97 protein-coding genes and 3 pseudogenes (1 of these 100 cut by a window edge) are annotated in these 115,343 nt (G+C 36.4%); 63 read left to right on the top strand and 37 right to left on the bottom strand.

The window, feature by feature from the left end:
• Positions 1-265 precede the first annotated feature (265 nt).
• The 3 genes from mdtJ (at position 266) to NBG71_RS04640 (ending at position 2,337) form a co-directional block, all read left to right on the top strand.
• Positions 266-706 carry a multidrug/spermidine efflux SMR transporter subunit MdtJ gene (gene mdtJ / locus NBG71_RS04650; protein WP_075671146.1) on the top strand — a complete coding sequence of 147 codons (441 nt, stop codon included), beginning with the start codon at positions 266-268 and terminating at the stop codon, positions 704-706.
• A gap of 2 nt (positions 707-708) precedes the next feature.
• Complete coding sequence (gene mdtI, locus NBG71_RS04645; RefSeq protein ID WP_023582084.1) at positions 709-1,041, top strand: multidrug/spermidine efflux SMR transporter subunit MdtI; 333 nt, start codon at positions 709-711, stop codon at positions 1,039-1,041.
• Positions 1,042-1,473: 432 nt separating this feature from the next.
• The gene (locus NBG71_RS04640) at positions 1,474-2,337 is read left to right on the top strand and encodes an SDR family oxidoreductase (RefSeq protein ID WP_075671085.1); all 864 of its coding nucleotides are present in this window, start codon (positions 1,474-1,476) and stop codon (positions 2,335-2,337) included.
• 33 nt (positions 2,338-2,370) lie between these two features.
• On the opposite strand, the gene NBG71_RS04635 is transcribed toward NBG71_RS04640, so the two are convergent.
• Positions 2,371-2,715 carry a RidA family protein gene (locus tag NBG71_RS04635; protein WP_072068200.1) on the bottom strand — a complete coding sequence of 115 codons (345 nt, stop codon included), beginning with the start codon at positions 2,713-2,715 and terminating at the stop codon, positions 2,371-2,373.
• Between the two features lie 85 nt (positions 2,716-2,800).
• Here NBG71_RS04635 and yoaA point away from each other — a divergent pair, with 85 nt between their 5' ends.
• The 5 genes from yoaA to rnd all read left to right on the top strand — a co-directional run bounded on the left by yoaA (position 2,801) and on the right by rnd (position 9,434).
• Complete coding sequence (gene yoaA, locus NBG71_RS04630) at positions 2,801-4,744, top strand: DNA repair helicase YoaA (RefSeq protein WP_083629065.1); 1,944 nt, start codon at positions 2,801-2,803, stop codon at positions 4,742-4,744.
• Between the two features lie 92 nt (positions 4,745-4,836).
• The gene (gene tsaB / locus NBG71_RS04625; protein ID WP_075671087.1) at positions 4,837-5,538 is read left to right on the top strand and encodes a tRNA (adenosine(37)-N6)-threonylcarbamoyltransferase complex dimerization subunit type 1 TsaB; all 702 of its coding nucleotides are present in this window, start codon (positions 4,837-4,839) and stop codon (positions 5,536-5,538) included.
• Positions 5,539-5,630: 92 nt separating this feature from the next.
• Positions 5,631-6,227: a Slp family lipoprotein gene (locus NBG71_RS04620; protein WP_075671089.1), complete on the top strand. Its 597-nt coding sequence runs from the start codon at positions 5,631-5,633 to the stop codon at positions 6,225-6,227.
• Positions 6,228-6,528: 301 nt separating this feature from the next.
• Positions 6,529-8,217 carry a long-chain-fatty-acid--CoA ligase FadD gene (gene fadD / locus NBG71_RS04615; RefSeq protein ID WP_075671091.1) on the top strand — a complete coding sequence of 563 codons (1,689 nt, stop codon included), beginning with the start codon at positions 6,529-6,531 and terminating at the stop codon, positions 8,215-8,217.
• A 98-nt stretch (positions 8,218-8,315) separates the two neighbouring features.
• Complete coding sequence (gene rnd / locus NBG71_RS04610) at positions 8,316-9,434, top strand: ribonuclease D (RefSeq protein ID WP_191901279.1); 1,119 nt, start codon at positions 8,316-8,318, stop codon at positions 9,432-9,434.
• 373 nt (positions 9,435-9,807) lie between these two features.
• Here the strand turns inward: rnd and minE are convergent, their stop codons facing one another.
• The 3 genes from minE to minC are packed head-to-tail and all read right to left on the bottom strand — an operon-like array spanning position 9,808 to position 11,617.
• The gene (minE, locus tag NBG71_RS04605) at positions 9,808-10,077 is read right to left on the bottom strand and encodes a cell division topological specificity factor MinE (RefSeq protein ID WP_023582089.1); all 270 of its coding nucleotides are present in this window, start codon (positions 10,075-10,077) and stop codon (positions 9,808-9,810) included.
• 3 nt (positions 10,078-10,080) lie between these two features.
• On the bottom strand, positions 10,081-10,893 hold the full coding sequence (gene minD, locus NBG71_RS04600) for a septum site-determining protein MinD (protein WP_099660358.1): 813 nt from the start codon (positions 10,891-10,893) through the stop codon (positions 10,081-10,083).
• 22 nt (positions 10,894-10,915) lie between these two features.
• The gene (minC, locus tag NBG71_RS04595; RefSeq protein ID WP_075671097.1) at positions 10,916-11,617 is read right to left on the bottom strand and encodes a septum site-determining protein MinC; all 702 of its coding nucleotides are present in this window, start codon (positions 11,615-11,617) and stop codon (positions 10,916-10,918) included.
• Between the two features lie 133 nt (positions 11,618-11,750).
• Between minC and NBG71_RS04590 the strand changes: the two genes are divergently transcribed.
• The 6 genes from NBG71_RS04590 (at position 11,751) to NBG71_RS04565 (ending at position 16,170) form a co-directional block, all read left to right on the top strand.
• Positions 11,751-12,038, top strand: coding sequence for a YcgL domain-containing protein (locus tag NBG71_RS04590; RefSeq protein ID WP_069369136.1), 288 nt, complete (start codon positions 11,751-11,753; stop codon positions 12,036-12,038).
• A gap of 24 nt (positions 12,039-12,062) precedes the next feature.
• Positions 12,063-13,190 carry a lytic murein transglycosylase gene (locus NBG71_RS04585; protein WP_075671099.1) on the top strand — a complete coding sequence of 376 codons (1,128 nt, stop codon included), beginning with the start codon at positions 12,063-12,065 and terminating at the stop codon, positions 13,188-13,190.
• A gap of 53 nt (positions 13,191-13,243) precedes the next feature.
• Positions 13,244-13,900, top strand: a complete 657-nt coding sequence (locus NBG71_RS04580; protein ID WP_075671101.1) for a fumarylacetoacetate hydrolase family protein — start codon at positions 13,244-13,246, stop codon at positions 13,898-13,900.
• 36 nt (positions 13,901-13,936) lie between these two features.
• The gene (ycgN, locus tag NBG71_RS04575; RefSeq protein ID WP_075671103.1) at positions 13,937-14,380 is read left to right on the top strand and encodes a cysteine cluster protein YcgN; all 444 of its coding nucleotides are present in this window, start codon (positions 13,937-13,939) and stop codon (positions 14,378-14,380) included.
• Between the two features lie 57 nt (positions 14,381-14,437).
• A complete protein-coding gene (locus NBG71_RS04570) occupies positions 14,438-14,914 on the top strand; it encodes a DUF6392 family protein (protein ID WP_250916582.1) in 477 nt (158 codons plus the stop codon).
• Positions 14,915-15,438: 524 nt separating this feature from the next.
• A complete protein-coding gene (locus tag NBG71_RS04565; RefSeq protein WP_371317009.1) occupies positions 15,439-16,170 on the top strand; it encodes a DNA/RNA non-specific endonuclease in 732 nt (243 codons plus the stop codon).
• 82 nt (positions 16,171-16,252) lie between these two features.
• Here NBG71_RS04565 and fetB read toward each other — a convergent pair whose 3' ends face one another.
• From fetB to NBG71_RS18785, 5 genes are all read right to left on the bottom strand, one after another.
• Entirely contained in the window at positions 16,253-17,026 is a 774-nt protein-coding gene (gene fetB, locus NBG71_RS04560; protein ID WP_099660361.1) for an iron efflux ABC transporter permease subunit FetB, read from the bottom strand.
• Between the two features lie 50 nt (positions 17,027-17,076).
• The gene (gene fetA, locus NBG71_RS04555) at positions 17,077-17,727 is read right to left on the bottom strand and encodes an iron efflux ABC transporter ATP-binding subunit FetA (RefSeq protein ID WP_075671109.1); all 651 of its coding nucleotides are present in this window, start codon (positions 17,725-17,727) and stop codon (positions 17,077-17,079) included.
• A 161-nt stretch (positions 17,728-17,888) separates the two neighbouring features.
• Complete coding sequence (locus NBG71_RS04550) at positions 17,889-18,092, bottom strand: EamA family transporter (RefSeq protein ID WP_109419839.1); 204 nt, start codon at positions 18,090-18,092, stop codon at positions 17,889-17,891.
• On the bottom strand, positions 18,070-19,002 hold the full coding sequence (locus tag NBG71_RS04545) for an acyl-CoA thioester hydrolase/BAAT C-terminal domain-containing protein (protein ID WP_250916581.1): 933 nt from the start codon (positions 19,000-19,002) through the stop codon (positions 18,070-18,072). The genes NBG71_RS04550 and NBG71_RS04545 overlap by 23 nt, the downstream gene beginning before the upstream one ends.
• Positions 19,003-19,183: 181 nt before the next feature.
• Positions 19,184-20,098 carry a helix-turn-helix domain-containing protein gene (locus NBG71_RS18785; protein WP_075671115.1) on the bottom strand — a complete coding sequence of 305 codons (915 nt, stop codon included), beginning with the start codon at positions 20,096-20,098 and terminating at the stop codon, positions 19,184-19,186.
• A gap of 89 nt (positions 20,099-20,187) precedes the next feature.
• Between NBG71_RS18785 and NBG71_RS04530 the strand changes: the two genes are divergently transcribed.
• From NBG71_RS04530 to NBG71_RS04520, 3 genes are all read left to right on the top strand, one after another.
• Positions 20,188-20,808 carry a TetR family transcriptional regulator gene (locus NBG71_RS04530; protein ID WP_075671117.1) on the top strand — a complete coding sequence of 207 codons (621 nt, stop codon included), beginning with the start codon at positions 20,188-20,190 and terminating at the stop codon, positions 20,806-20,808.
• 65 nt (positions 20,809-20,873) lie between these two features.
• Positions 20,874-21,350, top strand: a complete 477-nt coding sequence (locus tag NBG71_RS04525) for an NUDIX hydrolase (protein WP_075671119.1) — start codon at positions 20,874-20,876, stop codon at positions 21,348-21,350.
• Between the two features lie 520 nt (positions 21,351-21,870).
• Positions 21,871-23,469: a methyl-accepting chemotaxis protein gene (locus NBG71_RS04520; RefSeq protein ID WP_075671121.1), complete on the top strand. Its 1,599-nt coding sequence runs from the start codon at positions 21,871-21,873 to the stop codon at positions 23,467-23,469.
• Positions 23,470-23,558: 89 nt separating this feature from the next.
• Here the strand turns inward: NBG71_RS04520 and NBG71_RS04515 are convergent, their stop codons facing one another.
• Positions 23,559-24,557, bottom strand: a complete 999-nt coding sequence (locus NBG71_RS04515; protein ID WP_075671123.1) for a 2-hydroxyacid dehydrogenase — start codon at positions 24,555-24,557, stop codon at positions 23,559-23,561.
• A 148-nt stretch (positions 24,558-24,705) separates the two neighbouring features.
• On the opposite strand from NBG71_RS04515, the gene NBG71_RS04510 reads away from it, so the two are divergent.
• Genes NBG71_RS04510 through NBG71_RS04500 form a run of 3 tightly spaced genes read left to right on the top strand, consistent with a single transcriptional unit; the run spans position 24,706 to position 27,888 of the window.
• Positions 24,706-27,342 carry a YdbH family protein gene (locus NBG71_RS04510; RefSeq protein ID WP_250916580.1) on the top strand — a complete coding sequence of 879 codons (2,637 nt, stop codon included), beginning with the start codon at positions 24,706-24,708 and terminating at the stop codon, positions 27,340-27,342.
• A complete protein-coding gene (locus NBG71_RS04505; RefSeq protein WP_371317006.1) occupies positions 27,339-27,545 on the top strand; it encodes a YnbE family lipoprotein in 207 nt (68 codons plus the stop codon). Before NBG71_RS04510 ends, NBG71_RS04505 begins: the two co-directional genes overlap by 4 nt.
• Before the next feature lie 10 nt (positions 27,546-27,555).
• Entirely contained in the window at positions 27,556-27,888 is a 333-nt protein-coding gene (locus tag NBG71_RS04500) for a YdbL family probable chaperone protein (protein ID WP_075671127.1), read from the top strand.
• An 82-nt stretch (positions 27,889-27,970) separates the two neighbouring features.
• On the opposite strand, the gene NBG71_RS04495 is transcribed toward NBG71_RS04500, so the two are convergent.
• From NBG71_RS04495 to NBG71_RS04475, 5 genes and pseudogenes are all read right to left on the bottom strand, one after another.
• Entirely contained in the window at positions 27,971-28,522 is a 552-nt protein-coding gene (locus NBG71_RS04495; protein ID WP_099660368.1) for a fimbrial protein, read from the bottom strand.
• A gap of 26 nt (positions 28,523-28,548) precedes the next feature.
• Positions 28,549-30,918 (bottom strand): fimbria/pilus outer membrane usher protein, encoded by a 2,370-nt coding sequence (locus NBG71_RS04490; RefSeq protein WP_250916579.1) that lies wholly within the window; start codon positions 30,916-30,918, stop codon positions 28,549-28,551.
• Positions 30,908-31,603 carry a fimbrial biogenesis chaperone gene (locus NBG71_RS04485; RefSeq protein WP_075671133.1) on the bottom strand — a complete coding sequence of 232 codons (696 nt, stop codon included), beginning with the start codon at positions 31,601-31,603 and terminating at the stop codon, positions 30,908-30,910. The genes NBG71_RS04490 and NBG71_RS04485 overlap by 11 nt, the downstream gene beginning before the upstream one ends.
• A 76-nt stretch (positions 31,604-31,679) precedes the next feature.
• Positions 31,680-32,228 carry a fimbrial protein gene (locus NBG71_RS04480; protein WP_196563539.1) on the bottom strand — a complete coding sequence of 183 codons (549 nt, stop codon included), beginning with the start codon at positions 32,226-32,228 and terminating at the stop codon, positions 31,680-31,682.
• A 357-nt stretch (positions 32,229-32,585) separates the two neighbouring features.
• Positions 32,586-33,208: pseudogene (locus NBG71_RS04475) on the bottom strand (FMN-dependent NADH-azoreductase).
• A 233-nt stretch (positions 33,209-33,441) separates the two neighbouring features.
• On the opposite strand from NBG71_RS04475, the gene hrpA reads away from it, so the two are divergent.
• A complete protein-coding gene (gene hrpA, locus NBG71_RS04470; protein ID WP_250916578.1) occupies positions 33,442-37,338 on the top strand; it encodes an ATP-dependent RNA helicase HrpA in 3,897 nt (1,298 codons plus the stop codon).
• Between the two features lie 250 nt (positions 37,339-37,588).
• Here the strand turns inward: hrpA and NBG71_RS04465 are convergent, their stop codons facing one another.
• The gene (locus NBG71_RS04465) at positions 37,589-38,983 is read right to left on the bottom strand and encodes a basic amino acid/polyamine antiporter (protein WP_250916577.1); all 1,395 of its coding nucleotides are present in this window, start codon (positions 38,981-38,983) and stop codon (positions 37,589-37,591) included.
• Positions 38,984-39,250: 267 nt separating this feature from the next.
• A complete protein-coding gene (gene ydgH, locus NBG71_RS04460) occupies positions 39,251-40,204 on the bottom strand; it encodes a DUF1471 family protein YdgH (protein ID WP_075673645.1) in 954 nt (317 codons plus the stop codon).
• 386 nt (positions 40,205-40,590) lie between these two features.
• Between ydgH and pntA the strand changes: the two genes are divergently transcribed.
• Together pntA and pntB are read left to right on the top strand one after the other, a co-directional pair.
• Positions 40,591-42,120, top strand: coding sequence for a Re/Si-specific NAD(P)(+) transhydrogenase subunit alpha (pntA, locus tag NBG71_RS04455; RefSeq protein ID WP_075673644.1), 1,530 nt, complete (start codon positions 40,591-40,593; stop codon positions 42,118-42,120).
• A gap of 11 nt (positions 42,121-42,131) precedes the next feature.
• Entirely contained in the window at positions 42,132-43,520 is a 1,389-nt protein-coding gene (pntB, locus tag NBG71_RS04450; protein WP_075673643.1) for a Re/Si-specific NAD(P)(+) transhydrogenase subunit beta, read from the top strand.
• Between the two features lie 70 nt (positions 43,521-43,590).
• Here the strand turns inward: pntB and uspE are convergent, their stop codons facing one another.
• Together uspE and fnr are read right to left on the bottom strand one after the other, a co-directional pair.
• Complete coding sequence (gene uspE, locus NBG71_RS04445; protein ID WP_075673642.1) at positions 43,591-44,541, bottom strand: universal stress protein UspE; 951 nt, start codon at positions 44,539-44,541, stop codon at positions 43,591-43,593.
• A 141-nt stretch (positions 44,542-44,682) separates the two neighbouring features.
• Positions 44,683-45,441: a fumarate/nitrate reduction transcriptional regulator Fnr gene (fnr, locus tag NBG71_RS04440; protein ID WP_036912995.1), complete on the bottom strand. Its 759-nt coding sequence runs from the start codon at positions 45,439-45,441 to the stop codon at positions 44,683-44,685.
• Between the two features lie 571 nt (positions 45,442-46,012).
• Between fnr and NBG71_RS04435 the strand changes: the two genes are divergently transcribed.
• The 12 genes from NBG71_RS04435 to ahpF all read left to right on the top strand — a co-directional run bounded on the left by NBG71_RS04435 (position 46,013) and on the right by ahpF (position 61,365).
• Entirely contained in the window at positions 46,013-48,403 is a 2,391-nt protein-coding gene (locus NBG71_RS04435) for a DMSO/selenate family reductase complex A subunit (protein ID WP_164530507.1), read from the top strand.
• Positions 48,400-49,029, top strand: coding sequence for a DMSO/selenate family reductase complex B subunit (locus NBG71_RS04430; protein WP_075673640.1), 630 nt, complete (start codon positions 48,400-48,402; stop codon positions 49,027-49,029). The genes NBG71_RS04435 and NBG71_RS04430 overlap by 4 nt, the downstream gene beginning before the upstream one ends.
• Complete coding sequence (locus NBG71_RS04425; RefSeq protein ID WP_159242044.1) at positions 49,026-49,898, top strand: dimethyl sulfoxide reductase anchor subunit family protein; 873 nt, start codon at positions 49,026-49,028, stop codon at positions 49,896-49,898. The genes NBG71_RS04430 and NBG71_RS04425 overlap by 4 nt, the downstream gene beginning before the upstream one ends.
• Positions 49,899-49,912: 14 nt before the next feature.
• The gene (locus NBG71_RS04420; RefSeq protein ID WP_075673638.1) at positions 49,913-50,797 is read left to right on the top strand and encodes a 4Fe-4S binding protein; all 885 of its coding nucleotides are present in this window, start codon (positions 49,913-49,915) and stop codon (positions 50,795-50,797) included.
• 128 nt (positions 50,798-50,925) lie between these two features.
• Positions 50,926-51,951 (top strand): NAD(P)H-quinone oxidoreductase, encoded by a 1,026-nt coding sequence (locus NBG71_RS04415; protein ID WP_099660377.1) that lies wholly within the window; start codon positions 50,926-50,928, stop codon positions 51,949-51,951.
• Positions 51,952-52,467: 516 nt separating this feature from the next.
• Complete coding sequence (locus NBG71_RS04410) at positions 52,468-54,306, top strand: tyrosine decarboxylase (protein ID WP_156733448.1); 1,839 nt, start codon at positions 52,468-52,470, stop codon at positions 54,304-54,306.
• Between the two features lie 425 nt (positions 54,307-54,731).
• Positions 54,732-55,574, top strand: coding sequence for a PadR family transcriptional regulator (locus NBG71_RS04405; protein WP_075673635.1), 843 nt, complete (start codon positions 54,732-54,734; stop codon positions 55,572-55,574).
• A complete protein-coding gene (locus tag NBG71_RS04400) occupies positions 55,567-55,722 on the top strand; it encodes a hypothetical protein (protein ID WP_164530186.1) in 156 nt (51 codons plus the stop codon). Before NBG71_RS04405 ends, NBG71_RS04400 begins: the two co-directional genes overlap by 8 nt.
• A 676-nt stretch (positions 55,723-56,398) precedes the next feature.
• A complete protein-coding gene (locus NBG71_RS04395; protein WP_250916576.1) occupies positions 56,399-57,922 on the top strand; it encodes a carbohydrate porin in 1,524 nt (507 codons plus the stop codon).
• A gap of 314 nt (positions 57,923-58,236) precedes the next feature.
• Positions 58,237-58,887: a hypothetical protein gene (locus NBG71_RS04390; protein ID WP_075673633.1), complete on the top strand. Its 651-nt coding sequence runs from the start codon at positions 58,237-58,239 to the stop codon at positions 58,885-58,887.
• Between the two features lie 279 nt (positions 58,888-59,166).
• Complete coding sequence (gene ahpC, locus NBG71_RS04385) at positions 59,167-59,730, top strand: alkyl hydroperoxide reductase subunit C (protein ID WP_006536680.1); 564 nt, start codon at positions 59,167-59,169, stop codon at positions 59,728-59,730.
• A gap of 69 nt (positions 59,731-59,799) precedes the next feature.
• Entirely contained in the window at positions 59,800-61,365 is a 1,566-nt protein-coding gene (ahpF, locus tag NBG71_RS04380; RefSeq protein ID WP_109402331.1) for an alkyl hydroperoxide reductase subunit F, read from the top strand.
• A gap of 131 nt (positions 61,366-61,496) precedes the next feature.
• Here the strand turns inward: ahpF and NBG71_RS04375 are convergent.
• Positions 61,497-61,970 (bottom strand): annotated as a pseudogene (locus NBG71_RS04375) (tyrosine-type recombinase/integrase); the annotation flags it as partial.
• Between NBG71_RS04375 and NBG71_RS04370 the strand changes: the two are divergent.
• The 3 genes from NBG71_RS04370 to NBG71_RS04360 are packed head-to-tail and all read left to right on the top strand — an operon-like array spanning position 61,915 to position 63,621.
• On the top strand, positions 61,915-62,253 hold the full coding sequence (locus NBG71_RS04370) for a phage tail protein (RefSeq protein WP_490561275.1): 339 nt from the start codon (positions 61,915-61,917) through the stop codon (positions 62,251-62,253). The pseudogene NBG71_RS04375 and the gene NBG71_RS04370 sit on opposite strands and share 56 nt — an antisense overlap.
• Positions 62,253-63,350 (top strand): phage late control D family protein, encoded by a 1,098-nt coding sequence (locus NBG71_RS04365; protein ID WP_250916575.1) that lies wholly within the window; start codon positions 62,253-62,255, stop codon positions 63,348-63,350. Before NBG71_RS04370 ends, NBG71_RS04365 begins: the two co-directional genes overlap by 1 nt.
• Positions 63,351-63,402: 52 nt before the next feature.
• On the top strand, positions 63,403-63,621 hold the full coding sequence (locus NBG71_RS04360) for an ogr/Delta-like zinc finger family protein (protein ID WP_250916574.1): 219 nt from the start codon (positions 63,403-63,405) through the stop codon (positions 63,619-63,621).
• A 25-nt stretch (positions 63,622-63,646) separates the two neighbouring features.
• On the opposite strand, the gene NBG71_RS04355 is transcribed toward NBG71_RS04360, so the two are convergent.
• Positions 63,647-64,393 carry an abortive infection family protein gene (locus NBG71_RS04355; protein ID WP_250916573.1) on the bottom strand — a complete coding sequence of 249 codons (747 nt, stop codon included), beginning with the start codon at positions 64,391-64,393 and terminating at the stop codon, positions 63,647-63,649.
• A 451-nt stretch (positions 64,394-64,844) separates the two neighbouring features.
• On the opposite strand from NBG71_RS04355, the gene NBG71_RS04350 reads away from it, so the two are divergent.
• Positions 64,845-65,969 (top strand): hypothetical protein, encoded by a 1,125-nt coding sequence (locus NBG71_RS04350; protein ID WP_250916572.1) that lies wholly within the window; start codon positions 64,845-64,847, stop codon positions 65,967-65,969.
• Between the two features lie 490 nt (positions 65,970-66,459).
• On the opposite strand, the gene catA is transcribed toward NBG71_RS04350, so the two are convergent.
• Positions 66,460-67,101: a type A chloramphenicol O-acetyltransferase gene (catA, locus tag NBG71_RS04345; protein ID WP_250916571.1), complete on the bottom strand. Its 642-nt coding sequence runs from the start codon at positions 67,099-67,101 to the stop codon at positions 66,460-66,462.
• 275 nt (positions 67,102-67,376) lie between these two features.
• Here catA and NBG71_RS04340 point away from each other — a divergent pair, with 275 nt between their 5' ends.
• Entirely contained in the window at positions 67,377-67,868 is a 492-nt protein-coding gene (locus tag NBG71_RS04340) for a hypothetical protein (protein WP_075673630.1), read from the top strand.
• A 75-nt stretch (positions 67,869-67,943) separates the two neighbouring features.
• On the opposite strand, the gene NBG71_RS04335 is transcribed toward NBG71_RS04340, so the two are convergent.
• Genes NBG71_RS04335 through NBG71_RS04325 form a run of 3 tightly spaced genes read right to left on the bottom strand, consistent with a single transcriptional unit; the run spans position 67,944 to position 72,425 of the window.
• Complete coding sequence (locus NBG71_RS04335; RefSeq protein ID WP_250916570.1) at positions 67,944-70,457, bottom strand: PEP/pyruvate-binding domain-containing protein; 2,514 nt, start codon at positions 70,455-70,457, stop codon at positions 67,944-67,946.
• The gene (locus NBG71_RS04330) at positions 70,441-71,322 is read right to left on the bottom strand and encodes a phosphatase PAP2 family protein (RefSeq protein WP_075673628.1); all 882 of its coding nucleotides are present in this window, start codon (positions 71,320-71,322) and stop codon (positions 70,441-70,443) included. Before NBG71_RS04330 ends, NBG71_RS04335 begins: the two co-directional genes overlap by 17 nt.
• The gene (locus tag NBG71_RS04325) at positions 71,316-72,425 is read right to left on the bottom strand and encodes a 1-acyl-sn-glycerol-3-phosphate acyltransferase (RefSeq protein WP_250916569.1); all 1,110 of its coding nucleotides are present in this window, start codon (positions 72,423-72,425) and stop codon (positions 71,316-71,318) included. The genes NBG71_RS04330 and NBG71_RS04325 overlap by 7 nt, the downstream gene beginning before the upstream one ends.
• Positions 72,426-72,568: 143 nt before the next feature.
• On the opposite strand from NBG71_RS04325, the gene NBG71_RS04320 reads away from it, so the two are divergent.
• The 4 genes from NBG71_RS04320 (at position 72,569) to NBG71_RS04305 (ending at position 77,113) form a co-directional block, all read left to right on the top strand.
• Positions 72,569-73,054, top strand: a complete 486-nt coding sequence (locus NBG71_RS04320; RefSeq protein ID WP_075673649.1) for a GNAT family N-acetyltransferase — start codon at positions 72,569-72,571, stop codon at positions 73,052-73,054.
• Positions 73,055-73,245: 191 nt separating this feature from the next.
• Positions 73,246-74,154, top strand: a complete 909-nt coding sequence (locus NBG71_RS04315) for an AEC family transporter (RefSeq protein WP_075673626.1) — start codon at positions 73,246-73,248, stop codon at positions 74,152-74,154.
• A 134-nt stretch (positions 74,155-74,288) separates the two neighbouring features.
• Positions 74,289-75,596, top strand: a complete 1,308-nt coding sequence (locus tag NBG71_RS04310) for a hypothetical protein (protein WP_250916568.1) — start codon at positions 74,289-74,291, stop codon at positions 75,594-75,596.
• Positions 75,597-75,661: 65 nt separating this feature from the next.
• Positions 75,662-77,113, top strand: coding sequence for an AMP nucleosidase (locus NBG71_RS04305; protein WP_075674341.1), 1,452 nt, complete (start codon positions 75,662-75,664; stop codon positions 77,111-77,113).
• A 91-nt stretch (positions 77,114-77,204) separates the two neighbouring features.
• On the opposite strand, the gene NBG71_RS04300 is transcribed toward NBG71_RS04305, so the two are convergent.
• Both NBG71_RS04300 and NBG71_RS04295 read right to left on the bottom strand, forming a co-directional pair.
• Complete coding sequence (locus tag NBG71_RS04300; protein WP_250916567.1) at positions 77,205-78,197, bottom strand: tyrosine-type recombinase/integrase; 993 nt, start codon at positions 78,195-78,197, stop codon at positions 77,205-77,207.
• 329 nt (positions 78,198-78,526) lie between these two features.
• A complete protein-coding gene (locus NBG71_RS04295) occupies positions 78,527-79,561 on the bottom strand; it encodes an isoaspartyl peptidase/L-asparaginase family protein (protein ID WP_191902079.1) in 1,035 nt (344 codons plus the stop codon).
• Positions 79,562-80,401: 840 nt separating this feature from the next.
• Between NBG71_RS04295 and NBG71_RS04290 the strand changes: the two genes are divergently transcribed.
• From NBG71_RS04290 to NBG71_RS04270, 5 genes are all read left to right on the top strand, one after another.
• On the top strand, positions 80,402-81,475 hold the full coding sequence (locus tag NBG71_RS04290; RefSeq protein ID WP_156733436.1) for an HlyD family secretion protein: 1,074 nt from the start codon (positions 80,402-80,404) through the stop codon (positions 81,473-81,475).
• Positions 81,476-81,483: 8 nt separating this feature from the next.
• Positions 81,484-84,240: a ribosome-associated ATPase/putative transporter RbbA gene (gene rbbA, locus NBG71_RS04285; RefSeq protein ID WP_250916835.1), complete on the top strand. Its 2,757-nt coding sequence runs from the start codon at positions 81,484-81,486 to the stop codon at positions 84,238-84,240.
• The gene (locus NBG71_RS04280) at positions 84,241-85,368 is read left to right on the top strand and encodes an ABC transporter permease (protein ID WP_099660390.1); all 1,128 of its coding nucleotides are present in this window, start codon (positions 84,241-84,243) and stop codon (positions 85,366-85,368) included.
• Positions 85,369-85,627: 259 nt separating this feature from the next.
• Positions 85,628-86,017 carry a hypothetical protein gene (locus NBG71_RS04275; protein WP_075673119.1) on the top strand — a complete coding sequence of 130 codons (390 nt, stop codon included), beginning with the start codon at positions 85,628-85,630 and terminating at the stop codon, positions 86,015-86,017.
• Positions 86,004-88,751 (top strand): phage tail protein, encoded by a 2,748-nt coding sequence (locus NBG71_RS04270; RefSeq protein WP_250916566.1) that lies wholly within the window; start codon positions 86,004-86,006, stop codon positions 88,749-88,751. Before NBG71_RS04275 ends, NBG71_RS04270 begins: the two co-directional genes overlap by 14 nt.
• Before the next feature lie 43 nt (positions 88,752-88,794).
• Here the strand turns inward: NBG71_RS04270 and kdpE are convergent, their stop codons facing one another.
• From kdpE to NBG71_RS18840, 6 genes are read right to left on the bottom strand one after another with little or no spacing between them, the layout of a single operon-like run.
• On the bottom strand, positions 88,795-89,478 hold the full coding sequence (kdpE, locus tag NBG71_RS04265; protein ID WP_075673117.1) for a two-component system response regulator KdpE: 684 nt from the start codon (positions 89,476-89,478) through the stop codon (positions 88,795-88,797).
• Positions 89,475-92,195, bottom strand: coding sequence for a two-component system sensor histidine kinase KdpD (gene kdpD / locus NBG71_RS04260; protein ID WP_250916565.1), 2,721 nt, complete (start codon positions 92,193-92,195; stop codon positions 89,475-89,477). The genes kdpE and kdpD overlap by 4 nt, the downstream gene beginning before the upstream one ends.
• 1 nt (position 92,196) lies before the next feature.
• Entirely contained in the window at positions 92,197-92,793 is a 597-nt protein-coding gene (gene kdpC / locus NBG71_RS04255; protein ID WP_075673115.1) for a potassium-transporting ATPase subunit KdpC, read from the bottom strand.
• Between the two features lie 10 nt (positions 92,794-92,803).
• A complete protein-coding gene (kdpB, locus tag NBG71_RS04250) occupies positions 92,804-94,861 on the bottom strand; it encodes a potassium-transporting ATPase subunit KdpB (RefSeq protein WP_075673114.1) in 2,058 nt (685 codons plus the stop codon).
• Positions 94,862-94,872: 11 nt separating this feature from the next.
• Positions 94,873-96,576 carry a potassium-transporting ATPase subunit KdpA gene (gene kdpA, locus NBG71_RS04245; protein ID WP_250916564.1) on the bottom strand — a complete coding sequence of 568 codons (1,704 nt, stop codon included), beginning with the start codon at positions 96,574-96,576 and terminating at the stop codon, positions 94,873-94,875.
• A gap of 2 nt (positions 96,577-96,578) precedes the next feature.
• Entirely contained in the window at positions 96,579-96,662 is an 84-nt protein-coding gene (locus NBG71_RS18840; protein WP_099660395.1) for a potassium-transporting ATPase subunit F, read from the bottom strand.
• A 227-nt stretch (positions 96,663-96,889) separates the two neighbouring features.
• Here NBG71_RS18840 and NBG71_RS04240 point away from each other — a divergent pair, with 227 nt between their 5' ends.
• Both NBG71_RS04240 and NBG71_RS04235 read left to right on the top strand, forming a co-directional pair.
• Complete coding sequence (locus NBG71_RS04240) at positions 96,890-97,576, top strand: ankyrin repeat domain-containing protein (RefSeq protein ID WP_075673112.1); 687 nt, start codon at positions 96,890-96,892, stop codon at positions 97,574-97,576.
• Complete coding sequence (locus NBG71_RS04235) at positions 97,576-98,037, top strand: nucleoside deaminase (protein ID WP_223672266.1); 462 nt, start codon at positions 97,576-97,578, stop codon at positions 98,035-98,037. The genes NBG71_RS04240 and NBG71_RS04235 overlap by 1 nt, the downstream gene beginning before the upstream one ends.
• 86 nt (positions 98,038-98,123) lie before the next feature.
• Here NBG71_RS04235 and dmsD read toward each other — a convergent pair whose 3' ends face one another.
• The 4 genes from dmsD to dmsA all read right to left on the bottom strand — a co-directional run bounded on the left by dmsD (position 98,124) and on the right by dmsA (position 102,833).
• Positions 98,124-98,735 (bottom strand): Tat proofreading chaperone DmsD, encoded by a 612-nt coding sequence (gene dmsD / locus NBG71_RS04230; RefSeq protein WP_196563733.1) that lies wholly within the window; start codon positions 98,733-98,735, stop codon positions 98,124-98,126.
• A 174-nt stretch (positions 98,736-98,909) separates the two neighbouring features.
• On the bottom strand, positions 98,910-99,767 hold the full coding sequence (locus tag NBG71_RS04225; protein WP_223672264.1) for a DmsC/YnfH family molybdoenzyme membrane anchor subunit: 858 nt from the start codon (positions 99,765-99,767) through the stop codon (positions 98,910-98,912).
• A gap of 1 nt (position 99,768) precedes the next feature.
• A complete protein-coding gene (locus NBG71_RS04220; RefSeq protein WP_023582154.1) occupies positions 99,769-100,386 on the bottom strand; it encodes a DMSO/selenate family reductase complex B subunit in 618 nt (205 codons plus the stop codon).
• Positions 100,387-100,397: 11 nt separating this feature from the next.
• Positions 100,398-102,833 (bottom strand): dimethylsulfoxide reductase subunit A, encoded by a 2,436-nt coding sequence (gene dmsA, locus NBG71_RS04215; RefSeq protein WP_250916563.1) that lies wholly within the window; start codon positions 102,831-102,833, stop codon positions 100,398-100,400.
• Between the two features lie 675 nt (positions 102,834-103,508).
• Here dmsA and NBG71_RS04210 point away from each other — a divergent pair.
• From NBG71_RS04210 to NBG71_RS04155, 12 genes and pseudogenes are all read left to right on the top strand, one after another.
• Positions 103,509-104,879, top strand: coding sequence for a sucrose-specific PTS transporter subunit IIBC (locus NBG71_RS04210; RefSeq protein ID WP_075673122.1), 1,371 nt, complete (start codon positions 103,509-103,511; stop codon positions 104,877-104,879).
• Positions 104,880-106,286 carry a sucrose-6-phosphate hydrolase gene (locus NBG71_RS04205; protein ID WP_250916562.1) on the top strand — a complete coding sequence of 469 codons (1,407 nt, stop codon included), beginning with the start codon at positions 104,880-104,882 and terminating at the stop codon, positions 106,284-106,286.
• 63 nt (positions 106,287-106,349) lie between these two features.
• Entirely contained in the window at positions 106,350-107,360 is a 1,011-nt protein-coding gene (locus NBG71_RS04200) for a LacI family DNA-binding transcriptional regulator (protein WP_075673106.1), read from the top strand.
• Positions 107,361-107,442: 82 nt separating this feature from the next.
• Complete coding sequence (locus NBG71_RS04195; protein ID WP_075673105.1) at positions 107,443-108,297, top strand: AraC family transcriptional regulator; 855 nt, start codon at positions 107,443-107,445, stop codon at positions 108,295-108,297.
• A gap of 130 nt (positions 108,298-108,427) precedes the next feature.
• Complete coding sequence (locus NBG71_RS04190) at positions 108,428-109,141, top strand: AzlC family ABC transporter permease (RefSeq protein WP_075673104.1); 714 nt, start codon at positions 108,428-108,430, stop codon at positions 109,139-109,141.
• A complete protein-coding gene (locus NBG71_RS04185) occupies positions 109,138-109,452 on the top strand; it encodes an AzlD domain-containing protein (protein ID WP_075673103.1) in 315 nt (104 codons plus the stop codon). The genes NBG71_RS04190 and NBG71_RS04185 overlap by 4 nt, the downstream gene beginning before the upstream one ends.
• A 247-nt stretch (positions 109,453-109,699) precedes the next feature.
• Positions 109,700-110,996: pseudogene (locus tag NBG71_RS04180) on the top strand (ribokinase).
• Complete coding sequence (locus tag NBG71_RS04175) at positions 110,996-111,940, top strand: tripartite tricarboxylate transporter substrate binding protein (protein ID WP_250916561.1); 945 nt, start codon at positions 110,996-110,998, stop codon at positions 111,938-111,940. Before NBG71_RS04180 ends, NBG71_RS04175 begins: the two are co-directional and overlap by 1 nt.
• Positions 111,941-111,971: 31 nt before the next feature.
• Positions 111,972-112,409 carry a tripartite tricarboxylate transporter TctB family protein gene (locus tag NBG71_RS04170; protein ID WP_075673100.1) on the top strand — a complete coding sequence of 146 codons (438 nt, stop codon included), beginning with the start codon at positions 111,972-111,974 and terminating at the stop codon, positions 112,407-112,409.
• 15 nt (positions 112,410-112,424) lie between these two features.
• Complete coding sequence (locus NBG71_RS04165; RefSeq protein ID WP_075673099.1) at positions 112,425-113,915, top strand: tripartite tricarboxylate transporter permease; 1,491 nt, start codon at positions 112,425-112,427, stop codon at positions 113,913-113,915.
• A 147-nt stretch (positions 113,916-114,062) separates the two neighbouring features.
• On the top strand, positions 114,063-115,058 hold the full coding sequence (locus tag NBG71_RS04160) for a dihydroxyacetone kinase subunit DhaK (protein ID WP_075673098.1): 996 nt from the start codon (positions 114,063-114,065) through the stop codon (positions 115,056-115,058).
• A gap of 2 nt (positions 115,059-115,060) precedes the next feature.
• On the top strand, positions 115,061-115,343 hold the beginning of the coding sequence (locus NBG71_RS04155) for a dihydroxyacetone kinase subunit L (protein WP_075673097.1). It continues 323 nt past the right edge of the window; 283 of the gene's 606 nt are visible here — the first part of the coding sequence; it begins with the start codon at positions 115,061-115,063; its stop codon lies beyond the right edge, outside the window.

Raw genomic sequence — 115,343 nt, 5'->3', positions numbered from 1 at the left:
GAAAGAATAAATAATCATGACTAGCGCCAAAAGCGTCAAAGTTAAACGTTCTACCTATAAGTTATTCCTTTCTGCTATTTTATCCAGCGAACACTACTGGTGTGGCGCATTATAGAAACCTCTCATCTTAATTCCTGAGTTATCAGGAAACGACGTTGCCTTAACGTTCGGCTTCTATTGCCGCCAGAAAGACTATCTACATATTCTCTATCTTCTGCGCAAGAAACGTTTTGGCGTATTTCGAATGTGTATGAGAGATGAAAAAATGATTTATTGGATATTTTTAGCATTAGCTATTGTTTGTGAAGTTATCGGTACTTTATCTATGAAGTACGCCAGTGTGAGCGGTGGTTACACTGGTATGATTGTGATGTGGTTGATGATTGCCACTTCCTATATCTTTTTAGCCATAGCCGTTAAAAAAGTGGCATTAGGTGTAGCATATGCACTGTGGGAAGGTATTGGAATTGTCATTATTACGACATTCAGTGTCCTGTGGTTTGGTGAATCACTTTCACCATTAAAATTAGGTGGCCTAGCAATGCTAATTGCAGGGATCACGCTTATCAAATCAGGTACTAAAAAATCGGCTGTTGCTAAGAAAACAACAGAATCGGTAAAAAGTATTGCTGGTAAAGCTAAGCATGTTGCCAGTGCTGTAAAAGGAGCGAATAAGCCAATTCCTGCCAATATCAAGGAGGCTTAATTATGTTAGCTCAATTTGAATGGTGGCACGGTGCATTTTTAATTCTTGCTGTAGTTCTCGAAATTGTCGCGAATATATTCTTAAAAATGTCGAACGGTTTTAGTCGAATGGGATTAGGAATATTATCACTATTTTGTGTGTTAGGTGCTTTTAGTGCACTGGCAATGGCCGTCAAAGGAATAGAGCTTTCGGTAGCTTATGCACTTTGGGGAGCATTCGGAATTATTGCAACTATCGCCGCCGGTTGGATTTTATTTAATCAAAGACTCAATTATAAAGGATGGGGTGGAATTATATTATTACTGGTTGGTATGGTAATGATTAAATTTGCTTAAATCTCAGTAATTTAATAAGTACCATTTTGGTAAAAATAGAAATTTAATAATCACAGCAAGAATAAATTATATTAAAAAAGCTGAATTCATCGGAATTCAGCTTTTTTGTATCTACTGTTTAATCTTTTTAGAGTGATATAAATTTAATTTTTTCTTCATTGTCCTAAAAGTTATTTTATATACAAACCGATTACGATATAAAACATAGTAATAACAAATTTAAATAGTAGAAAAGGGTATCTAAAATTGCAGATTGATAGCCTGTTGGCATTCAGAGGCTATAAGTTAAAGTCAAAAAACAGTAAAAATTAAAATATTCTTTCTATCTTTAATAATAGTGAATATGCAGAGGTTTTATGGAAAAACACTATTGTTATTATTTTCTCTTTGATGTTATTTTTTACTGATAACATGAAAAAAATAGGAATAGAGATGAAACGGATATTAGTTGCAGGTGCAACAGGTTATTTAGGCCGATTTCTTGTACAAGCATTAAAAACACAAGGCTATTGGGTGCGTGTTTTAGTCAGAAATCGCTCGCAAGCAGCACTGTTTACTGATGTTGATGATATTTTTATTGGTGAAATAACAAAACCCGAGCAATTAAAAAATAGTACAAAAGATATTGACTGTGTTATTTCCACGATAGGGATCACTCGACAAAAAGAGGGGTTAACCTATATGGATGTTGATTATCAAGCAAATATAAATCTTCTTGAAGAAGCAATAAAATCACAAGTTCAACAGTTTATTTATATCTCTGCTATTGATGGAGATAAATACCGCCAATTAAAAATCTTTGAAGCCAAAGAACGTTTTGTTGATAAATTGAAACAATCGAATTTACCTTATTGTGTCATTAGGCCAAATGGCTATTTCAGTGATATGGGGGATTTCTTACAAATGGCCTCATCAGGAAAAGTCTATTTATTTGGCTCAGGAGAACAACAAATAAATCCTATTTCTGGAAAAGATCTAGCCGAATTTGTGATTAAAATGATAGGGCATACTACGAAAGAAATTTCTGTGGGTGGGCCTGATATTTTGTCATTAAATCAAATTGCTGAACTTGCAGGCATGGCATTAAATAAGAAAATAAAAATTATCCACTTACCAGATGTATTAAGAAAAATGACTATTTTTATATTACGTCATTTTACTTCTCAAAAGTTTTATGGGCCTTTTGAGTTTTTCTTAACATTTATGGGCACGAGCCATATCGGTGGAGTATATGGTAATGAACATTTATTAGATTATTATCATGATTTAGCCAATAAACTAAATTCAAAAAAATAAGCACCCATAAAAGTAGGTGCTTATTAAATATTTTCACATTGCCGCGATAATTTTGATTTCGACTTTATATTCAGGGTGCATTAGTTGTGCTTGCACAGTACAACGCACAGGTGCGCTACCTTTGGCAACCCATGCATCCCACGCTTTATTCATACCCTCAAAATCAGCTTTATCAGCTAAAAAGATTGTCGCATCAAGAATTTGAGTTTTATCAGAACCTACACGTTGTAACAAAACGTCAATTGCCGCTAATGTGTCTGCTGTTTGTTCAATAATATCGCCTGATAAATTCTCTGGCACTGCAGTGTAATAAATAGTGTCGTTATGAATAACGGCTTCAGACCAGCGATCTTCAGGGTCGATACGTTTAATTGTCATTATGAGTTCTCCTTAGTATTAACGGCATAGGTGGTACTTTTGGTTATCCACTGGCATAATTTACGTCTTATTTTATAAAAAGAGTATGCCTGTGTCAGACGATTTTGCAGAAAACGGGATTTTAACCCGAACTATTCCAGGATTTCATCCCCGTGAAGCTCAACGACAAATGGCGAAATCAATAACGGAAACTATTGATAAGCAAGGTGTACTTATTGCTGAAGCGGGTACAGGTACCGGAAAAACGTATGCCTATCTCGTACCTGCATTGCGTTCGGGTAAAAAAACTATTATCTCAACAGGCTCTAAAGCCTTGCAAGATCAATTATATAGCCGAGATTTACCCACGATCATTGAAGCGATTAATTATGATGGTAACACGGCGTTATTAAAAGGGCGCTCTAACTATCTCTGTTTAGAACGACTTGATCAGCAAATGCTCAGTGGTGGTGATCTGGAAGCTGAAGTTTTGTCTGATGTTATGTATGTACGCCAATGGTCAACACAAACAGAAGATGGTGACGTTAGCCGTTGTCATAGTGTTGCAGAAGATAGTCGGGTTTGGCCTTTAGTCACCAGCACTAACGATAACTGCTTGGGGAGTGATTGCCCTCGTTATAAAGAGTGCTATGTTTTAAGCGCACGTAAAAAAGCAATGGATGCGGATGTCGTTGTGGTTAATCACCATTTATTTATGGCAGATACTGTCGTTAAAGATACTGGTTTTGGTGAGTTAATTCCGGAAGCTGAAATTATGATCTTTGATGAAGCCCATCAAATTCCAGATATTGCTAGCCATTATTTTGGCCAACAACTTACCAGTAGACAGTTGTTTGATCTCGCCAGAGATATGACTGTTGCTTATCGCACAGAAGTGAGAGACCAAGTTCAGTTACAAAAAAGTGCCGATAGATTAACGCAGATGGTAATGGATTTTCGCCTAGCGTTAGGTGAGACAGGTTATCGAGGAAACTTACGTGAGCTATTGCAAGGTGGCGAAACAAAACGTTTTCTAACGTTACTGGATGATGCCTTAGAACTGAGTTATGACGTAATGAAACTCTCGTTAGGGCGAAGCCAATTACTTGACAGTGCTTTTGAACGTGCCACTGTTTACCGCAATCGATTAAAACGCCTGATTGATACCACAATTCCGGGTTATAGCTATTGGTTTGAAAGTTATGGTCGCCATTTTTTATTAGCTATCACACCGCTATCTGTTGCAGAGAAATTTCGCGAATTAATCAAATCGCATAAAAGCAGTTGGGTATTTACCTCAGCAACACTTTCTGTAAATGAGCAGATGTCTTATTACACAGATAGATTGGGCTTAGAAAGTGCGACAACTCTGATCCTAAACAGCCCATTTGATTATCAACATCAAACATTACTCTGTGTGCCACGTTATCTGCCACCATTAAATCAGCCTTATACGGCAAAACGTTTAGCCACTATGCTAACGCCAGTTATTTTAAAAAACCAAGGTCGCTGTTTTTTCCTCTGTACCTCACATGCCATGATGCGTGGACTTGCTGAAGAGTTTAAAGCCAGTTTGCCATTACCTGTATTGATGCAAGGTGAAATGAGTAAGACGCAATTACTGCAAAAATTTGTTTCATCAGGAAATGCGCTTTTAGTTGCGACCCAAAGTTTTTGGGAAGGTGTTGATGTGCGTGGCGATACGTTGTCTTGCGTGATTATTGATAAATTACCATTTACAGCACCTGATGATCCTCTATTAAGAGCACGCATTGAAGATTGTGAATTGCGAGGTGGAGATGCTTTTAGAGACGTCCAAATTCCTGATGCTGTTATTAGTTTAAAACAAGGTGTTGGGCGGTTAATTCGTGATGTACACGATTATGGTGCAATTATAGTTTGTGATGATAGGTTAGTTTCTCGTGCTTATGGTGAAGTTTTTTTAAGTAGTTTGCCTCCATCACCTCGCACGCGTTCACTCGAAAAAACAATGAAGTTTTTGAGCCAACGCGCACAGCAGAATGAAATACAAGAAATATCGGATTCATAATAGCGATCGCACAGAATGTGTGTTTATTCTGTTGAACACTATTATGATATTATTCTTCCTCTTTTAATTATCGAATTTGCCGGAGTTATGGCGTGTCACTGCGAATTTTAGCAATTGATACTGCAACAGAATCTTGTTCAGTTGCAGTTTGGAATGAAGGCGTTGTTGCTTCACGTTTTGAAATCTCACCTCGTGAACATACACAAAAGATTTTACCTATGGTGAAAAGCGCCTTAGAAGAAGCAAACATCACATTGCAATCATTAGATGCACTTGCTTTTGGACGAGGTCCCGGAAGTTTTACAGGTGTTCGTATTGGTGTAGGTGTTGCACAAGGCATCGCGCTAGGTGCAGAATTACCCATGATTGGTATTTCATCACTTGCCACAATGGCTGAAGGTGTCTTTAGAACAACGGGTATTAAACAAGTTCTCGTGGCAATCGATGCGCGTATGGGTGAAATTTATTGCGCTCAATATCAGCGTAATGATGAAGGTGTTTGGATAGGCGAAGACACTGAAGCCGTAATGAAACCTGAGCAATTTATTGAAGCATTACAATTAACAACAGGAACATGGGCGATGGCAGGTACAGGATGGCAAGCTTATCCTGATTTAAAAGAGGCACTGCCTTTCACTGTTGTTGAAACTGAGATTACGCTTCCTGCTGCACAAGATATGTTACCTCTTGCTGTAACCGCTTGGCATGAAGGTAAAGCAACGAAAGTTGAAGACGCTGAGCCAGTTTATTTACGTAATGAAGTGACATGGAAAAAACTGCCTGGCCGTGAATAGATTTAGAAGTATCTATTAGAAGCCTAAGAGTGAAGCTAAGCTATAATATTATTATAGAGTAACGTTAATATTGACTTGCAATGAGGTGGTTTATGAACAGACAATTAAACTACCGTTTGGTAAGCAAAGCGCTATTTCTATCTGGTGCTTTGTTTCTAGCGGGATGCGTCTCTATACCTGAATCAATAAAAGGTACATCAGCAACGCCAGTGACTAATTTAAATGGTGTTTTTGTTGCGCCTGAACTTTATATTGGTCAAGAAGGGCGTTTTGGTGGGCGTGTGATTGATGTTAAAAATCTTCAATCGTCAACGCAGCTAGAAATTGCCGTTATGCCTCTTTCTCAATACGATGCTGCGCCCGAATTACATCAGCCTTCTATTGGGCGTCTCTATGCTAATGTTATGCATTTCTTAGATCCCTCTGATTATAAAAATCAATACGTAACCGTTGTTGGTACTATTAAAGGTGTTGAAACTGGCAAAGTTGGTGAGGCCAGTTATCCATTTTTACGTATTGATGTGACAGGTATGAAACGCTGGACACTGACACAGCAAGTCATTATGCCCGCACCTGTTATGACATGGGGATATTATGGAGATGGCCCATATTGGGGTTATCACCATGGATATGGCGGTTATGGTGGATATCCATATGGAACTGGTCAGGTTGTACCCGTTTTAGAATAAAAAGCGGGCATTAGATTACATGACGATATAATATTTTATCTTCATTTGTGTGAAACGGTGTATAATCAATATCTATAATATATTAGGTAACTATCTAATAGAGTTATTAAAGTTGAATAAAAATAAAAGAGAGGGCGGTTTTGACCGCCTTCTTTTTTGTTAATCTAAAAATAAAATATTTAGTGACACACTTCGCATCTTCACAACAGAAAATTGTTTGTGCTGGTAGGATGAGTTAATACTTTGTTAAAAATGAAACGCAATATTAACCCAAGAAGTGCGATTAATCAGGAGTACTACTTTGGAAAAAGTCTGGCTTAAACGTTATCCGGCAGATGTCCCGGCTGAAATTGACCCGGACCGTTTTGCATCCCTTGCAGAGATGCTTGAAAACGCTGTCGCAAATTACGCAGATCAACCCGCCTTTATCAATATGGGCGAGGTCATGACTTATCGCAAACTTGAAGAGCGTAGCCGTGCTTTTGCAGCATACCTGCAAAATGGCTTAGGATTGAAAAAAGGTGATCGTGTCGCCTTAATGATGCCTAATTTACTGCAATATCCTATCGCGCTTTTCGGTATTCTTCGTGCAGGCATGGTTGTCGTAAACGTAAACCCACTTTACACACCAAGAGAACTTGAACATCAGTTAAATGACAGTGGTGCAAGTGCCATTGTAATAGTCTCTAACTTTGCGCATACGCTCGAAAAAATCGTATTTAATACCAGTATTAAACACGTTATTTTGACCCGAATGGGTGATCAACTATCCCGTCCTAAAGCAACATTAGTCGACTTTGTTGTTAAATATATCAAACGATTAGTTCCTAAATATAATTTGCCTGATGCAATTTCATTTCGTAGAGCAATGCATTTTGGCTATCGTATGCAATATATTAAACCTGAAATTACAGGTAAAGACTTAGCCTTCTTGCAATATACAGGAGGCACAACGGGAATTGCTAAAGGCGCAATGTTAACGCATCGCAATATGTTGGCAAACCTTGAGCAAGCGAAAGCGGCTTATGTACCCGCACTAAATGTAGGCAAAGAGCTGGTGGTAACTGCATTACCGCTGTATCACGTTTTTGCTTTAACCGTTAACTGTCTACTCTTTATTGAAATTGGTGGTAAAAACTTACTTATCACTAACCCTCGTGATGTGAAAGGTACAATTAAAGAGCTAGGACGTTACCCTGTCACGGCAATCACTGGCGTAAATACTTTATTTAATGCTTGGTTGCAAAATCCAGAATTTCGTCAACTCGATTTCTCCAAATTGAATCTCTCTGTTGGCGGCGGTATGCCTGTTCAAAGTAGTGTTGCTAAAGAGTGGGAAGAGTTAACGGGTAAACATTTATTAGAAGGTTATGGCTTGACGGAATGTTCTCCTTTAGTCACTGGTAACCCTTATAATCTGAAAAAATACAGTGGTAGTATTGGATTACCTGTACCTTCAACGGACGTTAAGTTTATTGATGATGAAGGTAACGAAGTTGACCGCACTGTAGGCGGTGAAATGTGGGTTCGTGGCCCTCAGGTAATGAAGGGTTATTGGAATCGCCCTGATGCAACTGATGAAGTTCTACACGATGGTTGGGTCGCAACAGGTGATATTGCGACAATGGATGACGAAGGCTTTATTCGTATCATTGACCGTAAAAAAGATATGATCTTAGTTTCAGGCTTTAATGTATACCCTAATGAAGTCGAAGAAGTCGTTACGGCACATCCTAAGGTTTTGGAGTCGGCTGCAATTGGCGTACCGAGCAAAAACTCAGGTGAAACAGTTAAAGTTTTCATTGTGAAAAAAGATCCATCATTAACGGAAGATGAGATAAAAACACACTGTCGTCGTTACCTAACAGGTTATAAAGTACCTAAAATTATTGAGTTTCGTGATGAATTACCAAAATCAAATGTTGGTAAAATTTTACGCAGAGAGTTAAGAAATGAAGAAAAAGAGTTGAAAACCTCAACTGAATCTTGATACAACACTTAATAACCTTTTTCAATTTCGCCGGTTTATACCGGCGTTTTTGTGATCACATAAAAAGTCATTAGACATAAAAACAAGAGAAACCTGTTTTGAATTATCAATTGATTACGACAGACACTGCACTAGATTCCGCCTGTAAAGCTGCTTCAGAGGCTTCACAAATTGCTTTAGATACAGAGTTTGTCCGCATACGTACCTATTACCCTCATCTTGGTTTGATCCAGATGTATGACGGTAAACAGATCTCTCTTATTGACCCGTTAGCAATTAAGGATTGGGCTCCTTTCATTGAGCTATTAACAAACCCGGGCATCATGAAGTTTCTCCATGCTGGAAGTGAAGATCTCGAAGTTTTTTCTCACCAATTTGGTTGTGTTCCAACACCGATGATTGATACTCAAGTAGTCGCTGCATTTTTAGGCCATCCTATCTCTTGTGGTTTCGCGACATTAGTTGAGAAATATGAAAATGTTGCACTAGATAAAAGTGAATCCCGAACAGACTGGTTAGCGCGCCCTTTAACTGAAAAACAGTGCCAATATGCTAGTGGTGATGTTTTCTACTTACTACCTTTAGCTGAAAAATTAATTGAAGAAGCTGAAGAAGCAGGCTATATGGATGCGATCGCAGATGAATGCAAAATGATTGCAGAGCGTCGACAAGAAACGGTTGTACCAGAGCTCGCCTATCGTGATATTAGCAATGCATGGCAATTAAAAGACCAACAGTTAGCATGTTTACAAATGCTTGCTCAGTGGCGCTTAAATCAAGCTAAAGCTCGAGATATGGCATTAAACTTTGTTGTAAGAGAAGAACACTTATGGTCTGTTGCTCGTTACCTTCCATCCTCATTAGCAGAACTCGATGCATTATCGCTTTCAGGTCAAGAAATTCGTTGTCATGGTCGTCGTTTATTAGATTTTGTTGTTAAAGCTAAAGAAGTTAAAGATGAAGATTGCCCAGAGCCTATTGGTAATTTAATTGAACAACCAAACTATAAAAAAGCATTTAAAGCGATTAAAGCAGTTATTCAAGAAATTAGTGAAGATAAGCGCTACAACCCTGAACTGTTAGCCTCAAGAAGGCAGATTAATCAGCTATTAAGTATTCATTGGAAAATAAAAGAAGGGCAACCTGAATTAACTTCACGTTGGCGTAAAGCATTATTAGAAGAAAAAGTGACAGAAATTCTGGCGCAATATCCATAGTCTTGTTGATTGTTTATTTTCTAATAATTAATCTCCTTAAAATAAAAAAGGATTCTTAGTTCAATAAATAAACAAAATAAAGAATAACATTAGGAGTCTCTTTTGAGGCTCTTATTTTTTGCACACAAAAAACACCTAAAGAAGGTGAAGGTAGAAATAGACTAAATAGATTATTAGTAAATATAAGTATTATGACAAAATAATCGGTCTCCTGTGACTTATCACCAATGATTAAAATAGCAACAAGATATAGCGCTATTTGCGCATTCAGGTGTTTTCAATATGTATATAATTAAACACAGAGCCAATCAAATTGATTATAGTTTATGGCTGGCTCTGTGAATAATGACTTAGATAAAGCGTAAAATATGATTTACTTTGTAGGCTCTTCACTCTCAGGTAAAGTCACATTTAGCTCTAATACAGAGATATCATCGCCTTTTTGTTCAAATTGAACAGAAAGCATCTCTGGATCAATCTGTACATATTTACAGATGACACCTAATAAATCTCTTTTCATATCAGGTAAATAAGCTGGCTCGCTATCACCACGGCGACGTTCTGCTACGATAATTTGCAGACGCTCCTTGGCAATATTAGCTGTCGACTTTTTGCGCGACAGGAAAAAATCTAGTAAAGCCATCTTTTACCCCCCAAAAAGGCGTTTCAGAAAGCCTTTTTTCTCTTCTTCAATAAAACGGAATGGATGTTCTTCACCTAACAAACGATTTACTGTATCTGAATAGGCTTTACCTGCATCAGATTCGCCATCTAAAATAACAGGTTCACCTTGGTTAGATGAACGTAAAACAGATTGATCTTCTGGAATAACACCCAATAGTGGAATGCATAGAATTTCAAGGACATCTTCCATACTTAACATATCACCACGGCTAACGCGGCCAGGATTATAACGAGTTAATAAAAGATGTTCTTTAATTGGATCTTGACCACGCTCAGCGCGACGTGATTTAGAAGCAAGAATTCCTAAAATACGGTCGGAGTCACGTACAGATGATACTTCAGGGTTTGTTGTAATAATGGCTTCATCTGCAAAATAAAGGGCCATTAATGCGCCACTTTCAATACCCGCAGGAGAGTCACAAATAATAAAATCAAAACCCATCTCATCGAGTTCATCTAATACTTGTTCTACACCATCACGGGTGAGAGCGTCTTTATCTCTTGTTTGTGAAGCAGGGAGAATAAACAGATTTTCTGTGCGCTTATCTTTAATCAATGCTTGATTTAAAGATGCATCCCCCTGAATAACATTAACAAAATCATAAACAACTCTACGTTCACAACCCATGATAAGGTCTAAATTACGTAACCCAATATCAAAGTCGATAACAACCGTCTTATGACCTTTTTGAGCGAGGCCGGTAGAAATGGCCGCGCTGGAAGTTGTTTTACCAACCCCACCTTTACCTGACGTAACAACAATAATGCGTGCCATGGAGTGATTCCTTGTCGATGCTCTAAATTAAGTTCTCGATTGTTAATTCATTCTCTTGCAGGCTAAGTTGTACTGATTTACCAACAAAGTCTGTAGGAATTTGGTCGCTTAGCCAATATTGACCAGCAATAGAAACAAGCTCAGCGGACAGATGTGTACAAAAAATATGGCTTTCTTTATCACCCGATGCACCAGCAAGTACACGCCCACGCAATACACCATAGACATGAACATTACCATCAGCAATTAATTCAGCGCCTGCACTCACATTACTAATAACAACTAAATCGCTATTTTGAGCATAAATGCGCTGACCTGAACGAACAGGAGTATGGATGATTTTTGTTTTTTGACGAACAGCTGTCGGTGCTTCATTCGTTTTATCGTTATTTGCCTGAGTGCTCGGCTTAACTATTTTACCTTCATTTAAGATAGGTAACTGTGCGGCAATTATCGCTTCTTTCTGTTGAGCGTCTGAACTACCACTAATTCCCACGACGCGTAAGCCAGCATCTTCTACAATTCGCCTCAGTTTTTTAAAATCAATATTTTCATCTGCTAAAGCAGAGACATTGATAACCACAGGTGCATTTTTCAGAAATTGAGGCGCTTGTGCAATTTTTTCTGAAATTGCCTGACGAATAACTTTCGGTGTTCCATCGTTTAAATGGAGTACTGAAAGGGTAAAATTACTGCCTTTTAACTCAATGGGCGTGTTTGACATCTATCTGACTCAGTAAATTTTTTATAATCTGGCACAAAAAACCAGAGACGATATTACGAAAGTATATAAGCATGTTATATTTACTAAAATATTCAGGCAAGTCGCTTATTTTAATAATTAGAGTTTAATGAAAATGATTTGTGCAATTTACCGTAGTACCAAACGTGATCAAACTTATTTATACATCGAAAAAAAGGATGATTTCTCTCGAATTCCAGACGAATTATTACAAAGTTTTGGCGAACCACAGTTTTCAATGTTGCTTAATCTCGCGGACAGACAGCGTTTAGCGCATGCTGACATTGAAAAAGTCAAAAAAGCATTAGTAGAGCAGGGTTTTTACTTACAAGTTCCGCCACCTGTCGAAAGTATGTTAAATGCTTATTTAGATGAATTAAAAAAATCAGAAAAAACTGAATAAATCATCGAGATAAAAGGAGCATAAATGTTCAAATATTCATTCATCGCTGTGATTGTTTCCGGTTTAATGTTATCGGCGTGTACTAATGGCCAACAAAAATTGGCTGAAAGACAAATTACTGCACCAGAGGCAACGGCAGTTGAAACACAAAAAACGCCTCGATGGAAACAAGTGGATGTTGCATCGTTAGAACAAGCATTTCCTAAAGAGACACGTATTTCTGCACAATTCCCTGCTTATGTTGAAGCTCTGAAATTAAAAGCAGCTCAGTTGGGATATAAACAAGAAACAATAGATTTTGCTTTTTCAGAAGCCCATTTTATTGAACGAGTGATTAAATCAGACCGTAATCAGCCGGAAAAGAAAATCACACTCGATGTTTATTTACCACGCATTGTCACTAACGGTCGTTTAAACCAAGGGGCCAAGCTCTATAAAGAGAATCAAGATACTCTAGAACAAATCAGCAAGAGATATGGTGTACCTGCAAACTATATTGTTGCGTTATGGGGACTTGAGAGCGGCTTTGGTAAAGTGCAGGGCAAAGAAGATGTTGTTTCTGCACTTGCAACACTCGCATTTGAAGGCCGCAGAGAAGAACTCTTTACACGCCAGCTAATGGCAGCATTGGAGATTATTGAGGAAGGGCATATCCCTCAAGGACAGCGTCTCAAAGGCTCTTGGGCGGGCGCTATGGGGCAAACTCAGTTTATGCCATCTTCTTTCCTAACTTATGCCGCAGATGGCAATGGTGACGGAAAAATTGATATTTGGAATACCCAAGAAGACGCATTTGCTTCGGCAGCTAACTATTTAGCAACGGAAGGTTGGAAAAGTGGACTTCCTTGGGGAGAACAAGTTACTTTATCGGTAGATTTTAACCAACAGCTTGAAGGGATTAAGACTGAGCAGAAAAAAACGGTTGCTCAATGGAAAGCATTGGGTGTTCAATTGCCTGCAAATAGTCAATTGAACGATGCAATGCCAACATGGTTAATTATTCCTGATGATGATTTGCACAGAAGCTATTTAGTGACACAGAACTTCCGTACGATTATGCATTGGAACAGCTCTTACTTTTTTGCTCTTAGCATTGTCACAATGGCTGATGGCGTTGCTAATAAAATAAATTCACTGCCAAGCGCGAGTTAATCGCGTTTTTACAGTGAAATAAAACACAGCAATTTACCTAAAAGGAACACATTATGTATCAACATCGTGATTGGGAAGGTGCATTACTTGATTTTCCTGTCAATAAAGTGATTTGCGTTGGCAGTAACTATGCAAATCACATTAAAGAGATGGGGTCCGTTCGCTCAGAAGAGCCTGTAATTTTTATCAAACCAGAAACAGCTATGTGTGATATTCGCCAACCTATTGCTATCCCAAAAGATATGGGGGCGGTTCACCACGAAATTGAATTAGCAGTACTGATTGGTCAGCCACTTAAACAAGCTAATGAAGATAGAGTTGATCGCGCAATTGCGGGTTTTGGTATTGGTCTTGATCTCACATTACGTGATTTACAAGGTAAATTGAAAAAAGCAGGGCAACCGTGGGAAAAAAGTAAAGCGTTTGATGGCTCTGCACCATTATCGGGCTTTATCCCTGTCAATTCATTTGGCGACCCGCAAAACGCAGATTTAATGTTACGTGTTAATGACGAGATTCGTCAGCAGGGTAACAGTCGTGATATGCTAACCCCTGTTTTACCCCTTATCAGCTATATGTCTCGCTTTTTTACCCTACGTCCTGGTGATGTGATTTTAACGGGAACTCCTGAAGGTGTTGGCCCTCTAGAATCAGGCGATATGTTGGTATTAAGTGTTAATGAACATCAGCTGACAACGCGGGTTATTTAATTCGTATTAGATGAGCAATAAGGTAATAACGTAGAGATGACACAGGCTTTTTGGCAGACTAAAACATTAGATGAAATGAGTGATGATGAGTGGGAATCGCTCTGTGACGGGTGTGGGCAGTGTTGTTTACACAAGTTAATGGATGATGATACTGACGAGATATATTTTACCAATGTCGCTTGTAATCAGCTAAATATTAAAACCTGCCAATGCAGTAATTACGAAGATCGTTTCCGTTATGAGCCAGATTGTATCAAGCTTACACGGTATAATTTACCTACATTTGAGTGGTTACCAATGACATGTGCGTATCGTCTGTTAGCAGAAGGCAAAACGTTACAAAGTTGGCATCCACTTATTGCAGGTAATAAAGCAAAAATGCACCAAGGTAATATTTCTGTAAGATATATAGCAGTGCCAGAAACTGAAGTTGAAGATTGGGAAGAACATATTCTTAATCGTCCGAAAGGACGTGGTTAATTTCTTATTTTCATTAAAAAGCTCCTTTATAGGAGCTTTTGTTAAGGAATGTAAGTAATGACACTAGATATTGCTGGGCTAACTGCCCAATTAGGGAAGAAGTATCAAGATGTTTACGATCAAAATTTAATTCCTTATAAGTCCAAACCTAAAAATGGCAGTTTGGCGATGAGAAAAGAATCTCTTCACTTATATTTTGAGCCCTATGGTGTCGGTTTAAGTGAAATCACGCTGACGCTATTTGATGAAAAAACAAAGCAATTTCATTTCCCCCACGCACTTCCTTTCGGGTTACAGCCATTTATGACACAAGAGTGGTTACATGCTCATTATGGAAAACCGATCCGCTTTGCTAAAAAGAAAATTGTAATGTCACTTCATTTAGGTGAAGCTGAAGTTTTTGAGTTACCCAATAATAATCAGGTTATTTTTATCGCCAGATATCCCTATGTTGGTGAGAATGTAGTGATCTCGCTTACCTTTGAATTACGCGAAAGTTTAGAAAAACGGTGGGATGTTAACTACATGGCTTGATATTGTGTTAGTAACAAAAAATTCCCTTTTTGAAGTTAATAAGAGAATAAGTCATTCACCAAATAATCTTTTTAAGAAAATCTATTGACGAGATGGGAAATATAGTTCACTATTATTCTCATGGTGGGAAATTTGAATTTCACCAACTAAATGAATAAATGCCTCGCTTATGCGGGGCTTTTTGCATTCTAGGTCTGTGAAAATATCCGCCATATTTCGTAGCAAAATTCTGAGTCATATTCAGTGATTGAAACATACATCATTATTAAAATGATGCGTTTTTCTTCGCCGTTTATTACCTGAATTTACTGAAAGAGAAGATTGGATTTTCTCTTATTTGAACATCAAGACTCGCTTCGGCGAGTTTTTTTGTTTCTTCATTTTATAAAAAGGAATTTTATATGAAACGTATTACTCCAATTGTTTTATCACTACTTATGGTTTCAACCAGCTATGCTAATTCAGAGATGATGGTAGTGCCTGAACTTGAAACTTATTCATCTGCTGTTGCGCGTGACACTTCAATGCGTGCATTGAATGATGAAAACTGTGGTATTGGTTGTCCATTAGGTGGCAGTGAAACCACTATTCAACGTGATGTTTACACATTAAATAATAATAGCGAAACCAAGTTTGCAGACTGGGTTGCTTATTTAGTGACTAAAGACAGTATCGGTAGTGGTAAAGCACGTAACTGGAAAAAAGATCCGGCTTTAGGTAATGATGAAACCTTATCGCCAGCGGATTACAAAAATGCTAATGCCACATTAAAAGTTGACCGTGGTCATCAAGCTCCTCTAGCTTCATTGGCTGCGTTACCAGGTTGGAATGCGCTTAACTATCTTTCTAATATTACACCGCAAAAAGCAGACTTAAACCAAGGTGCTTGGGTAAGACTAGAAGATCAAGAGCGTAATTTGGCAAAAGAAGGTCACAAAGTCTTTACTGTTACAGGGCCTATCTACGAAAGAGATATGGGTAAATTACCAAGTACAGATAAAGATCACACAATTCCAAGTGCTTATTTTAAAGTGGTTTTTCTAAATGATTCACCAGAAAGCTCCTCTTATGCAGCGTTTATTATGGATCAACAAACACCGAAAAAAGCAAATTTCTGTGAATTCCAAGTAACGGCGGCAGAAGTGGAAGCACGTACAGGTTTAACACTTTGGAGTCAGTTACCTGAAAGTGCTCAAAGTGTGAAATCTCAAGCAGGTGAGTTAGTTAAAAAAATGGGATGTACGGTATTAAAATAAGCTTTTAAACCGACTTCTCAGTAAGTAATAAAAAAGGTCACTTTATTAAGTGACCTTTTGCAATATTTCTAAATAGCTATACTTAGCGGTTTTCTAAATTAATAAGCTGGTGGCGCTGATTAAAAAACTTCTTATAGGTTAAATAGCAAGCAATAATAGTTGAAATACTGGCTGTTGCCATCAACATAAAAGTCACCATAATTTGATATTTAACAGCTTGTAAAGGATCAACACCTGCAAATATAAGCCCTGACATCATACCCGGTAAACTCACAATACCGACAGTCTTTGCGGCATCAATAGTTGGAATTAATGAAGATTTAATGCTATCTCGAATAATACTCATTGAGGCTAATTTAGGTGTTGCACCAAGGCTTAACATCTCTTGCAATTGTTGCTGTTGATTTTGAAAACGTTGACCTAAATTATTATAACAAAGTCCCGTTGCTATCATTGCATTACCCGCAATCATCCCCGTAATAGGAATAATTTGAATGGGGGTAAAAGCAATGGAACTGGTGAGCAATAAAATAGTTAAAGTTAATAATGCTCCAGTCGTAATAGCGGTGAAAGAGATCAGAAAGATATCTTTGACGTATTTACTCCGCTTTTTGGCGTTATGGGCGGCGTTATAGCAGATAAATAACACCATTAAGAAAGTAAGAATAAAATGGTCAACATGGAAAATATAGGTCAAGACATAGCCAACAATTAATAGTTGAACAATGGCTCTTGCTGTACTCCAAATAATATCTTTTTCTAAAGCTAGTTTTTCTTTGCGACTAATAAAAATAGCCACGAGAACTAATAAAAGCGAGAAAATCAGAGATTCATTGCTTATCGTATGTTCGTTCATAATATTATGTTCGCTCATAACAAAAGGGTGACTGATAAAGAAATAAAAAATCAGGCATCATTGTGAGAAGGTAATAAGATCACATCATCAGCATGTTTTATTTCATTTTGATCGTGAGTGACCCATAATACGGCGAGATTTTGATCTTTAACGTAGTGGTGAATAACATCATTCACTTTTGTTTTATTATCTTCATCTAATGCACTTGTTATCTCATCAAGTAATAAGATTTTTGGCATAAATTGCAGATTTCTTATCAGTGAAATACGTTGTTTTTCTCCTCCCGAAAGTTCATTAATTCCCTTTTTCATAATGGATGCAGGTAAACAAAAATAATCCAAATCATGTACAAGTTTCTTATCATCTACCGAGAGTTTTCGTAAGAAATAAGGAAATTTAAGGTTATCGTAAACCGTCTCACCAAATAACATCGGTGTTTGAGTACAATAAGAAACCTGTTGGCGATATTCTTCGGGTGAAAACGTTAAATAGTCTTTATCTTCAAAGAAAATTGAACCACTGGTAGGTGATAGTAGAGAAGCGACAATCTTGAGTAAGGTGCTTTTACCACAACCTGAAGGGCCTGTGATAAGTTTAAATTCAGAAGGTTGAAGTTCAAAATTGATGTTATCAAGGATAGTTTTGTTATTGACCTGATAACCTATTTTATCAAGACGTAAAAGTGCAGTCGTGCTTTCCATTCTTATCCCAAACTTAAAAGAGAGAATAATTATCATTATATAGAATTAACGATATAAAGATCCTGCTTTAAATCAGTTAGTAAGCAATTTTGTTACTCTTTAAGTATAGGATAATAAGAATGCTAGCCAATAAAAAAGATAAATTTATTTTTCTCGGTTGACTAAAAAAATGCCAAATTGAATTTTGTTAAGAATAAAATAAAGAGCAGGCAGATAGTCGCGATAACAAAGCGCAATGTAGCAAGTAATAAACCATCAATTTCAGGCGAGATAACTCGCCCCGCAATAAAAGTCCCACCCCAAACGATAGAGACTAAGGCTAGTAATAAATAAGCCGTTAAATCACTCTTTGGATTGTTTTTCATATTGAGAGTACCAATGCTTTATATCATTGATTATTTCACTCGTTAAACGCTCACCTTGTTCATTATAAAACCCATGATCTAACTTATCGTATTTAATAAACTTCACATTAGGTTGGTTGATATCTTGGCTTAATTGATTAAATGCATCGACATTTACATTTACGTCATTAAGTGTCTGAATAATTAAGATAGGGGTGTGTTGATTGCTTTTAATAACATTAAGTAAATCAATAGCAAAATATTGTTGCCACCATGATTTACTATGCTCACTGACAAATTGCTCATTATCTATTTGATTATTTTTTATTGCATCAGCAAATTGCTGAAAGCCACTTAGCGCATCTTTAATGTGTTCTTTCGGTGTGGTAAGACGGATATTATAAAGAACATCATCAAGAAAAAAACGCCCTCCACCATTTAGTGCAATAGCCGCTTTTATATCATTACGTTTAGCTACCACTAAATGCACCATCGTGGCACCTTCACTTCCACCAATTAAAATAATATTTGGATACTGTGACGATAATTTATCTAACACAGCCTCATAATCTTCAGTTCGTTGTTTAGGATTATCATGAAGCTTATAGCTTTCAGGGCAATCAACACGTTCACCATCATATTGTGAATAAGGTAATTGAGCAGTAATACCGTATTTTTCTACCATTAAAACATCACTATTGGGTAACCACTGACCAAAGGTTTCTTGAATAAATGTATTATTTTTAATGCTGTTACAGTCAGAGCCTTGCATTAACACCAAGAGAGTTTGATTTTTTTCAGATCGTTTATCCAAGTAATAGCTAATTTCACTGCCATCTTTACGTGAGAGTAAATGTGTCGATATTTCTGCATAACTTGCAAAAGAAGGAAGTAAAAAAGTAGAGAGTAAAAATAGAAGTGAAGTGCGCATGATTGCCTTGTTTGTTTTTGTAGGGGGGCGATAAAAATTTTATTTTAATAATAAGTAAACAGCTAATTTAGTGAATTATTGTACAGAAACAAGTAATGAAAAATTTATCGCACAGGTAGTCTCTATAAAATTAATCCATTCTTAATAAAATAGCCTGAAAATTCAGGCTAATTGGGGATCATTAATGAATAGGAACGAAATAATCAATCTCTAAGGTTTTTGGCAATTCCATTAAATCAACATCAGTTTCTATACTGACATATTTTTCAATATCAGCACCTAAGCGACGACATAAACCTAATGCGGGAAGGGTATAAAAATAAATTTTCATCGCAAATTGTTTATATTCTTCTAGCGTTCCCTTAAATTGGAATCTGACATAACGTCCTGCCTCAATCACGCGTTTTCTAAAACCGCTGGTTTTTGTAAAATGATCTAAGCTATTTAACCCAATTTCATAATCAATCTGGATTTTATTTTTACGTAATGTGTTCGGTTGGTATGAGATAAGTACAGTACTTTCTGTAAAGTTTTTATCCGTATACAGTAAAAAATCATTCCAAAATTGGTGACGAATATCTTCGTGCAATTTACCTATATCTTCAATAGAGCAAAAATACTGATATTGCATCCCATAAACATAACTTTCAGGTAACTCCATAATTTTAGGAATAGGCAAATCAACAACATCAAAATTGATTGGTGGCTGAAAGTTATCACCGCAAAGGTTATCTAGTTTACGATATTCTGTGGGTGTTACACCAAAGGTTGCTTTAAAACGACGCGTAAATGATTGCTGGGAATCGAACTGATAACGTAATGCTACTGTCAGAATAGGCAATTTAGTTAATCGTAATTCGGTTGCTGCTTTTGTTAAACGTCTTCCTCGAATATACGAAGCAAGTGTTAATCCCGTTGCTTGTTTAAACACGCGTTGTAAATGCCATTTGGTATAACCAGAACGGATCGCAACATCATCAAGTAGCAACGGTTTTTCCAGATTCACCTCAATCCAGAGAAGGAGTTCTTTGATAATTTCTATATTAAAAGTGGATAAGGTATTTGAGGGGGTAAGCCCATTGTACTGAGATGACATGATAATTTCCTGAAATATTTTGTTCAGTTTACATGAAACTGATACCCATATATTATTACATACTTATGGTATGTTTTAAGGGTTTTATCATGAAAATAAAATCACGGCAACAAGAGAATTCAGAGCAAACGCGCACTGCACTACGTGAAGCAGCACAAGAACTATTTATAAATCAGAACTATTGTGATGTTTCCGTTGATGAAATATCACGTCACGCAAGAGTAACGAAAGGGGCTTTTTATCACCACTTTAGTAATAAGAAAGCATTATTAAAAGAGTGCTACCTTTTTCAGGTTGATAAGGTCGTCGAAAAACTGGTTCAAATTCCTACCTATGATGATCAGTGGCAAGAGTTAGAGGCTATTTTTAGTTTCTGTGTTGATCATATTTATCAACATAAAGATAAGCTTATTCCCTTACAAGAAATAATTTCCGTTCTAGGTTGGAAAGAATGGGACGAAATTGATTCACAAATTCTTATTCCTCGAATTAAAAAATGTGTAGATACCCTCTATAACAAACAAGAAATTTGTACCTATTCTCCTGATATTGTCGTGAATTTAATTTATGGTTTTGTCACGCATATCGCGATTAATTTAAAGAATGAAGCTATATTACCTGAAAATGCCTGTAAGGAGTTTAAAACGATATTTTCTGATTTTTTAATGGGAATAAAACAATCCTCAATAAATGCGAAAAAACATGAATAGTACAAAAATAATGATAGATTGATGTACATTGGATCAAAATACACAAAACAAAGGTTCAGAATATTATGACAATAGAAGTGCCTAAGAGTCATTTCACCGCAACGGGCATTGTATTCAATGGGCAGGGAAAATTCCTTCTCCATTTGCATTCTAAAATAGGCTGTTGGTTACCACCAGGTGGTCATATAGAAGAAAATGAAGAGCCACAAGATGCAGTATTAAGAGAAATAGAAGAAGAAACAGGTTTACTGTGTGAGTGTCTTTGTTATCAACCTGAATTTAGTCTTAACCTAAATAACAATGATGTTATTGAACTTGTAAAACCCCTCGCCATTTTAAAAGAACCCATCCACGATAAAAAACAAGGATTTCATTATCACATTGATATGATTTACCTTTGTAAGCCGTTAAAAAATAGCCAATTAACAAATAAATCTTTCCAATGGCTTTCTTTGGATGAAGTTAAAAAATTAGAAACACCATTAAATGTGATAAGACTTATTGAACTAACTGAAAAACTATTAATAAAAAAAATTATTTAAGTTTCTTAATAAAGCTAAATTACTCATAATAAGTAAACAATAAAAGCAGTTTTTAGAAACTGCTTTATTTTTATTGGAAACAAATCACTTTTAAAACTCACTATAAACTAACTTTGAAGTTAAATAAATTAATGTTAATAGGTGAATATACCTATTAAATATAAATGTAAAAAAACACAAATAAAACTTCAAAAACTAAAAAACAATTAATAAATTATCTTTTTCTGAGTAAAATCATTCTCATTGCAGGATATTGTATAGTTAATTTGTATCTAGATGGATGAAGTAATCGTTTATTTAATAAATGAAAAATGGTTTTCACTGCACTCTAAAGTTTTTCCTCATTATTACCGACATTATAAACAAAGGCAGAACCTACGTGCCTTTATATTCTAATGAATAAATTTTAGCCTTATTTTATTTACACCAGGGAATATGCTCTTTGTCAGAGAAAGAGCGCATTCTGATATCTTACAAATGTACAGATAAAAAATTCTGTATATTTTGATGGAATATGACCATGTTTAAAAATATCAGTATAGAAAAGACCGTTAAGGTCATGCTGGCCATTTTATTTGCGTTGATTATGAGCATTATTTATTTTAGTTATGATGCTTCCACTCGATCCTATAATAATTTCGTTTCATCAAATAGCCTAAGCCAGCAAATGTTACTTATGGGCAAAGCGCGATATCAAATGGCCGTGATCAGGGCAAATATTAATGGGTTAGATGGACAATTACGGGTGAATGAAAAACCCTCAGCAAAATACTTTCACCAAACCGCAGAATATATTGAAATAACGCGTGAAGAGATCCACCGTTGGTCAGACACAGAGAAACTCACCTTAGAAGGTCGAGAATTAGCTGATGATATGACAAAGCGTTTTGATGAGTTGCTCGATATCTTTACTGGTGCACTAGAGAGATTGCGTAGAGGTGAGCTAACAACACACTCCGCCAGTATTAAAATGGATGAGCTCAATGATATCACGATGCAATATTACGCCGTGGCTAATGGTATCGAAAATAGCTATATCGATATTGCAAAAACATCTCAAGAACGTTTAATGCTGGTATCAATCACGACAGGTGTTATTGTTATTCTTTTATTTTTCATTATATTACGTTGGTTCTCTCATACCTTTATTGGCAATATCAAAGTATTAATTAATATCTTTAGTAAGATGAGTCAAGGCGATTTAAGTATGCGTGTAGATAATCACGGTACTAATGAGTTTGGTCAGTTATTCAATGAAATGAATAAAATGAAAAACTCATTAAGCCATATGATTTCTTCCGTGAAAAATGCCGTTAATACTATCAGTGTTAGTGCAAGTGAAATCGCGACAGGAAATACAGATTTATCATCTCGAACTGAAGAGCAAGCTAGCGCATTACAAGAAACTGTTGCCAGTATGGAGCAAATTAAAACAACAGTTGAGAAAAATGCGGATAACTCGCGTGAAGCAAGCAAATTAGCACTAACAGCAACGACATCTGCTCAAAATGGCGAAAATGTGATGGATAGCGTGGTAGAAACCATGTCCTCAATCTCTGAAAGCGCGAAGAAAATTGCAGATATCAATGACATTATTAACAGCATTGCCAATCAAACGAATATTTTGTCGTTGAATGCGGCAGTTGAAGCAGCAAGAGCAGGTGAGCAAGGCAGAGGATTTACCGTTGTGGCATCTGAAGTGCGTAGTTTGGCGAGTCGTAGTGCGGAAGCTGCGAAAGAGATCAATGATTTGATAACACATTCTGTTAATAAAGTGCATGTTGGCTCTCAGCAAGTTGCTCAAGCTGGACGCTCAATGTCAGAGATCGTCACAACTATTAATCAGGTGAATGATTTTATGCAACAGATTGCCCTTGCTTCAAATGAACAAAGTATGGGGATTAATCAAATTGCATTAGCTGTTAGTGAAATGGATACTGTTACTCAGCAAAATGCGGCATTGGTTGAAGAATCAGCGGCTATCACAGCGAATATGGATGATGAAGCTCATCAATTAGCTAAATTAGTTTCACAATTCAAAGTAGACGAAGAGAAAGAAACACTTTCACGCTTTGAATCAACGCAGTCAGCAGAAGTTATCGATACTCAACAAAAATAAGTGTCGTATCGCTAATCAATAAAATAAGCCCCCTTTACTAATTTATGTAGAAGGGGGCTTTTTGTTACATATCTTCTTAATACTTAAAATTAAGATTTGATCTGATTAACGCATTCATTACCTGAAGCAACGTCTTTAATATTGTGCAGTGTTGTTTCGCTAATACTAATTAATGCTTCTTCCGTTAAGAAAGCTTGGTGTCCTGTAAATAACACGTTATGACAAGAAGAAAGACGACGGAAAATATCATCTTGAATAACATCATTTGATTTATCTTCAAAGAAAAGGTCACGCTCATTTTCATAAACGTCCATTCCCAATGCACCAATCTTACCTTGTTTTAATGCATTAATAGCAGCAGCAGAATCCACTAAAGCACCACGACTGGTGTTAATAATCATCACTCCATCTTTCATTTGTGCAAAAGCGGTTTCATTTAATAGATGATGATTATCTGCGGTTAATGGGCAATGTAACGAAATAACATTAGAATTTGCATAGAGTGTTGCCAGATCGACATATTCGGCACCTAAATCAAGTACTGCTTGATTTGGATAAGGATCATAAGCAAGCAACTTCATGCCAAAGCCTTTTAATATGCGCAATGTTGCTAATCCTATTTTACCTGTACCAATAATACCGGCAGTACGATTATGCATATTAAAACCAGTTAAGCCTTCTAATGAGAAGTTTGCATCACGAGTACGTTGATAAGCTCTGTGTATACGACGATTAAGTGACAGCATCATACCAACAGCATGTTCTGCAATAGCCTCTGGTGAATAAGCCGGCACACGAACAACCGTTATTCCTAATTCAGTTGCAGCTTCTAAATCGACGTTATTGAATCCTGCGCAGCGTAATGCGAGGATGCGTATATTAAGGCTAGCAAGCTCTTGTAAAACCGCACGATTTGCATCGTCATTGACGAAAATGCACACAGCATCAGCGCCAACGGCATTTTTTGCGGTTTGCTCTGTCAAATTAAAATCGAAATATTCAATATCATAATGATATCCATTATGTTGATTGACCCATTCCATGTGCTTACGATCATAATGTTTAGTACTATAGGAAACGATTTTCATCCAGTCTTCTCTACTCTCGATTAAATTTTTATTCAGAGGCTGGAAAACAAGAATTATCCAGCCCCAATATGAAAGAAATTAATACTATCATTATAAACAATTTAGCAAGGTAAGTGGATGATTCAGATTTGTTTAAAAGGAATATGATGTGTTGTTAAGAAAAACAATCAAATGGACAGGGACGATACTACTAGGCACAGGTCTAATTGGCACTGCTTTATGGGTGTCTATTCCTCGTTGGTTACCCGTGGTTGCTCACTATTACTTGCCTGAAGGTGTAACACTTTCTTTATCGCAACCCAAGTTACAGCGCATAGGGGTTTCAATTGAAAATATCGCATTAAAGGCAGAAAGTTGTACTTTAGCTAGTCTTAATAACTTTGTTTTTACTTATCAAAAAGAGCAAATTGATAAACTTCAATTTAATAGCCAGCAACTCGCCATTGATGAACAATGTTTTTCAATGATGCCAGCAAGTAAACAAGAAGAAACGGCAACTGTTCCACTTGAGATAAATTCACTATTAACTTCAATACCTTATTTATCCGTCAGTATCGATAATGTACTCTTAAAAGAAAATGCTCGTTATCAAGGTGCATTACAACTAAAAACACAAAATAATGGGCGACTAATTACTTACCAAGGAGAAAATGCTCAATTTGGTATTTTTATTAGAGATAACCAGTGGCTTGATATTAAACAGCTTAAAGTGAATTTACCTGATGATAACAATATCGAATTGGCTGCCGAAATAGCGCTTCCTCTAGATATCGCGTCATTACCTGAAAAAGGTACCATCGATGCGACGTTATTAACTTCTCACTATGAACATCCGTTGGTTTTTATTCTTGAATGGGTTGGACAATCTGGCACTATTTCAATTGCTGAACAAGGTGGCGGACATGCACTGACTTTATTACCTTGGACAGTCACACCTGAAAATATCCTCATTGAGCAAGGTCGTTGGGAATGGTTTGGATTAGATCAACCTTTACGAGGTGGTGTAAATATTAATATCGCTCAATGGCAAAAAGGATTAACGGATTTAAGATTAACTGCACGATTAAACGTGATGACGGAAGGTAAAGCAGGGAAAGGAAATTTGGTGATATCGATCCCCGAAACAACAGTAAATTGGCTAGATGCACAAATCCCTATTCAAATCACCGGTGTTGTTAATAAAGAATTAATGCAAGCCAGTGTGCAATTACCCGTTAAAGTCACTGGCATGTTGACAGATCCTACTATTGAATTTCAATCCGGATCTTTATTTCGTTTCAAAGGGCCAGTTACTGAAACACTTACTGTAACAGATGCTCGTTTACCTTTAGCTGGAACCACCTTTTCATCAAAAGGCTTTAATGGGCGTTTAAACGCGATAGTCGTCGCCCAAGACAGTATTTGGGGAGATTACCGTATTCATTTTCAAGGTAAAGCAATTGATTTCTTACCTGATAATGGAACTTGGCAATGGCGTTATTGGGGAGATGGAAATTTACTACCGTTAAAAGCGCATTGGGATATTGCAGGAACAGGTTATTGGGCTGATAAATTAGTGAGTTTTGAGAAACTCAACACAGGTTTTGATGTTTTAAAATATCAACATACTACAATGACTGCGCCACGATTATCTTTATTAAGTCCATTTCGTTGGTTCAGAGATGATAAAAAGACAACATTTAATGGAAAGCTAAAATTAACGAGTCAGCGTATTGATTTTCCTGCTGGTGGTTTTTTAGATAAGACAGATTTTATTGCTACGGTCAGTGGTGAATCACCTTTTAATTTTAATGTAAAAGGTGAGTTAAGCGCTAAACCCAATATAGGACCAATTGCAATTAATACACGGTGGGATGGTGCTAGACTAAGAGGGCAAATGCGTTGGCCTTCACAACCAATTAATGTTTTTCAATCACTAATACCTGCTGATTTGGGCATTACCCTTGATAAAGGTGAATTGTATACACAAGCTGATTTTTCTATTGCACCAGAACAAGGATTAATTGCTGGTGGGCATCTTGTTGTTAAACAAGGTGGAATGTGGCTAAAAGATGGTGTTTTAGAAGGTTTGGATTTTATCTTGCCTTGGCGTTTAAATGGGGATGAATGGCAATTAGGGGTTAAACAACCCGTTCAATTACGGATAAAACGAGTTAACAATCTTTTTGAAATGACCGATATTACGGCAGATCTCCAAGGTTTTTATCCCGCAACTGAAAGTAAACCATTAGTCTTATCTAACGTTAATGTCGCAATGCTGGATGGAACAATATCTTTAGCAAAATTAGCGATACCACAACATGATGCAGCTATTATTTCTATTGATAATATCCAATTAAGTCATTTGTTTACTCTATTAAAAGTGACTCAGTTTGCAGCATCAGGTAAAGTGAGTGGTGAGTTTCCATTCTTTATTAACAATAATCAATGGATTATTAAAGATGGTTGGCTGGCTAATTCATCTTACCTAACGTTAAGACTTGATAAAGATTTTGTTGATTCCATCGACGATAATAATATGTCAGCAGGTATTGCGATGGCGTGGTTGCGGTATTTAGAGATCAGTCGTTCTTGGACTCGTGTCAATTTAAGTAATTTAGGTGAGTTAATATTAGAGGCTGAAATTCAAGGAACGAACCCTCTAGAAGATAAACGCCGTCAGGTTAATCTAAATTATCGACATGAAGAAAATGTCTTTCAATTATGGCGAAGTTTACGATTTGGTTCACAATTGGAAGAATGGTTAGAAAAAAGCTTATCAGATTTAGGGAGTGAGTCAGAGTGAAGCCATTATTTTTAAAAAATTTTTTTATATTAACCGCTTTGATAATGGGAATATCAGCCTTAACAGGATGTATTCGACTAGAAGTCGCGACACCAGATAAACCTATAAATATTAATATGAACGTAAAAATTGAACATGAGATTAATGTAAAAATAGACAGACAAGTTGAAGATCTCTTAAAAAATAACAGCGCCATTTTTTAAAGGGTAAATGATGAATTATAAAAAATATCTCTTAAGTTTTGGGCTAATAATAGCTTTAACCAGTACAAATGCTATCGCATTAACACTTGATGAAGCGAGATCACAAGGGCTAGTAGGGGAAACATTCAGCGGTTATATTGAACTTGTGCAGACAAATAACAAACAAGCGCAACAACTTGTTGATGAAATCAATCAAGCCAGAAAAGCAAAATATATTGAAGTTGCTAAAACTAACCAAGTAACACCAGAATCAGTGGCTCGACTTGCAGGTGAAAAATTAGTCGCAAGAGCGAATGAAGGTGAGTTTGTTAAAGGTATTAATGGTAAATGGGTAAAAAAATAGTAACGCCTTAAATAAGTATTTTATTCCATTAAAAGCACGATCTATTATAAATAGTTATCGTGCTTTTCTATAATTGCAATCATTAACTATCGTCAAATGTAACAACATCATCATTTATTTTTATAGTAAACTGAATATCGGATTGTATATAACCGGGTTTTGGAGGTATATCATCTTTTTTTACATAATTAGCAAAAAAATAAAACTCAACTTCTCCATTAATGAGATCCTCAACAAACTCATTCTCTTTATTAAGATCTAGTGGTCTTTGTTCTTCATTGTATAATAATTGAAATGCAATATTAGCACTTGCACTATCGTCAGTGATCTGGTTTTTTAAATAACCAGTATTATTATCAATACTTGAATTTTCAATTTTTAAACGAACTTCACCATGGCTTTTAGAACAGTCATTTATAGTAATAATAATGATGTGGCTATCAATATCGGCTAATGTTCCCGCTTCATGTGATGAAAAATCATTTTCATTAATAGAAATCTTGTCGCTAATGTTTTCATAGATATAATCAATATCACAACTTAAAGGAATTTCATGATCACCACGTCTAGGTGCTGATGATAGTGAAAAAGAGATAAGTAGTAACGTAATTATGAGAGAGATGTTTTTTTTCATATTTTTCTTAATAGAGATAACTTAGTTTAAATACAATTGATTTCTTTTTTTATTAGTGTGGTATTCTTTTCATTATCATCAATTTCATAATTAAATTGACACTGCTTATCTTCTCCCCATTTCACTTTTACTAATCCATTCTCTGTAATACCAGAAAGAAAAATAATATTATTTTCCGATACTAATCCATGAGAAATAATATTACTGTTTTTATCGAATGCAGTGACTGTCGATGCAAAGGGAAGAGGGGTTGTTGATTTAAAAATAACACGATAACCAATTTTTATTGGGAAAGTTATTTTAGATACTGCGCCTAATGTGGGAATAATATTTTTGCTATAAATTTCGGCTTCTGCTTGTTGAGGTAATGTCGTTGCATTTAATTTAATATTATTTATTCGGTAAGGCGTTATGTTATTTAAAATTAGGTTTCCCAAAATATCTGTTTTTGCTTTTGTTGAAAATGACGTTTTAATTCCAGATATTCCTTGAGTGTTAATCAGTGCAAATGTTCTACCTAAACGAGGAGTAAGAGTAATACCACTAGAATGAAAGACAATACCTCCATTAATAGAAGCATTGTAATTATAACTATCTTCCATTTTGTTTACATTAAATGTGTAAGATTGATAGTTGTTTTGATAACGGGTATTTATAGAAAAATGGTTGGATTTTCTTTTTCCATTATAAGCGTGTTGATAATTTACTGAATATCCTAAATTATAATTAAGCAGAGCCCCCCCAATGTTGGTCGTGTTGATATAATTTTTTTTCTTATTTTGATAATTTGTTTGATTATTAAACCAATGATAGTCATCACTATTATTACCTAATGGCATATGGAGATTGAGCGAGAAGGCGTGATCAAAAATAGATTTGTTTTTTTTAAAGTCATATTTAAGGTTATAATTTATTTTATTTATTGAAGATGAAAAAGAAGTGCCTAACTCAAATTTTTTAGATGTATTTTCATATGTTTTTTCGTGATACTGAAAAGAAAGATAACCTAAGTCATTAATGTTTTGTGATATAGAAACAGAATAATTTCTTTTAACGTTGTCTTTTTTTTGAAAATTATCTAAATAGTGATAAAAAGATATTCCAGAAGTAAAGTAAGTTTGTGTTTTTGACATGCTTTTTTGATAACGAAATTGATACTTTAATTTATCTCTGCTATTTTCATAACTTAGATCTGTTGCTAAACCACCAAATATACCTAAATCAAGAGATAGGCCAGATAGATAATTCATATGGTCATATCGTTTTTTTATTGCGCTATATGAGGTGATCTTTTGACTAATACCATATGAAAACTCACTTAAAAGAAAAATAGAATTTTCTTTATGGCTATTATTGGCTAATGTACCAGAAATAAAATTATATTGATAACTACCTTTATTTAGTTGATTAGGCAATGATGTGAAATAATGTGTTGATATTTTTATTCTTCCATCTGCTTCTTTAACTTCTAAACTGAGTTTCTCACTTCCTAAAATAGGTAATGAATTTATAATAAAAGGACCTGGGGGAACGGTACTTTCATAAATAACTTTGTCACCTTGTTTAATCACTACTTGAGCTTCAGTATCAGCAATTCCTTCAATAATAGGTTTGTTAGCATAAAGGTTATTACTTGAAATTAAATTATTGGATATTAATTGAAAGCCAATTATTTTATCAGTTGGTAATATTCGTGTTGTGGGTGAAAATTTACCTCCATAAAAAAGAGCAGAAAAAGAATTAATTTGACGATAGGTGTATATTGATGAAAGCTTTGATTGATAACGGTTTTTATTCCAATAAAAGCTGTTCTGACTGCGTATACGCCAAGCATTAAAATTAAGGCCTGTTTGTAAATTCAATTTTTGATCTAGCGCTTTATTTTGATGATGTTTAATTGAATAGGAATATTGACTAAATAATGCAGTGATCCCATTATCCCAATCTTTTTTATCAGTAATATAATTTTCTTTTTTTATTAATGCTTTTTGTGGAATAATTAAATTTAATTTTTGATTTGAAAAAGAGTATTTAAAATTAATTGAATGTTCACTTAAAGGAATTATATCTTGATATTCTTTTTTTATTGAATAAAAATCAATATTAATACCAAGAGAAATTAAATCATTAACAGAGAGACAAGGAGTTAACTTATTTTCTATACTTTTAAAGTAAAGAAGTTTTGTTGTTTTTTTTCTATTGTTGATATGAATTATAGAATGATAAAAACCTTCAGGTTTTTTGTTTTCAAGTAATTTTTTAATCGTTTCTTTATCAATGTTAGAAAATGAATGAGCATAAATAGAGAGTGAGCTATCTTGAGCTATACTATGTTTATTATAAATAGAAATTAAAATAAAAAATGCTATTTTTATTTTCATATGATTAATAATCATTAATAACTTCCTTATCTACCGCCTCTGTTTCTATACCATATTGATTAAATATTTTCCATTTTACGATCCCGTTTCCCGAAATTTCTTTTTTTGTATTATATTTTTTAAAGGGAGGGAGCGTTTTACTTTCAGTAATTGTTAAAATATCATCATAAGAAATTGAAGATAGAGTAATAAAATAAGGTGTAGGATTGTTTATAATAAATTCATTGTTTTTATTTTTTAAAAACTCAATTTTTTTATAAGCATCTTTTGCATCTTTTTCTATTGACACAGGTCTATATATTAAGTTGTATACGGAATTTACAGAAACATGTAACATATTTTTATTGCTGTCGGAGTTTAATAGGATTGGTATTCTTTTAATGTTTATTCTATATAATGCTTCTCTGTCTTCTTCTTTTATTTTATCTATTTTAAATATTTTTAAAGAAAAGTTTTCATCCTTTTCTATTTTAAAAAGAGGTGGGGTTACCATAAAAGGAATCTCATTACTATTTTCTTTATCATAATGTGTAATCCAGCTTTGTATAAAATAATCATTATCTGTTTTATTGTTTATTTCAATGATTTCTTGATTGATGCTTTCAATAAAAATAAATTTATCTTTATTTATTTCTATTGATGATTGACTATATGTAGGAAAGATAAAAAATAAGGTGAGAAATTTAAATTTTTTAAACATATTCTTTTTCTAATTTAAGTAGAAAGTATAAATATTAAAACAAAGCTGGTATACCAGCTTTGTTGATTTATGGAATTTAATCTACAGCAATATCACTATATATAACATCAAAAGTTAAAGTGGATGATACCGTACCTGGTGTCGCATCTATACCATTAGGTTTCATATAGTTAACGTCAAATAAGAATTGTGCGCTGTGATCTTCTTTATTTACATTTGATTTAAATTCTTTAGGTTTTTTATTACTTAATTCAATAATGTTTTTATCAGCATCAAAAATTGCAATATCAACATTGCTACCGTTATCAGCTAAATTTTTTAAAAGTCGTTTAGTTTGTTGAGGTATTTGTAATTGTATACTATTAATGTTTTCGGCACAGTTAGTAAATTGAATCGAAAGGGGTTGAGCTGGAGTGTTGGCAATATGATCATCACCAAAATTATTTGCTTGAACAGGCGGTAACTCAATGGGTTGTATTTCATCTAGTTGACATCTTGGAATTGGCGTAACAGAACCATTTATTGTTATTGTTCCTACATTTTTTTCTATATATTCAATAGCATTTGATTGAGTTGAAAAAAGAGTAGTAGATAGAATAAATAATGAGAGTATGTTTTTTTTCATCGTAAGTTCCATTTATTGAATTAAGAAGATTATTTAATTACTTCAATATTGCTTAAAGAGATGAAATCTTATTAATTTGGTTCTGATAAATCAAATTGGTTTTTTATATGAATATTTATTTATAATATGAATGAAAAAATAAACAATAAAATATGGTTATTAAAATAATCTATATTTTATTATTACTTTGAAAATTTGATTAAATGTAGTTTTTCTTGCTATTAAGGTTTTTAAATTATAAATTAGAAAAGATTTTTTTATAAAAGAAGAATTAGCATATCTTTGTATTTGATGAAGTATAAAATTTAGATATAAAAAAAGCACCTAAAGTAGGTGCTTTAAGAAGAATATAAATTATTATTTTACTGTAATACTTCTTGAGTTAATAACAGCATCAATTTCTTTTTGTGCTTGTAGGTGAGATTGCTGTGCGTATTCTTCACCATATGCGGTACCTTCAGCCATAATAAACTGTACGTCATTGATACCGATAAAAGCTAAAAATTGTTTTAGGAATGGAACAATAAGATCAGAAGGTTGATCTTTATGAACACCACCACGACTGGTTAATACAATCGCTTGTTTATTTTCAAGCAAGCCAACAGAACCCGCTTCAGTATATTTAAACGTTTCACCAGCGCGAGCGATAAAATCAATATAATGTTTTAATTGAGCTGAAATTGAAAAGTTATACATTGGTGCAGTAATCACTATCATATCGTGAGCTTTTAATTCACTAATTAACTCATCTGATAATGCTCTGACTGCTTTTTGTTCATCCGATAGCATTGCAGTTTCTTTGCCAAAAGCAAATAGTGTTGCTTGGTCTAAAGTTGGCACTGGGTTTTTAGCGAGGTCACGTATTGTAACCAAGTCATCTTTATGATTACTTGCCAATTTTCAATTAAGTAATCCGCCATTTTATTACTGTGCGAATAGCTATCTAAAATACTGGATTTCAGTACAAGGATCTTTTTCATTATTTTCTCGTGGTCTATAAAATGTTCTATTTATTTAAATTTATTAGTTGGTAGTAGTTTACCCGAACTTTAAAATATCACATCACAATCCTTTGAATATGCTATTCAAAATTATTGATTATATAAAATTATATACTAATAAATTTAATCAAGCCTTTATGTGCCAATAGCCGGTTGTGATATCATACGAGCATTAGTTTTGATTAGAATAACCTCATAAAGGATAATAAAAGGTGACATTATCATCTGCCACGCTCTATCAAGAAATAGAGCAATTATCGTTGCGGGAGCAGCAACGATTAAGAAAACGTCTACGTGGCGTCGCTAAAATTAATAATGAAGAATCTAAACAAGCGGTATTAAGTGCAATTAAAGGCGATATTACAACAGCACAACAGATGATAATTCGCCGTCGTGCCAATTGTCCTGAAATTACTTACCCAGAAAACCTTCCTGTCAGCCAAAAGAAAGATGCCATCTATAATGCAATAAGAGATAACCAAGTCGTTATTATTGCAGGAGAAACTGGCTCAGGTAAAACAACACAGATCCCTAAAATCTGTCTTGAGCTAGGGCGAGGGATCAAAGGTTTTATTGGTCATACTCAGCCTCGCCGTTTGGCTGCACGGTCAGTAGCTGAACGTATTGCTCATGAGTTAAAAAGTACGTTAGGAGGATCTGTAGGTTATAAGGTTCGCTTTAGTGATCATGTTGGCGATAATACTCTTGTCAAGTTAATGACAGATGGTATTTTATTGGCAGAATTACAGCAAGATAAGCTGTTACTTCAATATGACACTATCATTATTGATGAGGCCCATGAGCGCAGTTTAAATATCGACTTTATTCTTGGTTATTTAAAACAGTTATTACCTAAACGCCCTGATTTAAAAGTTATTATTACCTCTGCAACTATCGATCCTGAACGTTTTTCTAAACATTTTAATCAAGCACCTATTATTGAGGTGTCAGGTCGAACTTATCCTGTTGAAGTCAGATATCGTCCTATTGGTGGCGACGAACTCGATAGTGATAAGGATATGACTGATGGTATTGTTGATGCTATTGATGAATTAAGCAGAGAAAGTGCGGGTGATATTCTTATTTTTATGAGTGGTGAGCGCGAAATTCGCGACACTGCTGATGCGTTGAATAAATTACAACTTCGCCATACGGAAGTATTACCTTTATTTGCCCGTTTATCTAACAGTGAACAGAATCGAATATTTCATCCTCATAACGGTAGACGTATTATTTTAGCGACTAACGTCGCAGAAACGTCATTAACTGTACCTGGTATTAAGTACGTCATTGATACCGGTTTTGCCCGTGTTAGCCGTTATAGTTATCGTACTAAAGTACAACGGCTTCCAATTGAACCTATTTCTCAGGCTTCAGCAAATCAAAGAAAAGGGCGTTGTGGTCGTGTTTCTGACGGTATTTGTATTCGTCTTTATTCAGAAGATGATTTTATTGCTCGCTCTGAATTTACTGATCCTGAAATATTAAGGACTAACCTTGCATCTGTTATTTTGCAAATGACGTCGATAGGGTTAGGTGATATTAGTGCTTTCCCATTTGTGCAACCACCGGACAAACGCAATATTCAAGATGGTGTTCGTTTATTAGAAGAACTAGGCGCGTTACAAAACGAAACTGACCACAATGGTGCTTATCGTTTAACTCCTATGGGGAAACAACTTGCACAACTTCCTATCGATCCTCGTTTAGCGAGAATGGTACTTGAAGCGCGCAAATATGGCGCAGTGAAAGAGTTGATGGTCATTACATCTGCACTTTCAATTCAAGATCCGCGCGAAAGACCGATGGATAAACAGCAAGCTTCTGATGAAAAGCACCGACGCTTCCAAGATAAAGACTCTGATTTCTTATCTTTTTTAAATATGTGGGATTATTTAAAAACTCAGCAAAAAGAGTTGAGTCAATCTCAATTTAGGAAATTGTGTCGCCAAGAATTCTTAAACTTTATGCGAGTAAGGGAATGGCAAGATGTTTATACACAGTTGCGACAAGTTGTTAAAGAGTTAGGGTTCCCTGTTAATAGTGAGCCTGCTGATTTTAGAAGTATTCACGTTGCGTTGTTAAGTGGCTTGTTATCCCATATTGGGCAAAAAGATGCAGATAAACAAGAATTCACAGGCGCAAGAAATGCCCGTTTTTCTATTTATCCGGGGTCAGGTTTATTTAAAAAACCACCAAAATGGACAATGGTGGCAGAGCTAGTCGAGACATCTCGTCTATGGGGAAGAATTGCGGCACGCGTTGAACCTGAATGGATAGAACCTATCGCTAAACATTTGGTGAAACATCAATATAGCGAACCTCATTGGTCAAAGGCGCAAGGCGCTGTAATGGCTAATGAAAAAGTCACCCTGTATGGTTTACCGATTGTTGCTTCTCGGCCTATTAATTACAGTCAAATTGATCCTCTTTTATGTCGTGAGCTTTTTATCCGCCATGCGTTAGTGGAAGGAGATTGGCAAACTCGGCATGCATTTTTCCGTGACAATTTAAAATTACGTACAGAAGTTGAAGAGTTAGAGCATAAATCTCGTCGTCGAGACATTCTTGTCGATGATGAAACAATGTTTACGTTCTACGATCAACGGATACCTCAGGATGTCGTTTCGTCTCGTCATTTTGATAAATGGTGGAAAGAGGCACAAAAGGCATCACCTGATCTGCTTAACTTTGAAAAAAGTATGCTTATCAAAGATGATGCTAAACGTGTTAGCGCACTAGATTATCCAAATTATTGGCATCAAGATAATTTAAAATTACGCTTAACCTATCAATTCGAACCGGGTACTGCGGCTGATGGTGTCACTGTTCATATTCCATTACCTATTTTGAATCAGGTGAAAGACGAAGGTTTTGACTGGCAAATTCCAGGTATTCGCCATGAATTGATTGTGGCTTTAATTAAGTCACTACCAAAACCTATCCGTCGTAATTTTGTACCAGCACCTAATTATGCTTCTGCATTTTTAGAGCGTGTACCTCAAGTTGAAGGTGATTTACTCGATAGGCTTGAAAAAGAGTTGCGCCGTATGACAGGAGTGACTATCGATAGAGAAAGCTGGCAGCTTGACCAAGTCGCTGATCACTTAAAAATGACATTCCGTGTTGTTGGCGAAAAAAATAAAACACTGGCAGAAAGTAAAGATCTCAATAAATTAAAAGAGAACTTAAAGGAAAAAGTGCAAGAAACATTATCAGCAGTCGCCGATGATGGTATTGAACAACAAGATTTACATATTTGGAGTTTTGGTGATTTGCCTCAGCGTTATGAGCAAAAACGGGGTGGCTATTCAGTGAAAGCTTATCCTGCACTTGTGGATGAAAAAAACAGTGTGGGTATTAAGCTTTTTGAAACAGAATCTGAACAGCAAGCTTCAATGTGGGAAGGGGTAAGACGATTATTATTATTAAATATTCCGTCACCTATTAAATATCTGCATGAAAAATTACCTAATAAAGCAAAACTTGGCCTTTACTTTAACCCTTATGGCAAAGTGTTGGAGTTGATTGATGATTGTATTGCTTGTGGTGTTGATAAACTGATGTCGTCTTATGGTGGTTTAATTTGGCAAGAAGATGAATATCAAAAGCTACAAGAATATGTCAGAGCTGAACTAAACGATGCTGTGGTTGAAATAGCAAAACAAGTTGAAGCGATTTTAACTCAAGTATTTGCTATCAATAAGCGTTTAAAAGGGCGGGTGGATATTAGCGTTGCTTTTGCATTATCTGATATTAAAGCTCAACTTGGCCAGTTAGTTTTTCCTGGTTTTGTTACCTCTCATGGATGGAAACGCCTTGCGGATATTCCTCGTTATTTGAGTGCAATTGAAAAACGAATGGAAAAACTAGCTATTGATCCTAATCGCGATCGGGCGCAAATGAGTCGAGTTGAAAATGTTATTCAGCAGTGGCAACAGTGGTTAGGTAAACTAACCGAGAAACAAAAGCAGCAAGAAGAAGTGCAAAATATTCGTTGGATGATAGAAGAGCTAAGAGTAAGCCTATTTGCTCAACAGATAGGGACTCCATATCCAATATCAGATAAACGCATATTGCAAGCGATGGAACAAATTAGTTTTAATTAATCAACCTATTACATATTTAGACCCACGGGAATTTATGCTTCTCGTGGGTTTTTTATTACCTTGCTAATTAATAGTTATCAATGTATTAGTTACAACATACTATATGTTTCTTGATTTATACGCATCTAACCATTTGTGTAAAAAATAACAGCTTAGCAGGAAAATTTTTTTGACTTAAGTGAAATTGCTTTTGAAAAGAAGAGAAGAGAGGTAGAGAGGTACTGTTTTTTCAGTACCCCTCAGATTATCTTTAGTAAATAGTTAAGTAACCCAATGCTGGAATGGCGCCCAATAAGACAAGAGCTAACAGAATTTTCTCACTTAAGAGTAGCGGTTTTTTATCTTTATACTGTTTGCGTGTATATAAAAACATCAGAATACCTGGTGCATACAGAACAACAGAGAGTAATAAATTAATGACTCCGGATGCATAAAGTAACCATAAACCATATAAACTTGCCGGTATGGCAATTAACAATAAAGCACGACTACTGCGAGCAATTGCTACTTTAAATAAAAATGCACCTACGAGGAAGTAAGGAACAAGGATCATCTCTGATGCAATAGTCAGTAATGTGTTGTAGTTACTTCCTGTCAGCCAAATTAAAACTAAAGAGAATTGAACAGCACAGTTGGTAAACCATAACGAAGCCGATGGAGCATCATTTTTATTCTGCTTTCCTAATTGTTTCGGGAAAGAGTGATGTAGTGCTGCAATATACGGTACTTCCGCGGCCATAATTGTCCAGCTTAAATAAGCACCACACACAGAAAGAATAAGACCTGCTGCAATAATTATCTCGCCCATGCTACCAATAAGTTGAACAAGTAGTGGTGCCATTGATGGGTTTTTCATCGCCGCCAATTCTGCTTGGGTAACTAAACCTTGTGATAACAAAGTCACAAGAATATAGATAATCAATGCAATGACAACGGCAAGCACTGTTGCTAAACCAACATCACGACGATTTTTAGCTCTTGCGGAAACAACAACTGCGCCTTCAATACCAATAAATACCCACAGCGTAATCAGCATGGTATTTTTGACTTGATCCCAAACTGGAACACCCATATTTACACCTTTAAAATCAAGGGTAAATATATCCATATTGAAGGCTAATAGGGCGACAATAACAAATAATCCTAAAGGAAGTAGCTTTGCCATTGTTGCCATTAAATTAATACTGGCTGCAGTTTGAACACCCCGTAAAACAAGAAAATGAACAACCCAAAGTAAGATTGATTCACCAATTAATGCTTGCCATGTATTTCCATCGCCAAAAATAACGTTTTCTGGTGTGTCTGTAAAAAAACTAAAGGCAGCAAAGACAATAACAAGATAAGAAACGTTAGCAACGACAGCACAAACCCAATAACCCCATGCTGAACAAAAACCAATGAATTCACCAAATCCTTCTTTCGCATAGGTAAAAATACCACCATCAAGATCAGGTCGAAGGCGAGAGAGGAGTAATAAAGATGTAGCAAGAAAGAGGATACCAATACCTGTTATCACCCAGCCAATAATTAATGCGGCAGGGCTGGCAACTTCGGCCATATTTTGAGGCAAACTGAATACACCTGCACCAACCATTGAGCTTAATACTAATGCGGTGAGTGATATTAAGTCAAGTTTCTTATTCAAGGATAATTACCTACATGATTAAAATTGTAAATAAATAGCGTATTTTCTTGTTTTTTGGTAAGTAAATAGAATAAATATGAATATCTCAAATTTAAATAAAGATAAAAACACTAAAAAACAGCGAGATTTTACGGAGAGTTGACTTGGTTGTCTATGCATTAAATCATAAAAATTATTCACTTTTACAAAAATGATGTCTGATTGATTAAATTTTGCATAAAAAAAAACCTTGCATCTGCAAGGTTTTTATCAATAGGAAATTTTTTATTACTTGAATAGGTCAGCCGTAATAGTGACTGTACCACCATCACTTTGCCATTCATTGGTAATATGGTAAAACTTAGCGCCTTTTGCTGCTGCACGCTTAGCAACCTGATACGAGATTTCTGGTGAGTTTACAAAGTATCCACTAAAAGTAATGGTATCAAAAGGATCCATTAATGCAGCAGCTGCTTTGTTAACTTCTTGAATTTCAGTGCCATCTGGTAAAGTTACAGTGTAACGACCACTTGCACCAGAACTTTGCGTTTCAGCAAAGGTACCTACACTTCTATCAAAATCAGTGTTTGATGCAAGGCCTGGTTTCTCAACTTTATTGGCAGCGGCTCCGCCTTCTGCAATAAGTGCGCGACCGGCATCTGAATCATAAGGAACAACAGCCTCTGGTGCTTGAATCGCACGTTTAGGCGCATCTTTTTTGTAGATATAAGCTGTTACTTCTTGGTTACCACCATCATTCGTTGATACGTTACGAACAATAAAGAATGATGCTGCATCTTTTTTGGCTGCCGCTTTTGCAATTGCGTCGTTAATATCAGGGGTTGTAGGGAAATAACCACGGATAGAAACCGTATCAAATGGTTGTAGCAGAATTGCTTCAGGTTTTGGTAGCTCTTTCACGCCATGAAAAACACGATAGCTTTCTTGATCTGCTTTTGGTGCATCTTTATGGTATAGATCCGCAGTAACACTCATGTTGCCACTATCACTAATATCATCTAGACCTTGAATATAGAAACTATCAGCACCGACTTTATCCGCACGACGAGATACCGCATCAGCGGCTTCATAAATAGCGTTAAAACGACCGATAACTGTAATTCTTTCAAATGGTTTTAGTTCTGCAGCTTGTTCGGGTGTTAATTCCTGAGCAGCCTGCGCAACAGTGATATTAGTTAAAGACAACATCGCTGCTGCGATGACTGAGGTTTTCAGCTTCATACAAAATCCTTCCGCCTTGCGCAATTAATATTGGTCATGTGCTGAACGTCGTGGTTTATCACATAGGGATTAATTATTACATGTAATAATAGCATTTGTCGCATTATTTTATTTAGCGAATCACCACAGAGTCAAATGACCAGTATATGTTACCAGATATTTACCTGAATATAGTGAATAATTCATAAATATGCCTTTTCGACTAAAATGATCCAATTAAGTTCAATTTTAGCTTTACACAGATATAGATTATTGGTTTTATTTTCAGTAGGTTATTAGAGCTCCGATTAATGACATGAATATTATTATTTTTAACATTTTTTTTGCATGAATGTGAAGTTAACGGAGAAGTTTTAACAGATCTCTATGGATAAGAAGGGAAAATTATGCGAATTGGTATACCCAAAGAGCGACTTTCTAATGAAACAAGGGTTGCAGCTACACCAGCTACAGTGACTCAACTCATAAAATTAGGATTTACAGTCGCAGTTGAAAATGGTGCGGGCATTGCCTCAAGCTTTGAAGATAAAGCTTATGAGGAAGCTGGTGCCGAGATCCTCGCTCTTCAAAATGTTTGGGAATCAGACATTATTTTGAAGGTAAATGCACCGTTGGATAATGAAATAGCGTTGCTACAAGATGGCGCAACACTGGTGAGTTTTATTTGGCCTGCTCAAAATGCAACATTGCTCGAAAAGTTAGCTGAAAAGAATATTAACGTTATGGCAATGGATAGTGTGCCACGTATTTCTCGTGCACAATCCCTTGATGCGTTAAGTTCAATGGCAAATATTGCTGGTTACCGTGCTGTTGTAGAAGCTGCTCATGAATTTGGCAGATTCTTTACTGGGCAAATTACTGCAGCAGGTAAAGTACCACCAGCTAAAGTGATGGTTATTGGTGCTGGTGTTGCAGGCCTTGCTGCGATTGGTGCAGCAGGAAGCCTCGGCGCTATTGTTCGTGCATTTGATACTCGTCCTGAAGTGAAAGAACAAGTTCAAAGCATGGGAGCCGAATTCCTTGAGCTTGATTTTAAAGAAGAAGCAGGCAGTGGTGATGGTTACGCTAAGGTAATGTCAAAAGCATTTATTGATGCTGAAATGGCATTATTTGCAGAACAGGCAAAAGATGTTGATATCATCATTACAACGGCATTAATTCCGGGAAAACCCGCTCCTCGTTTAATTACGAAAGAGATGGTCGATTCAATGAAGCCAGGAAGCGTTGTAGTTGATCTTGCCGCTCAAAATGGTGGTAACTGTGAATATACCGTGCCTAATGAAATCTTTACGACAGAACATGGCGTAAAAATCATTGGTTACACTGACTTAGCCGCTCGTTTACCTGCACAGTCATCTCAGCTTTATGGTACTAACTTAGTTAACCTACTGAAATTATTGTGTAAAGAAAAAGACGGTAATATCAATATCGATTTTGATGATGTTGTTATTCGTGGTGTGACTGTTATTCGTGCTGGTGAAGTAACATGGCCTGCGCCACCAATTCAAGTTTCAGCACAACCTAAAGCAGCTCCCGCTGCAAAACCACAAGAAAAACCCGTTGCTAAACCAGTTTCACCTTGGAAGAAATACAGTTTATTAGCGATAGCTTTCTTATTGTTTGCATGGCTTGCAAATGTTGCGCCGAAAGAGTTTCTATCTCACTTTACGGTATTCGCACTTTCTTGTGTTGTAGGTTATTACGTTGTTTGGAATGTGAGTCATTCATTACATACACCATTAATGTCAGTTACAAACGCAATTTCAGGCATTATCGTCGTCGGTGCTTTACTCCAAATTGGTAGTGGTGGCTGGGTTAGCCTATTTTCGTTTATCGCAATATTGATTGCGAGTATTAATATTTTTGGTGGATTTACTGTTACTCAACGTATGTTGAAAATGTTCCGTAAAGGATAAGGGAGACAATTATGTCCAGCGGAGTTGTTACAGCGGCATATATTGTCGCCGCGATATTATTTATTTTCAGCCTTGCCGGCTTATCAAAGCATGAAACCTCTAAACAAGGTAACTATTTTGGTATTGCAGGGATGGCAATTGCACTTTTCGCAACCATTTTCGGGCCTTATGCTGGTAATGTGGGTTGGATCATTATTGCAATGGTAATCGGTGCCGTTATTGGTATTCGTTTAGCTAAAAAAGTCGAAATGACTCAGATGCCAGAATTAGTCGCAATCTTACACAGTTTTGTAGGTTTAGCGGCGGTTTTAGTCGGTTTTAACAGTTATCTTGACCACAATACAGCAATGGATCCTGTAATGGTGAATATTCACCTAACAGAAGTCTTTTTAGGGATCTTCATTGGTGCTGTTACATTTACGGGTTCAATTGTCGCTTATGGTAAATTAAGTGGAAAAATGTCATCTAAACCGATGATGTTACCTAATCGCCATAAATTAAACCTTGCAGCTTTAGTTGTTTCTTTCTTACTGATGGTTTGGTTTGTTAAAACTGATAGTGTTGGTTTACAAGTTTTCTTAATCATCGTAATGACTGTAATTGCTTTGGCGTTTGGTTGGCATTTAGTTGCATCAATTGGTGGTGCGGATATGCCAGTAGTTGTTTCGATGCTGAACTCTTACTCTGGATGGGCAGCTGCTGCTGCGGGCTTTATGTTAAGTAATGATCTGTTGATTGTAACAGGTGCATTAGTGGGTTCTTCAGGTGCAATCCTTTCTTATATTATGTGTAAGGCGATGAATCGCTCTTTTATTAGCGTAATAGCCGGTGGATTTGGTACTGATGGCTCAGCTTCAACAGAAGAAGGTGAAATGGGTGAGTACCGCGAAACAACTGCTGAAGAAGTGGCTGATATGCTGAAAAATTCCACATCAGTTATTATCACTCCGGGTTATGGAATGGCGGTTGCCCAAGCACAATACCCAGTACATGATATTACTGAAAAATTACGCCAACGTGGTGTGAAAGTGCGTTTTGGTATTCACCCAGTAGCAGGGCGTTTACCGGGCCATATGAATGTGTTGTTAGCAGAAGCTAAAGTACCTTATGACGTTGTATTAGAAATGGATGAGATTAATGATGATTTCTCTGACACTGATACGGTTTTAGTTATTGGTGCTAACGATACAGTAAACCCAGCGGCACAAGATGATCCAAACAGCCCAATTGCAGGGATGCCAGTATTAGAAGTGTGGAAAGCGCAGAATGTTATTGTGTTTAAACGCTCAATGAATACAGGTTATGCAGGGGTTCAAAATCCGCTGTTTTTTAAAGAGAATACACAAATGTTGTTTGGCGATGCTAAAGCCAGTGTTGATGCAATTTTAAAAGCGCTGTAGTAGATACAAATAGCGAATAGTAAAAAGCCAGTCGATTCTTGACTGGCTTTTTTAATGGATACTTTAACAATTACTGGTGATCGCTATCAACAGTAATAGGGCAGGTAAAACCATCCGGTTTAATAGCTAACAAATCACACTTAATGTGGTCAATAAGCTGTTCTGCTGTATTACCTAAGAATGCAGCAGATAGGCCAGTTCTTCCTAATATACCCAAAACAACAATCCCAGCATTTAACTCTTCACAAACTTGAGGGATCACTTGCTCAGGCAATCCTTCTATAACATGTGTTTTCTCTTCTGGGATACAGAATTTCTGGCGTAGCTCTTTCATCGCAATAAGATGCTGACCACGTAATGCATTGTTATAAAGATTTGGATCAAAATCAGGTAACTCAATCGCAATATTAATAGGCGCAACAGGGTAGGCGCTAAGTAAATGGACATCAGGATCTTTTTGTATACGATGAGATAAGTCGGTTGTTAGCTCAATCAGTTTTAGATTAAGCGCGTCATGATAAGATTCTTCATTTGATAAATTTGCGGCGACAACGATAGTACCGTATTCAGGCCACTCTTTATCTTTGACCATCCAAACAGGAGAAGGGCATTTTCTAAGCAATTGCCAATCAAGAGGGGTAAAAATAAGCGAACCTAATTTATCATGTTGGTGAGCCATTTTAATCAGTAAGTCATGTTGATGTGCAACGACTTCTTCAATAATTGCTTCATAAGGGCGATTATGCCAAATGACTTTGATATCAATTTCTATACCGGCCTCAAGGTAATAGCGTGCTTGTTGTTTGATCCAAGCCGCCTTTTGGCTGATAACACCTTTACGCATTGCATTGCGTTCATCGGGAGATAAAAGAGTTGTCATGTCATAAGAGAGATCATAAACAGGTAGAAAAGCTTTTATCCGCCCACCATTACGCTGAACGATATAGACAGCACGACGAAGTGCTGGTTGGTCATCTTGGTTAGGATCAATGACAACGAGAAGGTTTTGATATTTTTCCATTGTAATATCCTCTTTAGGGCTGGATTTATCCATCTACAATTTAAAGATAACCCAAGAAGATAAAATGCAATAGCATAAAATAGAAAACGGGACACAAATTTGTGTGCCCCGTTATAAAATTAGCGTGTGAAATGTAACAGATTAAACTTCAACTGATGAAGGAAGCTTGCCTGCAAGTTCACTTAACAGTGTACTATCTTCGATAGTAATGTATTTGCCTTTAACACTTAACATGCCACTTTTCTGGAAGCGACCCAGTAAGCGGCTAATTGTTTCAACGGTTAAACCTAAGTAATTACCGATATCACCACGAGTCATGGTTAAACGGAATTCACGAGGAGAAAAACCACGCTGTGCGAAACGGCGAGAGAGGTTATAAATAAAAGCAGCCAAACGTTCTTCTGCATTCTTTTTCGAGAGCAGTAAGATCATCTCTTGGTCACCTTTGATTTCACCACTCATTAGGCGCATCATTTGTTGACGTAAGTTAGGCATTTTGCCTGACAGGTCATCCAAAGTTTCGAATGGAATTTCACAAACCATAGACGTTTCTAAAGCTTGTGCGAAACTTGGGTGTTCAGTATTAATAATGGCGTCAAAGCCAACCAAATCACCAGCAAGATGAAATCCTGTTATTTGCTCGTCGCCTTCTTCCGTAATGGTATAACTTTTAATTGTACCGGAACGTATGGCATAAAGTGATTTCAGCTCATCACCTGCTTTAAACAAGGTTTGACCTTTCTGGATGGGCTTTTTACGCTCGATAATATTATCGAGTTGATCAAGCTCATGCTCGTTTAAAGTAAACGGGATGCAGAGCTGGCTAATACTGCAATCCTGACAATGGATTGCACAACCGCCAGATTGGATTCGGCGAACGACGCGTTTTTCTGGGATCATAAGCTTGCTCATTACAAATAAAAATATTGATATGCGTCAATTTTAACACATATTGCAGTAATTAGTAAGGGGAATAACGATACGTGTGGAAATAATTCTGAATGTAACAAAACATGTATCTTGATAAAAACAATGTTTTGCCTAAAGGTCTATTTAGAACAATTTGCGCTAACCCTATACTCAATTGGTATATTATTCGATTTTCTAACGAAGTCATAGTGCTATTACTAAATTATCCTTGTCAAAAGCCAAAAATGAAGAGGCGCTTCAATATTTTCTATCTTTGTATTGACATTTTATTTACGGCTTTACCTTAAATTCGTGTTTTTTTACATAACTCTTTATTTTTATAACAAAAAATTAGGTAAAGTTAACTAGATGTATTTTTGATACAACTTAATGCTACCTTGAATTAGCTTTTCCTTATAAAAAGTGGGGGATCTGCAAAGAAGTGTGAAATATTGAAACATTCTATTACCTCTTTAGTGGTATTGATGTACATCAATGAGGGTTTACCACTATATCCTATCATTTTTACTGATGAAAGTTGTTATGTGAGAATGATAAGCTAATGAAAAAAATAGAAAAAAGCGAAAAAAACAAAGGGGTGATGTCACTAAGTCGTCGCCACTTTGTTCAAACGAGTGCTGCATTAGTTACGGTGCCATTTTTCGCACGAAATGCACAAGCTAATGTAGATGAAAGTTTACCTATTGCAAAAATGGACGGAAATCCAGCTACCGTTGTAGCAACATGTAGTACTTTTGACTGTGGTGGTAAGTGCGATATTCGCGCCCATATAAAAGAAGGGATTGTCACTCGGATCACAACAAGACCTGATAATGAACTAGATGAATCAATGCCTATTATGAGAGCGTGCGTGCGTGGCAGAGGTTATCGTAAATTTTCTTATCATGCAGACAGACTAAAATACCCAATGAAACGCGTGGGTAAACGTGGTGAAGGTAAATTTGAACGCATTTCATGGGATGAAGCCACAACGCTTATTGCAGAAAATATTACACGTTTAACCGAAAAATATGGTGCAGCAAGCCGTTTCTTAACCGTCAATACCGCTGTCACAGGGGGGATCTTCTCTGGTGATACCATGATGAAGAAACTCTTCAATTTAACAGGTGGATACTTACCTTATTATCACTCTGTTAGTTTAGGGAATACGGTCAAAGTGACCCCTTATACTTACGGTATATCCAAAACAGGCAGTTCACTCGATACACTTGAAGATACACCACTAGTGATTTTATGGGGTCATAACCCTAATGAAACTATTTTTGGTCATACAAACCATTATTTTCAAAAAATGAAAAATAAGGGGACCAAGTTTATTGTGGTTGATCCTCGTTATTCAGATACGGCTCAATCTCTTGCTGACCAATGGATCCCTCTTTTACCAACAACAGATAATGCCTTAATGGATGCAATGATGTATGTCATTGTCACGGAAAACCTTCATGACAAACCTTTTATTGATAAATATGTCGTTGGTTTTGATGAAGAACATATGCCAGAAGGTGTTCCTGCTAATGAGTCCTTAGTGGCTTATTTAACAGGTCAAAAAGATGGAATAGAAAAAACACCTGAATGGGCAGAGAAAATCACTCGAGTACCCGCAAATACCATTCGTCAACTGGCACGCGAATATGCAATGACAAAACCAGCAGCCTTAATTCAAGGTTGGGGGCCTCAACGCCATATTTGTGGTGAGCGTAGTGCTCGTGGTTCAACATTACTTGCTGCAATTACTGGAAATGTAGGTAAAAAAGGGGCATGGGCGGCAGGTTACGGCGGTATTGGTAATCGTCAATCTATGCGTGGCCCGAATGTTGGGAAGAACCCAATTAAAGCGCAAATTTCCATTATGAATTGGATGCAAGCGGTTGATGATGCAAGCCAAGTACGTGTTGAAGATGGTCTTTTAGGTGTTGATAAACTCGATACCAATATCAAAATGATATTTTCTTTAGCAGGTAACTATTTAGTAAACCAAAACCCAGATGTAAATGCAGCAGCTAAATTATTAGCTGATGATTCAAAAGTTGAATTTATTGTTGCTAGTGACTTATATCTCTCTCCATCTGCAAAATATGCCGATCTAGTTTTACCTGAAACCAGTTTTCTAGAACGTTGGAACATTGGTAATACTTGGGGAACGGGTAACTATTTTCTTCTATCTGAAAAAGTGGTTGAGCCGGCTTTTGAGCGTCGTTCTGATTATGAGTGGATAACAGATGTAGCAGAAAAAATGGGAGTAAAAGAGGCGTTTACTGAAGGTCGAAGTGAAAAAGAGTGGATAGCGCATCTTGTTGATACCAATAAAGAGCGTTTCAAAGATAGACCTGACTTCCCTAATTTTGAAGAGCTAGTAAAAACACGTCGTTATCTTTTCAAAGATGAACCTTTTGTTGCCTTTGAAGAAAATATCAATGACTTTGCGAATAACCCATTCCCAACGCCATCAGGAAAAATTGAGATTTTTTCTAAGCGCCTTTATGACATGAATAATCCAGATATTCCGGCTTTATCTCATTATGTACCTGCTATTGAAGGCCCTGAAGATAAGTTAACAGCAAAATATCCCTTGCAAATGCTAACTTGGAAAGGAAAAAATCGTGCAAACTCAACACAATATGCAAATCCTTGGTTACAAGAAGCACAACGTCAAGAAGCATGGATAAATCCAATTGATGCTGAAAATAGAGGTATCAAAAATGGCGATATGGTGCGTATCTATAACGACAGAGGAATAACTCAAATCCCAGCATTGGTTACACAACGCATTATTCCTGGCGTGGTTGGATTGCAAGCTGGTGCATGGTGGACACCTGATGAAAATGGTGTTGATCATGGTGGATGTCCTAATGTTTTAACATCAACACGAATGACACCATTAGCCCATGGTAACTCGCATTTAACCGTTTTAGTTGAGGTAGCCAAAGCATGAGTGACTTTAAAGAATATGCATCGGTGAGTGATGAACAGCTCGGTTTCTTTATTGATTCCTCTCGTTGCTCTGGTTGCAAAGCTTGCCAAGTAGCATGCAAAGACAAAAATAACTTGGAAGTAGGACGCCGTTTTCGCCGTATTTATGAAGTAAAAGGCGGTGGCTTTGCACCAACAGGACAAGGCGGCCTGGTTAATAATGTTTTTGCTTATACATTAACCATATCTTGTAATCATTGCGATTCACCTGTCTGTGTGAAAAATTGCCCAACTACCGCAATGCATAAGCGTGAAGGTGATGGCATTGTTCGTGTGGATACCTCTAAATGTGTTGGTTGTGGATATTGTGCTTGGTCATGTCCTTACGGCGCACCACAAATGAATGAAGAAACTGGACAAATGTCAAAATGCGATTTTTGTATCGATTTATTAGCCGAAGGCAAAAATCCAATTTGTGTTGATACCTGTCCGTTAAATGCAATTAAGTTTGGCAAAATTAAAGATCTAAGAGCGAAGTATGGGCATTTAAACCAAGTTCAAGGATTACCCGATTTTACGATGACCAATCCGAATTTAGTTATCAAACCTCATACCGGAGCGACGAAAAAGGGAGGAGTTAAAGCATGAGTGAATGGCCATTAGTTACCTTTACTTTGTTCGTCCAAAGTTCTGTGGGTGTGACAATCTTTACCGCACTTTATTTTTGCTGGTTAGAAAAAGAAATTGGTAATCAAAGAGCAACTGTTGCTATGCGTCCTGTATTATTAACAGCCACTATTTTAGGTTGCTTAGGATTATTAGCTTCAACTTTACACATGGGATATCCATGGAATGCTTTTCATGCGTTACGCCATATCTCTTCATCATGGCTAAGTCGTGAAATCATATTTGCTGCAGTTTATCTTGGTGCCTTATGTCTTTATACCTTAGTTATTTTGATAAAAGGGCATATGAATAGAACCATACTGGCAATTATTGGTTTACTTGGCATCATCGATATATTCTGTATGGCATCATTGTATTACAACACCTCAATGCTGACATGGATGCATGCAAATACCTATTTTATGTTTATAGGTGCATTATTTGCAGCAGGTGCGGTTATTGCACTATCAATAACCGCATTTCGTGTTAAAGCATTTGTGAATGATGAATTAGCAAAAAAGGTTGTAATAAGTGCATTAGTCGTTGTTTTCCTTGCGGTAACAATACGTATGGCTGTACAGCCGTTCTATTTGGAATGGATGACAGCAGTCATTTCAACAAATGATGCAATAACGTTCCCTCATACGCCTATCATTGCGTATAATGAAACATTCGGATTAAGAATATCTGCATGGCTTATGTCAGTTCTTGGTATTTTAATGATGGGATACAGCGTATGGAAATATCGCAATGCTGTATTTACTTCAGGATTGCGTATGATATTAGCGAGTAGCGCAATAATACTAATTGCAGAAATTCTTAATCGTTTTGCATTCTTTATTGTTAAGTAGTGGAGTAGTGATGTATGAGGCGTTTTATTAAGGTGGATCTTCCTCCTGAACCAATTATTAATGATAAATGTGTTAGAAAACGCCTCAAACAAAGCCTATGTGATAGTTGCTCCAAAGTTTGCCCTGTGGGTGCTATCACATTTGCTCACTTAGATGTAAAAATAGACAATGAACTCTGTTTTCAATGTGGTAATTGCCTATTTACTTGTCCCGTTGATGCGATAGAAAATATCGCACCTCATGAAAGAACATATCAAGATAATTACCTTGTTGTTAATCATGATGAACCGTTAGCAAGTACAGAAGAATTATTAGTGTGGCATCGCCAATATCAAATTAGAGGCATGAAGATAGCACAGCCTTTAGTGGATAAATGGCTTCCTGTTTTAGCAAACTTAAATCTTCAATTAAAAACGTTACAAGAGCCTATTTGGCAATTGGTTATCACAGAGCCTACTGATATTGATAGTGGGCGTCGCTTTATGCTTTTTCGTCAAAAGCTGGATGATAAGCCGCTCAATAAAAATCAAGTAAGAACAGGGTTAAATGCAAGAAAGCAACTTTATCCTGAAGACAGTTGGTTCCAAATTCAGCTAGATAAAGACAGTTGTATTCTTTGTTCTGCCTGCGCCAAAGTGTGTGATGAAGGTGCGATTGAACTTGAAAATAATATATTCAAACTTGATGAAAAGCGCTGTACAGGTTGTATGAGTTGTGAAGTGGTTTGTTTTCCTAAATCTATTCATATTAATGAACAAGTTGCTAAAAATAACGAGCCCACACACTATCATTATTATGATGCTCACTGTGAAAAATGCCGTTTAGCTTTTTTATCATGGACGCCAGAAGCAAAATTGTGCCCGATTTGCATACAACATCAGAAGCAAGGTTGGTTATAATCTCTCTCAAATACACTTAAGTTATTTAGTGCTTTATAAGCCAACACTCTAATTAAAATCAGAAATAGGGGGTTGATTTTGCTTATTTATCATTAAATTCCGAGTGAGCCTAAATAAAATGGGAGTATATGATGAAAACAACTGTTTTACCTGCGAATATGTTAGAAATTGCCATCACAGAGCCAGGTGATATAGATAAATTACAACCTCAATTATCACCGATACCCCCACTTCCTCCACATTATCTTTTGATCAAAGTTGGTGCTTCTGGTGTTAATCGCCCCGATATTTTTCAACGTCAAGGTAGTTATCCGCCACCAGCTGATGCTTCACCTATTCCAGGTCTTGAAGTTGCCGGAGAAGTTGTCGCATTAGGTGAAAACTGCACTAAATGGCAACTGGGAGATAGAGTTTGTGCCTTAGTTGCTGGTGGTGGTTATGCTCAATACTGTATTGCACATGAAGACATCGCGTTACCATCAATGAATTTAACGGATATTGAAGCAGCTGCATTGCCTGAGAATTTTTTTACCGTCTGGGCTAATTTATTCCAGTTAGGAAAACTAATACAAGGTGAATCTGTTCTTATTCATGGCGGAACCTCGGGAATCGGCTCCACAGCCATAATGCTGGCTCATACAATAGGAGCGACAGTTTATACAACTGTTGGCTCTGAAGAAAAAGCGGTCGTAGCACGTGATCTTGGCGCTGATTATGTTATTAACTACAAACAAGTTGATTTTGCTAAAGAAATTCCTATTTTAACTGAAGGAAAAGGCGTTGATGTCATCCTTGATATTATTGGCGGTGATTACGTAGAAAAGAATTATCAAGTTGCCAGCAAATTTGGGCGCGTTATACAAGTGGGCATGATGAAAGGAATGCCTAAAAATTTAAATATGATGCCAATGATGATTAAGCGTTTAATTCACACTGGTTCAACGATGCGATCTCGTTCAATAGAAGAGAAGGCACAAATAGCGCAAGAGCTAAAAAAACAAGTGTGGCCACTTATTGCTGAAGGGAAAATTAAGCCGATCATTAATGCTACTTTCCCATTAAAAGAAGTGGGAAAAGCACATCAATTAATGGAGTCTGGTGATCTAATTGGTAAAGTGATGCTTGAAATTTTACCTTATAACAAAAAAGAGTAAAAACAAGAGTAATTAAAACTTATTTGATATAAGAGTAAGAAATTATTTTCCTTCCTAAAAAGCGAATATTCCGAAAAACACATGTTCAATATTTCATGTGTTTTTTTATATATTGAAGAAAAAATGAATTACATTTAAATAAATAAATTCCTATTTCAGATAAGTAATTTAATATCCATTCTTTTTAATAGATATTAAACGATATAATTATTCATTTATTCCAATTAGGATAGGTTTAAGTGTTGACTTTAGCAAAAATAATATCACATCCACAGGAATATAACTTAAATCAAAATTGATAATAAATTAAAGAAACTAACAAATAAAGCTAAATCATTTATCCTCAAAGTGTGAGTTACTTAAATTAAATTAGAAAAATATTAACTAATATCAATAAAATAAAGAAGATTCTTACTCATCATGTAGTATATCATTTGAATAAAGGTTAATTATTAACGATCAATAAACATAATTCTCATTAAAACAGATAATAAAAATTTATATATAGGTGCGATGATGGCAAATTACAAACAAACCTGTCTGAGTGCTACAGAGCGTGTATACCATACCCGAACCGTTGATACCCTTATATGTTATCATCGAGAGATGGCAAAAATATTAATGAATAGTGAGTATTCTTTTTCTAAAGCAAATAAAGTGAAAAGAAATAATAGCGATAGTTTAGACGCTAAAATAAAAAGTAATACTATTGAAAAAAAAGCAGTAGATAATGCTTATGAAAGTATTTTAGAGACTTTAAAACAGCAAAATAGTTATAATCAATCTGATATTGAACCTTATTTTTCCCATCATCATTCACAAGTGATGCAATTGGCGAAATTCGGTTATCTTTCTGCATTAGCATACAATTCAGATAATGTTTTTAATAACAACTCCCCCTTACTAAAAGAACAAGAAAAGAAAATTACAGATGATCTCTGTAAATTAATCGGCTTCTCGTCAGAGGACGCATTTGGTCATATCACAACAAGTCATACTCTAGCTTGTTATGAAATATTATGGGCGCTCAGAAATTTAAAAACATTACCTATGGCAATTGCTCGTCATCCAAAATCACGAGATTTGGTTGCAGATAAAAAAGCATTTGAGTTATTCAATATGTCTGTCACAGATATTTTAGCAATAAGCGAACAACTCAATGAGCGCGGGATTTTTGATGATGTTAGTCATTTAACATGCCGAGGAACGGGCATGACAAAAACAATGCATTTAGGAAAACTACTTGTTCCTGTTTCTCGGTTTGAATTTTGGAAAAAAGCAATGGATATACTTGGGTTAGGGTATGATAATCTTATTGCATTGCCTATTGATGAAACGTTTAAAACTGATATTGAAAAAACACGCAGTATTGTTTTTCGATTGATTGAACAAGGTGAGCCAATTCTTGGCGTTATAGGAATATTAGGTGCACCGTCTTATGGTTGTGTTGATAAGTTAAAGCCTCTTTTTGAACTAAGAAAAGAGTGCGAAGAAAAATACAACAATTCATTTTATATCCATATTGATGCATCTCAATTTGGTTATATGAAAAGCTTATTTCTTGATGATAACTACGAGCTTATTCCTTATCAGATTCTGTGTAAAAAATTAAAAAAAGAAGCCCCATTACTTGAGTTGACACCCGAAATATATGAAAGTATCACACAACTTTCTCTCGCCGATTCAGTTTCTTTTGAACCGTTTCAAGCTGGATTTTCACCATATCCTACGGGTGTAGTATGTATTAAAGATGCACGTATTAGTCGTTTTTTAACAAACCCTCCTAGATTATGCCCAGAGCAAGCAGATGATGTTCCTAAGATTGATGGTATTCAATCCGCGCCAGCAGTAGCGTCGATGTGGAGTGTGCATCAACTCTATCCTTTTACTTCATCTGGATATGGAAAATATGCACAAATTCAATGGGAAACGCGCGTCAAACTTGAGCAGTTTTTTAATCAAGCAACGACTTTCGAAAAAGAAGGTGAGCATTATTATATTCGTGTTTTATCTGCATGTGACTTTAATAAACTAAATTTTGCGATTGTAAGAAAAGGAAATAAGGATTTAAAAACGCAAAATGACCTTAATAAAACAATCTATGAAAACTTGGTTATAAAAAGTCATCATAAACAAGATTTAAGTTTGTTAACGCTTTGTGCTCGCAATAGTGATGATGCACCAGCACAGTTTTGTTCTGAGTGCGATTTTGATAACAATGAGTGGGAAACTATCAAACACTTAAATTTGTTACAGTTGACTATAAAAAGTACCGAAACCTGTAATGAACAACAGATTGAGGCTGGATATCAATATATTAAGAAAGTGGTTTTATCAGCATTAGATAATAAGTAGCGATATCTCGTTTTTGTTATATTTCTTACAATTAAAATAATTTTTGTTAAAAAGCGAAGTAGTGGATTATTAATCATTATTTTCGCTTTTTTTTAATAGCAATAAGTGACAGTGTCACTTATCTATCTTCTAAAGATAGTTGGCTATTTGTGTGAATTTTAAGCTAAAAATACCTATTTTTTATTCTTTTCTATTAATTATCTTCTTTTATTTTCACTGATAGCACATAAAAGCAAACTAGAGAATGAGAATCATTCATAATTAAGTCAATATTTTTAAAAGTTTAATCATAAATAAATCATATTGTTAGTGAAAGAATCGATTTAGATGTGCATTTAGATATATCTAAAGCTTGATCATTTAGATATATCGGATTATATTGCACTACATAAATTCGATATATCTAAAACAATGAGGGAATATTTATGATGATTCGAGCATTAAACTCACTTTATCAACAGCGTGCTGAAAATGGTGGACATGGCCACGGAAAAGGGCGTTGTGGTGGTAAAGGTAAACATAGCCAACACCAACACCAAGAACATCATGGTGAACATTGTTGCCATGGTGAACATGATCATGGACACGAAGGACGTGGTGAATGCTGTCATGGACATGAAGGGCGTGGCGAATGTCGTCATGGCGAACATGGACATAGACACGAAGGACACGGTGAATGTTGCCATGGAGAACACGGTTCTGAAGGGCGCGGAAAACAACGTGGTCGTGGATGTGGTAGCAGAGGAAAAGGTCAAGGTCGCCAATTAAAACGTATGTTTGATCATGGTGATTTACGAGTTCTGTTACTTAGCATGATCTCAAAAAAGCCAAGTCATGGTTATGAAATTATTAAAGAAATAGATGAGGCTTCTTCAGGATTATATGTACCTAGCCCGGGTGTTATTTATCCAACGCTAACATTACTTGAAGAGCAAGATCTATTACTTGCTACCATTGCTGAAAAAGGCCGTAAAAACTACAGCATTACACCTGAAGGCACTGCATTTTTAGCAGAACATCAGGAAATAGAGGCCAACATTCAAAGAAAACTGGCTTATGCGAGAGATTTATCTCAAAACGCAGGTGGTGTTTCTGAGGAAATTGAATCTGCTGTTGGTAAATTAAAAGCAGTTTTACGCCATAAATTAGTGTTAAAAGAGCTCTCTGTGGAAAGAGCAGGACGTATTGCTTCTATTCTTAATGAAGCAGTTGAGAAAATTGAAGCTATTAATGAGGCATTGATCTCAGAGGAAAGGGAAGATGAATAAAACAGATACTCAGCTACAAAATTCAAGAAGAAATAATGAAATAGACAAAGAAGATTTGGAAAATAATCCAGCAGTAAAAGAACAAATTTGCCCTAAAATGCCAGTTTCTTACTTTCGTAGAGCGTTACGTAAACCTGGCAGAATATGATAATGATGGACGGAGGTTATAATGACATGACCTCTGTCAGTTCTTCTTCTTCCACCATATCAGCTTACCTTTATACTAAGGTGTCTAAATAATAGAAGCTAATAACACCGCGTTATAAAATTACTCTCTTCAGATCTTAACTATCTTTTGCTTAGTTTAAACCTTACTTAATAAATCACTTTATTTTCTTTCTATATCCCCCATTTTGATGGTTATTTGTGTCTTTTTTCTTAGGTTATTGTACCAACCTCAAAAAAATCACAAATGATTGTGGAAATGTTCCATGTTAACGATTATTTTATTTAGGTTAGTAAGCCATTATAAAAATAGAAAACACAAACCAGAGATATGCTTCTAATAACAATAAATTAAATACCAAATCAGAATAATAAATGTTTGTAAGTACTTAAACGAGAATAAGTGCCTTAGTTCAAACATAGTCTTACTTATGATACTGGAAGTTAATCAGTAAAAATAATGGCAAGGCAATGAAGATATGGGTTTATTTATTGTTAAGAATAGAAATAACGATGCGAATAACCGATTGATATTTATACGATATTATCGAACAAAAATAACAACACGCTCATTAGATAGAACAATCGATTAACCAAATTGATTGTTCTGTATTTGCCGTACCTGTTAAACCAACATTTGCTAACTTAGGAATATTCGAATGAAAGTAAAAGCATTATCTGTTGTGATAAGTTTAATACTCGCTACGCCATTATACGCAAACGCACAAACCGATATAAGTGCAATTGAAGCAAGGTTAAATACCCTTGAACAACGTGCAACCGCTGCGGAAGCTAGAGCCATCGCAGCAGAACAAAAAGTGGCTCGCCTTGAGCAATTAATTAATTCCAACAGCTTATCTCAAGAAAAGAAAGTAATGAATCATGTTACAACCGTCAACATGGAGCAACGCATTGCTATATTAGAAAAGCAATCTGATGAGGCTCAAGCAAAAGTAAATAGTGCACAAACTCAACTTAATGAAATCCAACAAAAACAATCCTCTCAGTTAGCTAGTACGAAAAATAAAGAAGGTACGGGCTTTTTCTCTACTAATACAAATTGGGGTGATCTCAAATTGTACGGTGACGTGGAATATAATATCGATGCTGCTAGTAAGAAAGGGCAACTAACATCGATGAGAATGATGCCCGGCAATCAAAAAGATTTTGATGATAATGAAAAATGGTCACTTAATGGGCGTATTTTAATTGGTGTGGATGGTGAACGAGAATTAAAAAACGGTAATTATGCTGGTTTTCGTGCTCAGCCAATGGCTGACATGACGGGTAAAATGAATCTAGATGATGCTGTTTTCTACTTTGGCCAACGTGATAAATGGCAATATAAAATTGGTCGTTATGAAGCTTACGACATGTTCCCTCTAAACCAAGATACATTTGTTGAATACTCAGGTAATACAGCAAATGATTTATATGGTGATGGTTTTGGCTATATCTATATGATGAAAGAAGGACGAGGTCGTAGTAGTGATGGTGGTAGCATGATGGTTAATACACACTATAACGACTGGTATTTTGAGTTAAATGCTTTAGTTGAAGATGGAACTTCTGTTTTCAAAGATGGTGGGTATCACGGGCGTAAACTTGATAATCGTAAAAATGTTATTTATATGCGACCTGTTGTTGCATGGCAAAAAGATAACTTAACAATTGCAGGTGCGATAGACGCAAACGTAATAAGTAAAGCCTATGGCTATGATGATGAAAATGGAAAATTTCAAGATCAATCGCAACGTACAGGTTATGGCTTAACTGTAAAATGGGACACTTTAGCTGATGATCCTATTAACGGCATTGTTGCAAATTTAAGTGCTGCTTATCTTGATGCTAAAGGTGAAAATGATTTTTCTATTGGTAGTAATGTTTTATGGCGCAAATTTCAACTTGGTTATATCTATGCTCATAATGATATTAAAGTTTACTATCAAAAAAGCGGAAACAGCAGTGATCAAAATGACACCTATTTAACGCTCAATCCTGGCAAATACAATATCAATACGGTATTTACTTCTTATGAACTGCCAAATATTTTAGATATGGATAATTTTAAAACCTATTTAGGTGCTTATTATTCACGTATAGATGGTAAAGACGATATTAATGTACATAGTAGTGATAAAGATCGTTACGGTGCCCGTATCCGCTTTAAGTATCTATTTTAAATTTGTTTTTATACTCAAAGTTAACGATTAGCTTCATATATAAAGACTTCAAAACACAACGTACAGTTGGTTAGTTGAAGTCTTTTTTCTTATATAATGTATATAGTCATTAAATCTATTAACTAGATTGAACTCTTTACTTTCTGAACCTTGGTTATTTCTAGTTGTGAGACCTCTCGAATTTTTGAACTTTTCTTAATTAGGTAACTGATTTTACGAGTACTTTTGTTTTATTTCCTGCCATAATCGGTTTAACGTTTACAGACCTTAAATAGCGTATTAAGTACGGATGATATTTATCAGGAAATAATTCAATGTCTTTCTATATACAAAACAGTAATTCAAATAACGATAAAACCTATAAGAAAAGTAGAACAAAAATACCATTAATAGGTTTAGCCTTAATTCCTTCATTTGTATTTGCTAATGACCTTTCTCAATTGCCACAAAAAGAACGCGTAGCTTACTTCACTCAGGCTCAGCAAGCAGGGATCACAGGTGTTGCAATTAAAACCAAGCCAGTCCTAGCAAGGGCAGCCAAAGAAGGTGAGATTATCACCACAATAATTAAAGGTGAAGGAGTCGAAACCGTTTCAGAACCAGCAAAAGTAGGTGATTGGGTAGTACAAAATATTTGCCCAGAAACAGGTAATGAGGAGATCTTGGTAAGAAAAGCAAAATTTGCTCAGCGTTACAATCCCGCAGAGAAAAGTGAAATTAATCTAGCATTTTATCCTAGTGATTATCAGCCTTTTATCCCCCAAGGCATTGAGATGAATTACTTTATCGTTCCTGAATCTACACCTACATTTGCAATGAAGGCACCTTGGGGAGAATTACAACGTTTTCAATCGGGCGATGCGGTTGTGCAATCCACAACAGATAGCCACGATATTTATCGTATTCAAAAAGCAGCATTTGAGTGTACTTACACTATTCTAAAACCTGCCAAATTAGTGAAGTAATATTTAATTTATCTATGATGATAGATATTAATTTTATAATTCATTAGGTTATGATTTTTCTGTTACTGAGGATAAAGATATTAAACAGAGAGTAGGCTAATAGAAAGTAGGTACAATTTACTTGTTGTGCATTTGCTTTAATAGCTACATTTCGTTAACCTATCTCTATCAATTTCTTCAACTCATTAGGTAAAACCTATTGAACTGATAGCAGGAATGTATTAGCTATTCTCAAGTGGAATAGGTACATTAGACCCATACCAAACAGGAGGAAATACAATGTCTTTAATTAATACCCCAATCAAACCATTCAAAAACATGGCATTTAAAGACGGTCAATTCGTAGAAGTGACTGAAAAGGACGTCGAAGGCAAATGGAGCGTTTTCTTCTTTTACCCTGCAGACTTCACTTTCGTGTGCCCAACTGAATTAGGTGACTTAGCTGATCATTATGCTGAGTTCCAAAAAATGGGCGTAGAAATTTACTCTGTTTCTACTGACACACATTTTACCCATAAAGCATGGCACAGTAGCTCAGAAACTATCGGTAAAATCAAATATGGCATGATTGGCGACCCAACTGGCGCATTAACTCGTAACTTCGAAAATATGCGTGAGAATGAAGGCCTTGCTGACCGTGGTACTTTCGTTGTTGACCCACAAGGTATCATCCAAGCAATTGAAATCACAGCTGAAGGTATTGGCCGTGATGCATCAGACCTGCTGCGTAAAGTGAAAGCTGCTCAGTATGTAGCTAGCCACCCAGGCGAAGTTTGCCCAGCAAAATGGAAAGAAGGTGATGCAACTTTAGCTCCATCACTGGATTTAGTTGGCAAAATCTAAATAAGAATTAAGCCACTAAAAAGTTATTTATCGGGTGTCTCGGCACCCGATTTTATTGAGGGTGCAAAAATGTTAGATAATAATTTAAAAGCTCAATTGAAAGCTTATTTAGAACGATTAACCCAGCCAGTTGAGTTAGTAGCAACATTAGACGACAGCAAACATTCTGCTGATATCCAAGCGCTATTAAAAGAAATCGAACCATTATCCGATAAAGTCACTTATCGTGAAGATAATAACGCTAATGTACGTAAACCATCTTTTCTTATTACCAACCCAGGGAAAGAAACGGGTGTTCGCTTTGCGGGCTCGCCATTAGGTCATGAATTTACTTCATTGGTTTTAGCATTATTGCAAACCGGTGGTCATCCATCAAAAGAAGCACAAGAATTACTTGAACAAATTCGTCAGTTAGACGGTGAGTTTCATTTCGAAACCTATTATTCGCTCTCTTGTCATAACTGCCCAGATGTTGTTCAGGCATTAAACTTAATGGCGATTTTAAATCCGAAAATCACACATACTGCGATTGACGGAGGCATGTTCCAAAATGAAATTCAGGAACGTAATATCATGGGCGTTCCTGCTGTATTCTTAAATGGTAACGAGTTTGGTCAAGGTCGCATGACCTTAGCTGAAATCGTTAACAAAGTAGACAGCAATGCAGAAAAACGTACTGCAGAATTGTTAAATCAAAAAGATGCATTTGATGTATTGATTGTGGGTAGTGGCCCTGCTGGTGCATCAGCTGCTGTTTATTCTGCTCGTAAAGGTTTAAATACAGGTCTTATTGGTGAACGTTTTGGTGGCCAAGTTCTTGATACTGTTGATATTGAAAACTATATTTCAGTACCGAAAACCGAAGGTGCAAAACTTGCTGGTGCATTAAAAGCCCATGTTGATGATTACCAAGTGGATGTGATTGATAGCCAAACTGTTAGTCGTTTAATTCCAGGGGCGTCAGAAGGGGAATTACACCAAATTGAAACGGCATCAGGTGCAATTTTAAAAACTCGTAGCTTAATTATTGCGACAGGTGCCCGCTGGAGAAATATGAATGTTCCCGGTGAAAATGAGTACCGTACTCGTGGTGTAACTTATTGCCCACACTGTGACGGCCCACTGTTTAAAGGAAAAAGAGTTGCTGTTATTGGTGGTGGTAACTCAGGTGTTGAAGCTGCAATTGACTTAGCTGGCTTAGTTGAACACGTAACAGTATTAGAATTTGCTCCAGAAATGAGAGCAGATGCGGTATTACAGAAAAAATTACGTAGCTTAGGCAATGTAGAAGTTATCTTAAATGCGCAAACCACAGAAGTGTATGGCGATGGCACTAAGTTAACTGGCCTAAAATACAAAGATCGTACTAATGATTCTATGCACGATATTGCATTAGCAGGTATTTTCGTTCAAATCGGTTTATTACCTAATACACAGTGGTTAGAAGGTACTGTTGAGCGTAATAAGATGGGTGAAATTGTTGTTGATGCCCGTGGCGAAACTAATATCAAAGGTGTATTTGCTGCCGGTGACTGTACAACAGTTCCTTATAAGCAAATCATTATCGCCGCAGGTGAAGGTGCTAAAGCCTCATTAAGCGCATTTGATTACTTGATTCGCACAACTGCAAAATAAGCAAATCAAAGATAATCAATAGGTTATAGAGAAAGGTATCTTTTTTAAGATGCCTTTTTTTGTACATAAAATCATCAGAAAGGGCTGAAAAGTGCCCTTAAGTGTTCAAGTGTGGACAATATGTGGACACTCTAAACCAGTAATTCTGTACTACCTTTCAATGGGTTATATTGAATGGCATCTTGTAAGAAGTCTGGTGCAAAGTGTGCATAGGTCAACGTTTGTTGCAAATTAGTGTGTCCTAAGATGCGTTGTAACGTAATAATACTTCCGCCGTTCATCATAAAATGGGTAGCGAATGTATGGCGCAATGCGTGGGTTGCCTGACCTAATGCCATACTCGGTTTCACTTTTTTAATTGCTCGACGAAACATGTGATAAGACGTTTCAGTAAAGAGCAATCCTGATTTCTTTGTACAAATCATGTCAGCAACAGCTTGAGAAATTGGTACAATTCTTGGCTTATTGGTTTTGGTGTACGTAAATCTCACCTTATTTTGGATCACATGTTCACGTTTTAGCTTGAGCGCTTCGCCCCAACGGGCGCCAGTGCTTAAACAGAGAACGGCAACTTTTAGGTTGTCACTTTCCAATAATGCTAAAACCGGCGGTAAAGTGTCGTTGTTGGCATTGGAATTAATGGCGGATAGTGGTAAAGCATGGTCATTTATTGATGGTACGGGCACCATTCATGGCATGTTTGTGATCACCGATTTACAACGGACTCACACCGAATTTTTCCAAGATGTAGCCGCCAGAAAAATTGATTTCTCACTGACATTAAAACGGGTGGATGACTCCATCAGTCAGATGTTGGGGGATTTAAGCGACCAATTAGGCATGATGGCCAATGGTGCCGGTGAAGCGATAAAAGGAGTTTTATCATAATGTTGCCAGAAATGATCACCGGTAAAAGTAGCACGCCAGCTTTCGTGTTAATTGCCGGTGATGAAGATATTAGCGCCAAAATTCAAGGACGATTAATTTCGCTTTCATTAACAGACAATCGGGGCTTTGAAGCTGACCGGCTTGATATTGAGTTAGATGATTCTGACGGCGCATTAATGATGCCAAAACGGGGAGAGATATTAACCTTGCATCTTGGTTGGCAGGGTGAAAGCCTTATTCATAAAGGTTCGTTTACGGTCGATGAGATAGAGCATTCAGGTGTACCCGATAAAATGACATTGCGCGCCCGTAGTGCGGATTTTAGGGCAACCCTGAATGTTCGCCGTGAAATGTCTTACCATCAAAAAACATTAGGCGATATCGTCAGAACCATTGCAGGGCGCAATAATGTCACGGCGGTGGTTGATCCTGGTCTTGATACGGTAAAGATTGAACATATCGACCAAACCAATGAGTCAGATGGCAGTTTTTTAACGCGCTTAGGGCAATTAAACGGTGCCACCGCCTGTGTTAAAAACGGCAATTTGCTGTTTATGGTGCAAGGGGGCAATACCACCGCTAGCGGTCAAGCGTTACCTTTAGTGCAAATCACCCGGAGTGTGGGAGATGGACACCGTTTTTCATTGGTGGATAGAGGGGCCTACACTGGTGTGACCGCCAATTATTTAAATACCCGTAAACCGCAAGAGAAAACACAATCACAAATTCGTCGTAGAAAACCCACTACTGATAAACCGAAAAAAGAAGAAGAGAAACAAGGGGAGTATCTTGTTGGTGAAGAAGGTAACGTAATGGTGTTGTCTCATACTTACGCGAGTAAAACCAATGCCGAACGTGCCGCGAAAGCCGCGTGGGAAAAAATACAGCGGGGCGTTGCCTCTTTTAGTATTACCCTTGCGAAAGGACGTGCGGATCTCTTTCCTGAATTACCGGTACAAGTTAGCGGTTTTAAACCTGAAATTGATGAAGCCTATTGGACATTGGCCACAGTGAGCCATTCACTGAACAATAGCGGATTTACCACCTCGTTAGAATTAGAAGTCAAAAGCAGTGAGATAGATATGGATAAGGAATAGTGCCTGTGTATAATTACAGGTAATTTTCACATCATAAAGAGGTAACCCGTTTATGATGATTTGTCCTGTTTGTGGTCATGCCGCGCATACTCGTAGTAGTCAGCAAATATCTTCCGATACCAAAGAACGTTATAACCAGTGCCAGAATATCAATTGTGGCGCAACGTTCGTCAGCCATGAAACCGTAACACGGTTTATTTCAAAGCCTCAGTTGATTGAACGGGTAGAGCCACATCTTGATAAGTATTGTCAGCAGGCATTAGAGATTTAATGCTAAGAGTTGAATAATTTTTAGTTTAAAATATTTCATTCAAATAACCCATTAAGGTTCTAGCCATATTAATCGCCAGTAGAGCATCATGTTTATTAAGCAAGGTATTTTGAGGGTGGGTCATGCTATGGTGATTTCTTAAATTATTCAATCCATCGAAAATACTTCCTGCTCCCATAAGAATTTTAACAATTGGGTTGTCGTTACTGACATTATGAGTTGATTTGTAATTATTACGCAATTTAGCAATAAGACCTGTTATTGCTTCATTATTGCTGAACGTAATATTTTCTTTGTTACATAGATATTGTAAATGGACATGTACAGCTGTATGGATACGATCAATAGCATTTTCTGGTTCATTGTTGTTCAATGATTTTTCAGCTTCATTGATCGTCGCATAAAAAAGTTGATGTGGTGTTTGAATATTTGGTTGAGGTACAATCTTTTGTTTATCGTTTTCAACTATACATCTAATTGATTCATATAATTCCTTATTTTTACGACTTATATTATTCGCAACATTATCAAATTCCCAGATGATTTTCAGGTTATCAGGGTTTTGTAATATATATTGAATAGCGACAATACAACCTTGCTTTAAGCTTGGATTTTTCCAATGAACATCTTGAAGAAAACTAGTATGGTTTCTCGTAAAGTTGTCACAATCAGTACATATAAATAATTCAAGCCAATCACCTTCATTAAGCATTTCCATTAAAATTTTTGCTAGTTCAATTTTTTGCTTTGAATTTAATTCGTCATTAATCATTCTTTTTTCTCCTTTGTTTGAATTATACATTGAAATAAGCCCCTTTTAAAATTAAGGGGCTAGTCACTATATCAATGTGGTCGTTTTTTTTGTGGATGTGGACGGTTTGCTATTAGAATTCAATAAAAACAATGAGTTAAATTATATTATCGGACACCATCCCTGTCTATTTCAAAGCCTCAATTGATTGAGCGAGTAGAGCCACATATTGATAAGTATTGTCAGCAGGTGTTGGGGATTTGATGAAAAGCTTGGAAATGAAGTGAGTAATTTAATATTGGTAATACTTTAGTTTTTTTATAAAGTCATGATAAGTTGTTAGACTATTTTTATTGCTAAACTATCTGAATATAGCTCTTAATTATTTTGTAACTAACTGTGAGAGGAGATGTTTAGCTTTTTTCAAGTGGTTATGATTAACTCTTTATATAGTAAAAATATCGAGAAATACATGAAAGAAATTCAGGTGCCAATTTTAATATCTAATTTTAAACCATTCAGATTAATATCTCGTGATAAATATGATGTATGGAATCCGAGCTTGGAACAAATAAATAATGCTACGTATGACTATGTGAAACTTCATAGAGCTAGTAAGTTTTTCAACGCTCATTTACCAAAAAAAATGCCTGCATGTTTTGGATTTGATGGAAGTTTAATATTTCCATTTATTAACGAATTCAAAAATGATGATTTAGTTGTTGAAGAGGTTAATAGAATACTTGCTTCAGTATTCCTAGGTGGAGTTTATGTTGAATCTATTTCTCCTTTAGATGTTTCGAGAGGATTAATGTATACAAATGGCTACTATCGACATAGTTCTACTCATAGTTGTAATGCTGACTTTCATCGCGCAATTGCTGAGTGCGATGCAGGAAAAATAGCTTCTATAAAATTGCTTGAACCTGAAATTATAAATGTAGATGAAGTTATTTCATCATATAATTACGGGTATAAGATTTTATCTAAATTACCCACATTATCATCATCTCTTTTGATTGGTGCATTTACATATTATAAAAATTATCAGCTTCGAGAATCATTGGCACATGCGTGGATTTGTGTAGAACAGTTACTAGAGTTTATTTGGAAAAAAACAGTAGTTGAAGACGCTAAATCTATAAATATACCTAAGAGACGAAAGTTTATCGAGTCTCAACAATGGAACTCTGCACATAAAATAGAAATGCTATATCAAAATAACTTAATATCTGAAAAGCTCTATTCAGATTTAAGCTTGGCAAGATTTGCACGAAATGATTTTATTCATAAAGGAATAAATCCTTCATATAATGAATCGCGTTCAGCATTAATGGCGTTAATATTATTGATAGAGGTTGCTTCAAAACTTAATGAAGTTATTTTTAATAATTCCAATTTAGAAAATTTTATATCAGATAAGTTAGAGAGTTGCATTCCTCAAACTAATGTAGATGAAAAAATAATAGATGAAAAAATTAATGTAGAATATTGGAAGGAAATGAAAGTAATTCCAGGAGATAAACACTGGAAAGGGGAATATGATTCTTATCCGGATATTACATTATCACAAATCTCTGCAGATAAAGACGAGTAAAGTTTAGTAAAATATATTTGATTTATACTGAAAGTTTTTATTTTAATAATAACTTATAATTATTTTTACATTTATTGAAGCTCAAAACAAAAAGCCTCTCTTGCAAGAGGCTTTCCGAAACGTGGTCAATATGTGGACATTGACGCTGGTTAAATCCTTTTATATCAGTATGTTAAGTTGGTATAAAAAGCCTCATTAAGCGCATTTGATTACTTAATTCGCACGAGTGCAAAATAAGTAAATTAAAGATAATCAATGAGTTATAGAGAAAGGCATCTTTTTTAAGATGCCTTTTTTTGTACATAAGTTATTAGCTAATTAGATACTGATATAACTAAACAAAGTAATATTCGATTCACCAATGAAGAAATTAAATGGATCAAAAAACAAGTTAGATAATTATTGGTTTTCAAATGAGTTGCTTTAATAATAATCCGCTCTTTTATTCAATAGATAAGAGAGCGGTTTTTTTATTTAAAAATCAATATAATCAACCTGAAAATCTATCACATAACTCTTGGAGTTTATTAACCATTCTAGCTATATGAAAACCATCACATGTCGTATGATGAACTTGGATAGATATCGGTAATAAAAATTTGTCATTTTGTTGAGTATATTTTCCCATAGTAAAAATAGGGGGAAAATAATCTTTTATATTAGCGACATTTAAATTAAACCCATCAAAACTTACCCATGGGATCATCGAAATACAGAAGTGATTTTCAGGAAAATTAGCTTTTGCGGATAGACTTAGATTATCTTTATATTTTTGATAATCTTGATTATATCCTTCTAGAAAAGGACACCAATCCTCAAAGTATTCACTCCATAACTCTGAAAAAGTCTCAGTTTCTGGATGAAAAATAGTGTATGCGGGATTGATATAATCCCAAATAACTAAATCGTTATCCTTGATCGCCATTCTAGACTCAGGGTAGCTATTAACCGTTTTCGCAATCAAATAAATCATTACAGGATAAAACTTAAGATTATTTTTAGCTAATACTGTCTTTAAAGCAGTAATATCAATTTTAGTTGTTAAGCTAAAACTACACTGTAGATCATGTCGATAATGTAAGAAATGTTCTTTTCTATTCCATTGTTCTAATTTGATTTTTTGATAATTCATTTTTAAAGCCCTTCTTGTTAAGTAATAAAATTGTTTTTAACGAAGAAGGGCAAAACGGGTTGTCTGAATAGGTAGCATAATCGCTCCTTATATATTTAATGTTTTAGTTAGATAAAAAAAGCAAAATAATAAGAGCGAATTGTTACACTAAATATCAAAAATTAAAGGTATTTTTGTGCTTTTATCAGATTACGATATTATTATTTTGGAGATAAATATTAATTGTATTATGATAAAAAAGATAGAGATACACTTTAAAAATGAAGGGATTTATTATGCAAGCTAAACTTGCTTATCAATGGAAACAACAAAGACGTGGAAGACTCTCTTTTTTAGGCCTAGAAATTGCTTGGACAATTTTCTTCGCTATTGCAGAGAACTTAGCAGATCGATGGTTTATATTACTTTATCCCGAAAAAATAGAGTTGGTTACTGAAAATTATTTTTACTACCAATTCTCTTTCACATCTTATGGCCTAATGGAATTAGTGTTTTTAATAATACAAGTTTACATATTTACGCTTATTTTATCTCAACGTGTGAGAGATATTGGTATAAAATATCCTGTCATTATTTCACTTATTTTTACAGCTAGTCCAATAGTATTAATGCCATATTTTTTATTTAATGCACCAACTATGATGATGGTATTTTCTTTTGTTTTATTACTTGGGGGGCTTGTTGCATTATTAGCACCATCTGCTTATAAAGTTGATATTAACAAAGTCTCAAAAGAGAAAGATAACAACAGTAAAATGGATAGTTAAAAAGTCAGTAAAATAAAAAAAGAAAAGCATCATTTAGATGCTTTTCCTGATCTAGCGGTAATACTTTTCAAGTTATTAGGACATAATCTCAATTATGCCTTTTTGTCCATCAACTCTGACTTTTTGACCATTTCGCAAAATATTCAATACATTACGTATGCCCATTACAGCAGGTAATCCTAACTCTCGGGCTGTAACCGCACCATGGGACAGAGGCCCACCACTTTCTGTAATAATACCAGATGCACGATAAAAGAGAGCCGTCCATGCAGGGTTAGTTGTTCTTGCTACTAAAATGGCATTTTGTGGAAATTCGGCAAAATTCTCTGGGCCATAAACAAGATAAACTTCACCTTCAATAACACCTGCACTACCAGCTAGTCCCTTTAATTGATGTTCATTTGTATTTAATTTATTACAACTATCCTCACCATAGATCCATTGTGGTGTGACTGATTTTGCTTTTAGATATCCTGCCTTGTTTTGGTATATATGATGACGTAACTTATTCCATTCAGTAGGATTATCTGCAAGAATTGCATCAGCTAAAGGTTGTTCATTAGCAAAATAAATATCCATTGGGCAATCTAAAACACTACGGATAACCAATCGCTCTCCTAAAGCTTTTAATCCGCGACGCATAGGTAGGGCTAATCGAGTTGTTTGATAATGCTCTAAGTCATCAAGTGCAGTATAAACACGAGCTAATCGAATAATCTCTTGTAAGAAAAAGCGTAGCTCTTCAGGTGCATCAGAGATAATTGAAAATTCTGTTTCTGACTGCAGGATCTTTTTGCCTAATGGATCATCTGTTTGTTTATCATCTGTTAAATCTGCCATTGCTTTAATTTGAGTTAATACAATATGTGGGGCATCTAACCAAGTAGGATGATATGCATCAAAATCTAATTCTCTATGACCATGATTAGCTAAGAATAAGGTAAATTGCTGGTAAAAATGAGGATCACATACCTCAATTTCTTGCATAATACTTTCAGGAACAATGGATGTTATAAGTTTGATAAGTTGGGAGTGCTGTCGAACATAACGAGAAAGAGCCCAAAGTTCCGCATTCACTTGTCCAGTTTTAGTTTCAGACATAGCAATTAAATTATCGAATGCTGTATGTGCATATTTTTCTTCTTTAAAGAAGAGTTTTAGCAATGCCATCAATGCAGAATAGAGTGAGCGCTGAGTTAAGGATATGGCAATGTTAGGTAAAAAGTAATCAGCACCTAGTTTATTAATTCTTTGCACATAATCCCATAGTTGAGGCAAACTTTTATCCTGCAATGGCTCATTCATCAATGCGCCAATAGAGATTAAATATTTATCTAAATCACGCATCCAAGTGATAGGTAATTCCTGTACCCAACTGAATTTTTGTGCAATTTCAGGCAAAGATTTTAACAGGGTAGGTAAATCATTCATCATCGATGTAGGGAGACGATTACTATACAAGGAAACTGCATTTTGGTTGCCGTAAATATAATAATCTTGCATCCCGAACCATTTACCATTAAATGAAGGAAGCCCCATAAGATTAAGGCTAAAGTTTAATGATGAATGAAAACCCGCTTCACACATATCCCATGTTAATGGTGTGATAGGATTAGGAAATCTTTCTGCTGATTCTTCTCTTGTCCAAATTGGGGCAATTTGTGTCACATTACGTGATTGCAAAAGCCATAATCTTCCATCATGAAATGCCCATTCTATATCTTGAGGGAAATCAAAATATTTTTCTGCTGAGATAGCAAGTTCCGCCACTTGTTTACACTGGTTTGCTGTCAGGGAGGACATGGATTGTTGAGCAGATTTAAGTGGTAATATTTTAGTACCATTATCAACCATAACAATGGCATTTATTTTTTGAGCAATCGTTTCTTGTTTTAATGTGAAACTCTCTCTATCAATAAGAAATTCATCAACAGGATCTTCACCAGCAACAACAGTTTCACCTAATCCAAATGCAGCATTAATTAATACAGTAGAAAGAGAGCCTTGAACGGGATCAACAGAAAAAGCCACACCCGCAGCTTCATTTTCTTGGACGTTAATCATTCTTTGTAGCACAACTGCCATTGATGCTTGAGTATGGGGTAAATTTAAATGTTGGCGATAGAGCATAACGTGAGTGTGCCATAAAGATGCATAACATTGGCGAATTGCATCCAGTAAATTAGGCAAAGTTTTAACACCTAATACCGTATCGTGTTGCCCTGCAAAGGCGGCTCCAGGCATATCTTCTAATGTTCCGGAAGATCTTACGGCTAAAGCGGTATTATTTAATTGGAGTTCATTTAGTCTTGAACTTAAAGAATGAACTAAGCTCTCTGGCATGGATGCTTGTAAAATTAAATGACGAATATTTTTACTAACAACTTCAATTTCTTGCTTTTTTTCTGATAATAAACGATTAATTTCAGGTAGTAAGGGGGTGATAAATAACTGGTAAGCTTGACAAGAGAGGATTAAACCATCCGGAACAGGCAGTGATTGAATTGTTTTTGCTAAACTCGCGCCTTTACCCCCACTAATAGATACTTCAGAAGCAATAGGCTCGTTAATTTTATAAATGAGTTCCATATTCGACCTTATTATTTTTACAAGTGATGTAAAGCACCAATGATGCAAGCAAAGCACCGACAATAACATCAATGCCGTAGTGATAATGTAAATAGACAGTTGCTAAAATAAGTCCTATTAAGATAGGAGATAAGCAATACGCTGTTTTTCGATAACCTGAAAAATAGAAAAAGCCAACAATATAAAGAGTGATCCCTGTATGCAATGAAGGAAAAACATCCATTCCTGTAATTCCTTTATCAACAAGATCAGTCAGAAATAATGTCATGGCACCAGAGTAAACTGGATAGTTAAAATCAGAAGGAAAAGCAGAGTAAGGGCCGGCTGCGGGGATAGAGAAGTAACCAATAAAGCCGAAAAAATACATTAGCATTAAGCCGAAAAAATAGTTTTTAGTCAGTATATTATTTCGGCTAAAAAAGAAGAAAAGGGCACTGCCAATAATCAAGAAGTAGAAACTAAAATAGCAAAAAGAAAGAAATTCACTTAGCCAGCCTGACTGTAAATAAATTGTCCATTCTGGCAAGCTTTTTCCAAGCCATAGGAATTTATCTAATTTATATAAAATATCATCAAAACTCCATTGATATAAACCATAGCGGATCGACTTAAACAGAGGAAAAATAGTCCAACAAGCAATCAGTTGTAATAAACCAAACCAATAGAATCGAGAATAAGAGGTTGTTTGTTGTGTTTTGTATCCAACAAAAACGAGTATCACCCATAAAAAGAAGCCTAAAAATATGGGGAACAACATTTCTGTCGCATTCGTTAACCAACTTCCATAAGCCCCCAATGCCCAAATAATAAACAGTTGTAGAGAAAATAAATGGTTAAAAAGCATCCTGGCTTTCATGGTTAACATATTTGAGCGCCTTTCTTCCTTATTAAGATAAAACCGAATAGTGCACTGGCTAAACTTATACCAATAAATACAGGAAAAAAGAATAGGAGTACGACTAAGATGGGAGCCCAAATGGCAGTCGCAATAGCGCCACCTAATATTTTAAAAAAGCTGATAGTATTCCGAGCATCAGCAAAATGAGACGCAATAAATGACGATAATAATATTGGAAATAAAATATACATGAATAAAAATGAAACATAACGCCAAATTAATATAGAAAATTGAGAATTTCTTTCTATATTTTGATTATCATTATTTGATCTATACAGATTGTTTTGATAGTCAATAAAGGATTCAGCATAAGAATGACCGTCCTTATTTTTATTAAAAGCATAGGCTGATGCTTTCTCAAAAATATCAATATTTGGACAATTAATAGAAATTCTATTTAGTGCTGTAGAAACTTCCGTATGAATATTTTGTTCCCATTCTCTGGTTGACAAAATATCTTTTTGTGAGTTTATAAAAATATTTTCGCCAATATAAACTTCAACTTTTGAACTGAATTTATCAGGGGCTATATAAAACAAGCCCATAGGGATAATATCAAAAACTACTCCCTCACTGATTAATGTTCTAATAATTCTCGCAGCCCCTCGTTGATAAGGTAATGGCTGGAAACCCCACTCACTACTGCCTTCTGGAAATAAGAGTAAATCACCACCTGCTTTTATATGTGCAATTGCAGCCTCAGAAGGACTTGAAAATATATTTGCATTTACACCTAAACGTTGTTTATCCTTTTTCCTAACTACGGGAATGCCCGTAAAAAAAGTTCTCATTAAAGGACTGTTTAATAATTGAATTGATGCTAAAGCCTGAGCTTGAGGAAATGCCTTTAATGCAATATAACCATCAAAAGCACTGTTCCGATGACTACATAGAATTAACTTTGGATGTGTATTTTCAGCTTGATATCTATTATGGTAAATAAGTGAAATTTTGGAAAAGTAGATTTCTCTAATTGCACTTGAGATGCATTGATAATAAAAAGGGAGCGGAGAACCTGCAACAAACGAGGAGGTTTTTTTTATTGGAGAAGGTAATATTGAATTAGGCATAAGATTTCCTTACATTATTCCTTCTGCAAAAACATATCACGCTCTTAAAAAAAGTAACACTAAAAAATCAAAATTTAAAATGCATTGTTAGAATAAATTATTTTACTAATTTGAGGCTCTTAATTCTAATGAATAAAATGGAAATGAGAATGATTCAGCTTAGGCTTGCAGAGCCACAAGAAGCAAAAAGATTGTGGTATTTACGAAATCAAGCATTACGATTTGGTTGTAAAAATGTTTACCCATCAGAGATTTTAGCCGCATGGACTCCTGATGAAATGCCAGAAGGTTATCGGCAGGCTATTATCGATAATCCATTTTATGTGATTGATTATCAAGAATACAATATACCTGTTGCTTCGGGTTTTTTAGATGTTAAAACGGGTTTTGCTGAAGCCATTTTTACATTACCTGAATACATGGGAAAAGGATTTGCAGGGTTAATTTTAAAGCAACTAAAGCATGAGGCAATTAAAAGAGGACAATCCAAATTATTTTTAGATGCAACACCTAATGCAGTATTATTTTATTTAAAACAGGGTTTTAAAGCATTAGAAGAGCGTGATTATTATTCTGATTTAGCGAAAGCAAGCTTACATTGTTACCGCATGTACATTGATTTAGATTAGCTACTTGTATTTCGATAATCTTAAAAGGATTATTTTTATAATGGACTAATAATAAAAAAGCTATTCTTAAAATGCGGTATAAATTTATTTTTATCATTTTTTGAATTAGCTTTTATATTAATAACATAAAATAGCAATCCTCATGATGTTGCGATATTGTAAAGGATTACAATATCTTTAGGATAAATATTATGCAAAATGTGTTATTAACGTTATGGCCGTTATTTGCGTTAATTGCGCTAGGTGCAATTTTAAGAAGAAATAAAACGTTTGAACCAGCATTTTGGGTGGGGGCTGAAAAACTTAACTATTTTTTACTTTTTCCTGCCTTATTGATAAATAGCTTGGCAAATGCACCTTTATTGGATCCTCAATTACCCCACCTTGCTGGGGCTATTTTTTCTGTCGTTTTAATTGTCACTATATCGTGCGTTATCTTGAAAAAAATAACAGGGTGGTCTGCTGGTCGCTTTGGTGCAATTGTTCAAGGCAATATTCGATTTAACACTTATTTAGGTTTAGCAATTGTTGCTGATTTATTTGGGGTTGAAGGTTTGGGAATAGCTGCTTTGATTTTAGCAACACTAGTTCCCCTATCAAATGTGACCTCAGTACTTTGTTTAACAGCAGGGCAAAATGTGACTTTGCGTCAGCTGGTATTGCCTATCATAAAAAACCCTTTAATTATTTCTTGTGTTATTGGCATCATAATAAATTTGTCAGGGATTGGGCTTCCTTTTGGTAGTGATCAATTCTTGAAATTGTTAGCTGCAACGAGTTTACCTTTAGGCCTTATTTGTATTGGTGCAGCATTGCATCTATCAACACTAAAAGCAGAAAGCAAAATGATTGGTATTAACACTGTTACCCGTTTGCTTATAGTACCGATAATCGCGTATAGCGTTGCTTATTTTCTAGGTCTATCTTCATTAGTTATGATGCTTTTAGTTATTTTCTTCTCTATTCCAACAGCACCAACTTCTTATATTTTAACTCGTCAATTAGGGGGGGACTCTGAGTTAATGGCGGGAATTATTACATCTCAGACAATGTTTGCTGCAATTACATTGCCTATCGTATTAAGTTTTCTATCAGGATAATTTTTTCGAGACATCAATGTAAGTAAAATATCCTTTATCTTTAAGCAACTATAATTTTGTGGTGTTTTTTTATATAAAAAAATAATATTTTTTATTATCTTTATTTTTCATTTGGTTAAAATGGGAAAATAAAAATGATTATTTCAAATGCAAATATCAGTTGTAAAAAAGCAACTAAATTATCGGATAATTCGCCATCTAAATTAATGAGTATTTGGGAAAAAATAAAAGATTGGTTTGGGCTAAGCCAGCAAGAAAAAGTATTAACCTTAATTAAAAACATCCACTTTAAAAAAGATGCAACAACTTTAGAGAAAAATAGAGATTTCTTTGATCTAAAAAAAATTGCAGGAGATCACTATAAAAACAATTTAAGGTATAAAGTGGAGAATGATGAAATATCTTATATTATTGATTTTGGTGATGATTCCATTGAATCTAGAAGTAGTATTATACCATTTATTGAAGCTATAAAAAATGAACTTAATCTTGATTTAAAAAATTATAGTAATGAAGATCTAACTGCATTTATTAATAATTATTATAAATTATCTACATTAAGTAATAAAGAAATAAATTATGAAGAAAAAACTATTGCGTTTATAGCGGTTCTTATAGAATGCATTAATGCTAATAAAAAACCTCTTAGTAAACAAGGTTTTTCTCTTAATACTTTTGATGATAAAGAATTATTTAATGATAAATATGAATATTTAAAAGAAAATAGTAAAAAGTTTTTTGGAAAAATTAATACCAAGAAATTAATCGATAATATATATGATTCTGCAAATCAACATAAGTACAAAAATCTTAGAGAACAGGTAGAAAAAGATATTCCAAGATATGATTTAAAATTCAATGATGAAAATATATCTGACATTAGTGTATTAGAGGAAAAATTAAAACCATTAAATAATAAAGATACTATGATTATTTTTGAATTGCTTAATCAAGGTATTTTTCCAATGATAAAAGATTCTTTTGAAGAATATGATCCTATTGCTTCAATGTATTCCCCCTTTACAGGAAAGACATCTGTTAATATAAAAAATAAAGGTAACTTATACACTATAATTGTTAACAATGAAAAGATAATTACAGAATCTGATATTAATAAAGTGAGTCAGTTATCAGATTCTATTTTAAATGATTTTGATTACAATTCTATAAATTTATATATGAAAAATTTTATCGACTCCCCTGTATCAAAGGAAAAGTTAGATGCTTCATTAGCTCGGTATAAAAGTGAAATGAAGAAGAGATTTATAGACAACGTAGACAACATAGACAACATTGGCGATAAATTTAATTACAAAGGAAGTAGATTTGCTTTGCTGGAAGAAAATATGAATATTAAATTTGAATTTAATCCTGACTTAATGAAAAAACTATCCATTTCAACTAATGAAAGTAAAGTTGAATACAGTTTATTAAAATCTTGATTTGGGATAAAGGGGGCTTCTTGCTATTATGGTTATAAATCAATAATAAGTAAGAGGCTCTTTTTATGTCACAACCTCATCACCTTGAAATCCAAGCAGTTATTACCAAACTAAAAGAACAATATCAAAATGCTGTTGATGCATTACGTAATGCAATTGTTGATTACGCACAAGATGGAAAATTACCCGATGTAAAACAAAGAGCTGAAGGATTATTTGCTTATCCTCAATTAACGGTACATTGGTCTGGTGAAACGAAAGTGGAAGATAAAACAAGAGCTTATGGGCGTTTATCTCGCTCAGGAACTTATTCTACCACTATTACTAATCCCGCTTTATTTGAAAATTATTTATCAGAACAATTGCAACTTATTGCTGATGCCTACTATACAACTTTTGAAGTCAGCGCCTCAAAACAAGAAATTCCTTATCCTTTTGTCATTGATGGAACAGGCATTGGCTTTGATAGAAAAATGAGTGCTTCTTTAGCTAAATATTTCCCGACAACAGACTTATCTAAAATTGGTGACGAAATTACCGATGGATTAATTTGTGATAGGGATATTTTACCACTTTCTCATTTTGATGCTTTGCGTACAGATTTTTCATTGGCTCGTTTAAAACATTACACCGGTACATTACCTGAAGATGTTCAACCTTATATTTTATTCACTAACTATAACCGCTATGTTGATGAATTTGTTCGTTGGGCTTGTGAACAAGTCGCAGACAAAAATAGTCCATATTGCGCGCTTTCTTGTGCTGGCTTTCAGCAAATTACGGCTGAAACTGTTGATCCTGAAAAGTTAATATCCGATTTAACTTGGAAAAAATATCAAATGCCAGCCTACCATTTAATTGCAAAAGAAGGTCCAGGAATAACATTAGTTAATATTGGTGTAGGGCCTTCAAATGCAAAAACAATTTGCGATCATTTAGCTGTTTTACGCCCTCATGTTTGGTTAATGATTGGCCATTGTGGTGGTTTACGTGAAAGCCAACAACTTGGCGATTATGTATTAGCGCATGCATATTTACGTGATGATCATATTTTAGATGACGTATTACCACCTGATATTCCAATTCCTAATATTGCTGAAGTGCAGCGCGCGCTTTACGATGCAACAAAAATAATTAGTGGAAAACCGGGGCATGAAATAAAACAAAGATTAAGAACAGGAACTGTTGTGACAACAGACGATCGTAACTGGGAATTACGCTTTTCTGTCTCAGCTAGACGATTTAACCTAAGTCGCGCCGTTGCTGTTGATATGGAAAGTGCAACAATCGCAGCACAAGGTTATCGTTTTCGAGTTCCTTATGGTACGTTATTATGTGTATCTGATAAACCTTTACATGGTGAAATTAAATTACCCGGTCAGGCTAATCATTTTTATGAAGGTGCAGTATCAGAGCATTTACAAATTGGTATTGAATCTATCGAGTTACTTAAAAAGGAAGAGGGTAGCTTGCATTCTCGTAAATTGAGAACTTTTAATGAACCGCCTTTCAGATAAATTTTAAGTAATAATAAGTCCCAAATTATAATTAATTCAATAATTTGGGATTTTTATTGAATTTCATCAAAAGTAAGTTATTTAAAAAAATTTAAAAACGTAAATGTCTCGCTGCTTTTCTTAGTCGATCATCTCCACGCCTATCATAACGTTGAGTCGTCATAATACTGGCATGCCCCATGGCATCTTTTACAGTGACAATATCTTCACCATTATCAAGCATTGCAGAAGCAAATGTTCTTCGTAGATCATGAGGAGCAAATTTATCAATACCACTTTCTTGTTGTCGAGTTTCTAAAATATAGTAAATGGCTTGATCGGTGATCCGCTCATCGGTGACATCATCAAACCGACGAATGCGAGTAAAAAGAGGACCATCTTGTGTGCCTCTTATTTCATCAATCCATAATTGAACACGATCCCAAGTATCATCGGGCATATAAGACATACGTTCTTTATTACCTTTACCTCTAACAAGAAAAGCTTGATCACGAAATTGAATGTGCTCATAGTTAATAGCCACTATTTCTGAACGACGCAATCCACAACCTAATAACACACTTAATATTGCTGCATCTCTTAAACCTTTCGACGAATTGTCTTTTTCACAACTTCTAAATAAAGCACGAATTTCATGATTTGTTAGAGCTCGGCCTTTGGGTAATCTACTTCCTCTTACCGATTTAACTTGGCGGATATGCTGATAACTTTCAGTATCCATTTGTTTCATTGCCCAAGCTTCTAAAGCGACACCTTTTAACGCAGCAAGATAAGTATTGATAGTAGCGGGGGCTTTATTGGCATCAGATAACATGTCAATAATAGCTTGAATATGATGACGGCGAAGTGCTCCCCATTGGCAATTTTTAAGAGAAGAAAAACCGATCATCTTAGCAACAATAGTTAAAAACGATCCCATTGTTTGACGACTACGTTTTGAACCCAAACTCATTAAATATGCCATTGCAGGATTAGTATGAGTAGGCGAGGTGAATGTTGCATTCAGATCCAATAATGCTTGTTTTTCAGACAAAACTAGCGATGTTTCAGGTGTTAATTCCTGATCGTCGTGGTGAAATTCCACTGTGATTTCCTTATTAAATCAACATAACCATGATGAATATTCTATCAGATCCAAAAAAGAAAAAAGCTACTTTTTCAAAGGATCATTTTAATAAGTAGAGATGATCTTGTTTGTTTTCGCATCAGAGTGATGGTGATGTGAGCTATTTTAGCGTGAATAAGCATCAAGAGAATTTTTGGTAAAAAACGAGGCAAGTCGTGTTAAGAAAAAGTGCAGGGAATAAGAAGAGAAAAAGGGGGGATATACCGTTTTCACACCCAATTTTTACCGTTATTCTTGAGTCGATAAAGGTAAAATTTTGGGTGTGAAATAATCAATAGCTATTTAAATCACTCTTTATAAATTGCGACAACAGGTTTTCCGTCATTACCAATTGTGCCACGATACATACCTTCAGAATTAAAACTCATTGTGTAGTTACCTGTTTTATCTAATACGATAACACCACCACTACCATTAATGGCTTTAACTTCATCAAGTGCATTTTGAGCAGCCTCTTCTAAAGGTAAATTTTTATATTTAACTTGGGCTGCGATATTGAAGGCAGTTAATGTTCTGATAAACATTTCACCCGATCCTGTTGCGGATACAGCAACCGTTTCATTATCAGCATAGTTACCCGCACCAATAATTGGGGAATCACCAACTCGGCCATAACGTTTGTTTGTCATTCCTCCTGTAGAAGTTCCTGCCGCCAAGTTACCATGTTGATCAAGAGCAACTGCACCAACAGTGCCATATTTATAATCGTACATCATAGGATCAACAAAAAGTGCCGCTGTTTTACCATCATGATCTAAAACAACTTGTTCTTTTTCTATTGCTTTTTGAAGTTGTTGCCAACGATGTTCGGTTTTAAAATAAGAAGGATCTACAATAGTAAGCCCTTGTTCTTTAGCAAAAAGATCAGCACCATTTGATACCATCATCACATGTGGACTTTTTTCCATCACGGCAATGGCGGCGTTAATTGGGTTTTTAATAGTGGTAACACCTGCAACAGCACCGGCTTTACGGGTTTTACCATCCATAATAGAAGCATCAAGTTCATTACGACCATCATGAGTAAAAACGGCACCTTTCCCCGCATTAAATAATGGTGAATCTTCCATGACATTAATGGATTTTTGAACAGCTTCTATGCTGGTGCCTCCACTATTTAAAACAGCATATCCGGCATTTAATGCTTCGGTTAATTTTTCTTTATATTCCTTTTCTTGTTCTGGCGTAATGGTGTCTTTAGTGATTGTTCCTGCACCACCATGAATAACAAGGCGAATAGGGGAATCGGTATTTGCGAAAACAGAGGTAGCAAACAGGGTGCAAAGTGTCATTGTGGCAAGTTTATATTTGATATTATTCATATAACCCTTCTTGTTTTTAATTAAAATTGACTGGATATCATCATATGGATTTTACAATCTTGATCTTGAATTCTAATTAATTACATCAACGTACTTTGATAACTAATTGCAATAATCACTATATAAAAAGTTTAAGGTATAAGTGGTCTGAACACTCAACTTTCTTTTTAATTTGTCGATCTTCATCATGGATTAGTTTGTTTTTATTTTTTAATAGAAAGAAATCAATGCGTTGTGTTTTTTAGTATTTTTTCTTAATGAAGGGAATAAATATAAATCGTAGCTAATAATATTTTTAAAAAATAAAAATAATAATGCTATTTTTTACTTTTTATTTTCATTTATATGATGAAATTTAAACTATAAAATTTGTTAAATTATAAAAAAAATACAATTTTTGATGATTTTAAATTAGGAAAAACTCAATTGTAAATTGAAATTATTTATCAATAAATTAATAGAACTTTAAATTTAATTAATAGTTGATAACTTTTGTTACTATTTCACCTGTATTTTTATGTAATAAATACGGAGTTTCTATATACAATTTGTGTCTTTCCTTGAATAATCAAAAATAGATGATGGATTATGTGATAAAAGTACTACATTAATTTGAGTTAAAGCTCTATTATAATAACATAATATTTATAATTCATAAGGTTAGCTTTTTATATTTTATTTTTTATAGTGAGTGCGTTAGCGTTATCAATACAAATGAACTATTTTTAAATAGATATAAAATAAAAATATACGTCTCATTATTTAACTATTTTCTTACATACAGCGGATAAACATATTTTTGGTATTCTTTTATGGCTAAAGGAAGGTTAAATAATTTATATGAAAAATCAAAAAAAGAGTCGTTTTTTTGTTTATAGCATCATTCTCGTTGCGATTGTTGTCGCGGGAGTTTTTTGGTGGAAATCTCAAGCACCAACACTTCCTTCAGGATTTGCTCAAAGTAATGGGAGAATAGAAGCAACAGAAATTGATATTTCAACGAAAACGCCGGGAAGAATAGACTCTATTTTAGTTCAAGAAGGTGATTTTGTTAAAGCGGGTGAAGTGTTAGCAAACATGGATACTCGAACACTTAAAGAACAACTTCATGAAGTTCAAGCTCAATTAAACCAAGCAAAAAGCAGTGTGATCACTGCGCAGTCTGCATTATCACAACGTAAAAGTGAACAACTTGCAGCTCAAGCTGTTGTTCGTCAACGTATCGCTGAACTTGATGCCGCCCAAAAAAGACTTAATCGTTCTCGTGCATTAGTAAAAACTAATGCCATTTCTATTCAACAATTAGATGATGATATTGCAAGAACAGAAGGGGCAAGAGCAGCGGTTGAAGCCGCTAAAGCGCAAGAAACCGCAACGATAGCGGCAATAGAATCGGCTAAAGCGGGGATCATTCAAGCCAATACAAAAGTGGATGCAGCAACAGCAACCGAAAGACGTATTTTGGCGGAATTGGATGACAGTATTTTAAAAGCACCGCGCAATGGTCGTGTTCAATATCGTGTTGCAGAGCCTGGTGAAGTTTTAGGTGCTGGCGGTCGTGTATTAAATATGGTTGATCTCAGTGATGTGTATATGACTTTCTTTTTACCAACAGAAGCCGCGGGTAAAGCTGCATTAGGAAGTGAAGTTCACATTATTTTAGATGCCGCACCTCATATCGTTATTCCTGCCAAAACAACTTATGTTGCCAGTGTCGCTCAATTTACACCCAAAACGGTAGAAACAGATAACGAAAGATTGAAACTCATGTTCCGTGTAAGAGCTCGTATTGCTCCTGAATTACTTGAAAAACACCTTGAATATGTCAAAACAGGTTTACCCGGACGTGCTTATATTCGTTTAGATCACAACCAATCTTGGCCAACTGATTTAGAGGTGAAATTACCACAATGAGTCAAATAATGAGAACGCAAAGTCATTCTCATATCATTGAATTGACTCATGTATCCCAACATTATGGCGATACCAAAGCGCTTGATGATGTGACATTGACTATTCCTGCGGGAAAAATGGTCGGATTAATTGGCCCTGATGGCGTAGGAAAATCGAGCTTGATCTCTCTTATTTCTGGTGCGAGAGAGATTCAAACAGGACAAGTGATTGTTTTAAAAGGAGATATGAATGATGTTGAACATCGAAGAGCCGTTTGCCCTCGCATTGCTTATATGCCTCAAGGGTTAGGTAAAAACCTTTATCACACACTTTCTGTTTTTGAAAACGTTGATTTCTTTGGCCGTTTATTTGGTCAATCAAAACAAGAACGGGCAGAACGCATAAATGACTTACTTGAAAGTACCGGTTTAGCGCCATTTAGAGATAGACCTGCGGGTAAACTTTCTGGGGGAATGAAACAGAAACTAGGTTTATGTTGTGCGCTTATTCATGATCCGGAATTGCTGATCCTTGATGAACCCACTACAGGAGTTGACCCATTATCACGGGCACAATTTTGGGAATTAATTAATCGTATACGTAAGCGTCAAAAAAATATGAGCGTATTAGTTGCGACCGCTTATATGGAAGAAGCTGAACGTTTTGATTGGCTGGTTGCTATGGATGCAGGAAAAATATTAGCAACAGGTCACGCGGATGAATTAAAAGCCAAAACTCATACTAATGAACTAGAAGCTGCTTTTATCGAATTATTACCAGAAGAGAAAAAGAAAGATCACCAAAAAGTTATTATCCCGCCAAGAAATAAAAGTGACGATGATACTATCGCCATTGAAGCACAAGATTTAACCATGTGTTTTGGTCAGTTTGTTGCCGTAGACCATGTTAGCTTTCGTATTCCTAAAGGAGAAATTTTTGGTTTCTTAGGATCGAATGGTTGTGGTAAATCAACCACCATGAAAATGCTAACTGGTTTACTAGAAGCCAGTGAAGGGCGAGCCTGGTTATTTGGTCAAGAGGTTGACCCTAAAGATATCGAAACTCGCCGCCGTGTCGGTTATATGTCACAAGCATTTTCACTTTATAGTGAATTAACGGTACGTCAAAACCTAGAGTTACATGCCAAGCTTTTTCATATTCCAGAAGATGAAATTCCTCAACGTGTTAAAGATATGAGTGAGCGTTTTAATTTAACCGACGTCGAAGAAATGATGCCAGATGGCTTGCCATTAGGTATTCGTCAACGTCTATCGCTTGCTGTAGCCGTTATCCATAAACCTGAAATGTTAATCCTTGATGAACCAACTTCAGGAGTTGACCCCATAGCACGAGATATGTTCTGGAACTTGATGGTTGATTTATCAAGACGTGACGGTGTCACTATTTTTATCTCAACTCACTTTATGAACGAAGCCGCGCGTTGTGACCGAATGTCATTGATGCATGCAGGTAAAGTATTAGTGACTGATACACCTGCGAATTTAGTTAAAAACAGTCAATTTGATACACTTGAAGAAGTTTTTATTGACTATCTTAAAAAGGCATCGGGTGAACAAGAAGCACCAGAACTTGATGAAAAAAAACTACAACTTCCTACATCTCCCCATGACAGTGCAGAAAAAGCATTAAAACAACGATTTAGCTTACGACGTTTATTTAGTTACAGTATTCGTGAAGGTATGGAATTACGCCGAGATCCTGTACGACTTACCTTAGCGTTATTAGGCACGGTGATCTTGATGTTTATTATGGGATACGGTATCAGTATGGACGTCGAAAACCTGCGTTTTGGTATTATGGATCGAGACAAAACAGGGCTAAGTCAGGCCTATAGCCAAAATCTTTCAGGCTCTCGTTATTTTATTGAAAAAGCACCAATCACAGATTATGACCAATTGGAAAAACGGCTTCGTAGTGGTGATATTACGGTTGCGATTGAAATTCCACCTAATTTTGCACGAGATGTTGCTAAAGGCCACACGGTAAAAATTGGTGTTTGGATTGATGGTGCAATGCCTAATCGAGCTGAAACTGTTCGTGGTTATATTCAGGCAATGCATTTAACATGGATGCTTGATATGGCTATGCGTCAACCCACTAATATTGTTGATAAATTGTCACCTATTAATATAGAAACTCGCTATCGCTATAACCCTGATGTAAAAAGTTTACCTGCAATTGTACCCGCGGTTATTCCTCTTTTATTAATGATGATCCCTGCGATGTTAAGTGCGTTGAGCGTCGTTCGTGAAAAAGAGCTTGGTTCTATTATCAATCTTTATGTTACACCTATCACCAAAGCAGAGTTTTTATTAGGTAAGCAATTTCCTTATATCTTATTAGGTATGTTTAACTTTTTTATGCTCTGTGCGCTTTCAGTCTTTGTATTTGGTGTAAGTTTTAAAGGGAGTATGTTAACGCTTTCTTTAGGTGCATTACTCTATATCACTATTGCAACAGGAATGGGATTGCTCATTTCTTGCTTTATGAAAAGTCAGATTGCAGCCATTTTTGGTACTTCAATTATTACTTTAATTCCAGCAACACAATTTTCAGGCATGATTGATCCTGTTTCGTCACTGGAAGGTATCGGTAAATGGATAGGGCACATTTATCCTACATCTCACTTTTTAACTATCTCTAGAGGGACATTCTCTAAAGGATTAAACCTTTTTGATTTACCTTGGTCTTTTATTCCTTTGCTTATCACTATCCCAATTGTTATTGGGTTGAGTGTCTTTTTCTTGAAAAAGCAGGAGGCTTAAATGTGGCGCACAATCCAAAATGTGTTTAATTTAGGCGTAAAAGAGCTACGCAGTCTCTCTCGTGATAAAGCTATGCTGGCATTAATTGTATTTGCTTTTACGGTATCAATTTATTCATCAGCAACTGTTACCCCAGGCTCATTACATCACGCGCCGATTGCTGTTGCTGATCAGGATAAATCACAGCTATCTGCACGTATTGTAAATAGTTTTTATATGCCTTATTTCTTGCCTCCCGCCGATATTATTCCTGAACAAATTGATGGTTTATTAGATAGAGGTGCTTATACCTTTGCACTTGATATTCCCCCTAATTTTCAGCGTGATCTCTTAGCCGGTCGTAAACCTGAAATACAAGTTAATATCGATGCAACCAGAATGAGCCAAGCTTTCTTAGGTAATAGCTATATCCAAAACATTGTCATGGGTGAAGCAAAAACCTTTTTAGCGAAAAATAGAACCAATGATCCACTGCCTGTTGATTTGGAAGTTAGAATGAGTTTTAACCCAAACCTAACACAATCTTGGTTTGGCTCTGTTATGGCAATTATCAATAATATCACTATGTTATCGATAGTATTAACCGGGGCTGCATTAATAAGAGAGCGAGAGCACGGCACCATTGAACACTTATTGGTTATGCCTGTAACTCCTTTTGAAATTATGCTTTCTAAGATATGGTCAATGGGATTGGTTGTATTATTGGCATCAGCCATGTCGTTGGTATTAGTCGTAAAATCGCTACTTCATGTTCCTATTGAAGGCTCTGTTTTACTGTTTATGTGTGGTGTTGCTTTAAGCTTATTTGCGACAACCTCAATAGGTATTTTTTTAGGAACAATGGCACGCTCAATGCCCCAATTTGGTTTATTGATGATTATGGTATTATTGCCATTAAATATGTTATCAGGAGGGATGACATCACGAGAAAGTATGCCTCAGTTTGTACAGGATGTAATGCAAACAATGCCAACCACACACTTTGTTAGCTTAGCGCAAGCTATTTTATATCGTGGTGCTGACTTCTCTATTGTGTGGCCACAATTCATTATCTTAATTGTTATTGGTTCGGTGTTTTTCTCATTAGCATTATTACGTTTTAGAAAAACCATTTCGGCTATGGCCTAATAAATTTAAATATTAATCGATAAATTGACCTATTTTCTTCTATTATTAAATATAGAAGAGAATAGGTTTTTTATTAATCCAATTACTTTGAATTGGTATTTTTACTTAAAAATGAACTTTCGATAAATAACCTTCACTGAGGTAAATAATATATTTAAGATAAGATGTTAAGTAAAAGTCATTAATAAATAACTTTATCCTTCATTAGAGTAATGAAATTAATATATTTTTATTGATTATTTTAAATAAGGCTAATTTTATGAAAATAATGAAAATATTAAAAAGAGAAACAATAGAAAGTAATTTTAATAAAAAAGAACAAGCTAGTATAGATATAATGGATATTAAACCAATTAGAGATAAATTATATTTACCTTACTCTATAAATGCTTGGTATACCACAACACTTAGTGAAGCGATAACATTTATTCAGCTTCCTACTGCTATATCTGGCTCTCAAATTTTACTTCATATAACGCAAGGTTCAGGTGCAAATCAAGTCGTTTTTATTGATGATGTATTATGGCCTTTAGGTCGTAAGCCTCTCTTATCATGGGATAAGGGGGCTATTGATATTATTCAATTTATTGCCCTTAATGAGACGTGGTTAGGGCGATTTATTGGTGGAGGTATGCATGTATCAGAATGACAATTTAATGTCTGTCTATAATTTGCTATTTGGGCATCAACGTTTTTTAGATAATAATACTGGTTTAACAATAGATAGAAGTAAACAGCATTTTGTTTTTAATCCTGATGGCGTTTTATCAAATAATAGACATACAATCGGATATACACGTTTAGAGTCACAACCTAATGGAGATGCAACAACTGAAGGCCAATCCTTACAAATATTGGGTTATCTCTATGTATATAAAGCAACAAAAGATAAGTATTGGCTAAATAAGGCTATCTGGTGTTTTAATGCCTATATTAAATATTTCTATCAATGCCAAGAAATACCTGATCCCCCACATGATAGATGGTTAAGTCAATGGATTATTAATGGCAAAGAGCCTACTTTATCTAATTGGCCAATTAATTTTGATGAACCCACTAATTCAGGGTTTATTGATACTGAAATTATGTTTGTTGATGGAACTTGTCAAATACCACACGGTGCTCCTTATTGGGGAGAATATCTTGATATCGTGACACAAGCTTATCGTGGCGTATTATCTTATCCCAACATAAATGCCCGAGTTGTCGCACTAAATAATGACGGAAGTATTAATTGGAGACAAAAAGGTGAGTCTGTTGAATTAGCATGGTTAATTGATTTATATGGACGAAAAATTGATAACCAAGGTCATATTTTAGAAGAAAGGGCAATTGAACCTAAAGGCTATGTAAAAATGACATCGCCAATTAATGGATTATGGAAATTGTGTCATGCAAATATTCAACCTGTAGAGAAAGGTGGTTTTCTGATAAAACGAAATATGGCATGGCATAATCGACCACTCAATATTCCTATTATCGATAAGAGAAATTATGGTAATGCAGCTGATGCAGAAGAGTGGTTTTTAGAGGCCAGTTATACATTATGGAAAATAACAAATGAACACCGTTATTGGTTAGCTTGGCGAAATAGTGCATTAATGTGCATGAGATATGCAAATATTGATTCTAATGATAAATTCTTCAGACAATCTACCACGGAATTAAGCCCGTTTACTGATGGGATCTCCTATGAATATCATTATCCCAAGGATCGCCATATTTCTCTTGATAGAAATAAGCAGGGGTTTATCAGAATAAAAACGGATGGAAATGCTGCGGTGACTTTAGAGCAACAAAGTATTTCAAAGAAAATTGATAAAAACTCGAAAATAACCATTAATGTGGGAGGGGGGGATAAAAATAAAGCCCCATTAAACGTCAGAATTAATATGGGTATTATTCCGCAAAAGAACAGCCATGCTGTGAAAAATTGGTTTTTGCCACTACCTCATACTCCTACAAATAGTAACGTAATAAAATATGAATTTAGTGTAAGTTCGTTTATTAAAAAAAATGAAGATATTGAACATCTTACAGTTAATGATGTGGGATATATTAAACTTGACGAAGATATCGAGACTTCATTTGAGTTCGAAGATAATATTATTGATGGTCGTTCAGCCGTTGTACAACATGTGCGACTTAAAGAGAACAGTAAAATAATGGTGGGTTTTTGGCTAACAACTGTAGGAAAGGCTATACCGACATCATTTACGTATAAATTGCATAGGGATAAATGGAAAATCATTATTTACGATGCTGATCTCTGGCGTTGGTATTGGATATTACCTATGACGAAAGGTCAGTGGTCTACTATTCAATTAAAGCCTGAAACACTTATATTAATGGATTATCAACCTTATTATTCAGGCGATGAAATTAAACCTACACATCCGAATTTACAAGCAGTCTCTAGTGTCACTCTTGCTATTTATGAACTTGAAAAAAATGATAGTTCAGAAATCACTTGGTATTGCTTTAACGATATACCAACTCATTTTAATGATCTTGATGGTTGGACACATAAGTTTTCAATCACTCTAACAGGTAATGATAGTTTTGAAGGGCTGATTGGTGATTGCGACATTAGCTACAATGATCTCAATAAACTCGCTTATACCCCCGGTATTATTCCTTTTTCCAATAATTCTACAAAAGATTCTTCTCAATTCGATTCATGGCGTGGATTACCTTATCCTGGCTATCAACATCCTTTTATTTATATCCATGAAGAAAATGCACAAACTCATTTAGAAAATATGTGTCAATTTCTGTTTGATGCCCAAAAGGCTTATGAAGAGAAGTTTAAGGTGAAAGGCCCCGTTGCCATGGCCTATGTTTGGGATCGCTGGGATAACATTGAATATGGTGAGGCAGATACCTTTATTTTTAATCATTGGGGGAGCGATGCTTGGGCAGGATATCAACCTAGGGCTTTTGCTTCAGCGGCTAGAGCGTGGTATGAATTAGTCTTGTGTAAAAAAAACATTCCTGAAAATCTTATTCGATTTACAAGTAATTGGGTTGATTATCTTATTCATTTCTTTGAGAAAGTTGGCGGGTTTCCTTGTGAGTTTCCTGCTGACTCGCCACCACCAGAAAATCGAGATTTTGTCGGCCATATGACAGGATTATGGTTGTGTGGCCTTTGTTTTGCTGCAATGTCTGGGTGTAAAAACAGTAAATTAAATTGGATTATTGAAAAATCAGTTACTGAACTTATTGAGCACTATAATGTGGTGTCTCCAACAAGCCCAATGAATGGAAGTTGGTCTCCTGCCGTAAGAAAAGAAAGTGATAATGGGATATTTTATGGTTTCTGGTCAGGCGAGATCTTACGCGGATTAGGCATGTATATATTGTATAAACAAGAAAACTGATTAATTGATAAATTAACCTTGTTTATTTTCCTATTACCCTTAGTTACGGCATAAATCGATAACCGATCCCCGTTTCTGTAATTAAATGCACAGGACATGCGGGATCGGTTTCTAGTTTTTGGCGTAAATGACCCATATAAATGCGCAAATAGTGGCTATGTTCAACGAAATTAGGCCCCCAAACATGTTGCATTAAATGCCGTTGAGTAAGCACTTTTCCGCTGTTATTAACCAATTCACTTAGCAAACGAAATTCAGTCGGCGTTAAATGTACAGGTTCATTTTGACGAGTAACAATACGATTAACCCAATCAATCGTAATATCGCCAAAGGTAAATTGTGTGTTTTCATTTTCTTGTTTAACAAAACGGCGTAGTGACGCTCTAACTCTAGCTAATAACTCACTAATACCAAAAGGTTTAGTTAGATAGTCGTCCGCTCCTGCATCAAGCGCTTTTACTTTGTCTTGTTCCGAATCTCGAGCTGAAAGTACGATAACGGGTGTACTACTCCATTGACGAAAATCTTGAATAAAGCAGAGACCATCTTTATCCGGTAAGCCAAGATCAAGAATAACTAAATCAGGCTTTCTTGATGCCGCTTCAATTAATCCTCGTTGGCATTCACTGGCTTCATAAACACGAAATCCTTCGTTCTCTAAAGCAAGCCGAACAAAGCGTAAGATCTCTTTTTCATCTTCAATAATTAAAATGTTATATGGAGTCACTGTTTTATTTCAATCTCATCAATATCAGGGAGTAATTTTAAAGGTAAAACAAAGTGGAAACTTGCTCCACCTTTTTTATGGTTTTCAGAAAAATTATTGTTTTCAGCCCAAATTTCACCCTCATGTAAGCGAATAATCGCGCTACATATCGCTAAACCTAAGCCAACACCAGGAATTGCGGATTCTTTTACTGCGCGTGAAAATTTATTAAAAATAAGTTGTAGTTGGTCAGTCGGAATACCATTACCTTCATCCCACACCTCAACATGAATTTTAGAGGCTTCAATATAAGCTCTTACTCCGAGCTTTGTGTTTGGAGTCGTATATTTTACTGCATTTTCAAGTAAGTTCGTGATAACCCGTTCAATTAAGTTACCATCACAATAAAGCAGTAAATCAGCAGGAATATCAATTTGTAATGGATGTTTATCAAGTAAATAAGAGAGTGACCGAATGGCACTGCCTGTAATTTCTTGCAGTGAATTCCATTGTAAATTCACTTCAATACCACCAGATTGAATACGTGCCATATCAAGTAGATTATTGACTAAACGCGAGGTTGTGAGGATCTGCTGTCGAATTTGGTTAACTTGTTCTGTATGGGATGAACCTTCAGCACTTAAATCGAGAAGTAAAATCTCTGATTGCCCAAAAAGCACTGTAAGCGGTGTTTTTAAATCATGAGAAAGCGCCGCTAATAATGCATTTCTTAATTGCTCCCGTTCGATATTAATTCGAGATTGTTCTGCAATTTCAGCTTGTTGTAATCGTTCGAGTGCATTAGCAATCAAACCATTAAAGGTTTGCAATAGTTGCTGTTGTTCTGGAATAAGCAATTGGCGAAGATTATTAGGTTCAATGGCTAAAATAGCTAAAACTTGTTGAGATGCGGTAATTGGATGTAATTGGTAAGGCACACTTGGTAACGTATCTGTACCAGCACCTGCAATTTGGTCTTTATCACAACACCAGCGCGCAATGCCATTATCAATAGGTAAATGCCCCATACCTTCGGCATGAAAAGGCATTAATTCACCTTGTTTGTTGGGGAGCAATAAGCAAACTTTTGCATCAAACGCACTTGATAAAAAATGGTAACTGGTATGAACAACATCTTGTAATGTTACCGCGCGTCCCAGCTCTCTTGTCATTTCAAATAAATGACGAGTGCGTTGCTCTCTATAACGAGCAACACGTGTTTGATAACGCATACCCGCAGTTAAATTACCGACTACCAATCCTACAATAAGCATGACTGTAAAAGTGATCAAATACTGCATATCGAGTACAGCAAGTGAAAAGTGAGGCTGTACAAAGAACAAATCAAAACTAATGACATTGATTAATGCTGCAAAAATAGAAGGGCGACGACCAAAAAAGAGAGCAATTAATACTACGCCCAATAAATAGAGTGTCACTAAATTGGCTTTATCAAGCGCTAATAGAAATGTGCGAGAGAACAAGGTGATCGCTAAACATATTCCTATCGCTGTAAGATAGCCTTTTATCTCTTGTCGCCATTTTTCATTTTGCAGTGGTGCTGTTTTAGTTTTATAACGGAGCTCCTCATCATTAAGAGCAACGCTGATAACATGAAGATCGGGGGCATAGCGTGTTAGTTTTTCTGCAAACCGCATCCGTATCCAGCGTTTTAACCATTGCCATTTTTGATAAGCACGCTGACCAATAATCACTTTCCCAAGATTATGTTCTCTGGCGTAACGGATCACTGCTTTTTCCGCTTGATTATCAGAAAGGATCGCGGTTCTTGCACCTAGATGTTGTGCCAGTTTTAAAGAGTGCAAAATTGCCCGGCGTTTATGCTCACCAATTTGATGAAGCTTAGGGGTTTCAACATAAATAGCATGCCATTGGCAACCAAAAGCGGCAGCATAACGAGCTGCCGTGCGAACTAATTTGTCGTTACCACCATGAGCACCGAGACATACCATTAGACTATCTGTCGTGTGCCAAACAGGTGATGCTCCTTGGCTATCTCGAAATTCTTTAACTTGTGTATCAACTCTATCTGCCATACGACGTAAAGCTAATTCTCGTAGTGCGATTAAATTACCTTTACGAAAAAAGTGTTCGATGGCTCGTTCTGCTTGTCCGGCTAGATATACCTTGCCTTCATGCAAACGTTGTTGTAAATCATCCGGCGGTAAATCCACCATAACCACTTCATCAGCACTATCAAAAATATAGTCAGGGATCGTCTCTTGAACACGAATTCCTGTAATGCTTCCCACAATATCGTTAAGGCTTTCAATGTGTTGTACGTTTATTGTGGCAAGTACATCAATACCGGCATCCAATAGTTCTTCCACATCTTGCCAGCGTTTAGGATGTCGGCATTTGTGTGGATTACTAAATGCCAGTTCATCCATTAAGATCACCGCCGGATGTCTGGCTAATGCGGCATCTAAATCAAATGCTACAAGCTTTCTACCATGATGATGAATACGCTGTGGTGGTAATAAAGGTAATCCATGAAGTAGCGCGGCCGTTTCTTGCCTTTGATGCGTTTCAACAACACCAGCAAGCACATCAATACCTTGCTGGTGGAGGCGTTGAGCCTCTTGTAACATGGCATAAGTTTTCCCTACGCCAGCACAAGCGCCAAAAAATATTTTTAGGCGTCCACGAGTTGTTGTTCGCGTTGAAGCGAGTAAATCATCGGGTGAGGGTCGTTGCCACTGCTTTTCGAGTTCCATTTTATTGAGTACTCACTTTCTGCTGTTTTTCTGCACTTAATTTATCTAGTGCCTGATTTAGCATAAACACATTCACAACAGGTTCACCCATAAACGGCAGTAGTGGTGATGTTGTATTGTTTTTTATTAATTGCTCAATTTCATTTTTAGTGAGTTGGCGAGAATATGCAATATTTTCAATTTGATAATAAGCTGCTTGTAATGAAATATGAGGATCAAGCCCACTTCCTGATGCTGTGACTAAACCAACAGGAACAACATCTTGATTATGCGTTATTTTTTTCCATGTTTGGATACGTTTAGTTATCTCATTAAGAAGTAATGGATTTGATGTTGCTAGCTGGCTAGCACCTGATGCCAGGCTGTTATAGGGCATTTCTGACGTCATTGATGGACGACCCTTAAAATAATCATCCCGCGTAAATTGTTGCCCAATCAATTCAGAGCCAATAAGTTTATTATCTTGATACACGAGAGAGCCGTTTGCTTGCCATGGAAAAATAAGGTTGGCTAATCCTGTAACAAGTAAAGGATAGGCGAGCCCAGTTATTAGTGTGAGTAATAATAACATCACTAAAGATGAACGAAATAGATGCATATAAAACTCCTTAAAACCCAATAAACGCTAAGATCATATCGATGATTTTAATGCCAATAAAAGGGACTAATAATCCACTGATCCCGTATAAAGAGAGGTTACGGCGCAATAATGAGTGCGCAGAAACAGGGCGATAGTGAACACCTTTAAGGGCTAGAGGGATCAAAAAAACTATAATTAAGGCATTGAAAATAACGGCAGATAACATTGCAGATGCGGGTGAATGTAAATTCATGACATTAAGCATATTGAGTTGTGGGTAAGTGACTGCAAAAGCCGCAGGAATAATGGCAAAGTATTTTGCGATATCGTTGGAAATACTAAATGTAGTTAAAGCGCCTCGTGTCATTAGCATTTGTTTACCAATGTGCACCACTTCGATTAATTTTGTTGGATTAGAATCTAAATCAACCATATTTCCCGCTTCTTTGGCGGCTTGAGTACCTGAATTCATCGCAACAGCAACATCAGCTTGCGCCAATGCAGGAGCATCATTAGTACCATCGCCGGTCATTGCGACTAATCGACCTTCTGATTGATATTGACGAATTAGTGCTAATTTTGCCTCTGGTGTTGCTTCAGCCAGAAAATCATCAACACCCGATTCTGCTGCGATAGCCGCTGCCGTAAGATGATTATCGCCAGTGATCATGACCGTTTTTATACCCATTTGGCGAAGTTGAGCAAAACGCTCTTTAATTCCGCCTTTCACAATATCTTTAAGCTCAACAACACCTAAGATTTTCTGATTTTCAACCACCACCAGCGGTGTCCCACCCGTTCTTGCCACTTGTTCGACGATTGTGGTGACTTCATCAGGAAAATGACCGTGACTGACTTCAATATGGCGACGAATAGCATCAACAGAACCCTTGCGGATCAAGCGTTCACCTAAATTAACGCCACTCATTCTTGTCATTGCAGAGAAGGGAATAAAAGAAGCGCCAATTGACGCTAAATCGCGTTCGCGCAAATTAAAACGTTGTTTAGCGAGGATCACAATGCTTCTGCCTTCAGGCGTTTCATCTGCAAGTGAACTTAGCTGTGCTGCATCTGCAAGCTGTTTTTCACTAATACCTGAAAGAGGAATAAAACGAGAAGCTTGGCGATTACCAAGTGTAATAGTGCCTGTTTTATCAAGAAGTAAGACATCAACATCGCCCGCGGCTTCCACTGCGCGACCACTGGTTGCAATTACATTGGCATCAAGCATTCGGCTCATACCCGCCACTCCAATCGATGAAAGCAATCCACCGATCGTGGTAGGGATCAAGCATACTAACAAAGCAATCAAAGTTACTACTGAAATAACAGCACCATGTCCTTGAAACTCGACAGCAAAAACACTAAATGGATAAAGGGTAATGCAAGCCAACAAGAAAATCAGTGTCAGAGCGGTTAATAGGATAGTTAAAGCCACTTCATTTGGCGTTTTTCTACGCTTTGCACCTTCCACCATTCCAATCATGCGGTCGAGAAATGAATTGCCAGCTTCTGCAGTACAACGAATAATCAGCCAATCTGACAATACTCGAGTTCCTCCCGTTACAGAAGAAAAGTCACCGCCTGACTCACGGATCACCGGCGCTGATTCCCCTGTAATCGCGCTTTCATCAACAGAAGCACCACCTTCAATCACTTCACCATCACAAGGAATAACTTCACCAGCATTGACTAAAACGATATCACCTTTATGCAGTGAGAAAGAGTCCACGGTTTCTTTCGAGGCATTAATATCTGCGTGATGTAAACGTACTGCTTTGGATTGTTGTTTTGCACCACGTAAGCTCGCTGCTTGCGCTTTACTTCGACTTTCTGCTAATGACTCAGCAAAATTGGCAAATAGCAATGTCACCCATAACCAAATCATTACTTGTGAAGTAAAGTGATTATCTTTAGGGAAATAACCTAACAGTGAAGCAAACCAAATTCCGCTAGTTAAAAGCGCACCAACATAAACAATAAACATAACGGGGTTACGCCATTGTGCTTGAGGTGTGCATTTTTTTATTGCATCAAAGAAAGCCGACATCACGGTTTTTCTGTCAAAAAGTTGCGTTGTTTTCATGATACGTTTCCTTATTTAGCCCAAAACTGTTGTAAATGTTCTGCTATAGGGCCAAGTGCTAATGCCGGAACAAAAGTCAGAGCGCCGATCATTAATACAGTGAGGATCAATAACAAAATAAATAGCGGTGAAGTGGTAGAGAGAGTTGCCAAGCTTTCTGGCTGACGTTTTTTCACGGCTAAACTACCTGCAATAGCTAAAACCGGTAACATGACACCGAAGCGACCAATCAACATGGCGAACCCTAATAATAGATTGTAAAAAGGTGAGCTGGCATTAAGTCCAGCAAAGGCACTGCCGTTATTATTCGCAGCAGAAGTAAAGGCATATAGCACTTCACTAAAACCATGAGGACCTGGGTTTAAAATGGCCTCGCGACCAATATCAGTAAATAAGGCGAGGGTTGTGCCTAATAAAACCACGGCTGGAGAGATTAAAATAGCAACAGCTACCCATTTCATTTCAGCAACACCAATCTTTTTACCAAGGTATTCAGGTGCTCGCCCAACCATTAATCCCGCGATAAATACGGCTAATAATACATAGAGGATCATGCCGTAAAATCCTGATCCCACACCGCCAAAGACCACTTCTCCGGTTTGCATTAACCACATTGGCACCATGCCACCTAAAGCCGTTAATGAATCATGCATGGCATTGACTGCACCACAAGATGCAGCTGTTGTGACAGCAACAAAAATCGCGCTACCAATTATGCCAAAGCGTGTTTCTTTGCCTTCCATATTTAGTGAGCTATCTGTACCAGCAAAGATAAACTCTGGATTTCCTTGCCATTCAGCCCAAGTGATCACAGCAACGGCAACAATGAAAATTAGTGTCATAGCCCAAAGTAAGGTATAGCCTTGGCGTTGCATCCCACTTAAACGACCAAAGGCAAAACATAAGGTAGTAGGAATAAGAAATATGGCAAGGATCTGTAAGAAGTTACTGAATGACGTTGGGTTTTCATAAGGATGTGCAGAGTTTGCTGCAAAATAACCACCACCATTTGTACCCAAGAGTTTAATTGCTTCTTGAGATGCAACAGGTCCCATTGGTAACCATTGTTGGTGTCCATCAAGACCTTGACTTAATACCGCAGGATGAAAGTTTTGTATAACGCCTTGGCTGACAAATAACAGTGACCAAATAACTGCTAAAGGCAATAAAACATATAATGTAATACGCCCAATATCGATCCAAGCATTCCCTAATGAGGTACAAGAAGATTGAGTTAATGCTCTAATTAAAACGAAGGCAACAGCAATACCCGTTGTAGCAGATAAAAAATTTTGTACGGCAAGCCCCGTCATTTGACTTAAATAACTGACAGCCGTTTCACCGCTGTAAGCTTGCCAATTCGTATTTGTGATAAAGCTAATTGTGGTATTTAACGCTAAATCCCAACTCATATTAGGGGCAAATTGAGGATTTAAAGGTAAATAGCCTTGGTTAAGCAATATGACAAATAATAGAATTGCGCCCATTAAATTAAAAATAAGAAGGGCGAGCATATAGTGATACCAGCTCATCGGCTGGATTGTTTTTCCTGCGGGTTTAAAACCACAACAACGCCAAATAACATGTTCGGTTTGAGTAACCCAATGAGGTAAGTCACCTTCAATAAGGCGAGCTAAGTAATGTCCAAGCATTTTCCCCATTACAAATAATGTGATCAGAAAAACAGCAAGATATATCCACATTGTTGTTGCCATTTTTAAAATGCCTCTGCGTTAAATAACACATAGATAAGATAAGCAGTGAGCAAAACAACTAATGCCACAGCACCAAATATCAGCATCAGAACAATCCTTTTACTATTTAGATTGAATGAGCGTACTTAATGGGCTGTAAAGATGTTGATAAAAAAGGGATGGGCGGTGTAAAAAAAGTATAAAAATGGCTGATAGGTGATTTATTGACTCCTTGAGCGGTTGAAATAATGTCGTCCCTTTGTTAGATCTAACTTAGGTTTAAATAATATGCTAATTAAGTAAATGGAAATTAGCACTCTTTAAGGGATATCGCATGAATACTCTCTATCTAAAGACCAAATGGTTTTTATACTTCTTAAGCCTACTATTAATTTCATCTATCTTCATGGTTAAAGCGATGGCAAGTTCTGATAAGGCATACCTAGTTACACTGGCACAAGAGGGAAATTTATCTGAATTAAAACGTCAGATAGAACAAGGTGCAAATATTGAACAACGTGATCTAAAATTACGCACACCGCTAATGGCAGCCACACATGCTAATCAAATTGAAGTCGCAAAATATCTGATAGAACAAGGTGCCGATGTTAATGCTCGTGACGCAATTCATGATTCACCGTATCTTTATGCGGGCGCAAGAGGGTTACAGGAAATTTTAGAACTAACCTTATCACATGGCGCCTCGCTTAAAAGTGTTAATCGTTATGGTGGAACAGCATTAATTCCTGCATCAGAGCGAGGTCATGTCAAAACAGTAAAAACATTGATTGATGCTGGTGTGGATGTTGATCATATTAATCGTTTAGGTTGGACGGCTTTAATCGAAGCGATTATTTTAGGTGATGGTAGCCAAAAATATGAAGAAATTGTGACTTTACTTATTGAAGGCGGAGCTAATGTCAATCTTGCTGATGGATCAGGCCATACACCATTAACCTTGGCTAAAGATAAAGGCTACACGAATATTGTTAATATACTTGAACAAGCGGGGGCAAAATAATGTCAGATAACCAATTTATACAACAAGCCATATCGCTTGCAATGGATAATGTGAAAGTGGGGGGAAGACCATTTGGTGCGGTCATTGTGAATAATGGTCAAGTGATTGCGAGCGCCGTTAATCAAATACTAACGACAAATGATCCGACAGCCCATGCTGAATTATTAGCATTACGGGAAGCCAGTAAAGTATTAGGGCGCCCCAAATTAGATGATTGCGTTGTTTATGCTAGTGGACAACCTTGCCCAATGTGTCTTGCCGCAATGCGTATGGCGGGGATCACTAAAATTTTTTATGCCTATTCGAATGCTGATGCCGAGCCTTACGGACTATCGACAGCCCATATTGCTAAAGCATTAAGAAAGGAACCAGAACAACAAGAAGGCCTTCAATTTACACAGATAAAAACCGAAGATGAAACACAACCTAGGCTTTATCAGTTTTGGTCACAGCAATCTTAAGAACGTTAACTTTTTATATATCAAAGCCCTAAAAGCGAGAATTTCTTTCGTCTTTAGGGCTTCACATTTTTACTGTCTATTGTAAATCAACAAAATAACTGTTTTTCAGCAGGTATAATATTTAACTGTAATTGCCAACTTTTGAGCGTTAATGTCGCCAGCATGGCTAGACCTTCGTAATAAGGAAATGCGCCTTGCAGAGATAATTTCTCTAAATAACGATAAGCCCATGGAAGAAGATGTTCAGCTAATAGCTCATTTAATTTTTCAGGGCGAGTTTCTGCAATCCATGCCACCATCATCACCATTAAACCAAAGTGATCTTCTGGCTCATTTTGAGTTAACGCAATATCAATGCCGTTTGCTAGCATCCACTCGCGTAAATCTAATGTTGAGTTACCGAATAATACATTTTCATGATCAAGGTAAACAGAGCCCCAAGGTGGCGCAGGTAGTGCGTAAGGGCCGACAAATAAACGTTGATATGCCTGCGCTAAAGTTTCTTCCTCTAATGTGGTTTGTGAAAGAAGGTTAGCAATGCGTTGCTTTTCTTCATCACTGCCATAAGGCCATTCTTCAACCCACTTTTGACTAGACAGCAGCTCGACAATGTCACTTTTCTCTGTAGGTGCGTAATAAAACGCAGCGCCTAAAATACGGGCCGTGAGAGAAATATCAGTAATAAGTTGTTGTTCCATAATATTTTTATAATCCGCTTAGATTTATTTTCTTTACTATATGCGATTTTCTATCTAAACATAATGACGAAGATTAAAAAAGAGTGATACCGCATTATAAAAGGAAAACCGCCATAACAGATAAAAAGTGTGGGCTTTTTAACTATTACAGCGGTTTAAAGGTAGCGTTTTTAATTAACCAACAACCGCCATACCGACAGTCATATGTAAACCATAGAACACACCGCGTCCTATAAATTCACCGGCAAACACTAAAATAAAGCCCAATGCTAACAAAGCAACAGAAGGGTTATTTTTACGCAGAAGTGGCGCAATCCAGCAACTTAAGCCTAAGACTAAAGCCACTAATTTAATGCCCATTAAAGCACCATAGTTAGGGACTAAATCCACCGCTTTTTGTACAGAAGTTTGAATAGAGCCTAATTCAAAACCTTGTGATGTTGCCACAATAGCACTCACAACAATCGCAATAACACTTAATAATGGCAATGCACTGACGCAGTTTAAATTAAAGCCTGCAATTCGCATTAAAAGTGCCGCTAAAATAGGGCCACCGATAAAGGCAGTCAGCACAAAATTAAATGTGGTGTAGCTGTTATACCACGTTGGAACGGTATCAATTTGGTATACACGAGAGATCGCCGTAATAAATAATGCAGCTAATATCATAACCAGTGCGACCCATAATTTACCTAATGCAGCTGGCATTTTATTAAGTACAGCCAGTAACCAGTAAATACCACCTAGTGCAAAGAAAATTGAACCGCTGGCAATTTCATTACTTAATGATGAGTGGCCTAGACGAAGTAATGAGTTAAATGCACGTAGTGGCGTTCCCATATGCATCATGGAGAGCAAGAAACCAATTCCCATTAATGCCCAGAGTCCAAACATGCTGTAATGCACTTTTCGGTTCATTTCTGCGGAGAGCTTACCCGAAAGAATTGCGCATCCCATAATAATAAAAGCGCCAGCAACACTTTGACCGATAACGGTAAAAAACATTAGTGGCCATTCATGCAATCCCACCATCTTACACCTCCTCTGGGTTTGCCAGATGACCAGTGGTATCACCCACAGGACGGCTATTGGCATTTAATTTAAGGACAATATTTGGCTTGGTGTATTTTGCTGAAGGAAGTGGGGCGATTTCAGCTAAATCACCATATTTAGCGCGTAACTCTTCAATCGGTGCCATATCTAATGCACGTAGTGGGCAAGATTCGACACAAATAGGTTTTTTACCTTCGGCTACACGTTCATAGCAACCATCACATTTGGTCATATGACCTTTGACTTCATCAAATTGCGGTGCGCCGTAAGGGCAAGCCATGTGACAATAGCGACAACCAATACAAATATCTTCGTTAACGACAACAAAGCCGTCTTCACGTTTATGCATCGCACCACTTGGGCAAACTTTGGCACAAGCGGGATCGTCACAGTGGTTACACGAAATAGATAGGTAATAAGCAAAAACGTTCTGTGTATAAACGCCATCTTGCTCTGTCCAATCACCACCCGCATATTCATAGATACGGCGGAAATTAACTTCTGGGGATAAATTTTTAAAATCCTTGCACGCCAGTTCACAGGTTTTGCAGCCGGTGCAACGACTTGAATCAATATAAAAACCATATTGCGTTGACATAACCAGACTCCTTACGCCTTGACGACTTCAACAAGATTACTGTGAGAAGGATTACCCTTAGCGAGAGGTGAAGGGCGTTGTGTCGTTAATACGTTAATGCTACCCGCGTGATCGATACGGTTACTATCTGGGTTATACCAAGCACCTTCACTTAAACCGACAACTCCCGGTAAAATACGAGGTGTGACTTTCGCATTGATCCTAACTTCACCACGATCGTTATAAATACGCACTAAATCACCGTGTTTGATACCGCGTTTAGAAGCATCAACAGGGTTGATCCACATTTCTTGAGGGCAAGCAGCTTTTAAAACATCAACGTTGCCATAAGTTGAGTGAGTGCGTGATTTATAGTGGAATCCTGTCATTTGTAATGGATATTTCTCCATTGCCGGATCGCCATAGCTTTCAAAGCCAGCGGAATAGATAGGCAATGGATCAATCACATCGTCAGACGCCAGTTCCCATGTCGCTTTAATGTTGGCAAGCTGAGAAGAATAAATCTCAATTTTGCCTGATGGTGTGGTTAATGGGTTACTTTCAGGATCTTCACGGAATTTGCGATAAGCAACGTGATGGCCTTCAGGATCGCGTTTTTTGAAGATACCTTGAGCACGGAATTCTTCAAAAGTCGGCAGTTCAGGTAAGTTTTGACGAGATTGTTCGTAAAGATGACGTAACCACTCTTCTTGTGTGCGGTTTTCAGTGAATTTTTCACCTACACCCATACGTTTTGCAATTTCGCTTGTCATTTCATAGATATTACGGCTTTCAAAGCGCGGTTTGATTGCCTGATCAGCGAAAATAACATAAGCCATATTACCCGCTGAAGCATCCATACAGAAATCCATCTGTTCTGATGCAGTGCAGTCAGGAAGTAGAATATCGGCATATTTAGCAGATGCTGTCATATGGTTATCGATCACCACAATCATTTCGCATTTTTTATCGTCTTGCAAAATGTCATGAGTACGATTGATTTCAGAATGTTGGTTAACTAAGCAGTTACCCGCGTAGTTCCATACCATTTTGATAGGTACATCAAGCTTGTCTTTACCACGAACACCATCACGGGTCGCGGTCATTTCAGGGCCACGTAAAATGGCATCCGTCCACATAAACATGGAAATGCTGGTGGTGACTGGATTAGTCAGCGTTGGCATACGAACAAAAGGAATACTGTAAGAGCCTTCACGAGCACCAGTATTACCGCCGTTGATCCCCACATTACCTGTTAAAATAGAGAGCATCGCAATAGCGCGAGAAGCAAGCTCGCCATTAGAACGGCGTTGAGGCCCCCAGCCTTGTGTAATATAAGCCGGTTTCGCTGTTGCGATTTCACGCGCTAATTTAACAATACGTGAAGCGGAGATACCGGTGATCTGCGCTGCCCATTCTGGAGTTTTTGGCTGACCATCTGCGCCATCACCTAAAATATAGGCTTTATAGTGACCATTTTTGGGCGCACCTTCTGGCATAGTGGTTTCATCATAACCAACACAATATTTATCTAAGAAAGGCTTATCAACTAAGTCTTCTTTGATCATGACATAAGCTAATGCATTGACTAATGCCGCATCTGTTCCCGGACGAATAGGGATCCATTCATCTTCACGGCCTGCACCTGTATCGGTATAGCGTGGGTCGATAATAATCATTCGTGCATCAGATTTTTCACGCGCTTGCTCAACATAATAGGTGACACCGCCACCACTCATACGTGTTTCGCCAGGATTATTACCAAACATCACGACAAGTTTAGTGTTTTCAATATCTGAAGGGCTATTACCATCAGCCCAACCACCATAGGTATAGTTTAATCCAGCTGCGATTTGTGCCGTACTATAGTCACCATAGTGATTAAGATAACCACCACAACAATTCATTAAACGTGCAATTAATGTTGCACCTGGTGGCCAAGACTTCGTCATGGTGCCACCTAAAGTACCTGTACCGTAGTTTAGATAAATAGATTCATTACCATAATCTTTGATTAAACGTTTCATGGTATCTGAAATAGTATCAAAGGCTTCATCCCATGAAATACGTTCAAATTTACCTTCACCGCGTTTACCTACACGTTTCATTGGGTAACGTAAACGGTCTGGATTATAAACACGACGACGCATAGAACGACCACGTAAACAGGCACGAACTTGGTGTAATTCTTCGTAGACATCATTGCCAGTGTTATCAGTTTCGACGTACTTAATTTCGCCATCAACCACATGCATACGTAATGGGCAACGGCTACCGCAGTTTACAGTACAGGCGCTCCACACCACTTTTTCGCTATTGGTTGTTGTTGTTTCTGAGGCAACGGCTTGATTAAAGGGGAGTGATAATCCCCCAGCAGTCATTGCTAAACCACCCGCTGCACCTGTTTTGACAAAACGACGGCGAGATAAAGGAGTGGAAAGTAACGCCATCTCTTTGATGTTTTTCATACATTACTCACTTGATTATTTACATTTTTAAGAAAAGCAGAAGCTAACAAGCTTATAAAGAAATAATTATTGTTATTGTTGTTAAAAAATAAGCATTTTAACGTAGGCAATAAAACCCAACTGTTAATATGGATACTACGTATTTTCTAAAAGTTGTAGTTGCTTTACATCAAAGAAAAGTGATTTATTACAAGCGTTACCAGTTTTTGAGGTTAACTTAAGTTTTTGTATTAATTAAATTTAATCATTTGATTAAGTTCAATATGTAATAAAATACATAGCGATTGGTGAGGTATTGTAATGTTACGGATAACAGAAAATAACAGAATAATAATGCGCTATCTATCAGATTTAAATGGATTATTTACCAATAAAACTAATGAATGGAATATATTTTTCTAAAATTAAATTATTTAACATTATATTAATTTATTTAGCTAAACAAAAAATAAAACGTTTAGCATATCTTTTGTTTTTACTTCTCTCTTACTATCTAAATAAGACTAGTTATCTATTTTTTTGTTGCTTAGATCACAAATAAAACGCTTTTATACGCATATTAATTGCCATTTAAGGTAGGTTTTCATTTAATCAAATTATTAGCTAAACCGTTTTAGTTTTTATATTTACTATTAATGATCGTTTATAAACGAAGTAAGAGTTACTGAGGCTATGATGAATATTGAAAATATTGCTCGCCAACTAGTGCCTTTATTGGGAGGTGCTGAAAATATCGCAAGTGCAGCGCATTGTGCTACACGCTTAAGACTTGTTCTTGTGGATGACTCAAAAGCAGACAAAGAAGCAATCAATAAATTAGAGGGTGTGAAAGGGTGTTTTAGTAATGCAGGGCAAATTCAGGTTATCTTTGGCACAGGCCTAGTTAATAAAGTACATGCTGCATTTATTGCGGCTGCTGGCATTGGTGAATCAAGCAAATCTGAAGCCGCCAATATTGCGGCTAAAAAGCTCAATCCATTTCAACGAATAGCAAGACTGCTTTCTAATATCTTTGTTCCCATTATTCCCGCCATTGTGGCGTCAGGTTTATTAATGGGATTACTGGGATTAATGAAAACTAACCAATGGGTAAGTCCTGATAATGCACTCTATATCATGCTTGATATGTGTAGCTCTGCGGCATTTATTATTTTACCTATTTTAATTGGTTTTACAGCTGCAAAGGAGTTTGGCGGAAACCCTTATCTTGGTGCAACACTCGGTGGAATTCTAACGCATCCCGCATTAACCAATGCGTGGGGTGTTGCTGCGGGTTTTAACACCATGAATTTCTTTGGATTAGAAATCGCCATGATTGGTTATCAAGGCACTGTTTTCCCAGTATTACTTGCTGTTTGGTTTATGAGTGTATTGGAAAAACAATTACGAAAAGTTGTTCCTAATGCCCTCGACTTAATTATCACGCCATTTTTAACCGTTATTATTTCGGGATTTGTCGCGTTATTAGTCATTGGCCCAGTCGGTCGTCTTTTAGGTGATGGTATTTCATTAATCTTAAGTACCTTAATTACGCAAGCCGGCTGGATTGCGGGGCTGATTTTTGGTGGACTCTACTCTGTGATTGTTATTACAGGTATTCATCATAGTTTTCATGCCGTTGAAGCTGGTTTATTAGGAAACCCTAATATTGGGGTTAATTTTTTATTACCTATTTGGGCAATGGCGAATATTGCTCAAGGTGGTGCTTGTATGGCAGTTTGGTTTAAAACCAATGATGCAAAAATTAAAGCTATTACGATCCCCTCGGGCTTCTCGGCTATGTTAGGCATTACTGAAGCTGCTATTTTCGGGATCAATTTACGTTATGGAAAACCATTTATTGCGGCTTTAATTGGTGGTGCAGCTGGAGGCGCTTGGGTTGTAGGCTCGCATGTTTATATGACAGCCGTAGGGTTGACTGCCATTCCAGGTATTGCAATTGTGCAAGCAGGTTCAATTATGAACTATATTATTGGCCTTGTGATTGCCTTTGTGACTGCGTTTGTTATCTCTCTTTTGCTGAAATATAAAGTGGAGTCTGCATAAATGAACACAAACGAAGGGTTATCTGCGATTTTACAAGCGGTTATGCGTAATAATGCTAAAGCTGTAAAAGATAAATACTACCCATGTTGGCATTTAGCGCCAGTAACTGGGTTGTTAAATGATCCTAATGGATTTTGTTTTGATGGTGAATACTATCATCTGTTTTATCAATGGAACCCTTTGTCTTGTGAGCATAAACATAAATGTTGGGGTCATTGGTGCTCAAAGGATTTGATTACTTGGCAGCATCAACCTATTGCTTTATTACCTGATGAATTTTATGACAAAGATGGCTGTTATTCTGGTAGTGCAGTGATCCATCAAGGGCAATTAATCCTTTGTTATACTGGTAATGTTAAATTTGAGGATGGCTCTCGCACGGCATGGCAATGTTTAGCCGTTGAAAATCAACAGGGAGGGTTTGATAAGTTAGGGCCTGTATTAGGGCTTCCTGAAGGTTACAGTGGTCATGTCCGTGATCCGAAGATTTGGCAATATAATGATGTCTGGTACATGGTATTAGGCGCACAAAACTTAGATAAACAGGGTAAAGTTTTACTCTATCGTGCATCTCACTTATATCAATGGCAATTAGTCGGCGAGTTAGCGGGAAGTTATTTAGGCGGATTAGCTGATGCGGGTTATATGTGGGAATGCCCAGATCTCTTTGAACTAGATGATCACTTTATTTTATTAACATGTCCTCAAGGTATAAAAAGAGAGCAACAACGATTTTTAAATTCGTATTCTAGTGCCTATTTAATCGGGGATTTTGATTATTCAACATTACAATTTCAGCATGGTGATTTAATCGAACTAGATGCAGGTTTTGAGTTTTACGCACCTCAAACAACATTAGCGAATGGTAGACGTTTATTATTTGGTTGGATGGGAGTTCCTGATGGTGAAGAGATGTATCAACCGACCATTGCTAATGGCTGGATACACCAAATGACTTGCCCTCGCGAATTACATATAAAAGAAGAGAAGCTTTATCAGCAACCCGTAAAAGAGTTACAGCAACTCAGACAAAAGCCAGCATATTGGCAGGGTATTGCTGATGATGCGCCAGATATCAGCGGATTTTCGTTTGAACTTGAAGTAGAACTATTCGGCTCTCTTACTATTTATTTTTCTGATACTCTTGTTTTACTTATTGAAAATAATCAAGCCGTGTTAAAACGCCGTAGTGTTAAAAGCGGGGAGTGGCAATCTCGTTTCTGGTCTGGTGAGATAAAACATCTTCAAATATTATGTGATAACTCTAGTGTGGAGATTTTCTTTAATGGCGGTGCTGGTGTGATGAGTAGCCGTTTTTTTCCTTCAGAAAAACGGACTATCTGTTTCTCAGGGAAAGACACCATTAATCTCACAACTTGGCAATTAAAGAATACATTACTCAATTAAATACAATTATATAAACAATAAAACAGTTTAAGTTTAGAGAACGGGACATTAAGTAGAATAATAGTGAAAAAACAAAAACGTATCACGATCACCGATATTGCAAAATTAGCGGGTGTTTCAAAAACAACGGCAAGTTTAGTATTAAATGGCCGTGGTAAAGAGATGCGAGTATCTGATGATACTATCGCGCGTATTACGACTATAGCTGAACAATATCAATATCAGCCTAATATTCATGCTCGCTCTTTACGTGATAATCGTAGTTATGCATTAGGGTTGGTTATTCCTGATATAACTAACTATGGTTTTGCTTCTGTGGCGTATGAACTAGAAATATTATGCAGAGAAGCAGGTATTCAATTACTTATTTCCTGTACTGATGAAAATGCGGCTCAAGAAACACTGGCGATAGAACATCTATTATCACGACAAATCGACGGTTTAATTGTCGCCTCATGTTTACAAAGTGATGTTGAATATCAGCGTTTGAGTAAACAAATACCTGTTGTGCTATTTGATCGGTATTTTGAAGGAACAACACTGCCTTTTGTTGTCACAGATTCAACAACCACGACACAACAACTCATTGAAGAGATTGCTTCAACAAAAGGTATTGATGAGCTTTACTTTTTAGGCGGGCAATCAACGCTTTCACCGACTAAAGATCGCCTTTTAGGTTTCACCCAAGGGCTTTCACAAGCAAATATTAATTTGAAATCAGAGTGGATCATTCATGGGCATTATCACCCAAGTTCTGGTTATGAAATGTTTGGCTCTTTGTGTGCATCACTAGGACGAGCGCCTAAGTTTATTTTTACTTCTGCTTGTGGCTTATTAGATGGAGTGTTGCGCTATCTAAGTCAAAATAAACAGATGCAAAATGAAGTCTATTTGGCAGGTTTTGATGATCACTATCTTTATGATTCATTATCAATCCCCATAGATACAATTGCTCAAAATAACCCCGAATTAGCCTCACACTGTTTCCGACTGATTATGGGATTAATTAACCAGACAAATTTAGGATCTTATCAAATTTTTGTTCCAGCAAAAATTCATCAACGACATGAGTAAGACTGAGCAATTTTATGCAATCATCAGTATAGTGTTTATGATACAAGCTGATGATTTTTACTGTTGATGGAGTCAATATTCAATGCGACAAGAGCAGGCTAAACTTATTCACCTTCCTGAGCTTAATAGCCTTGCTTATCTGCAAGCTGAATATTTGCATCAAACTTTCTCTCGCCATACTCATGAAGGCTTCTGTATTGGTGTAATTGATGATGGCGCACAACAGTTTTATCGCACAGGAAGCGAACATATCGCACCTAAAGGCGATATCATTATTGTCAATGCAGATGAAATCCACACAGGCTCATCTGCGGTTGAATCTGGCTGGGCGTATCAAGCTATTTATCCCACACCGGAATATCTGCAAACATTAACGCGTGATTTACAGCAAGAGCGTGGTTCAACGCCGTGGTTTCCTGATGCCGTCATTCACGATCCGGGTTTAAGTCAGCAGCTTTTATTGTTTTTTTCATTATTAGAGCAACCCAATAATTTTCTACTTAAAGAGTCTTTGTTACTTTCAACAATGGCAATGTTGATATTGCGTTATAGCAAAACACGAATTCAAGAAAAGCCGTTGAGTGCAATAGGGCAGCGGTTGCAATGGGTCAGTGAATTAATGAATGACACACCTGAAAATGAATTTTCACTTAATACCTTAGCCGAGATGGTAAATTTAAGCCCTTGGCATTTTTTACGTCAATTTAAAAAAGAAATTGGCATGACTCCCCACGCTTGGCTTATTCAAGCGCGAATTCGCAAAGCAAGACAATTGCTTTCTTTAGGTCATACGCTTTCTGATGTTACACAACTTTGTGGTTTTTCAGATCAAAGCCATTTTCATCGCCATTTTAAAAATGCCATTGGTGTCACGCCGGGTAATTATTTAAAAGGGCTTCGATTGTCATCCTCTTTAAAATCCCCTTTATTGTCATAAAAAATAAATGATAGTAAAAAAGTACAGCGTAATAAAAAAACAAAATAGCAATTTTATACAATCCCATTTATCTTTACTGACTGATAATCATTCTCCATAGAATTAATGTATTAGAAGTGAAGACGGGTAAATGGAAAAAATCAAAAATAATAATGAAGATAGGCAAGTAATGCGTGCTTTCGGCCTTGGTGCTTTGCATGTTTTGCCTTTATGCCTTGCGGTTATTCCTTGGGGAATATTAGCAGGATCAATGGCCGTTGATGCAGGGTTAACCTTTGCACAAAGTATCGGAATGTCTGCAATTATATTTGCAGGGGCAGCACAACTAGTCACGTTAGGATTAGTGGTTTCTGGTGCAGGAATGCTGACCATTATTGTTTCTGTTTTTTTTATTACAGCACAACATCTTTTATACGGATTGACCTTACGTCCACATGTTGCCCATTTAAAATGGTATCAACGTATTACGATAGGATTTTTATTAACGGATGAGCTTTTTGCAGTTTCAGCACAGCCGAAAGTAAAACTCACACCCGCTTATATGATAGGTGCGGGATTATGTTTTTATTTAGCGTGGGTTGCTGTCAGTATTGTTGGCATTATTATGGCAAGCCAAGTTTCTGATTTATCTCGTTATCATCTTGATTTTTCTATTGTTGCTACTTTATTAGCGATTGTAATTCCGTTAATAAAAACATTTAGTACGTTAGTCGGCGTTATTGTCTCTTTTTGCCTCTCGATTATTTTTAGTTGGTTGAATATAGAAGGTGGCGTAGTTATTGGTGGGTTAACAGGCATGTTTGTTGCTGTTTGTGTAGCTAGGGCAAGAGGAGAACAAAAATGACATGGTCGTTATTATTAATTTTGGCGCTGGTCATTTTCATGTTGCGTTATTTCTTTCTTGAACCGGCGATCCCCGTCAAATTACCGTCAGTGATCAGACAAGCATTAGGATATTCTGCACCTTGTTTATTAACGGCAATCTGTGCGCCAATCGTGCTGTTAGAAAAAGGAGAATTCAAAGGTATTTTAGATAATCCTTATCTTTGGGGAACCTTATTATGTGTAGGATTAGCGCTTAAAATACGTAATACCTTAGTGGTGGTTTTACTCACATTAGTGGGCTTTTATCTGCTTAATGCCTTGTTAAACTAAATACCACGGTGATTTTATTTAACATGACATTTACATTTTAAAATTATCATTTCTGTAATAATATAAGTCGTTATTTTATCAGCCGTCGTTGAACGGCTGATCCTACCTCTCTTTTCTTAATCACCATTCTTTATTCGACTCGTTTCACCTCTCATTTTTAACGTATACCAATTGATATTGTGTTAAAGAAATGTGATCTAAATTGCTTCGATTTGGTTTTGCTTTTGTTTTTGGTTTTTTGTTTTGAATGCCATCGCAGAATCACTCGCCTAATCTTCTTATTCTCGTTATCAATGATACGGAGGCACTTTATATGTTTTCAGAAGAACGGCGGCAGGAAATTTACACCATCATCAGGGAACAAAAGAAAGTTAAAGTGGCTCAACTTGCGGAGAAATTCAGTGTCACATTGGAAACTATCCGTAATGATTTGAAATACCTTGAAGGAGAAGGGTTGATCAAACGTTGTCATGGTGGCGCCATACTAGGGAAACAAGAAATTAAAAAAATAAGTAAATTTAGTGATAGTTTTGATATTTCATGTTTATTGCACGATTTATTAATCGTGAGAGAACGTAAAGATAGAAAGCCTGAAGGCAAAGTCTGTGTGCTTGGGTCATTTGTAGTAGATATTATTGCCAATGTCGATTCTTTTCCAAAAGTTGGTGAGTTAATTAACTCTAAAAGTAATTCGATAGGCCCTGGTGGCAAAGGAACAAATCAGGCAATGGCTGCCAGTTTTTCTGATGCGAAAGTACACTTAATAACGAAAGTGGGTGAAGATCATTTTAGTAAATACGCTTATAAATATTTACAAGAAAGTGGGATTGATTCTTTTACTATTTTTCAAACAGAAATAGAACCGACAGGTAGTTCAATTAGTTATTTAGCAGATAGAACACAAAATAATATTACAGCGACTTATTTAGGTGCGAACAATACATTTTCAGATCAAGAGATTGATATTTCTTTGCCTTATGTAAGTGAAGCTGATGTGTTATTGCTTCAAGGTGAAATTAATATAGAAGCCAATATTAAAGCCGCACTGTTTGCAAAATCAGTTAATAAAACAGTCGTACTTAATGTTGCACCTTATAACGAAAACCTAAAGCAACTTTATTCAAATCTTGATTTTATTACCTTAAATGCAAACCAAGCATCACATTGGGCTGACATTGAATGACGCTAAACAGGCTATTGGCATTATTTCAGGTGATGAAAACAAGAAAGTCATTATCTATATGGATGAGCTTGGTGTGGTTTATTTTGATGGACGAGCCACATTTCATATACCCCCTATGCCATCGTTGCGAGTGGATACGATGGCTGCCACGGATGCTTTTAATGGCGCATTTGCTTCAAAAATAGCAGCGGGAGGTACGATGCATGAGAGTGTATTATTTGCCAGTGCTTTCCTCTCTGCATTTATAGAACAAAAAGGCGTAACAGCAATGCCTGTGCTTTCTCAAGTCCAGGCTCGCCTTAAATCAAGGCTCGAAGATATTCGACCACAAATAATCTGCAATGAGAAAAGGTGCATATAATGAAAAAAACACTTCTGGCATTTACCCTATGCAGTTCCATTTTTACACTTCCGGCTTTTGCTCAATACCCTGAAAAGCCGATTACTATTGTTGTTCCTTGGGCGGCTGGAGGTAACACAGATACCGTTGCACGCCTAGCGGCTAAAGGACTACAAGAAGAGTTGGGTGTAACCGTTAATGTGATAAATAAAACTGGCGGTAGCGGAGTTGTAGGTCACGACGCAATTAAAAATGCAAAGCCCGATGGTTACACTCTGGGTATTGCAACAGTTGAAATTACCATGATGCATCATCAGGGAATGACGAATTTAACTTATCAAGATTACACACCGATCACACGTCTTGCTGTAATTTATGGTGGGTTACAAGTTGGAAAATCTTCGCCATTTAAAAATGCACAGGAAATTATTGATTACGCGAAAGCAAATCCGGGCAAGTTAAAAGCATCGGGTAGTGGCTTAAATTCAATCTGGCATCTCAATACTATTGGTATGTTACGTGCTGCGGGATTACCTGATAACGCCATTCGCTTTATTCCATCTCAAGGTGCAAGTGCTGCATTACAAGAGCTTGCTTCAGGTGGTGTTGATATTGTGACTTCTTCATTAGGTGAAGCGGACAGCATGGTAAAAGCTGGATTAGTGAAACATATGGCAGTTATGTCAAATGAGAAATCGGCTTTTTATCCTGATGTACCGTTATTCAAAGAAGCCACACCTTATAATTGGGATCTGCAAGCGTGGAATATGCTAGTTGCGCCAAAAGGACTAGATAAAGAAGTACAAGATAAACTCACTGCAGCAATGAAAAAAGTGTATGCCTCTGGTGAATTAGCCGAGTTTGCAAATAAACAAGGTTTTGAAGTTATCGAATTATATGGCGATCATGCCACTCAATTTATGGCCAATGAAGATAAAAAGTTTGGTGAAATTATAAAGAAATAACTGAGGAAACGGCTGAACAACAGCCGTTTTTATGCCTATGCTAAATCGTCATATTCTATCGCTAATATTTTGTTGCTTTGGTTTATTTCTTATTGTTTATAGTGCGTATTCATTAGGTGACTTTAGTGAATATGGTGCCGCGTTTATGCCTTCTATTATTGGCGGTGGCATGATTATCTTTTCGTTAATCGATATATTTTCACGTGATCAAGAAAGTGATATTCCATTAGTTTCATGGCATGAAATCAAATTTGTTTTATTAATTATTGGTATTATTCTTTTTTATGTTTTTGCATCGGATTATCTAGGTTTTATTTTAACAGGTTTAATTATTACAGCACCGTTAATGATGAAATATGCAATAACAAAACCTATATACAGCTTTATTATTTCAGCCAGTGTGGTGTTAGGAGTGTATTACTTATTTACCGCTGTACTGTTAGTACCGCTACCTCAGCTATTTTCATAAATAGAGAACAACAGTATGGATATATTAATTAGCGCCCTTGCTTATATTGATTACACAACAATACTTGTCATTATTGGTGCTTGTTTATTTGGCTTATTTGTTGGTGCAATACCCGGGTTAACATCAACAATGGCCATCGCATTAATGGTGCCATTTACTTTTTTTCTCGATCCCATACCTGCATTAGCCTTAATGATTTCTGTCGGAGCCTCTTCTATATTTGCGGGTGATATTCCTGGCGCCTTATTAAATATTCCGGGTACGCCAGCATCAGCTGCTTATACCAATGATGCTCACACTTTAGTGAAAGAGGGCAAAACAAACCGTGTACTGGGCATGTCGTTAACAAGCTCAGTGATTGGTGGCGTTATTGGTACGATTATATTAGCATCCACAGCGCCAATATTAGCTGAGTTTGCTTTAAAATTTAGTTCTTATGAATATATGTGGCTCTCTTTAATTGGGCTCAGCTGCGCAACCATAGTTTCAGGTTCACATATTCGAAAAAGCTTATTAGCGCTGTTCTTTGGTATCGCACTAGCCACTATTGGTTACGATGAATTTACCGGACAAGCTCGCTTTACTTTTGGTGAAGTCTCTTTAATGCAAGGAGTAAGCTTTATTCCAGCAATGATAGGATTATTTGCAATTTCAGGTGCAATTAAATATTACGTTGAACGTTGGAAAGAAAAGCAAATTACGCTAAACGAAGTGAATGCCGAAAATAACTCTTACAATATTTTTAAAGGGGTTGGTGGCGTTGTTCGCCAACGTAAAGGTGGTATTTTCCGTAGCGGAATAATAGGCACATTAATTGGTGCTTTACCAGGTGCTGGCGCCGATATTGCGGCATGGATCTCGTATGCTGTTTCAAAGAAGCTCTCTAAAAAACCAGAGAAATATGGTCATGGCTCTGAGGAAGGTATTGTTGATGCTTCAGCGAGTAATAATGCAAGCTTAGCAGGAAGTTGGATCCCATCTTTAGTCTTTGGTATTCCGGGCGATTCTGCAGCTGCAATTATTATCGGTGTATTATATATGAAAGATATGCAACCGGGGCCAACACTGTTTTTATTCAATCCTGATAAGTTGTATGCCGTTTTTATTATTTTCTTTATCGCTAACCTAATTTTATTACCGATTGCTTTTATTGTTGTCAATTTATTGAAAAAGATTGTTGCTATTGATAATGCGATTATCTATCCAGCAATTATCTTATTTAGTCTTGTCGGCTCTTACGCAATCACAAATACGATGTCTTCTATTGTTGTTATGTTGGTAATGGGCGTTATCGGTTATTTCCTTCAAGAACGAAAATTCCCAATATCACCGATTATTTTGGGCATGATCTTAGGGCCAATGTTAGAAAAGAATTTACTTTCATCATTAATGAAATCTGATGGTGACTTAACTAATTTCGTTAACAGACCTATTTCGATGGTATTAGCAAGTGTATTTCTACTCATTGTAGTAATGCAAATTAGAGGTGCATTTAAAGCTAAATAAATAACCTATTTAATACTCATATTTATTATTAAAAATTTAATCATAGAGAGATACTTTTTTAAGTATCAGGGAAAACTCACCTTAAATAAAATCCGTTTGCTTAAGGTGTCAGAAATCAGCAGATAAATAAAAATATCGGGTGATCACATGAAAAAAATATTAAATAAGCCAGAAAATTATGTCGATGAAACATTAGCAGGTTTATGCCTTGCTCATAGTGATATTTATCGCCAACCACAGCCAAGATTGATTACTCGTTCGAAAAAAGCAGATAAGCCCAAAGTGGGGATTGTAACTGGCGGTGGTTCAGGTCACTTACCTGTATTTACCGGATATGTCGGTGAAGGGTTACTCGATGCTGCCGCTGTAGGTGATGTTTTTGCTTCGCCTTCAGCAGATTTAATGGCCGATGCCATTCGTGAAGCCAACAATGGCTTAGGTGTATTGCTACTTTATGGTAATTACGGTGGCGATATTATGAATTTTGATATGGCGACTGAAACGGTTGATTTTGAAGATGATATTCGTTGTACAACTGTTTTAGCCGCTGATGATGTGGCTTCAGCAAAACCAGAAGAAGCGCACAAACGTCGTGGTGTTGCTGGGATGATCTATGGTTTTAAAATGGCAGGCGCCAAAGCAGAAGAAGGTGCAACGCTTGATGAAGTTACGCGTATTGCTCAAAAAACGATGGAAAATACCCGAACTATTGGCTGTGCGTTGACATCTTGCACCTTACCCGCAGTAGGTCATCCTACTTTTGAAATTGGTGAAGATGAAATGGAAATGGGGATGGGGATTCACGGTGAACCAGGAATTTGGCGTGATAAGTTACGTAGTGCAGATGATATTGCACAAGAGATGTTTGAGCGTCTACAAACGGAATTATCATTAAAAACAGGGGATAAAGTCTCTGTATTAGTTAACTCTTTAGGCGCAACGCCATTAGAAGAGCTTTATATTCTGTACAATAAAATTGCACAACTGATTAATAAAACAGGTGCGACTATTGTGCATCCATTGGTTGGTCGTTATGCCACATCTATGGAAATGACAGGGGCAAGCTTAACATTGTGCAAATTAGATGATGAGCTAGAAGCTTTGATGAATGCACCAGCTCATTGTGCATTCTGGAGAGTATAACGATGAATATTACACTTGAAATGCTCAAACAAGCGGTTGTGCGTATCGCCATCGCTTGTGAGCAATCTCAATCTATGCTTTGTGAAGCCGATAGCCGCCTAGGTGATGGGGATTTAGGGATCACCATGCAAAAAGGCTGGCGACAAATTGCCGACGATTCACAAGATTGGCCTGATGATCTCAGTAAAGCACTTTTTCAATGCAGTAAATCATTACAAAAAGCCTGTGCTTCTTCTTTTGGTACATTGCAAGCAACGGCTTTTATGGCAATGGCAAAATATTGCA

The sequence above is a fragment of the Proteus sp. FZP2095 genome, from assembly GCF_023701425.1.
Taxonomy (GTDB): Bacteria; Pseudomonadota; Gammaproteobacteria; order Enterobacterales; family Enterobacteriaceae; genus Proteus; species Proteus cibarius.
The sequence above is the reverse complement of the archived record's forward strand: the minus strand, read 5'-3'. Positions and strand labels throughout refer to the sequence as shown.

Bases quoted from the DNA above. Each gene is read 5' to 3' on its own strand.
- mdtJ (WP_075671146.1), top strand. From the start codon at position 266: ATGATTTATTGGATATTTTTAGCATTAGCTATTGTTTGTGAAGTTATC.
- mdtI (WP_023582084.1), top strand. From the start codon at position 709: ATGTTAGCTCAATTTGAATGGTGGCACGGTGCATTTTTAATTCTTGCT.
- NBG71_RS04640 (WP_075671085.1), top strand. From the start codon at position 1,474: ATGAAACGGATATTAGTTGCAGGTGCAACAGGTTATTTAGGCCGATTT.
- NBG71_RS04635 (WP_072068200.1), bottom strand. From the start codon at position 2,715: ATGACAATTAAACGTATCGACCCTGAAGATCGCTGGTCTGAAGCCGTT.
- yoaA (WP_083629065.1), top strand. From the start codon at position 2,801: ATGCCTGTGTCAGACGATTTTGCAGAAAACGGGATTTTAACCCGAACT.
- NBG71_RS04620 (WP_075671089.1), top strand. From the start codon at position 5,631: ATGAACAGACAATTAAACTACCGTTTGGTAAGCAAAGCGCTATTTCTA.
- minE (WP_023582089.1), bottom strand. From the start codon at position 10,077: ATGGCTTTACTAGATTTTTTCCTGTCGCGCAAAAAGTCGACAGCTAAT.
- minD (WP_099660358.1), bottom strand. From the start codon at position 10,893: ATGGCACGCATTATTGTTGTTACGTCAGGTAAAGGTGGGGTTGGTAAA.
- minC (WP_075671097.1), bottom strand. From the start codon at position 11,617: ATGTCAAACACGCCCATTGAGTTAAAAGGCAGTAATTTTACCCTTTCA.
- NBG71_RS04590 (WP_069369136.1), top strand. From the start codon at position 11,751: ATGATTTGTGCAATTTACCGTAGTACCAAACGTGATCAAACTTATTTA.
- NBG71_RS04585 (WP_075671099.1), top strand. From the start codon at position 12,063: ATGTTCAAATATTCATTCATCGCTGTGATTGTTTCCGGTTTAATGTTA.
- NBG71_RS04580 (WP_075671101.1), top strand. From the start codon at position 13,244: ATGTATCAACATCGTGATTGGGAAGGTGCATTACTTGATTTTCCTGTC.
- ycgN (WP_075671103.1), top strand. From the start codon at position 13,937: ATGACACAGGCTTTTTGGCAGACTAAAACATTAGATGAAATGAGTGAT.
- NBG71_RS04570 (WP_250916582.1), top strand. From the start codon at position 14,438: ATGACACTAGATATTGCTGGGCTAACTGCCCAATTAGGGAAGAAGTAT.
- NBG71_RS04565 (WP_371317009.1), top strand. From the start codon at position 15,439: ATGCGTGCATTGAATGATGAAAACTGTGGTATTGGTTGTCCATTAGGT.
- fetB (WP_099660361.1), bottom strand. From the start codon at position 17,026: ATGAACGAACATACGATAAGCAATGAATCTCTGATTTTCTCGCTTTTA.
- fetA (WP_075671109.1), bottom strand. From the start codon at position 17,727: ATGGAAAGCACGACTGCACTTTTACGTCTTGATAAAATAGGTTATCAG.
- NBG71_RS04550 (WP_109419839.1), bottom strand. From the start codon at position 18,092: ATGAAAAACAATCCAAAGAGTGATTTAACGGCTTATTTATTACTAGCC.
- NBG71_RS04545 (WP_250916581.1), bottom strand. From the start codon at position 19,002: ATGCGCACTTCACTTCTATTTTTACTCTCTACTTTTTTACTTCCTTCT.
- NBG71_RS18785 (WP_075671115.1), bottom strand. From the start codon at position 20,098: ATGTCATCTCAGTACAATGGGCTTACCCCCTCAAATACCTTATCCACT.
- NBG71_RS04530 (WP_075671117.1), top strand. From the start codon at position 20,188: ATGAAAATAAAATCACGGCAACAAGAGAATTCAGAGCAAACGCGCACT.
- NBG71_RS04525 (WP_075671119.1), top strand. From the start codon at position 20,874: ATGACAATAGAAGTGCCTAAGAGTCATTTCACCGCAACGGGCATTGTA.
- NBG71_RS04520 (WP_075671121.1), top strand. From the start codon at position 21,871: ATGTTTAAAAATATCAGTATAGAAAAGACCGTTAAGGTCATGCTGGCC.
- NBG71_RS04515 (WP_075671123.1), bottom strand. From the start codon at position 24,557: ATGAAAATCGTTTCCTATAGTACTAAACATTATGATCGTAAGCACATG.
- NBG71_RS04500 (WP_075671127.1), top strand. From the start codon at position 27,556: ATGAATTATAAAAAATATCTCTTAAGTTTTGGGCTAATAATAGCTTTA.
- NBG71_RS04495 (WP_099660368.1), bottom strand. From the start codon at position 28,522: ATGAAAAAAAACATCTCTCTCATAATTACGTTACTACTTATCTCTTTT.
- NBG71_RS04490 (WP_250916579.1), bottom strand. From the start codon at position 30,918: ATGATTATTAATCATATGAAAATAAAAATAGCATTTTTTATTTTAATT.
- NBG71_RS04485 (WP_075671133.1), bottom strand. From the start codon at position 31,603: ATGTTTAAAAAATTTAAATTTCTCACCTTATTTTTTATCTTTCCTACA.
- NBG71_RS04480 (WP_196563539.1), bottom strand. From the start codon at position 32,228: ATGAAAAAAAACATACTCTCATTATTTATTCTATCTACTACTCTTTTT.
- ydgH (WP_075673645.1), bottom strand. From the start codon at position 40,204: ATGAAGCTGAAAACCTCAGTCATCGCAGCAGCGATGTTGTCTTTAACT.
- pntA (WP_075673644.1), top strand. From the start codon at position 40,591: ATGCGAATTGGTATACCCAAAGAGCGACTTTCTAATGAAACAAGGGTT.
- pntB (WP_075673643.1), top strand. From the start codon at position 42,132: ATGTCCAGCGGAGTTGTTACAGCGGCATATATTGTCGCCGCGATATTA.
- uspE (WP_075673642.1), bottom strand. From the start codon at position 44,541: ATGGAAAAATATCAAAACCTTCTCGTTGTCATTGATCCTAACCAAGAT.
- fnr (WP_036912995.1), bottom strand. From the start codon at position 45,441: ATGATCCCAGAAAAACGCGTCGTTCGCCGAATCCAATCTGGCGGTTGT.
- NBG71_RS04435 (WP_164530507.1), top strand. From the start codon at position 46,013: ATGAAAAAAATAGAAAAAAGCGAAAAAAACAAAGGGGTGATGTCACTA.
- NBG71_RS04430 (WP_075673640.1), top strand. From the start codon at position 48,400: ATGAGTGACTTTAAAGAATATGCATCGGTGAGTGATGAACAGCTCGGT.
- NBG71_RS04425 (WP_159242044.1), top strand. From the start codon at position 49,026: ATGAGTGAATGGCCATTAGTTACCTTTACTTTGTTCGTCCAAAGTTCT.
- NBG71_RS04420 (WP_075673638.1), top strand. From the start codon at position 49,913: ATGAGGCGTTTTATTAAGGTGGATCTTCCTCCTGAACCAATTATTAAT.
- NBG71_RS04415 (WP_099660377.1), top strand. From the start codon at position 50,926: ATGATGAAAACAACTGTTTTACCTGCGAATATGTTAGAAATTGCCATC.
- NBG71_RS04410 (WP_156733448.1), top strand. From the start codon at position 52,468: ATGGCAAATTACAAACAAACCTGTCTGAGTGCTACAGAGCGTGTATAC.
- NBG71_RS04405 (WP_075673635.1), top strand. From the start codon at position 54,732: ATGATGATTCGAGCATTAAACTCACTTTATCAACAGCGTGCTGAAAAT.
- NBG71_RS04400 (WP_164530186.1), top strand. From the start codon at position 55,567: ATGAATAAAACAGATACTCAGCTACAAAATTCAAGAAGAAATAATGAA.
- NBG71_RS04395 (WP_250916576.1), top strand. From the start codon at position 56,399: ATGAAAGTAAAAGCATTATCTGTTGTGATAAGTTTAATACTCGCTACG.
- NBG71_RS04390 (WP_075673633.1), top strand. From the start codon at position 58,237: ATGTCTTTCTATATACAAAACAGTAATTCAAATAACGATAAAACCTAT.
- ahpC (WP_006536680.1), top strand. From the start codon at position 59,167: ATGTCTTTAATTAATACCCCAATCAAACCATTCAAAAACATGGCATTT.
- ahpF (WP_109402331.1), top strand. From the start codon at position 59,800: ATGTTAGATAATAATTTAAAAGCTCAATTGAAAGCTTATTTAGAACGA.
- NBG71_RS04365 (WP_250916575.1), top strand. From the start codon at position 62,253: ATGTTGCCAGAAATGATCACCGGTAAAAGTAGCACGCCAGCTTTCGTG.
- NBG71_RS04360 (WP_250916574.1), top strand. From the start codon at position 63,403: ATGATGATTTGTCCTGTTTGTGGTCATGCCGCGCATACTCGTAGTAGT.
- NBG71_RS04355 (WP_250916573.1), bottom strand. From the start codon at position 64,393: ATGATTAATGACGAATTAAATTCAAAGCAAAAAATTGAACTAGCAAAA.
- NBG71_RS04350 (WP_250916572.1), top strand. From the start codon at position 64,845: ATGAAAGAAATTCAGGTGCCAATTTTAATATCTAATTTTAAACCATTC.
- catA (WP_250916571.1), bottom strand. From the start codon at position 67,101: ATGAATTATCAAAAAATCAAATTAGAACAATGGAATAGAAAAGAACAT.
- NBG71_RS04340 (WP_075673630.1), top strand. From the start codon at position 67,377: ATGCAAGCTAAACTTGCTTATCAATGGAAACAACAAAGACGTGGAAGA.
- NBG71_RS04335 (WP_250916570.1), bottom strand. From the start codon at position 70,457: ATGGAACTCATTTATAAAATTAACGAGCCTATTGCTTCTGAAGTATCT.
- NBG71_RS04330 (WP_075673628.1), bottom strand. From the start codon at position 71,322: ATGTTAACCATGAAAGCCAGGATGCTTTTTAACCATTTATTTTCTCTA.
- NBG71_RS04325 (WP_250916569.1), bottom strand. From the start codon at position 72,425: ATGCCTAATTCAATATTACCTTCTCCAATAAAAAAAACCTCCTCGTTT.
- NBG71_RS04320 (WP_075673649.1), top strand. From the start codon at position 72,569: ATGAGAATGATTCAGCTTAGGCTTGCAGAGCCACAAGAAGCAAAAAGA.
- NBG71_RS04315 (WP_075673626.1), top strand. From the start codon at position 73,246: ATGCAAAATGTGTTATTAACGTTATGGCCGTTATTTGCGTTAATTGCG.
- NBG71_RS04310 (WP_250916568.1), top strand. From the start codon at position 74,289: ATGATTATTTCAAATGCAAATATCAGTTGTAAAAAAGCAACTAAATTA.
- NBG71_RS04305 (WP_075674341.1), top strand. From the start codon at position 75,662: ATGTCACAACCTCATCACCTTGAAATCCAAGCAGTTATTACCAAACTA.
- NBG71_RS04295 (WP_191902079.1), bottom strand. From the start codon at position 79,561: ATGAATAATATCAAATATAAACTTGCCACAATGACACTTTGCACCCTG.
- NBG71_RS04290 (WP_156733436.1), top strand. From the start codon at position 80,402: ATGAAAAATCAAAAAAAGAGTCGTTTTTTTGTTTATAGCATCATTCTC.
- rbbA (WP_250916835.1), top strand. From the start codon at position 81,484: ATGAGAACGCAAAGTCATTCTCATATCATTGAATTGACTCATGTATCC.
- NBG71_RS04280 (WP_099660390.1), top strand. From the start codon at position 84,241: ATGTGGCGCACAATCCAAAATGTGTTTAATTTAGGCGTAAAAGAGCTA.
- NBG71_RS04275 (WP_075673119.1), top strand. From the start codon at position 85,628: ATGAAAATAATGAAAATATTAAAAAGAGAAACAATAGAAAGTAATTTT.
- NBG71_RS04270 (WP_250916566.1), top strand. From the start codon at position 86,004: ATGTATCAGAATGACAATTTAATGTCTGTCTATAATTTGCTATTTGGG.
- kdpD (WP_250916565.1), bottom strand. From the start codon at position 92,195: ATGGAACTCGAAAAGCAGTGGCAACGACCCTCACCCGATGATTTACTC.
- kdpC (WP_075673115.1), bottom strand. From the start codon at position 92,793: ATGCATCTATTTCGTTCATCTTTAGTGATGTTATTATTACTCACACTA.
- kdpB (WP_075673114.1), bottom strand. From the start codon at position 94,861: ATGAAAACAACGCAACTTTTTGACAGAAAAACCGTGATGTCGGCTTTC.
- kdpA (WP_250916564.1), bottom strand. From the start codon at position 96,576: ATGGCAACAACAATGTGGATATATCTTGCTGTTTTTCTGATCACATTA.
- NBG71_RS18840 (WP_099660395.1), bottom strand. From the start codon at position 96,662: ATGCTGATATTTGGTGCTGTGGCATTAGTTGTTTTGCTCACTGCTTAT.
- NBG71_RS04240 (WP_075673112.1), top strand. From the start codon at position 96,890: ATGAATACTCTCTATCTAAAGACCAAATGGTTTTTATACTTCTTAAGC.
- NBG71_RS04235 (WP_223672266.1), top strand. From the start codon at position 97,576: ATGTCAGATAACCAATTTATACAACAAGCCATATCGCTTGCAATGGAT.
- dmsD (WP_196563733.1), bottom strand. From the start codon at position 98,735: ATGGAACAACAACTTATTACTGATATTTCTCTCACGGCCCGTATTTTA.
- NBG71_RS04225 (WP_223672264.1), bottom strand. From the start codon at position 99,767: ATGGTGGGATTGCATGAATGGCCACTAATGTTTTTTACCGTTATCGGT.
- NBG71_RS04220 (WP_023582154.1), bottom strand. From the start codon at position 100,386: ATGTCAACGCAATATGGTTTTTATATTGATTCAAGTCGTTGCACCGGC.
- dmsA (WP_250916563.1), bottom strand. From the start codon at position 102,833: ATGAAAAACATCAAAGAGATGGCGTTACTTTCCACTCCTTTATCTCGC.
- NBG71_RS04210 (WP_075673122.1), top strand. From the start codon at position 103,509: ATGAATATTGAAAATATTGCTCGCCAACTAGTGCCTTTATTGGGAGGT.
- NBG71_RS04205 (WP_250916562.1), top strand. From the start codon at position 104,880: ATGAACACAAACGAAGGGTTATCTGCGATTTTACAAGCGGTTATGCGT.
- NBG71_RS04195 (WP_075673105.1), top strand. From the start codon at position 107,443: ATGCGACAAGAGCAGGCTAAACTTATTCACCTTCCTGAGCTTAATAGC.
- NBG71_RS04190 (WP_075673104.1), top strand. From the start codon at position 108,428: ATGGAAAAAATCAAAAATAATAATGAAGATAGGCAAGTAATGCGTGCT.
- NBG71_RS04185 (WP_075673103.1), top strand. From the start codon at position 109,138: ATGACATGGTCGTTATTATTAATTTTGGCGCTGGTCATTTTCATGTTG.
- NBG71_RS04175 (WP_250916561.1), top strand. From the start codon at position 110,996: ATGAAAAAAACACTTCTGGCATTTACCCTATGCAGTTCCATTTTTACA.
- NBG71_RS04170 (WP_075673100.1), top strand. From the start codon at position 111,972: ATGCCTATGCTAAATCGTCATATTCTATCGCTAATATTTTGTTGCTTT.
- NBG71_RS04165 (WP_075673099.1), top strand. From the start codon at position 112,425: ATGGATATATTAATTAGCGCCCTTGCTTATATTGATTACACAACAATA.
- NBG71_RS04160 (WP_075673098.1), top strand. From the start codon at position 114,063: ATGAAAAAAATATTAAATAAGCCAGAAAATTATGTCGATGAAACATTA.